Below are 113,059 nucleotides of genomic sequence, written 5' to 3'. Positions count from 1 at the left end.
GCAAGGGCAAGGCTGCCTGAAACCCCCGTCGGTGTTTTCCCCATGCGTTGCGAAAGACCGACATGCCGCCGCAGCCCGCAAACGCAGGCCGGGGTTCAAAAAACCGATAGAATTCAGGGTTTGGCACCAACCGTATGCGTCGCCCGCTGCACTTTGCCTGCAGCCCGCGCCAGAGATGGCGCGGCATCGCGGCGGGACTCCCGATCTAGTCTCCCTATGCTGACCTTCCAACAAATGATTCTGACCCTGCAGGCCTACTGGGACCGGCAGGGCTGCGCACTCCTGCAACCCATCGATCTGGAGGTCGGCGCGGGGACTTCGCACGTGCACACCTTCCTGCGCGCGATCGGACCGGAGCCCTGGCGCGCGGCCTACGTACAGCCGTCGCGCCGGCCCAAGGACGGCCGCTACGGCGAGAACCCGAACCGCCTGCAGCACTACTACCAGTACCAGGTGGTGCTCAAGCCCGCGCCGGAAAACATCCTCGAGCTGTACCTCGGCTCGCTCGAAGCGCTGGGCCTGGACCTGAAGCAGAACGACATCCGCTTCGTCGAAGACGACTGGGAGAACCCCACCCTGGGCGCATGGGGCCTGGGCTGGGAAGTCTGGCTCAACGGCATGGAGGTGACGCAGTTCACCTACTTCCAGCAAGTCGGCGGCATCGACTGCAAGCCCATCACGGGCGAAATCACCTATGGCATCGAACGCCTGGCCATGTACCTGCAGAAGGTCGAGAACGTCTACGACCTGGTGTGGACCGAGTGGGAAGAGAACGGCGAAATGCGCCGCCTGACCTATGGCGATGTCTACCACCAGAACGAGGTCGAGCAGTCCACGTACAACTTTGAGCACAGCAACACCGAAATCCTGTTCCGCCATTTCGCCGAGCATGAAGGCGAAGCGAAGCGCCTGATGGGCGATACGGGCAAGCCGGACGACAGCGGCGCCGCAGCGCAAGCCGGAACCGGCCCGCGCCTGGCCCTGCCCGCCTATGAACAGGTGCTCAAGGCCGCCCACACGTTCAACCTGCTGGACGCACGCGGCGCGATTTCCGTGACCGAGCGTGCCGCGTATATCGGCCGCATCCGCAACCTCTCGCGCCAGGTGGCACAGGCCTACTACGATTCGCGCGAAGCACTGGGCTTCCCGATGTGCGGCGGGGCCAAGGCATGACGATGCTCGCGCGCAGCGCGCTGTGCTGCGCCCTGGCAATGGCCGTGCTGGCAGCGACGGGCGCCGCCGCCGCGCGCGCCACGGCCCAGCCTGCGCCGGGCCCGCAGGCGCTGCTGCTGCCTGCCGAGCTGTCCAATGTGTGCGAAGGCGATCCGCAGGGGCTGCAGCTGGCCATGGCGCGTCACTGGCGCCCGTCGCTGAATGCGCTCGACCAGTGGACGCAGCTGGTGCGGTCGTTTGCGTGCGACCTGTCCGGCTCGCGCGATCTCGGCTGGCACCGCGTGCCGCTGCGGGCCTACGAAAGCGCGATCCGCTACCCGCTGACCTGGGTCGAGACGGAAACCCGCAACGGCAAGGCGCGCCGCGTCGTGCGTACCTACTATTCGGCCGCACAGTTGCCGTCGAAGATCGATTTCTGGGTGGGCGGGAACATCGACGAGATCCGCTACGACAAGCGCCTGCGCCGTATCGAAGCACGCTTTCCGGCCGCGGGCAGCCGCCCTGCCGGCAACGGTGCGGCGAGTGCCGTCGCCGTGGCGCAATGCGCGTCCACCACGCTGCAATTCCGGCAACAGAACGGCCTCTGGCTGCTCTCCGGTGTAGAACCTAATCTTGCGCCGCGCTGCTGATTGCAGGGCGTGCCACAACCTGTTGGAAACGATTCATGTCGCAACCCATGACCGACTCGCTGCTGATCGAACTGTTCACCGAAGAGCTGCCACCCAAGGCCTTGTCGCGCCTGGGCGACGCCTTCGCGCAGGGCCTGTTCGCCGGCCTGCGCGAGCGCGATCTGCTTGAAGCCGATGCCGTCGTCACGCCCTACGCTTCGCCGCGCCGCCTGGCCGCGCTGGTTTCCGGCGTGCGCCGCAGCGCACCGGACCGCGAGCAGCGCGAGAAGGTCCTGCCGCTGTCCGTGGCGCTGGGCGCCAACGGCGAACCCACCGCGCCGCTGGCCAAGAAGCTCGCCGCGCTGGCCAAGTCCGTCGGCGTGCCCGAGATCGACTGGCAGACGCTGGAGCGCGCCTCCGACGGCAAGGCCGAGGCCTTCTTCTATCGCTACACCGCCAAGGGCGCGGAGCTGGCCGGCGGCCTGCAGGCCGCGCTGGACGACACCATCGGCAAGCTGCCGATCCCGAAGGTGATGAGCTATCAGCGCCCGGACGGCAACACGGTGCATTTCGTGCGCCCCGCGCACCGCCTGGTGGCGCTGTTCGGCAGCGAAATCGTGCCGGTCTCCTTGCTGGGCCTGCAGGCCGGCAACCTGACGCAAGGCCATCGCTTCCTGTCTCAGGGCGTGATCGAGGTCCCGCACGCGACGCAGTATGCGGACGCGCTCCTGCAGCAGGGCAAGGTGATCGCCAACTATGCGCAGCGCCGCGAGTCGATCCGCGAGCAGTTGCTCAAGGCCGCCGGCGCCGACCAGGTCGTGATGCCGGACGCGCTGCTGGACGAAGTGACTTCGCTGGTGGAATGGCCGGTGGTCTACGCCTGCCATTTCGAGGAAGCCTTCCTGGCCGTGCCGCAGGAATGCCTGATCCTGACGATGCAGACCAACCAGAAGTACTTCGCGCTGACCGACGCCGAAGGCCACCTGCGCAACCGCTTCCTGATCGTTTCCAACCTCGCCACCGACACGCCGCAGTCGATCATCACGGGCAACGAGCGCGTCGTGCGCCCGCGCCTGGCCGACGCCAAGTTCTTCTTCGACCAGGACCGCAAGAAGACACTGGCCTCGCGCGTGCCGCAGCTCGCGAGCGTGGTCTACCACAACAAGATCGGCACCCAGCTTGACCGCGTGCAGCGCCTGCAGCAGATCGCCGGGCATATCGCCGACGCGCTGAATGCCGCCGGCGTCGCGGTCGACAAGGCCGCCGCCATGCGCGGCGCCGAACTGGCCAAGGCCGACCTGCTGACCGACATGGTCGGCGAGTTCCCCGAGCTGCAGGGCACCATGGGCACGTACTACGCCCGCCACGACGACGAGGCTGAGGACGTCGCGCTGGCCTGCTCCGAACACTACCGTCCGCGCTTTGCCGGCGATGCGCTGCCCGAAGGCGCCGTCAGCACCGCCGTGGCGCTGGCCGACAAGCTGGAAACGCTGGTCGGCATCTGGGGCATCGGCCTGCAGCCGACCGGCGAGAAGGACCCGTTCGCACTGCGCCGCCACGCGCTGGGCATCCTGCGCATGCTGATCGAGAAGCCGCTGGCCCTGTCGGTCGACGCGCTGCTCGCGCTGACCCTGCAGGCCTTTGCCGGCGTACCCGCCGTCAAGCCGGCCCCCGAGGCCATCGCCGACTTCCTCTATGACCGTGTGCGCGGCTACCTGAAGGACAAGGGCTACACCACGAACGAAGTCGAAGCCGTGGTCAGCCTGCGTCCGCAGCAGCTGCACGACGTGATCGGCCGCATGGAAGCCGTGCGCACCTTCGCCGCGCTGCCCGAGGCCGAGGCACTGGCCGCCGCCAACAAGCGCATCACCAACATCCTGAAGAAGAACGCCGAAGCCGCCCAGGACATTGCCGCGGTCAACCCGGCCCTGTTCCAGGAAGATGCCGAACGCGCGCTGCATGGCGCCATCGAGCGCGTGCGCCCGGTCGTGGAAGCCGCCTTCGCGCGCGGCGACTTCACCAGCGCGCTGCGCGACCTGGCCCAGCTGCGCGAGGCCGTGGACGGCTTCTTCGACAGCGTGATGGTGATGGCCGAGGATGCACAGCTGCGCGCCAATCGCCTGGCGCTGCTGGCCTCGCTGCACGCGCTGGCCAACCGCGTGGCCGATATCTCCAAGCTGGCGGCGTGACCGACAGCCACACCGGGAACCAGATATGCCGCAGATGCCGCCCAAGTTCGTCATCCTCGATCGTGACGGGGTGATCAACCTCGACAGCGACCAGTTCGTGAAATCGGCCGACGAATGGGTGCCGATCGAGGGCAGCCTCGAAGCCATCGCCGCGATGAACCAGGCGGGCTACCGCGTGGTGGTCGCCAGCAACCAGTCCGGCATCGGCCGCGGCCTGTTCGAGATGAGCGCGCTCAATGCCATGCACGAGAAGATGTACAAGGCACTGGCCAATCTCGGCGGGCGCGTCGACGCCGTGTTCTTTTGCCCGCATACCGCGGCCGACGCCTGCGACTGCCGCAAACCCAAGCCCGGACTGCTCGACCAGATCGGCGAACGCTTCGGTATCGAACTCAAGGGCGTGCCCATTGTCGGCGACTCGCTGCGCGACCTCGAGGCCGGCGTGGCAGTCGGCTGCACGCCGCACCTGGTCCTGACCGGAAAGGGCCGGAAGACCCTGGACAAGGGCGGCCTGCCTCCGGGCACACGCGTTCACGACGACCTGCGCGCATTCGCGCGCTGGCTGGCCGACGGCGACGGCGCGCCGCGCACGACTGCTTCCTGACCCTCAGCTGACCCACTGCCGACCCCATCAAGCGCCCCTCGATGACCTTTTTGCGTTCCTTTCTGTTTGCGCTGTACCTGCTGGTGCTGACGCCGCCCTACGCATGCGCCTGCTTTATCGTGTTCCCGTTCATGAATGCCGCGCGGCGCTTCGATTTCGTGCGCGGGTGGACCCGCCTGGCGATTGGCGCGGCACGCCTGCTCTGCGGCATCCGTTACCGGATCGAAGGCCGGGAGCACATGGACAACATGCTGGACAAGCCCGTGGTGCTGCTCTCCAAGCACCAGTCTGCGTGGGAGACCATCGCCTATGTGGCGCTGATGCCCAAGCCGCTGTGCTATGTCTTCAAGCGCGAGCTGCTGCTGGTGCCGTTCTTCGGCTGGGCGCTGGGCATGCTGAAGATGGTGCATATCAACCGCAAGGAAGGCACCAAGGCATTCTCCTCCGCCGCGCGCCAGGGCCGCGAACGCCTGGCCGAGGGCGCGTGGATCATCATGTTCCCCGAGGGCACGCGCACGCCGTCGGGACTGGCAAACCCGCGCTACAAGAGCGGGGGCGCCCGGCTCGCCGTGGAAACCGGGGCGTGGGTGATTCCCATGGCCGTCAATTCGGGCCGCGTGTGGCCGCGCAATTCCTTCCTCAAGTACCCAGGCACGATCACGATCTCGATCGGGCCGTCGATTCCTTCGGCCAACAAGACGGCCGACCAGCTTAACCAGGAAGTGCGCGACTGGATCGAGCGCGACATGCGCCGCATCGACGCGCAGAGCTACGCCAACGGACAGGCCGCATGAGCTTGCTGCGTCCCGCACCCGACGCCCCCGGCGCCCAGCTGGAGCTGCCGCTGGCCGACAGCGGGGAGGGCATCGTAGCGGGGCTCGCGACGCCGCAGGGACAACCGTCGCAGCCGCCCGCGGGCGGGTGGCCCGCGCCGCAACCGGACGCCCGCAGGCTCCAGATTGGCGAGCACACGCTGCACTACACGCTCAAGCGTTCGTCGCGCCGGACCATCGGCTTCACGGTCGACGACCGCGGCCTGTCGATCACCGCGCCGCGCTGGGTCACGCTGGCCGATGTCGAGAGCGCCATCGTCGAAAAGCAGCGCTGGATCCTGAGCAAGCTCGGCGAATGGCGCCAGCGTGAAACGCGGCGCGTACTGCCGACCGTGCAGTGGCGCGATGGCGCCACCCTGCCCTTCCTCGGGCAGACCATCACGCTCGTCCTGGAGTCCCCCATCGGCGCGGTGCTGTTCAATGGCGAGACACGGGTGCTCCACCTGGCCATGCCCGCACATGCCGACGAGCAGCAGATCAAGGACCGCGTGCAGGGCTGGCTGCAGCAGCAAGCGCGCCGCCTGCTGCCGCAACGGCTCGACCACTACGCCGAGCGCCTCGGCGTGCGCCATTCCGGATTTGCGCTGACCTCGGCCGCCACGCGCTGGGGTAGCTGCACCGCGGACGGCAAGATCCGCCTGAACTGGCGACTGATGCACTTCCCGATGTCGATGATCGACTATGTCGCGGCGCATGAACTGGCGCATCTGAAGGAGATGAACCACGGTCCGCGCTTCTGGGAAACCGTGGAATCGATCTTCCCGGAGTTCCGCGACGCACGCGCGCAGTTGCGCGCGCATCCGCCCGAGTTGCTGCCGACGTTCTGAGCCGTTGCCCCGAGGCGGATGGCACCGCCCGCCTCGCCGGTGCGTTTCACGCAAACGCACTAAAATGTCGCATTCCCTCCAAGAACGACCCACAGGGCATCTCAAATGCGACTCCTCCATACCATGCTGCGCGTCGGCGACCTGCAGCGCTCGATTGATTTCTACACCCGCGTGCTCGGCATGCAGCTGCTGCGCGAAAGCGACAACCCGGAGTACAAGTACCGCCTGGCCTTCGTCGGCTATGGCCCGGAGAGCGAGACCGCGGTGCTGGAACTGACCTACAACTACGGCGTCGACAAGTACGACCTGGGCAGCGCCTACGGCCATATCGCGCTGGAGACCGACAACGCCGCCGCGGCCTGCGACCGCATCCGCGAGGCAGGTGGCAAGGTCACCCGCGAAGCCGGCCCGGTCAAGGGCGGCACTACCGTGATTGCATTTGTCGAGGACCCGGACGGCTACAAGATCGAACTGATCGAGCGCCATTCCACGCGCGACGCCGGCCGTCCCTGAGCGCGCCCGGCATGGACGCGCAAACCCTGAGCCGGCGCCCGCTCGATGGCGCCGCCGTCGGCCTGATGGTGGTGCTGTGCGCTGCCTGGGGGCTGCAGCAGGTCGTGATCAAGCTGACCGCGCCGCTGATGGGCGCGGTGCTGCAGGCGGGCGTGCGCTCGGCCATTGCGGCGCTGCTGGTGTTCGGCTTTGCCGCCTGGCGCGGCACGCCGATCTGGCAGCGCGACGGCACGCTTGGCGCGGGCCTGCTGGCGGGGCTGCTGTTCGGCGCCGAATTTTTCTGCATCTTCGTCGGGCTCGGCCACACCACGGCATCGCGCATGGCGGTGTTCCTGTACACCGCGCCGATCTTCACGGCGATCGGCCTGCATTTTGCCGTTGCCGGCGAGCGACTGCAGCGGGCCCAATGGTTGGGCGTCGTGCTGGCCTTCTGCGGCATGGTGCTGGCCTTTGCGGACGGCATGACGGCAACGTCCGCGCATGGCAGCACGCTGGCCGGCGACGCGCTGGGCGTGGTGGCCGGCCTGCTGTGGGCCGCGACCACCGTGGTCGTGCGTGCGACGCCGCTGGCCAGCGCCCCGGCCAGCAAGACCCTGCTCTACCAGCTCGCGGTGTCCGGCGTGCTGCTGCTGGCCATGGCGCTGATGGGCGGCCAGGCGGACGGTGTGCAGCTCAACGGCGCGGTGCTGGCCAGCCTGTTCTACCAGTCGGTGCTGATCGCGTTTGCCAGCTACCTGGCGTGGTTCTGGCTGCTGCGCCGGTATCTTGCCTCCCGGCTTTCCGTATTTTCGTTCCTGACGCCGCTGTTCGGCGTCGCCTTCGGCGTGGTGCTGATGCAGGATGCGGTGGGGCCGCGCTTTGCCGTGGCCGCGCTGCTGGTGCTGGTTGGCATCGTGCTGGTTAATCGGCGGGGCTGACGGTCGCAATCCGCCGAACCATAAAAAAACGCGCGGTGAATCCGCGCGTTTTTTTGTCGAGCCGCTGCCGGCCCCGGCAATCTTCAACGGCTGCCGAACGAGAACATGCCCAGCGCCTCGCGCACTTCCTCCAGCGTCTGCTGGGTGATGGCCTTGGCCCGATTGGTGCCCTCACGCAGCAGATCAAACACATAGTCCGGGTCCTTGGCGAGCTGCTCGCGGCGCTCACGGATCGGGCCCAGCAGGTCGTTCAGCACGCTTTCGACGCGGCGCTTGAGCACCATGTCGCCCAGCCCGCCACGGCGGTAGTGCGCCTTGAGCTCTTCGACTTCCACCACATTCGGGTCGAAGGCATCGAGGTAGGTGAACACCATATTGCCCTCGACCTGGCCCGGATCGGAAACCTTCAGGTGGTTCGGGTCGGTGTACATGCTGTGCACGGCCGCCTTGACCTGCTCGGGGCTGGCGCCCAGCGCGATGGCATTGCCCTGCGACTTGCTCATCTTGGCCTTGCCGTCGACACCGGGCAGGCGTCCGAACTTCGGGATCAGCGCCTGGCATTCCTTCAGCACGTCGCGTCCAACCTGGTGGTTGATGCGGCGCACGATCTCGTTGGTCTGCTCGATCAGCGGGGCCTGGTCTTCACCAACCGGCACGATGTCGGCCTTGAAGGCGGTGATATCCGCCGCCTGGGCCGCCGGATAGCACATGAAGCCGGCCGGGATGTCGCGGCCGAAGCCGCGCGCCTGGATCTCTTCCTTGATGGTCGGGTTGCGCTCCAGGCGCGATACCGTGACGAAGTTCAGGTACATCAGCGTCAGCTCGGCCAGCGCCGGCAGGTACGACTGCACGGTGATGGTCGTCTTGGTCGGGTCGATGCCGACGGCCAGGTAGTCCAGCGCGACCTCGAGCACGTTGCGGCGCACCTTGTCGGGATCGTGCGCGTTGTCGGTCATGGCCTGCGTGTCGGCCAGCAGCAGGTACTGCTCATGCGTGTCCTGCAACTGCACGCGCGTCTTGAGCGAGCCAACGTAGTGGCCGAGGTGCAGCGGGCCGGTGGGACGATCGCCGGTCAGGATGACCGGTCGCTTGTTGGTTTGCGTGTTGGCTGTCATTGCGGAAATTCGCGGAAATTTCGGGATGTAAGCGGTCTGTGCCTTCAGGCGGCCGGCCTGTCGGAGGCGGCACCGCCAAGGCGGCGCGCCAGTTCGACGTATTCGCCGACGGGCACCTCTTCGGCGCGGCGGCCCAGGTCAAAGCCGATCGCCTCGAAGTCGACCTGGTCGCGCAGGAACGATAGCGTATTGCGCAGCACCTTGCGCCGCTGCGAGAACGCGGCGGTGACCAGGTCGCCGAGCACGGTGATGTCGCAATCGGCATGCGGCGAGCGCAGCCGGCCGTCTTGCGAGCGCGGCCACGGGATCATGCGAACCACGGCGGAATCGACCTTGGGCGGCGGATTGAAAGAGCCCGGCGGCACGTCGAGCACGTGCTCCATGTGGTAGCGCACCTGGAGCATGATCGACAGGCGTCCGAAGGCCTTGCTGCCGGGTTCGGCCACCATGCGGTCGACCACTTCCTTCTGCAGCATGAAATGCTGGTCGCGCACGTGGTCGGCATACTCCATCAGGTGGAACAGCAGCGGGCTCGAAATGTTGTACGGCAGGTTGCCGACGATGCGCAGCGGGCGCCCTGGCACCTGCAACCGGCCAAAATCGAAGGCCAGCGCGTCGCCGGCATGGATCTCCAGACGGTCGCCGTAGCGGCGCCGCAGCCGCTCGACCAGGTCGCGGTCCAGTTCGACCACCTGCATCTGCGGCAGGCGCTCGAGCAGCGGATCGGTCAGCGCGCCCAGGCCGGGGCCGATCTCCACGAGCACATCGTCAGGCAGCGGATTGATGGCATTGACGATGCCGTGGATGACGGATTCGTCGACCAGGAAGTTCTGGCCGAATCGCTTGCGGGCCACGTGGCCCTGGTGCATGTTTGAACGCATGGAGGAATACACCACTAGTGCGTCGGCCTGGCCGTTGCATGCACGCCGTTGGCATGCCCGGCCATGGTGACCGCACTGCGGATGGCCTCGATCATGCTGCCGTGTTCGGCCTGGCCGCTGGCGGCCAGGTCGAGCGCGGTGCCGTGGTCGACCGAGGTGCGGATAAAGGGCAGGCCCAGCGTGATGTTCACGCCGTGCCCGAACGTGCCGTACTTCAGGGGCGCCAGTCCCTGGTCATGGTACATCGCCAGTACGCAGTCGGCGTCGCGCAGGTGGCGCGGCTGGAACAGCGTGTCGGCAGGGTATGGGCCGCGCGCGTCGATGCCGGCATCTTGCGCCAGCGCCAGCGCGGGTTCGATGATGTCGATTTCCTCGCGGCCCATGTGGCCGCTCTCCCCGGCATGAGGATTGAGGCCGGTCACCAGGATACGCGGCCGCGCAATGCCGAACCAGCGGCGCAGGTCAGCGTCGATGATCGACAGCGTCTGCAGCAGCAGCGGCACTGTCAGGGCATCGGGCACCGCACGCAGCGGCAGGTGCGTCGTGGCCAGCGCCACGCGCAGCATGGCGTTGGCATGCGCCGGCTGGGGGCCGGCCAGCATCATCACCACGCGCGGCACGCCGGCCGCCTCGGCAAGGTATTCGGTATGGCCGGTGAACGGCACGCCGGCATCGTTGATCGTGCTCTTCTGCACAGGAGCCGTGACCATGGCCGCGAAACGCGCGGGCGTTCCAGGATGGGACCGGCAGCCGGCAATCGCGGCATCGAGCATCGACAGCACATAGGGGCCGTTGCGCGCATCCAGCCGGCCCGGCTCGCACGCAACCGCCAGCGGTACGTGGTGAATGACGACATCGCCCTCGGCAACGCGGCGCTCCCAGGCATGCGCCACGCCAAGTGCGGCGGCGCGCGATGCCAGCAGGTGCGCATCGCCGAGCACATGGTAGCGGCAGTGCCCATTCTCGCCCGCGAGCTGCAACAGCGCCCCGATGGTGATGTCGGGGCCGATACCGGCGGGTTCGCCGGTCGAGATGGCTAGCGCAAGCGGGTCGGGCATGTCGGGATCGTGCGGCGGGGCCTCAGCGCTGTCGGTTGACGCGGTATTCGACGTACGCCTGCGAACGCAACTGGCGCACCCAGTCATCATAGGCCGCGCGCAGCTTCTGTTCGCGGATTTCGGCACGCGCGAAGTCGCGCTGCTTCTCGGGCGCCATCTCGGTTTCGCGGCGGTTCTGCACCTGGATCAGGTGCACGCCGAACTGCGTCACCACCGGCTCCGAAATTTCGCCGGGGCGCAGCCGGTTCATGGCCTGCTCGAATTCCGGCACCAGTTCGCCCGGCGATACCCAGCCAAGGTCGCCGCCGGCCTGGGCCGAGCCGTCCTGAGAGAAGCGCTTGGCGGCGTCGGCAAAGTCACCGCCGTGCGTAATGCGGTCGCGCAGCGTGCCGAGCTGGCGGCGGGCCTCGGCTTCCGGCATGTTCGGGCCGGTGCGGATCAGGATGTGGCGGACCTGGGTCTGCGTAATGCGCGAGGCCGCGGCCGGGTTGGGGGTTGCGGCCGCAGGCGCCACACGCTTGGCGGCCAGCTTCAGGATGTGGAAGCCGTTGGCGCTTTCCACCACTTCCGGCGCCACGGCGCCTGGCTGCAGATCGACCACGGCATTGGCGAAGACGGCGGGCAGACGGCCGATCTCGCGAAAGCCCATGGCGCCACCCTGGGCCGCCTCAGGCCCCTCCGAATTCGACTGCGCCAGCTGGGCGAAATCGGCACCGCCCTGCGCCTGCTTGAGCAGTCCTTCTGCCTTGGTCTTCAGCGCCTGCTTCTGCGCGTCGGAGGCATCTTCCGGCACGCGCACGAGGATCTGCGCGACGTTGAACTCGGTCGGCCCGGTCGCTGCGCCCTGGCCGCCGCGCGCCGCAAGGTAGTTGTCGATCTCGCCGTCATACACCTGTACCTTCGAGTCCACTTCACGCTCGCGCAGGCGGATCACCTGCACCTGCTTGCGCAGCTCGTCCCGATACTTGGTCCAGGTCATGCCGCTGGATTCGACGCGGCGGCGCAGCTCGGTGGCGCTCAGGCGGTTCTGCTGCGCGACCGATTCGATCGCGCGGTCCAGTTCCTGGTCGGTCACCTTGATGCCGGCGTCCTGCGCGGCCTGGGTCTGCACGCGCTCCATCACCAGGCGCTCGAGCACCTCGCCGAGCAGGTCCGCGCGCGGCGGCGCCGGGCGGTTGGCGGCACGAAGCTGGCTCTCGATCTCGTCGGCGCGGTCGAGCAGTTCGCGGCGCGTGATCACGCTGTTGTTGACCACCGCGACGACTTCATCGACGAGCTGTGAACGCTTGCCGCTGCTCGGTTGCGGCACGCCAAGCTGCGGCTGGCTGGACGGGACGGCCACGTCCGAGGCCTGCGGCACGAAGATGCCAGTGGTGCGCGGCGCTTGCGAAGGCGCCTTGAGCTGCGCCAGGGCAGGTCCTGCCACGGCAGCCAGCACGGCCGACAGCAGCACGCGGCGCCACGGCGACAACACCAGGGAAAACACGGCAAATTCTTGACGTTTCATCGTAATCCGTCATTCATAGTGATCAAACTGGGTCGTCGGCACCGGCTTGGCGGTGACGGGTTCGTACCCAGGAACATTCAGGCGCAGGATATCCAGCGGATTCGAGCCAATCTTAGACAGCCCGCGGAACTCCACCTGCAGGAAGATGCGGCCGGTATAGCCCTGCGAGGTGTTGCGGAAGCGCTGGTAGACCACGCGGCCGACCCAGCAGTCCGCAGCGTATTCCACGCCGGCCAGCGCATCGACCATCTGGTTGGCGTTCCGGTCGAAAGCGAAGCGCCCAATGCCATACGCGCGCTGGGTAATCGGCCACTGACCGGAAATCTCGAACTGGTCGATCGCGGTATTGTCCGTCACCGACGTGGCGCGCCGGTAGCGGTAGCCCATGTTGAGCAGCTTGCGCGGCTCGGGACGCCAGGCGAAGGCCAGGTTCGAGTAATTGACGTGCTCCGAATCCGGATTGTATTGGATCCCCGCGTCGAGGTAGTAGCCGCGGAACAGCTGGATGGTGGTGGCCGCCAGCAGGTCCGAGCTGCCGGCCTTCGGATCCTGCAGCGTGCCATTGATCTGCACGCGCTGCCCGCTGAAGTCATAGCGCTGTGCGATCGTGCCGCGGAAACGCTCGATGCCGGAATCGGCTTCGATCAGGCGCGTGGTCAGGCCCGCGGTCAGCTTGTTGTTGTCGGCAACCCGGTCGTAGCCGGTAAACGGGTTCTCGGAGAAGATCTGGCCATAGCCGAAGTCCGACTGCACGGTATCGAAGAGCGGGAACTGGCTCTGGTCGCGGAACGGCGTGTAGACGTAGAACAGCCGCGGTTCCAGAGTCTGCAAGTAGTTGACGCCAAACAGCCGGCTCATGCCCGGCGCGCTGCGCTCAAAGGTCATGCCCGAGTCAAAGCTGAAGGTCGGTACCGTACGCGACAGATTGTTCTGCGCCGTCGGGGTGTTGCTTTGCGCCTCCATCTGGTACTGCGTCGCGTTGAAGATGACCTTCGGCGTCACATACCAGCCCGGGCGCACGATCGGATAGCTGATCGTCGGCTGCACGAACATGCGCTCGCCCTGCGGCTGCTGGAAGCCGGTCGACGTCAGCGGAATGCGAAAGCGCGTGTAATCGGCCTCCACCTGCACATCGAAGCCGCCAAGGTCGTACCGAAGGTACTTGCCATTGAGCTGTGGCTCGCGCTCGTACGACGGCCCGCTCGGCAGCAGCGTCTGGAACTTCTGCACGCGCGCCAGTACCGTGAAGTCCTGCCAGTTGTATGTGACGCCGCCTTCCTGGACGTATTGCCGCTGGGTCGATTGCGCCACGGTGCGCGTCAGGTCGTCCGGATACTTGTCGTCCGATACGCGGTTCAGGTTCAGGTAGGCGTTCAGCCCCTGCGCGAGGCGCTGGTTATGCTGGAACGAATAGGACCAGCGGTTGGTCCCGGTCTGCCGGTCGTCCGGCAGGATCTCCGCGCGCAGCCGGCCTGCATAGCCGTCTCCCAGGTACCGGTAGTCGCCACCCAGCATAAAGCCGCGCGACGTCATGATGCGCGGATAGAGCGTCAGGTCGCGGTTCGGCGCGATGTTGAAATAGTACGGCAGCGTGACGTCGAGGCCCGATTTCGAGCCGTAGCCGAACAGGGGCGACAGGAAGCCGCTGCGGCGCTCGTCGGTGAGCGGGAAACTGAACACCGGCGCGGCCGCGATCGGCACGTCGAAGAAATGCAGCACGCCGCCGTAGGCCACGCCGACCTGGCGGTCGCTGTCCAGGTCGAGCTGGCGCGCACTGAAGTACCAGTCGGCATTGTCCGGCGAACAGGTCGTGTAGGTGGCCCGCTTGATCACGCTGCGGTCCTTGTCCACGAAATCGATGCGTTCGGCCTTGCCCGTGCCGCCGGTCTGCTGGAAATAGTAGTCGGGCGAGAGCATGTAGCCCTCGTTCGCCTCGACCTTCATGCGCGCCTCGGGGCCCACTGCCAGCGCGCCGCCGCGCGACACGCGGGCGTTGCCGTGGGCGAAGGCCTCGTCGGTATCCTGGTCGTAGGTCAGCTTGTCGCCCTTGACCACGGCGCCGCCGCGGCGCAGCTCGGCGTTGCCTTCGATCGCCACGCCACGCTCGTTGTAGCCGGTCAGCCGGTCACCGGACACGAACGCCGGCGGGTTCTCGCCGGGTTCGCCGGACTTGGCCGGCTCCGCCAGGCGCGGCACGAGCTCGCCGGACACAGGGGGCGCCAGCGGCGCCTCAGGGGCGGCCTCGACGACAGACTCGGTCTGTTCGATGTCGGGCACGGCCGAACCGGACATCTGCGCATGCGCACCCACCGACAGGCCGGCCATGGCCAGCACCAGTGGCCGCAGGGCGCTGGCAGGCAGCCGGCCGGTGCGGCGGGAAAGGCCGGGAAGCGCAGGCGGCTTGTGGGCTCGTTGGTTCGGTGATCGTCGTTGTTCGGTCATGCGAGCGGGTTTTCAGTCACGTCGTCGGTGGCGGCTTGCCTGCTAGCCGCCAGCCCCCGTCGGAACAGGCTGCGGGGCAACCGGGGCCCCTCCCGGGGGCCGCCCGGCACCCGGGTCTGGTCGGGTATTATACGGGGCAACCAATACTCCCTTTCCGGCATGGCAGCACTTCCCCACGACCCACGCCTGGACCAGCTCAAATCCTGGGTGTCCGGACTCGGTCCGGACTGGTCCGTCGACCCCGATTCCTGCACTCCCGCTTCGTCCGACGCCAGTTTCCGGCGCTACTTCCGCGTCAGCACGGCCAACGCCGCGCACCCGACGGCTATCGTGATGGATGCGCCGCCCACGCATGAGGACTGCCGGCCGTTCATCCATGTCGCGGCACTCTTCGGCGACGCCGGCGTCACGGTGCCCACGGTCCTGGCACAGGATCTGGGGCAGGGCTTCCTGCTGCTGGCCGATCTCGGCAGCCAGACCTACCTGTCCCGGCTCGACGACTCCTCCGCAAGCGGCATGTATGCCGACGCGGCCGCCGCGCTGGTACGCATCCAGGCCGCCACTCGGGCCGGCGAACTGCCGGCCTACGACCGTGCCCTGCTGCAGCGCGAGCTGGACCTGTTCCCGCAGTGGTACATCGCGAAGCACCTGGGCGCCACGCTCACCGAAGCCCAGCAGGCCGATCTACGCGAAGTGATGGATGTGCTGCTTGCCAACATCCTGGCGCAGCCGCAGGTATACGTGCACCGCGACTATCACTCGCGCAACCTGATGGTGATGCCCGGCAGCGCCAACCCCGGCGTGCTCGATTTCCAGGACGCCGTGATCGGCCCGATCACCTACGACGCGGTCTCGCTGTGGCGCGACGCCTATATCGAGTGGGACGAGGAGCAGCAGCTCGACTGGCTGATCCGCTACTGGGAGCGTGCGCGCAAGGCCGGCCTGCCGGTGAATGCCGATTTCGGCGAGTTCTACCGCGATTTCGAGTGGATGGGCCTGCAGCGCCACCTGAAGGTGCTTGGCATCTTCGCGCGCCTGTACCACCGCGACGGCAAGGACGGCTACCTCGCCAACCTGCCTCTTGTGCTCAAGTACACGCGCCAGGTCGCGGGCCGCTACACCGAGCTGCGCAAGCTGATCCGCCTGCTCGACGCGCTCGAGGGCGTCGCCAGCCCGGCCGGCTATACGTTCTGAGCGGGGCCCGCGCAGTGCCCCCACCGGAGCCTCCCGACAACCTGCCCGCCATCACACGCTCGGGCGAATGGTGGGCCGGCGTGCGCGCGCTCGCCCCGATGCTGCTGGGCGTGGTGCCGTTCGGCCTGATCTATGGCGTGCTGGCGGTCGGCGCCGGCATGCCCGCCTGGCTGGCCTGCGCGATGAGCGCCATCGTCTTCGGCGGCGCATCGCAGATGATCCTGACGCAACTTTGGTCGGCCGGCACACCGGCCCTGGTCATCGCCGTCACGGTGGCCATGGTGAACCTGCGCCATGCGCTCTACTCCGCCACCATCGCCCCTACGCTGGCACACCTGCCGCGCCGCTGGAAGGCACTGGTCGCCTACCTACTGACCGACGAGGCCTTTGCCGCCATGACGCACCGGCTGGCCGACACCGGACCGCGCCAGCGCTACCGCCACTGGTTCTACTTCGGCGGCGGTTTCGCGCTGTGGGCCAGCTGGCAGCTGTCGACGCTGGCCGGCGTGCTGGTCGGCGCCCAGGTGCCGCGCGACTGGCCGCTGGACTTTTTCCTGCCGCTGACCTTCATCGGCATCATCGTGCCGGGGCTCAGGCACCGCGCGCAGGTCGCCGCGGCACTGGTGGCGTCAGCCCTTGCGGTGGCCTGCTTCGGCATGCCGCACAAGCTCGGGCTGATGGTCGCCGCACTCGGCGGCATTGCCGCCGGCATGCTGCTGCTCGGCCGCGGCAACCTGTCCAGCAAGCGTCCGGCCAGCAAGAACGCCACCGTCGGCAAGGAGCCCGCATGAACTCGCTGACCTTGCTGTGGGTTTTCATTGGCGCCGGGCTCGCCACCTTCCTGATCCGCCTGTCGTTCATCGCGGTCGAAGGCCGCGTGCGGCTGCCGGCGTGGTTCCGCACCGCGCTGCAGTTCGTGCCGGCCGCCATGTTGTCCGCGCTGATCGCCCCCGACCTGCTGATGCGCGGCGGCGAACTTTACGTAAGCCCGCTCAACGCAAGGCTGGTTGCCGGCCTGGTTGCTATCGTGATCGCTGCGCGCACGCGCAGCATCGGCTGGACCATCGTCGGCGGCATGGCCGCCCTGCTCGCCATGGAGACCCTGATTTGAAAGCCATGATCTTCGCCGCCGGCCGCGGCGACCGCATGCGTCCGCTGACCGATACCTGCCCCAAGCCGCTTCTGTCCGTAGGCGGCAAGCCGCTGATCGTCTGGAAGATCGAGGCACTCGTGCGTGCCGGGCTGCGCGACATCGTCATCAACCATGCCTGGCTCGGCGAGCAGATCGAGGCCGCGCTTGGCGATGGCAGCCGCTTTGGCGTGCGCATCGCCTACTCCGCCGAGGGCAGCGCGCTGGAGACGGCCGGCGGCATCGCCAAGGCGCTGCCTCTGCTGTCACAGGCTCCTGAACGCGGCGAGATTTTCCTGGCCGTTTCCGGCGATATCTTCTGCGAGTACGATTTCCGCACACTGCTGCCGCGTGCCCGCGAGATGGCCGGCGCGCCAGCCCCGCGCATGCACCTGGTGATGGTGCCCAACCCGCCCTTCCACCCGGCCGGCGACTTCGCCCTGCGGCCCGATGGCCGGCTGGCGCTCGACCCGGCGCCGGGCGCCGAGCGCCTGACCTTCGGCAATATCGGCCTGTATGACACGCGCCTGTTCAGCGATATCGTCCCCGGCACCAAGGTGGCCATGACGCCTTGTTACCGCGCCGCCATCGCGGCGGGCACCGCCAGCGGCGAGCGCTTCGAGGGCTGCTGGGAAAACGTCGGCACGCCGGCCCAGCTGGCCGCGCTGAACGACGCCGTCGCCGCGCGCGGCACCGCCACCGCAGGCGGCGCCTGAGTCGCCTGCCGGCGCTGCCGGGCCTGGTGCCCCGGCGGCGTTAGAATCTGATGCATTCCCCCATCCAGTTGGCAATCCTATGTCCTCTCCCGATACCGCCCTCCTGGCGTCTTGCCGCGACCGCCGCGCCCGCGTGCTGCAGCACCTGCGCGCCGCCGGCGGTGGCGTGGCCATCCTGCCCACGGCGCCGGAAGCCATGCGCAACCGCGACAGCGACTATCCGTACCGGCACGACAGCTATTTCTATTACCTGACCGGCTTCACCGAGCCCGAATCCGTGCTGGTGCTGGTCGCCGGCCAGGGCACTGAAGCCGACCGCAGCATCCTGTTCTGCCGCCCGAAGCATGAAGAGCGCGAGATCTGGGACGGCTTCCGCTACGGCCCCGACGGTGCACGCGCGGCCTTCGGCTTCGATGAAGCCCATTCGGTCGAAGAGATCGACGCCATCCTGCCGGGCCTGCTTGCCAACCGTGCGCAGCTCGCCTATCCGCTGGCCGCTTCGACGCGCACGGACATGCAGATGCGCCGCTGGCTGGATGCGGTGCGCATGCAGGGCCGCGCCGGCGTAGCGGCGCCCGCGGTCGCGGTCGATATCCGCACGCTGCTCGACGAGATGCGCCTGATCAAGGATGCGGGCGAACTGGCCACCATGCGCCGCGCCGGGGAAATCTCCGCGGGCGCCCATGTAAGGGCCATGCAGGCAAGCCGTCATGGCCTGCGCGAGTTCCATCTCGAAGCCGAGCTGCTGTACGAATTCCGCCGCCACGGCGCGCAGAGCGTGGCCTACAACTCGATCGTCGCGGCCGGCCCCAATGCCTGTGTGCTGCACTACCGCGCGGGTCCCGCCGAACTGCGCGACGGCGACCTGTGCCTGATCGATGCCGGCTGCGAGCTGGACGGCTATGCTTCCGACATCACCCGCACCTTCCCGGTGTCCGGTCGCTTTTCGCCGGCCCAGCGCGAGCTGTATGACCTCGTGCTGGCCGCGCAGGATGCCGCCATTGCCGAGACGCGCGCCGGCGTGCCCTACAACGTGCCGCACGATGCCGCGGTGCGCGTGCTCGCGCAGGGCATGCTCGACACCGGCCTGCTAGACCGCAACAAGGAAGGGACGCTCGACGACGTGCTGGCGAGCGGCAGCTACCGGCGTTTCTATATGCACCGCACCGGCCACTGGCTCGGCATGGACGTGCATGACGTGGGCGAATACCGGGCCGCCGCGGCCGACGGGAATGGCGAACGTCCGTGGCGGCCGCTGGAACCGGGCATGGTCGTGACCGTGGAACCGGGCATCTACGTGCGTCCGGCCGAGGACGTGCCCGAGCGCTACTGGCATATCGGCATCCGCATCGAGGACGATGCCGTGGTCACCAGCGGCGACTGCGAGATCATCACGCGCGGCGTGCCGGTCAAGGCCGACGAGATCGAAGCCCTGATGCGGGACCGCAACAGCACAGGCGGAGGCAAGGCATGATCGGCTGGTTGCGACGACTGTTCCCCGGCAGCGCCGGAACGCCGCACAATGCGCCCACGAGACGCCACGTCGATCCGAACGAACCGTTCGTGCTCAACCTCTATGACGACCGCGTGGTGGTGCACCGCCCCGACGGCCAGCGCGAGGAGGTCATGTGGGATTCGCTCGAACGCGTGGTGGTGCGTGTTTCCAAGGTTGCACCCTGGGCCGGCAAAGCCTGGCTGATCATGGTGGGCGCCCCCGACAGCGGCCAGGGCTGCGTCGCGCCGATGGACGCGGCCAACGCCAGCGCACTGCTGGAGCGCCTGCAGGCCCTGCCCGGCTTCAACCAGCAGAAGCTCGACAACGCGCTGCGCGATGCCGAAGCCGGCAAGTCGCGCTCCGATGCAATCTGCTGGAAGCGCGGCGCGGCTGAGCAGGCGCCGGATCTTGATACGGACGGGAGCGCCGGCAATGACGCAGGCCGAGCCTGAAGTCCGGGACATCGCCATCGTCGGCGGCGGGCCGGTGGGCCTGGCGCTGGCCTGCCAGCTGCTGCTGGCGACCGACTGGCGCATTTCGCTCATCGATGCCGCCACGCCGGCGCGGGCCGCGCGCGACCCGCGCGCCATCGCGCTATCCCATGGCAGCCGGCAGCTGCTGGAGCAGATCGGTGCCTGGCCGGTTGCCGGCACGGCGATCGAGCATATCCATGTCTCGCAGCGCGGCCATCTCGGCCATGTGAAGCTCCACCATGACGACTACGGCGTGCCCGCGCTCGGCTATGTGGTGCGCTATGGCGAGCTGTGCAATGTGCTGGAGCGCGCACTGGGCCGTGCAGTCCAGCAGGCCGGCGCATCGCGCCTGCTGCGCGTATTCGAGACGCGCATCGACGAATTGCGGCAGGATCCGCTGATCGGCGGGGACTTCGACGGCCTGGACGCCATGGCCGGCGCGGTGCACCTTGCCGGCACGACGGCCGATGGGCGGCCGGCGCGCTTTGCCGCGCGCATCGCCGTGCAGGCCGAAGGCGGCCTGTTCCACCAGCAGGCCGCGCATGCGGGGCACGGCGCGCGGCACCGCGACTACGGCCAGACTGCGGTGATCGGTCACGTGGCCTGCTCGCGGCCGCGTCCGGGCTGGGCCTGGGAGCGGTTCACGGCCGAGGGGCCGCTGGCGCTGCTGCCCTACGACGAGCATGGCGTCGACGGCTACGCGCTGGTCTGGTGCTGCCCGCCCGAACAGGCCGCGCGGCGGCTGGCGCTGTCCGACGCCGACTTCGCGGCCGAGCTTGGCGAGGCGTTCGGCGACCGGCTGGGCCGCTTCATGCTTGCCGGCAAACGCCACGCATTCCCGCTCGGGCTCAACGCGGCGCCGGTGACGGTCGATGGCCGCATCGCGGCCGTGGGCAATGCCGCCCAGACCCTGCATCCTGTGGCGGGCCAGGGTCTCAACCTGGGACTGCGCGATGCCTTCGCGCTCGCGGACTCGCTGCGCACCGGCTGCACGCCGCGCGCGCTGCAGGCGTTTGCGTCACGGCACCGCGTGGACCGGGCTGTGACCATCGGCGTGACGGACCTGTTGCCGCGTGCGTTCGGCGTCAACTACCCGCTGGCCGCGCATGCGCGCGGGGCATCGCTGGCGGCGCTGGCCTGCCTGGCGCCGCTCAAGCACGCGCTGGCACGGCACATGATGTTCGGCATGCGCCGCTGAGATGCCCTTGCGAGGCCGCGCATGCGGCTTTCGCCACTTTCCGGCTAAGCAGTTCGAGGTATTTTCAGACTCCGCCTATTGTCTTGATGCTCAATTCTTGGGCAGCAGCAGTCGTTTGGCGGTAGAATCCAGCCCTCGCTCATGCCCGTGAATATTGCCGACAGCCGTTTCGGCACGGGCGTGTTTTTCCGTTTCACTCCAGAACCACGCAGCCGGGCCGTCCTGTTTCGCATTGCGCAACGCGCGTGCTGCCGGAAGCCATGGCCACCGGAATCGCCACCCCAACGTGCAGATCGGACCACACCAACTTCGCAACAATCTGTTCGTCGCTCCCATGGCGGGCGTGACGGACCGCCCTTTCCGCCAGTTGTGCAAGCAGCTGGGCGCGGGCTATGCGGTGTCGGAAATGGTGGCGTCGAATGCGCAGCTGTGGAAAAGCGAAAAGACCATGCGCCGCGCCAACCACGCCGGCGAGGTCGAACCCATCTCGGTACAGATCGCCGGCGCCGAGCCGGGCATGATGGCCGAGGCCGCCCGCCATAACGTGGACCGCGGCGCGCAGATCATCGATATCAACATGGGCTGCCCGGCCAAGAAGGTCTGCAACGTGGCGGCGGGCTCCGCGCTGCTGCAGAACGAGCCGCTGGTGGTCCGCATTGTCGAAGCCGTGGTGGGTGCCGTGGGCGACCGCGTCCCGGTCACGCTCAAGATTCGCACCGGCTGGAACCGCGAGAACCGCAATGCCTTGCGCATCGCGCGCATGGTGGAAGACGCGGGCATCAGCATGCTGACCATCCACGGCCGCACGCGCGCCGACCTGTACCACGGCGATGCCGAGTACGAGACCATCGCCGCGGTCAAGGCCGCCATTCGCATTCCGGTGGTGGCCAATGGCGACATCACGACACCGCAGAAGGCAAAGCAGGTACTGGCGCTGACGGGCGCCGACGCCATCATGATCGGCCGCGCGGCGCAGGGCCGGCCGTGGCTGTTCCGCGAGATCGAACACTTCCTGGCCACCGGCGAATTGCTGCCGCCGCCGGAAGTGGCCGAGATCCGCGCCATCATGAACGCGCACCTGGAAGACCACTATGCGTTCTACGGCGAGTTCACCGGCGTGCGCACCGCGCGCAAGCATATTGCGTGGTACACGCGCGGGCTGCGCGGCGCGAACCTGTTCCGGCACCGCATGAACACGCTGGAGACCACCGGCGAACAGCTCGCCGCGGTCAACGCCTTCTTCGACGAGCAGGCGCAGTGGTCCGACCGGCTGGTCTATGTCGATGAAGCCGGCGCGGGCGAGGGGGAAGATGAAACGGACAACAACAACAAAAAAGGGGAGTTGCTTGCCGCATGAGCCGCAATGCTATCGACCAATGCATCCGGGACAGCCTGGACAGCTACTTTCGGGATCTGGACGGCGAAGAGCCGTCCAATATGTACAACATGGTGCTGGAGGCCGTCGAGCGCCCGCTGCTCGAAGCCGTGATGGTGCGCGCCGAGCGCAACCAGTCGCTGGCCGCCGCCTACCTGGGCATCAATCGCAATACGCTGCGCAAGAAGCTGCAGCTGCACGGTTTAATTTGAAATTGAAGCGTTTCGCACAGCCATGATCAAGCAAGCTCTCCTTTCCGTCTCCGACAAGACCGGCATCGTCGAATTCGCGCGCGAACTGAACGCGCTCGGCGTCACGCTGCTTTCCACTGGCGGTACCGCCAAGCTGCTGGCCGACAGCGGCCTGCCCGTCACGGAAGTGGCCGACTACACCGGCTTCCCCGAAATGCTCGACGGCCGCGTGAAGACGCTGCACCCGAAGGTCCACGGCGGCATCCTGGCGCGCCGCGACCTGCCCGAGCACATGGCCGCGCTGGCCGAGCACAACATCCCGACGATCGACCTGCTGGTGGTGAACCTGTACCCGTTCCAGCAGACCGTGGCCAAGGATGACTGCACGCTGCCGGACGCGATCGAGAACATCGACATCGGCGGCCCGACCATGCTGCGCTCGGCGGCCAAGAACCACCGCGACGTGACCGTGATCGTCGATCCGGCCGACTACGCCGTGGTGCTCGACGAAATGCGCGGCAACGGCAACAAGGTCGGCTACGACACCAACTTCCGCCTGGCCACCAAGGTGTTCGCGCACACCGCGCAGTACGATGGTGCGATCACCAACTACCTGACCAGCCTCGGTGCCGACAAGTCGCACCAGGGCCGCAGCGCCTACCCGCAGACGCTGAACCTGGCCTTCGACAAGGTGCAGGAAATGCGCTACGGCGAGAACCCGCACCAGTCGGCCGCGTTCTACCGCGACCTGAAGGCAGTGGACGGCGCGCTGGCCAACTACGTGCAGCTGCAGGGCAAGGAACTGTCGTACAACAACATCGCCGATGCCGATGCGGCGTGGGAATGCGTGAAGTCCTTCGACGTCTCCACGCCGGCCTGCGTGATCATCAAGCACGCGAACCCGTGCGGCGTGGCCGTCGGCGCCAGCGCGCTCGAAGCCTATGACAAGGCCTTCAAGACCGACTCGACCTCGGCCTTCGGCGGCATCATCGCCTTCAACGTGGAACTCGATGAGGCCGCTGCGCAGGCCGTGGCGAAGCAGTTCGTCGAAGTGCTGATCGCCCCGTCGTTCAGCGCCGCCGCGCGTGCCGTGTTCGCGTCCAAGCAGAACGTGCGCCTGCTCGAGATCCCGCTGGGCAAGGGTGTCAACCAGTATGACCTCAAGCGCGTGGGCGGTGGCCTGCTGGTGCAGAGCCCGGATGCCAAGAACGTGAAGCCGTCGGAACTGCGCGTGGTCACGCGCCGCCACCCGACGCCCAAGGAAATGGACGACCTGATGTTTGCCTGGCGCGTGGCCAAGTACGTCAAGTCCAACGCGATCGTGTTCTGCGGCGGCGGCATGACGCTCGGGGTCGGCGCGGGGCAGATGAGCCGCGTGGATTCGGCACGCATCGCCAGCATCAAGGCGCAGAATGCCGGTTTGACGCTGGCCGGTTCGGCGGTGGCGTCGGATGCGTTCTTCCCGTTCCGTGACGGGCTGGATGTGGTGGTGGACGCTGGCGCGACCTGCGTGATTCAGCCGGGTGGGTCGATGCGGGATGATGAGGTGATTGCTGCCGCGGATGAGAGGGGGATTGCCATGGTGTTGACTGGGACTCGGCATTTCCGGCACTGATTGGTATTGAGTCCGGCGGGGGGGGACTTTGGGACTGGCTCATCGTCCTTGGCAGGCCGCCGCTGTTTCGCCGGCTACGCCGGCGAAACAGCGGCGCCTGCCAAGAAACGCCTCCCCCACAAGAGCCCCTAAACTATCCCCCAATCCCCCCTTAGCCCCAAATGCGCATCCTAGGCATCGACCCCGGCCTCCGCACCACCGGCTTCGGCGTGCTGGAAAAGCATGGCAACAAGCTTTCCTACATCGCCTCGGGCACCATCAAGAGCAATGGCGATACCGACCTGCCCGCGCGCCTGAAGACGCTGTTCGACGGCATCAGCGAGGTAGCCCGCACCTATGCCCCGGACTGCGCGGCCATCGAGAAGGTGTTCGTCAACGTCAACCCGCAATCCACCCTGCTGCTGGGCCAGGCACGCGGCGCGGCGATCTGCGGACTGGTGGGACAGGGCCTGCCGGTGTTCGAGTACACCGCCCTGCAGCTGAAGGTGGCCGTGGTCGGCTACGGCCGTGCTAACAAGGAGCAGGTGCAGGAGATGGTCATGCGGCTGCTGAACCTGCCGGGACGGCCGAGCACCGATGCTGCCGATGCATTGGGCATCGCCATCTGCCACGCCAATGGCGGCGACACGCTCGGCACGCTGTCCGGGCTGGCACCCGAGCTGGTCCGCAAGGGTATGCGCGTGCGGCGCGGACGCCTGATCGGCTGACAAGGGCTTCGACAGGCGGCGCACGCGGGTCTCTTACAATCAGGGGCATTTGCCGCGCCCGGCGGCCACGGACCCTTTGCCATGCTCCGCCTCCGATCCAGTCTTCACGTCTCCCTGGCCACAGTCCTGCTGGCGGGCTGCGCCACGAAGCTGCCCGCGCCTTCCGCACCCAGGACGGTGGCCGCAGCCGCAGCTACGGAAGCGCCTGCACCGGCAGCAGCCACGAAGCCACTGGTCATCGCCCACCGCGGCGCCAGCGCGCTGCGCCCCGAACATACCCTGGCCGCGTACGCCAAGGCCATCGAGGACGGCGCGGATGTCATCGAGCCGGACCTGGTCATCACGCGCGACGGCGTGCTCGTGGCGCGCCATGAAAACGAGATTGGCGGCACGTCCAACGTCGCCGAGATGCCGCAGTTCGCCGACCGGAAACGCACCAAGGTGATCGACGGCGAGCGCCTGACCGGCTGGTTCACCGAGGACTTCACGCTGGCCGAACTCAAGACACTGCGGGCCCGCGAACGCATCCCGAAGCTGCGCCCGGCCAATGCGCGCCTCAACGACCAGTTCGAGATCCCGACCTTCGACGAGATCGTGCGGCTCACCCAACAGGCGTCGCTGCGTACCGGCCGGGAGATCGGCCTGTATCCCGAACTGAAGCACCCGAGCTACTTCCGAGGTATCGGCCTGCCGCTCGAGGACAAGCTGGTCGCCGCGCTGCACCAACAGCCATACCTGCGCGAGGCGCCGGTATTCGTCCAGTCCTTCGAGCCCGGCAGCCTGCGGCAGGTGCGCCGCTCACTGGGACATGGCATGCCCAATGTCAGACTGATGCAACTGATCGGGAATCCCAGGCAGATCCCCGCCGATTGGCGACTGGCCGGCGAGACGCGCACCTATGGCGACATGCTGAGCCCGGCAGGCCTGCGCGAGGTCGCGTCCTACGCCAATGGTATCGGGCCCGAGAAGAACAGCGTGGTGCCACGCGACGCGCAAGGCGGACTCGGCGCGCCTTCCGCCGTCGTGCGCAACGCGCATGCGGCCGGCCTGCTGGTGCATCCCTATACGTTCCGGCCCGAGAATGCCTTCCTGCCCAAGGCGCTCCAGACCGGCGGAGATGGCGCCACGCGCAGCCCCGCAGGCATGGTGCGCGAGGTGGAGGCCTTTGTCGCCGCGGGCGTGGACGGTATCTTTACCGACGACCCGGCACTCGGCAGGCGCGCCATCGACGCCAGCCCCCCGTGAAGCAGGACCGCCGCTGGGCTACACTTGCGGCCTTCCGCAAACCGCTGAACCGACCTTTACCGCAAACGCAAACAACATGATCGGACGCATCGCCGGCACCCTAATCGAAAAGAACCCCCCGCACCTGCTGGTGGACTGCCACGGCGTCGGCTACGAAATCGATGTGCCGATGAGCACGTTCTACAACCTGCCCGCGACCGGCCAGCCGGTGACGCTGCTGACGCAGCTGATCGTGCGCGAGGACGCGCACCTGCTCTACGGCTTCGGCACGCCTGCCGAGCGCAACACCTTCCGCGAGCTGATCAAGATCACCGGCATCGGCGCGCGCATGGCGCTGGCGGTGCTCTCGGGCATGTCCGTGCCGGAGCTGGCCCAGGCCATCACGCTGCAGGAAGCCGGGCGCCTGACGCGCGTGCCGGGCATCGGCAAGAAGACGGCCGAGCGCCTGCTGCTGGAACTCAAGGGCAAGCTGGGCGCGGAGCTGGGCCATGCGCCTGGCGCGACCGCCGTGCATGACAGCGCGGTCGACATCCTCAATGCGCTGCTGGCGCTCGGCTACTCGGAAAAGGAAGCCGCCGCGGCCATCAAGCAGGTGCCGGCCGGCACGGGCGTGTCGGATGGCATCAAGCTGGCGCTGAAGGCCTTGTCCAAGGCCTGAGGCGTAAAATAGCGCGACACCTGACGCCGCCGCCATGATTGAAACCGACAAGTTCTCCGCCCCCGACCGCGTGATCGCCGCCACGCCCGCTTCCTCGCACGAAGAGGCGTTCGAGCGCGCGCTGCGGCCCAAGCTGCTCGACGAGTATGTGGGCCAGGAGAAGGTGCGCGGGCAGCTCGATATCTTCATGCACGCGGCGCGCAACCGCCGCGAGGCGCTGGACCACGTGCTGCTGTTCGGCCCGCCGGGCCTGGGCAAGACCACGCTCGCGCATATCATCGCGCGCGAAATGGGCGTGAACCTGCGCCAGACCTCGGGGCCGGTGCTCGAGCGCCCGGGCGACCTGGCCGCGCTGCTGACCAACCTCGAAACCAACGATGTGCTGTTCATCGACGAAATCCACCGGCTCTCGCCGGTGGTCGAGGAAATCCTGTATCCGGCGCTCGAGGACTACCAGATCGACATCATGATCGGCGAGGGCCCGGCAGCGCGCTCGGTCAAGCTGGACCTGCAGCCATTCACGCTGGTCGGGGCCACCACGCGCGCCGGCATGCTGACCAACCCGCTGCGCGACCGCTTCGGCATCGTGGCGCGGCTGGAGTTCTATACGGCCGACGAGCTCGCGCGCATCGTCACGCGCTCCGCCCAGCTGCTGGGCGCCCGGATCGACCCGAAGGGCGCGCTGGAAATCGCCCGCCGCGCGCGCGGCACGCCCCGTATCGCCAACCGGCTGCTGCGTCGCGTGCGCGACTATGCCGAAGTCAAGGGCGACGGCACCATCACCCGCGAGATCGCCGATGCCGCCCTGGCCATGCTGGATGTGGACCGCGTCGGCTTCGACCTGATGGACCGCAAGCTGCTCGAGGCCGTGCTGCACAAGTTCGGCGGCGGACCGGTCGGCGTCGACAACCTGGCCGCGGCAATCGGCGAGGAGCGCGACACCATCGAGGATGTCCTGGAGCCGTACCTGATCCAGCAGGGCTACCTGCAACGCACGCCGCGCGGCCGGGTTGCCACCGCGGCAGCCTACCGCCACTTCGGCCTGGCAACGCCCGAGAGCGGCGGCACCGGCGAGCTGCCAGTCTGAGGATAAGCGGCGCCCGGCGGTGGTTGCTGCGTTGCCGCAAACCCCGGCCGGCGCGCGTCGGGGACGTCAATTAAACGTTTTTGTCCCGCATCCCAAATTTTTTCGAAGTGGATTGCTGGCCCCTGCCCTATTGTCCACAATGGCTTCAACGGTACCCTAGCAAGGGCGCCCCGGCAGCCGTGCCGATGGCATGGCCCTCACTATCGCCAAGGAAAGCCATGACCCGTCGTCCGTCCTCCCTGCCTGCCGCGATGTTCGCTGCGGCGATGCTCCTCGCCACCAGCGCCGGCGCCCACGCACAGCGTCCGCAGGCCCCGGTCGGCGTTGCCGAGGAGGCCGTGGTCAGCGGCAAGATCATCGATATCGACCCGAACACCAAGGCCGTGCTGGTACAGGGCCCCCGCGGCAATGTCGTCGAGCTGGTGGGCGGCGACGAAGTGAAGAACTTCGGCCAGATCCGCAAGGGGGACATCCTTACCATTGCGCGCGGCGCGGCGATCGTCGCATCGCTGGAACCGATGGACAGCAAGGCGACCGCGCTGGCGGAAACGGTGGACCGGACCTCGCGCGCGGCCGAAGGCAGCAAGCCCGGCATCATGCGCGAGATCACCACGACGGTGACGGCGGAGATCACGAAGGTTGACCCGGCCAAGCACCTGGTCACGTTCCGGGGCCCGCGCGAAACGTTGCGCACGGTCAAGGTGGAAGATCCTGCCATCGATCTCAGCAAGATCCAGCGTGGTCAGATGGCAAAGATCGTCTATCGTGAAGTCGTAGCCATCACGGTCAGGGCCCCGGCTGCATCCGCAGCCAACTGACCCTATTCCGGACGCGGTACTTTTCCGACCAGGAGGTCACCTATGAATCGACGCGATTTTGTTACCCGGGTTACCGGATCTGGACTGCTTGTCGCCACCGCGTTCGCCGCCGGCTGCACGACAACGGGCACCGGCAGCACGACGGATAAGACAGCAAAGAGACAGGAAATCGACGCGGGCGTCGACGGTGCGCTGAACCGTTTGTATTCGTCGACCAACGGTTCGCGTGAGCTGGCACAGCGCGCGCAAGGCGTCCTGGTATTCCCCAAGGTGATCGCGGCCGGCTTCATTGTTGGCGGCGAGTATGGCGAGGGAGCGCTGCGCGCCCACGGCTCGAACGTCGGCTACTACAGCACGACGCAGGCCTCGGTCGGCCTTACCGCCGGCGGGCAGTCCAAGGCCATTATCATTATGTTCATGACGCCCGAGGCCTACAACAAGTTCGTGTCGAGCAAGGGCTGGACGGCCGGCGCCGATGCAAACGTGGCACTGGCAAAGATTGGCGCCGACGGACGGCTTGACACCCTGACCAGCCAGCAACCGGTGATTGGCTTCGTTCAGACCAACGCTGGCCTGATGTTCGACGTATCGATCAACGGTGCCAAGATTTCGAAGCTCGACATCTGAATCCGTAGGAAAAGGCGGGCGGTACCGCCCGTCTTGCCCCAAAGATCCCGGCCCCGGCCGGGATTCTTTTTTGCGGCACGGCAAGGCAGCCCCCCGGCTGGCATAATCGCGCAAAAAACAGCGGGCGCGGCAACGCACCGCCACACCGGGAACCTCCATGTCCGCCCTGCCCGCCGCCCCCGCCCATACCGGGCGCGTCTACCGCTACTACGATCTCGTCATGGTGGCGTTTGTCAGCGTGCTGCTGTGTTCCAACCTGGTCGGCGCCGCCAAGGCCGCGCAGGTGACGCTGCCGCTGCTGGGGCCGGTAACCTTCGGCGCTGGCGTGCTGTTCTTCCCGATCTCGTACCTCTTTGGCGACGTGCTGACCGAAGTCTACGGTTATGGCCGCGACCGCCGCGTGGTGTGGGCGGGCTTCGCGGCACTGGCGTTCGCCACGTTCATGAGCCTGGTGGTACTGAACATGCCGGTAGCGCCGTTCATGGCCGATTACCAGAAAAGCCTGGAAGACGTATTCGGCAATACCTGGCGCATCGCGCTCGGGTCGCTGATTGCCTTCTGCTGCGGCAGTTTCGCCAACAGCTACGTGCTGGCCAGGATGAAGCTGTGGACGGGCGGGCGCTGGCTGTGGACCCGCACCATCGGTTCGACCCTGGCCGGCGAGCTGGTGGATTCGTCGCCGTTCTACGTGATTGCGTTCTACGGAATCTGGCCGCTGGAGAAAGTGCTCCAGGTCGCGGTGGCGCAGTACGTGTTGAAGACCGGCTGGGAAGTCGTGATGACGCCGGTCACCTATAAGGTCGTGCACTTTCTCAAGCGCGCCGAGAACGAGGACTGGTACGACCGTAACACAAACTTCACGCCGTTCCGCCTGCGCGTCTAGAGCCGAGGCCCGCGCGCCCTCAGGGAACGCGCCGATCCACTTCGTCCAGTGCCAGCGTTTCAAGGTGGGTCACGTCGCCCCACTGCGCCAGCGTCAGGTGATGGCTGTCGCTGCGCAGCCGGTTTATGCTGGCGTTGAGCAACTCGTGCTGGCGCGGCGCCTCGAGCGTCATGCCGGTGGCCTCGCGGTAGAGGCAGTCGAGCACGCCGCCGTGGGCCACCAGCGCGATGCGCTCGCCCGGATGCCGGCGCGATAGCGACAGCGCGATCTCGACCGCGCGATCATGGAACTGTGCGAGCGACTCGCCCTGCGGCGGCGCATAGTCGGGCACGCGCGCCTGCCAGCGGGCAAAGTGCTCCGGCAACTGCTCGGCGACTTCGGCATAGGTCATGCCCTGCAAGTTGCCGTAGCTGCGCTCGCGCAAGCGCGGTTCGGACCGGACCTTCAGTCCGAGCGCCTCGGCCAGAGGCGCCGCGGTCTGCATGGCGCGGCCCAGGTCGCTGGAATAGACCGCGTCGATCGGCTCGCCGGCCAGCGCCGCAGCCAGCGCGCGGGCCTGGGCCTGGCCGGTCTCGTTGAGCGGGATGTCGAGCTGGCCCTGGAGCCGACGCTCGCGGTTCCAGGCCGTCTCGCCATGACGGATCACAATCAGGTGCGTGTAGGCCAGCGAATGCGGCCCGGAGCTTTGCAACATGCCCTTTCCTTGCTATTTCCATGCCCTTGCCCGGCGCAGGAGCCGGGCACGCGGCCTTAGCCGGCTACCTTGGGATTGAGCGTGTAGGTGCCGGTCAGGCTGGCCTGCGCCAACACATGGCCGCGGATGGCTTCCAGCACCTGCGCCCCCGTGAACTTGCCGTCGAGCGGCACCCGGTCGATGTCCAGCGCGTAGACCGTGAATACGTAGTGGTGCAGCAGGGTGTCGTTCCACGGCGGGCACGGGCCGTCGTAGCCGTAGTAGTCGCCCTTCATGTCGGCGTCATTGGCAAACCAGCCCGTGTAGTCGTTGATGCCGTGGCGCAGGCCACCCGCGGTGGCCGTGCCGCCGGCCGCTTGGGGGCCGGGCTTGCCGCGCGCGATCACGCCGTCGCTGTGCGAGCCCGCGGCGATCGTGGTCAGGCCGGGCGGGATGTCGACCAGCACCCAGTGGTAAAAGTCCACGCGCGGCAGCGATGCCGGCACTTCACGGCCTTCCTGGTTGACGTCGTCACCCTGGCTCGGGACATCGCGGTCATGGCAGATCAGGACAAAGGAGCGCGTCTGGACCGGCGCGTCTTCCCAGTGCAAATCGGGGTTGCGGTTGCTCGACAGCGCCACGTGGGCGGCGGCATCGGGCACGCAGAAGGCGAACTCGCCAGGAATCGGCGTGTTGTCGGCGAAGGACTTGCTCCAGAGTTTCATTTGTCGCTCCTGTCTTGTGGATGGCCGCGCGGGCGCGCCATCGTGGTTTCCTGCTGCCTGTGCGGCCTTGAGCGGCCTCAGGCGTTGCCGGGCGGAGGCACGCGCAGCCAGAACGTCACCGGTCCGTCGTTGGTCAGGCTCACCTGCATCATCGCCCCGAACTCGCCGGTCTGCACCTCAGGGTGCGACGCGCGCGCCCGCTCGACGAAATACTCATAAAGGCGCCGCCCGTCCTCGGGCGAGGCCGCCGGCGTGAAGCTGGGCCGGGTTCCGCTATTGGTATCGGCGGCCAGCGTGAACTGCGACACCACCAGCAGGCCACCCGCGCCGCCGTTGCCATCCATGTTCTGGACCGGCAGGTTCATCTTGCCGTCCGCGTCGGAAAACACGCGGTAGGACAACATCTTGGCGAGCAGCCGGTCGGCCTGCGCCTCGGTATCGCCGCGCTCGGCACAGACCAGCGCCAGCAGGCCAGCGCCGATCTCGCCAGTGGTACGGCCGCCGACGGTCACGCGCGCCTGCGCTACCCGCTGGATCAGTGCGATCATCGCCGGTCCTCAGGCCAGCGTCACGCGGGCAAAGCGGCGCTTGCCCACCTGGACCACGTAGGTGCCGGCAGCCACCTTGGTGGCCTTGTCGCTCACGGTGGAGCCGTCGATCTTCACGCCGCCCTGCTCGATGTTGCGGTTGGCCTCGGACGTGGATGGCACCAGGTTGGCCTGCTTGAGCAACTGCGCGATGCCCAGCGGCGCGCCCGACAGGCTGACCGCCGGGATATCGTCCGGCACGCCGCCGCGCGCGCGGTGGTTGAAGTCCTCGAGCGCCTTCTCGGCATCGGCCTGGCTGTGGAAGCGCGCCACGATCTCCTGCGCCAGCATGACCTTGCAGTCGCGCGGGTTGCGGCCCAGCGCGATTTCCTGCTTCATCAGGTCGATCTCGTTGAGCGGGCGGAACGACAGCAGCGTGTAGTACTGCCACATCAGGTCGTCCGAGATGCTCATCAGCTTGCCGAACATCTCGTTGGGCGCCTCGGTCACGCCGACGTAGTTGCCCTTGGACTTGGACATCTTCTCGACACCGTCCAGGCCCACCAGCAGCGGCATGGTCAGGATGCACTGCGGCTCCTGGCCGTATTCCTTCTGCAGCTCGCGCCCGACCAGCAGGTTGAACTTCTGGTCGGTGCCGCCGAGCTCCAGATCGGACTTCAGCGCGACCGAATCGTAGCCCTGCATGAGCGGATAAAGGAACTCATGCACCGAAATGGGAATCCCAGACCGGAACCGTTTGGTGAAGTCGTCACGCTCCATCATCCGGGCCACGGTGTATTTGGCGGCGAGCTGGATCATGCCGCGTGCGCCGAGCGGATCACACCACTCGCTGTTGTAGCGGATTTCGGTGCGCGCCGGATCGAGCACCAGGCTGGCCTGACGGTAGTAAGTCTGGGCATTGGCCTCGATCTGCTCGCGCGTCAGCGGCGGCCGGGTGCTGTTGCGCCCGGAAGGGTCGCCGATGGTCGAGGTGAAGTCGCCGATCAGGAAGATCACCTGGTGGCCCAGGTCTTGCAGCTGACGCAGCTTGTTCAGTACCACCGTATGCCCGATGTGGATGTCGGGCGCAGTGGGGTCGAGGCCGAGCTTGATGCGCAGGGGAACACCGGTCGCTTCGCTGCGAGCGAGCTTCTGTGCCCATTCGGCTTCGATCAGCAGTTCGTCGCAGCCGCGCTTGGACACCTCCAGCGCGTGCATCACCGACGGCGTGAGGGGATATTTGGCCGCGGGGCCGGAGGATGCTTCAGTCATGACGTAAGTCTTTGAAATACATGAAAATTTGCCGGATTCGCCACTCGGCCCCGAGCCGATTCTTGGTATAATCCGCGCTTTCCGGCGACACGCGGCACCGAGCCCGTGCGCCACCCGCCATTCTAGGCGGCAAATAAAGATGAACAGCCCGCGCCGTACCTCGGGGGAGGAAGGCAGACGACACACATCGTTGCGGCAGCGGTGCCCAGACCAAGGTTGAATTTTACGTGATGTGGTCCAGACTCCGCGAAGTTTTCGCGCGCGAGCTGGTGGTTCTCGTCGACCCGACCAACCCCCAGCACGCGCGAAGGCGCAAGCAACTCACGGCTTCCGTGGGCGCGATATTCACGCTCGGCATGGCTGCCGCCATGGGTGTCGCACCGCGCAGCGCCTTCAATGATCCGCTCGCGCCGCGCGTGAACGAGCCGCTGCGCATGCCCGATGTGCGCGAACAGCTCGCACAGCTTACCGATATCGATTCCGAGGCCGTCTACGTGCGCCAGGAACGCATGCAGCGCGGCGACACCATTGCCTCGCTGCTGCGCCGCCTCGGCGTGGACGATCCCGACGCGCAGGCCTTCATCCTCAAGAACCCGACCGCGCGCAGCCTGTTCAACCTCAATCCGGGCCAGACCGTGCAGGCACAGATCGACGACAGCAATATGCTCGTGTCGCTGCAGGCCAATCTCGGCGGCGATGCCGCGCACTCGCGCGAACTCATGATCGAGCGTGTCGAGCCGGCCAAGGCCGGCGGCACGACCAGCTACAAGGCGCGTGTGCAGAACGTCGACAACGACCTGCGCTATGAGATGGCGTCCGGCTCGATCGCCGCGGGCGGCTTCTTCAAGGCCATGGACGCGGCCAACGTGCCCGATGAAATCGTGCAGCAGATGCTGTCGATCTTCTCCGGCGTGATCGACTTCCAGCATGACATTGCCAGCGGCGACCGCTTCCGCATCATCTACGAAGCCGGCTTCCAGGACGGTGCGTTCATCCGCAACGGCCGCGTGGTGGCGATCGAACTGATCAACCGGAACCAGCTCCACCAGGCCCTGTGGTTTGCGCCCCAAGGCGAGAGCAACGGCGCCTACTACACCTTCGATGGCCGCAGCATGAAGCGTCCGTTCCTGCGTTCGCCGGTGGAGTTTTCGCGCGTATCGTCGGGCTTCGGCGGCCGCGAGCATCCGCTGCACCATGAATGGGCCCAGCACAAGGGCGTGGACTTCGCCGCGCCCACGGGCACCAAGGTGATGGCGACCGGCGAAGGCGTGATCGACTTTGTCGGCCGCCAGAATGGCTACGGCAACATCATCATCCTGAAGCACGCGAACGGCTATTCGACCTACTATGCCCACCTGTCCGGCTTTGCCGGCGTGCAGCAGGGCCAGCGGGTATCGCAAGGCCAGGTCATCGGCTATGTCGGCCAGACCGGCTGGGCCACCGGGCCGCACCTGCACTACGAGTTCCGCTTCAACGACGTGCCGCAGAACCCGCTGAGCATTGCGCTGATGGAAGCCCCGGTGCTGACGGGCAAGGCGCGCCAGGAATTCCTCGGCTATACCAGCACGATGCTCAGCCGCATCAACGCGCTGCGCACCTATAACGTCCTTACCGCGGCCAACTGACAGCCGCTCCGCCCGGAGACTCCATGCGCGCGCACGGCGATCGCTATATCGGCATCATGTCTGGCACCAGCATGGACGGCGCGGACGCCGTGCTGGTGGACTTCAGCGGCGAGCGCCCGGCCGTGCTGGCCGCCGCGCACGAGCCCTTCCCCGACGCGCTGCGCACGGACTTCGGGCAGTTGCAGCAGCCCGGCGACAACGAGATCCACCGCGAGGCGCTGGCCGCCAACGCGCTCGCACGCGTCTATGCCGGCTGCGTGGCCGCGCTGCTCGGACAGGCGGGGCTGCGGCCGGACGATATCGCTGCGATCGGCGCGCATGGGCAGACCATCCGCCATCGCCCGGGCCTTTACGACCAGATCGGCTACACGCGGCAGAGCCAGCATCCCGCGCTGCTGGCCGAGCTGGCGGGCATCGACGTGGTGGCGGATTTCCGCAGCCGCGATGTCGCGGCGGGCGGCCAGGGCGCGCCGCTGGTGCCGGCACTGCACCAGGCGCTGTTCGGCGACGGGGCCGAAGCCCGCGTGATCTGCAATATCGGCGGCATCTCCAACATCAGCGTGCTGCCCGGCAACGGCGGCGCCGTGATCGGCTTCGACTGCGGGCCGGGCAATGCGCTGCTCGACTACTGGATCGGCGAACAACTCGGCATGCCGTTCGACGACGACGGCGCCTGGGCCGCGAGCGGACGCGTCGACGATGCGCTGCTGGCCGAATGCCTGGCCGATCCATACTTCAGTGCCGCACCGCCCAAGAGCACGGGACGCGACCTGTTCCATCCCGCCTGGCTGGAAGCGCGCCTGGCGTCGCGGGGGGCACCCGCGCCAACGCCAGCGGACGTACAAGCGACACTCGCCGCGCTGACCGCCGAAGCGATTGCGCGCGATGTCCGTGCCCACTCGCCGCAGGCGCGACGGCTGATCGTTTGCGGTGGTGGTGCGCGCAACGGCTACATCATGCGGCGTCTGGCGCAGGCCCTGCCCGGCCTGGCCGTGCAGACGACTGAAGACTTCGGGGTGCCGGTGTCCCAGGTGGAAGCCATCGCCTTCGCCTGGCTGGCGCGCCAGTGCCTGCTGCGCCTGCCGGGCAATGTCGCCACGGTCACCGGCGCTTCTGGTCCGCGCGTGCTCGGCGCGTTCTATCCGCGCTGATCGACCGTGTGATGGACGGGATCAGGCGCTGGAAGGGTTGGGGGTTTTTGTGCGTGGCAGACGCCGCTGTTTCGCCGGCGTTGCCGGCGAAACAGCGGCGCATGCCAAGCACGACAACCCATCCCCCCATTCCCCGCATTCCGCCGAAGAACCCCAAAAAAAACGCACCCGAAGGTGCGCCTTTCTGCCGAAGCCTCTTACCTCAGACCGAGAACGACGAGCCGCAACCGCAGGTGGTCGTGGCGTTCGGGTTCTTGATCACGAACTGCGCGCCATTGATGTCTTCCTTGTAGTCGATCTCGGCGCCGACCAGATACTGGTAGCTCATCGAGTCGATCAACAGGGTGACGCCGTTCTTGACCATGGTGGTGTCGTCTTCGTTGACTTCCTCGTCGAACGTGAAGCCATACTGGAAGCCTGAGCAGCCGCCGCCCTGCACGAACACGCGCAGCTTCAGCTCGGCATTGCCCTCTTCCTCGATCAACTGCTTGACCTTGTCGGCGGCGCTGTCGGTAAAGACGAACGGTGCCGGCACGTCCTCGGTTGCGGGTGCCTCTGCGACTGCGTTCATGGGGTTCTCCTGATTAGTTGGGTAGGGACAGGTCATTGCTGACCCATCCCCCCCTAAGAACCGTACGTGCGAGTTTTCCCGCATACGGCTCAAGCCTTTCAAAGTACTGTTTATTGTACCGGTTTCACTACGGGTCTGCCGTGGTGGTGAACTTGCTTGTGGCAATCAGGGTGTAGCAACACACGATTCCCTAGAGCGTCCGAGCCTCCGTGTGTACGGTACTCGATGTGATGGTCCTCCCATCCTGTCTCTTTGGTGATCCTGCACTCACACACCGCACACAAGCCCCGCTGGGAAATGTAGAGCTTAATCCACTGCTTCCGGTGCGACATGTTGTTTAACATGCGCTCCTGACGCAGCATTTCGCCGTATCTTTCCTGCGCTGGATCGAAGGGGTGATAGTCCCCTCGAACCTTCTTGTGCCTTTGGATAGGCGTACCCGCAAGGGAATAAAGCCCCACCCATCGGCCATTGCCGTCGTCATCCACGATCGTGGTCCCAAACACCCAACTCCGATCCCCGACTGGTGCGTAGTACTTCTTCCGCACCCAATCGGTGGCCTTCTGTGGATGTCGCCGTTTCGCCCACCGCCATAGAGCCTTGGATACTGCGTACTCCAAGCGGTTGAACGTGGCCTTCGCAACCACCGGGCTGTGATACTGCGCCCAGCCTCTCAGCATCGGGTTCAGCAAGTTGATGATGCTCACCTGCTTCGCCGTCTTGTTGGCACTGATGACCCCTTTCACCTTGCTATAGAACGTTTGCACGTTCTTCTTGCTCGGCTTGATGAGCAGCGTTCCCGAATATTTCCGGAAATTCCACCCAAGGAAGTCAAAGCCGTCAGCGATATTGACGATCCGCGTTTTCTCCGTCGATAGCGTCAGTCCCCGTACTGCCAGGAACTGCTCTACCCACGGCTTCACTTCGCTTTCTAGTATCTCCGGCGTACTGCCAGTGATCACGAAGTCGTCCGCGTAGCGCACTACATTCACTTTCAGCTTCTTCGTGTTGACGACACCCAGCTTAGTCTCGAGAGACTTAACCAACTGCCGTTCCAACCCGTTCAGCGCAACGTTTGCCAGAGTGGGGGAAATGATGCCCCCCTGCGGTGTTCCGGCTACGGTCGCCTGAAGCTGGCCCTGAAATACCACGCCAGCCTTCAGCCACTTCCGAAGGATTGCTTTGTCCATTGGGACATTGCGCTCCAGCCAGTCGTGGCTGATATGGTCAAAGCAGCCTTTGATATCCGCTTCCAAGATCCATTGGGCCGAGGCCTTTCTGGACAGGTTGAGGAATAGCTGGGACATGGCATCCGCTGTAGATCGATTGATCCGGAACCCATACGAATTCGGATCGCTCGTCCCTTCGGACACCGGCTCCAGCGCCAGCAGATACAGCGCTTGCATGGCTCGGTCCAACATGGTCGGAATGCCCAGAGGGCGCTCCTTCCCGTTGGCCTTGGGGATGAAAACCCTCCGTAATGGCAAAGGCGTATATCCCCGGCGCTTCAACCGCCCGATGGCTTCCCACCGGGCTTCAGGCGAGTCCCACAGTACGCGATCGACGCCTGCCGTTCGCTTACCTTGGTTCTCCGTCACTCGCTTGACTGCCGATGCTTTGGCAGAAAACGAGCGGGTCAGAGACCGTTGCAAGGCTTTCACCCTACGCCAGTCCCCTTCCTGTGTTGCCTTCGCAATTCGAATCTGCATCTCTCGGACGTTACGCTCCACGCGGCGCCAATCAATGGCACCCCAGGTTTGCGGCACGCCGGAGAGCGCAGATTCATCCTTGCGGATCAATGCTTCCATGCTGCTCTCCTATCTTGAGGATCTTCCCCAACATCAAGAGACAGCACGCCCCTTGAGGGACGTGTTGCCCCTCAAGGGAAGAAAATTTAAACAAGCGAGATTAGTCAGCCGTCCTGCGACGATTGACCAGTTGGAAGTCTGCCCGCTTTCGCGTGGGATGATGTTTCAATCCCTATCCGAGCCATTACAGCCCGGCATTCGCTTTCTCCAACCTCCCATACCCGCACAGCCAACAGCGTTCCTTGCGGTTCGCCTGCCTGAGCCAAACTGCGCTCCGGCAGCCATACGGGCTTACCACGTTCCCTACGCATTACACGACTGGGTTAGGGCCTGCCTTTCCGCCGGCGGTTGTATGGCGACGTGTTCCGGCGTACCAGCGGAACAACCAACCGCACACCTTTTGGTTGATGCCTATCAGCAGCTTTGGCATCTCAATACTGACGACGTTTACCAGCAGTTCACATATGTTGCCCATACCAGCCAGCCTAGCTCCTCAACCCCAATTGCTGCTCGGAGTCTCTGCCGTCCAGTCTCACAACCAGACGACACCCTTGCGGGGGAAACATTGTCAGGGGAGCTTCACACCTCACCGTTAACCAGTGACGCATGTCCCCCTAGGCTACTGCTAGTCGCATAGCAGGTTCTCGATCGAAACACCCTTGCGGGCGCGTTCGACTGAACCATAACGCGCAGAGCTTCCGCTCCGGGACCTCACTTCCTACTTTATGTGCTCCCATATTGGCGAGCGCTTGACGGTGGGTGGGCTCTTTCGAGCGCAGACCTCCGTCCCAAGGCGTACAGCGCCGACCCAACTGGGGGTCGGTTTAAATGCCGTGTAGCGGGTTCGCAACCAAACTGACGTTGCGCAACCGCCCGCACCCTCCGTAGAGGGTGCGTTTACAAAGAAACTCGCCCAAAGGCGAGCGTCCCCGCCCTTGGGCAATGGCTGGAAATTCATCCAGCAGAAAGCAAGCCGCAGGTAGCCGATATTCCGGCTCCCACAGCACATCGGACTCCCCCTGGCTGTTCGGCTGGGTTCGTCTAAGCAAGAAATTGGTTGGGATTGGACGGTCTGGCCGAAGCCTTTCCGTGTCCCAACAAGGTCAATGCTCCTTACGTTGGAGCTGCCCGGACACGATAGTGCGTGTCGCACGATACGCCTGTATTCTAAGCGCTACTGGGAAATCGTGCCGAAACCCTTGGTTTTCAAGGGCTTCTGGCAGGGAATTGCACGTGGCATTCAAGCCACTTTACCGACCTCAGCCAGTTCGACCGCGGTATCCGCGTCTTCAGCGTCGCCGTCCGCCTGTTCAGAGGCCACCAGATTGGGAAGCGCCTTGACCTCTTCCTGGCCGAGCGGTACGAGACGCCCTTCCACCAGAGCGCCCTGGTGCATCTCGAGCGCCGCGTAGCGCACCTCACCGAGCACGCGGGCGTGCGGCTGGAGCTCGAGCAGTTCGCTTGCGTGGACGGGACCCTTTACTGTGCCGTTAAGGACCAGATGCCCGACAGTGATCTCGCCTTCCACCGCGCCTTTTTCGCTGATCACCAGCATGCTTGGCAGATCCGCCGCGGCGCGGATATTGCCGCGCACCCGGCCATCGAGGCGCAAGCCGCCCGAGAACACCAGATCGCCATCGATGGCTGTGCCTTCACTGATCAGCGTATCGATCGAGAGTCCCTTCTTCCTGGAAAACAACATCCCTCACTCCTTGATTGGATTCAGCCGGCCAGCATGCCGAAGCGTTGCTCCGCAATACGGGCGAGATTGTATCCGCGGCGAGCCATTACCCCACCAAGGTAGGGAGATGAAATTGTGACTTTTTCGCATACAGGAGATGCCTCGGCTGTAAAGGCCGCGCCTCCGCCTATGGACGGGAAGCAGACGAAAAAAACCGCACGACCAGCGTGCGGTTTTTTCTTGCTCCGCGCGATCCGGCAAGGCCGGACCGGCGAATGCACATCAGCGCTTCGAGAACTGCTTGCGGCGACGTGCCTTGTGCAGACCGACCTTCTTACGCTCGACTTCACGTGCATCACGCGTGACGTAGCCAGCCTTCGACAGGGCCGACTTCAGCGTTGCATCGTAGTCGATCAGGGCGCGGGTGATGCCGTGACGGACGGCACCGGCCTGGCCGGTTTCACCGCCGCCGGTAACGTTGACCTTGATGTCGAACGTTTCGGCGTGCTCGGTCAGTTCCAGCGGCTGGCGCACGATCATCAGGGAAGTTTCGCGAGCGAAGTATTCCTTGATGGGCTTGCCGTTGACGACGATGTCGCCCTTGCCCGACTTGATGAAGACACGTGCCACGGCGCTCTTGCGGCGGCCAGTACCGTAATTCCAATTACCGATCATGGATTGGCCTCCTTAGATTTCCAGCGCCTTGGGCTGCTGCGCTTCGTGCGGATGCTCTGCTTCGGCGTAAACCTTCAGCTTCTTGATCATCGCGTAGCCCAGCGGACCCTTCGGCAGCATGCCCTTGACAGCCTTCTCCAGGGCACGGCCCGGGAAGCGCTGCTGCATCTTGCCAAACGTCGTTTCGTAGATACCGCCCGGGTAACCCGAATGGCGATAGTACTTCTTGTCCGTTTCCTTGGTACCCGTGACACGCAGCTTGGCTGCGTTGACGATGATGATGTAATCACCGGTGTCGACGTGCGGAGTGAATTCCGGCTTGTGCTTGCCGCGCAGACGGCGTGCCACTTCGCTGGCGACACGGCCGAGGACTTTGTCCGTCGCGTCAATCACGTACCAGTCGCGCTTTACCTCATGAGGCTTGGCGGAAAAGGTCTTCATGATTTTTCCTGACTATTAGAGAACTGCCCGATACTGACTCGCGAAGGCTTGTACTCGCCCCTGCAAGTCTCGTCGGCCGGCCCTGTGGACCTGGCCTTCCTGCTTGTCTTCGCAGGCTCTCCCTACTTCTCTTCCCGCGGGCATGGCGGAAAAGCCGTAGATTATACTGTCGGACGCGAGCTGGACACAAGCAAAGTCAAGGGATTTCGTCAAGATCACCACTACGCTGCCGGCAGCGAGCCTGACTGAGGCCCTTGACGCACTTGCCGTGTTCGGACGAAAAAAAACCCAAGCCGGTTGGGCTTGGGTTTGAATCCACCAAAGGAGGAGGGTGGAGGAGACACTTGGAGATCGACGGTGTTTCATGCGGGCGGTGCGGAGGGCTTGGCCGGTAGCTTCGCTTTCGCACTCTGGCGCGCTGTCTGCGCCGTCGTTCAATGATTGGAATTATACATGGGGTAATCCCTGATGCAAGCGAAATTTGCACTGCGAAACGCAATTTCACATTGCGGGATGCAATGCATCCTAGGGCAAGATTGTCTTTCCTCTTTAAAATCAGTCAGTTGATACACTAATGCGACTGTCATTGAACTGACATATTAGAAGAAACCCTCGGTTCTTTGAGGGTTATCGGCATCCGACCAACAGACTTTACGATGTCGTATGCTGGAAAAAGCAAGATTCGAGATCACGCGGTTGTGACCGGAAACAGACAACTCAGACGACAGGAACGAACAAAATGGAATGCAAAGTGACATGGATGGGCGCCGAGGGCATGAGCTTCGTCGCCCAGACGGGCAGCGGGCACATTGTCGCCATGGATGGTGCACCGGAAGGCGGCGGCCACAACCTGGCGCCGCGCCCGATGGAAATGGTGTTGCTCGGTACCGGCGGCTGCACCGCCTATGACGTGGTCCTGATCCTAAAGCGCGGCCGCCAGGAAGTGAGCGGGTGCAGCGTGAAGCTCGAAGCCGAACGTGCCAGCGAAGATCCCAAAGTCTTCACCCGCATCAATTTCCACTTCGTGGTGACCGGCAAGAACCTCAACCCGGCCTCGGTCGAGCGTGCAATCAAGCTGTCGCATGAGAAATACTGCTCGGCATCGATCATGATCGCCAAGACCGCGGAGATCACGCACACGATGGAGATCGTCGAAGGCTGACGGGCGCAAATGCCCGGGCAGCCGGATGCTGGCCGGGTAACAAGGAAGACAAGCGCAAAGCAGGCCGATAAGCCGGATTCTGTGCACGCCACCGCACCTTGCGGCGCGTGGCATGTGACAACCATTCCTCTAGGCCGTCTGTTGCCAGCCGGCTCCAGCTCCCTACCCGCAGGCTCAGCGGGCCGCCTCGATGCCTGCCTATTTGGGATTGCTCCAGGTGGAGGTTACCGCGTTTCACCCTTCCCGCCGGGAGAACCCGGCGGCAAGACTCGTCTCTGTGGCCCTATTCCGCACGTCACCGTGGATGGCTGTTAGCCAACACCCTGCCCTGTGGAGTCCGGACTTTCCTCCCCTTGCACCTTGCGATGCAAGCAGCGATTGTCTGGCCTGCTTTGCGGCCCGAAGTCTAACATCATTGCTGGCCGTCGGTCAGGCTTCGGGCTGCTGGCGCCGGCCGGGCCGGAAAACCGTCGCGTCCGCGTAGTACGCTGCATCGGCATTGGCCTCGCACCAGCCGGGAATGCCCATGACGGGCAACGGCGCGAAGCTGCGCCCGCCGCGCAGCGTGCCGGCATCGGCGGCAGCCCGCAATGAGGCGGTCGCTGCCACGTCGAGCATCGGCAATCCGGCTGACAAGGGCGGCAGCGCCAGCGGCCACGCATGGGCCGTGAGGGACTTGTATGGATTCACCAGCTTTTCCAGCAGCGCGTGGCCGAATGGCACCACCAGGCACAGGCTGTCCCAGTCCTGGCGACGCCGGATAAACAGCTCCTGCCATCCAAACCCGCGCAGCACTGCCTCCAGGCTGGCGTCGGCGCTCAGGAACAGCACGGCGTTCTCGTCGAACAGCGTTGCGGCATCACGCACGCCGCCTCGGCCAGCCTGAACGCCTGTGCGCCCGATCACCTCGGCCTGGATCGCGTTAAGCCGGGCCTTGACCCGCGGGAAATGCAGCCAGATCAGCGCATTGAAGAAATCGTGGAGATTGTCGCGGGTCGGCACCGCACCGGTGGCGTGGATATGGGCCTCGTAGGCGACACCGGCGGGCAACTCCGCTTGCGTGACGAAATTCAGCGGCAGGCCCCGGATATTACACAACCCTGCCCGGGCAGCCTGCGCGTTCAGGCACGCGTGCAAGGCGGTGCCATCCGCCACCGCCGTGACAAGGCCCGCGCCGACGGCTGCAAAGGGCCGGAACCACGGGCGTGTCCAGTCGATCGCCGAAAGAGAAGCGGCGAACGCCTGGTTCGCCGCCGATGGGACTGCCGTCAATGCCCTGCGCTTCAGCGCGCCTTCCAGCGCAGCGTTTCACCGGCGCGCAGCGGCACCAGCGTGGCATCGCCGTAGGGCAGCTCGGCCGGCAATTGCCAGTCTTCGCGCTCCAGCGTCAGGGTGCCGGCATTGCGCGGCAGGCCGTAGAACGCGGGACCGTTGAAACTTGCGAACGCCTCGAGCTTGTCGAGCGCGCCGGCGGCGTCGAATGCCTCGGCATAGAGTTCCATCGCGTGCAGCGCGGTGTAGCAGCCGGCGCAGCCGCAGGCATGTTCCTTCAGGCCGCGTGCGTGCGGGGCGCTGTCGGTGCCCAGGAAGAAGCGGTCGCTGCCGGACGTTGCCGCGGCGACCAGCGCCTCGCGGTGGATCTCGCGCTTGAGCACCGGCAGGCAATAGTAGTGCGGGCGGATGCCGCCGGTGAAGATCGCGTTGCGGTTGTACAGCAGGTGGTGCGCCGTGATGGTGGCGCCCACCGGGCCGCTGGCATCGCGCACGTACTGGGCCGCATCCTTGGTCGTGATGTGCTCGAACACCACCTTCAGTTCCGGGAAGTCGCGGCGCAGCGGCGTCATGACGCGGTCGATGAAGACGGCTTCGCGGTCGAAGATGTCGATGTCGCCATCGGTCACTTCGCCGTGCACCTGCAGCGGCAGGCCCACGCGCTGCATCGCCTCGAGCGCGGCCGAGCAGCGGCGGATGTCGGTCACGCCGGCATCGCTGTTGGTGGTGGCGCCGGCCGGATACAGCTTGACGCCATGCACGAAGCCGCTCGCCTTGGCCGCGACGATTTCCTCGGCAGCGGTGTTGTCGGTCAGGTACAGCGTCATCAGCGGCTCGAAGCTCATGCCGGCCGGCAGCGCGGCCAGGATGCGGGCGCGGTAGGCCTGTGCCTGTTCCACCGTGGTCACGGGCGGCTTCAGATTCGGCATGATGATGGCGCGGCCGAACTGGCGCGCCGTGTCGGGCAGCACGGCTGCCAGCGCCGCGCCGTCGCGCAGGTGCAGGTGCCAGTCGTCCGGGCGGGTAATGGTGAGCTTCTGGGTCATGGCTTGCTGGGCCTGCCGCCGCAAGCGCGGCAGGCGGTCTGGAAGTTAGAGAATCAGGATGGCGCGGTAATCGTTCACATTGGTGCGCGTCGGGCCGGTCACGACCAGGTCGCCGATGGCATCGAACAGGCCCCAGGCGTCATGCTTGTCGAGCTGGCGCCGCGCCGGCACGCCGGCCGCCTCGGCACGCGCCAGCGTGGTCGGGTCCGCGAGCGCACCCGCATTGTCCTCCGAACCGTCGATGCCGTCGGTATCGGCCGCGATGGCATGCACGCCCTCCATGCCTGCCAGTTCGATGGCCAGCGACAGCAGGAATTCCGAACAACGCCCGCCCCTCGCCTTGCCGCTGCCGCCGCCGGCCGGCAATGTGACGGTGCATTCACCGCCCGAGACCAGCGCCACCGGCGCGGCGAACGGCGCATTGTACGCGCGAATCTCGCGCACCAGCGCGGCATAGACGCGCGCGGCCTCCTGGGCCTCGCCCGTCACCGTGTCGCCGAGGATCACCGGGGTGATGCCGCGCTCGCGGAACAGCGCCGCGGCGGCCAGCAGGCTGCCGTGTGCGGTTGCAATCATAAAGTTGTCGACGCGCGCGAACAGCGGATCGCCGGGCTTGGGCGTTTCCGGCACCTCGCCGCGAGCGCCGCGTTCCAGGCGCGACTGCACGCTTGCCGGGACGGTGGCGCCATAGCGCCGCAGGATATCGAGCGCATCGGCAAACGTGCTCGGGTCCGCCACGGTCGGTCCTGACGCAATCGCGCTGGGATCATCGCCAGCCACGTCGGATACGATCAGCGTCGTTACCGGCGCCTGGCTGGCCTGCGCGAGCCGCCCGCCCTGGATGCGCGAGATGTGCTTGCGCACGATATTCATCTCGGTGATCGGCGCACCACAGCGCAGCAGTTCCTTCGTCGTGGCCTTGAGGTCGGCCATCGGGATGCCTTCGGCCGGCAACGACAGCAGGCTGGAGCCCCCGCCGGACACCAGCACCAGCAGGCGGTCCTGCGGTGTCAGCGCGGACACGCGGGCCAGGATCTCGGCCGCGGCCTGCTCGCCGGCTTCGTCCGGCACCGGATGCCCGGCCTCGATCACGCGCACGTGCCCGGTCGGCAGGCCATGCGCATAGCGAGTGACCACCAGTCCTTCGATCCGTGCCTTGCCGGCGTAGGCCTGCTCTACCGCCAGCGCCATCGATGCCGCCGCCTTGCCCGCGCCCACGACCAGCGTGCGCCCGCCCGTCTGCGGCGGCGGCAAGTGCCCCGCGACGATCTTCAGCGGATCCGCCGCCGCCACTGCAGCCTGGAAGGTCTCCAGCAGCAGCGCGCGCGGATCGCCCGCGAAACCGCCCGCCGCGCTCACAGTGCCTCCGCGATCGCGCGGCCCAGGTCCCCGGTACCCGCCTTGCCGCCGATGTCGCGCGTCAGCGGCGCGTGCTCGGGGCCTGCGGACAGCACCTTCTCGATCGCACCCAGCACCGCCGCGCCGGCCTCGTCGTGGCCGAGGTGCTCCAGCATCATGGCGCCACACCAGATCTGGCCGATCGGGTTGGCCACGCCGCGTCCGGCAATGTCCGGCGCGGAACCATGCACCGGCTCGAACAGGCTCGGATACGTGCGGTCCGGATTGATATTGCCGGACGGCGCGATGCCGATGGTGCCGGTACACGCCGGGCCGAGGTCGGACAGGATGTCGCCGAACAGGTTGCTCGCCACCACCACGTCGAACCAGTCGGGATGCTGGACGAAATGCGCGGTCAGGATGTCGATGTGGTACTTGTCGACCTTCAGGCCGGGGTAGTTCGCCGCCATCGCCTCCACGCGCTCGTCCCAGTAAGGCATCGTGATCGAGATGCCATTGGACTTCGTGGCCGAGGTCAGGTGCTGTTTCGGGCGCTTCTTCGCCAGCTCGAATGCGAACTTCAGGATGCGGTCGACTCCGACCCGGCTCATCACCGTTTCCTGCATCACGATCTCGCGCTCGGTATTCGGGAACATGCGGCCGCCGATGCTCGAGTACTCGCCCTCGGTGTTCTCGCGCACGACGTAGAAATCGATATCGCCGGGCTTGCGGTCGGCCAGCGGGCTCTTGATGCCGGGCATCAACCGTACCGGCCGCAGGTTCACATACTGGTCAAAGGAACGGCGGAACTGCAGCAGCGACCCCCACAGCGACACGTGGTCGGGCACGGCATCGGGCCATCCCACCGCACCAAAGTAGATAGCGTCGTACTTCACCAGCGTGTCGAACCAGTCGTCCGGCAGCATCTTGCCGTGGCGGGCGTAGTAGTCGCAGCTGGAAAAATCGAAGTGGTCCCACTGGAAATCGATGCCGAACTTGCGCGCGGCGGCGTCCATGACGCGGATGCCTTCAGGCATGACTTCCGTGCCGATTCCGTCTCCAGGAATCACGGCAATCTTGTATTGGCTCATAGCAGTCGGGAACGGTGATGCGGGATGGCCGGAGGCGCCACGGCGCATGCGCTTGGCAGCGGCCCGGGCGCGCGTGATAATGTATGCATTCTATTGCAAAGCGGCAGCCCCCTGCCGACCCGGTGCCCCGCCATGTGCCAGCTGCTAGGCATGAACTGCGCCACGCCGACCGACGTGACGTTCTCCTTCACCGGTTTCGCCGCCCGCGGCGGCCTGACCGACCACCACGCTGACGGCTTCGGCGTGGCCTTCTTCGAAGACAAGGCCTGCCGGCTCTTCATCGATAACCAGTCGGCCGGCACATCGCCCGTCGCGGACCTGATCAAGCGCTACCCGATCAAGTCCAAGAACGTCATTTCGCACATCCGCAAGGCCACGCAGGGAACGGTGCTGCTGGAGAACTGCCACCCGTTCATGCGCGAGCTGTGGGGGCGGCACTGGATCTTCGCGCACAACGGCGACCTGCTGGACTTCGCGCCGTTCCTGTCCGGCGTCTACCAGCCCGTGGGCGACACCGACAGCGAACTCGCCTTCTGCACGCTGATGCAGGGGCTGCGCAAGCGCTTCCCGGGCTCGCAGCCGCCGCTGAACGAGCTGTGCCATGCGCTGGCGGACATCACGCGCGACATCACCACGCACGGCGTATTCAATTACCTGCTGTGCAACGGACAGGCGCTGTTCGCGCACTGCTCGACGCGGCTGTACTACATCGTGCGGCAGTGGCCGTTCTCGACCGCGCACCTGATCGACGCCGACCTGTCGATCGACTTTGCCCAGGTCACCACGCCGGACGACCGGGTCGCGGTGATCGCCACCCAGCCCCTGACCGACAACGAGACCTGGACACCCTTTGAACCGGGCGAGCTGATCATGTTCATCGACGGACGCCCGGAGATGACGCTGTCGGTGCCGATCCCGCCGGAAGTACAGGCCAAGAACGCGGCCAATACGGCCTGCACCTGACCCCGGACGCGTCAGCCGAAAAAAAAGGGACGCCGTGGCGTCCCTTTTTTCCATGTAGCGGCGCGCTGCGCGCTTCAGTGCTGCAGGATCTTCGACAGGAACTGCTTGGCGCGATCCGAGCGCTGCTCGATATTGCCGAAGAACTCTTCCTTGGCGCAGTCTTCGACGATCTTGCCCGCGTCCATGAAGATCACGCGGTTGGCCACCTTGCGTGCAAAACCCATTTCGTGGGTCACGCACATCATGGTCATGCCTTCCTGCGCGAGCTGCACCATCACGTCCAGCACCTCGTTGACCATCTCCGGGTCCAGCGCCGAAGTCGGCTCGTCGAACAGCATGCAGATCGGGTCCATCGACAGCGCGCGCGCGATCGCCACGCGCTGCTGCTGGCCGCCCGAGAGCTGGCCCGGGTACTTGGCCGCCTGGCTCTTCAGGCCCACGCGCTCCAGGTACTTCAGGCCCTTGGCCGTGGCCTCGTCCTTCGAGCGGCCGAGCACCTTCATCTGCGCAATGGTCAGGTTCTCGGTAATCGACAGGTGCGGGAACAGCTCGAAGTTCTGGAACACCATGCCCACGCGCGAGCGCAGCTTGGGCAGGTTGGTCTTCGGGTTGCCCACCGAGGTGCCGTCCACGAGGATATCGCCCTTCTGGAACGGCTCCAGCGCATTGACGGTCTTGATCAGCGTCGACTTGCCCGAGCCCGACGGCCCGCAGACCACCACGACCTCGCCCTTGGCAACCCTGGTGGTGCAATCGGTCAGCACCTGGAAGGCGCCATACCACTTGGAAACATTGTTTATTTCAATCATAGGGCCACCTTTTTCTGGTAACGCTTGACCATCAGCGAAACGGAGTAGCAGATAACAAAATACACGAAGCCGGCGAACAGCAGCATTTCCACGATGCGGCCATCACGTTCGCCCACGCCGTAGGCCTGGCCAAAGAAGTCGGCCAGCGCGCTCACATAGACCAGCGACGTATCCTGGAACAGGATGATGCCCTGCGTCAGCAGCAGCGGCACCATGTTGCGGAACGCCTGCGGCAGGATCACCAGCTTCATGGTCTGCCCGTAGGTCATGCCCAGCGCCTGCGCGGCGAACATCTGCCCGCGCGACACGCTCTGGATCCCCGCCCGGATGATCTCGGAATAGTAGGCCGCCTCGAACAGCGAGAACGCCACCAGCGCCGAGGTCATGCGCAGGTCCGATGCAGGCGACAGGTTGAAGATGTTCTGCAGCACCTGCGGGATGATCAGGAAGAACCACAGCAGCACCATCACCAGCGGGATGGAGCGGAAGATGGTCACGTACCCCTGCGCGAACCAGTTGAGCGGCTTGACGGACGACAGGCGCATCATCGCCAGGATGGTGCCCCAGACGATGCCCACCACAATGGCCGTAACGGTGATCTTGAGCGAGACCAGCATGCCCTCGCCCAGCACATCGAGCGTGGCGGGGGTGATGGAGCTGAAATCGAATTCGTATGCCATGGCGCCCCCTTACTTGCTGCCGATGAAACCGGGCACGCGGGTGCGGCCCTCGACCCAGCGCATGACCAGCATGACGACGATATTGATGAGCGCGTACATCACGGTCACCGCGATGAACGACTCATACGGGCGCGCGGTGTAGTCCACCAGTTGCCGGCCCTGCGCCGCCAGCTCGAGCAGGCCGATCGTCGACGCCACCGCCGAGTTCTTGAAGATGTTCAGGAATTCGGAAGTCAGCGGCGGCACGATGACGCGGAACGCCATCGGCAGCAGCACGAAGCGATAGGTCTGCGGCAGCGTGAAACCCATCGCCAGGCCGGCGTTCTTCTGGCCGCGCGGCAGCGAATTGATGCCCGAACGCACCTGCTCGCAGACCCGGGCCGCGGTGAAGGTGCCCAGGCAGAGCATGGCTGCCAGGAACTGCTGGGTGAACGGGTTCATCTGCTTGATCGCGTCGCCGCCGGGCAGCAGCTCGGGACCGACGAAATACCAGATGAACAGCTGCACCAGCAGCGGAATGTTGCGGAAGATCTCGACATAGGCCGCGGCAAAGCCCGACAGCCATTTGTTTGGCACGGTGCGCAGCACGCCGAGCACGGAGCCGATGATCAGGGCAATGACCCAGGACGAGAGCCCGAGCGCGACCGTTACCTTCAGGCCGGAAATCATCCAGTCCAGGTAGGTCTCGTTCTGGGCGGCCTGTTCGAGGAAAACTCCCCAGTGCCAGCTGTAGTTCATGATGCGTCCTCAAAAAGAAACGGAAGGACATGCCTTCCGTTTCGCACGCCTGTATTTGTCAGGTCAGTCGAGCGCCTTGTCGTTCGGGTTCTTGAACAGCGCCTTCATGTCGTCCGACAGCGGGAAGTCCAGGTTCAGGCCCTTCGGGGGAACCGGCTGCATGAACCACTTGGTATACATCGTGTTGATCGTGCCGTCCTTCATCAGGCCGGTGATGACCGTGTCGGACAGCTTCTTGAACGGCGCATCGTCCTTGCGGATCATGCAGCCGTACGACTCACGCGATTGCGGCTTGCCGACCACGATCCAGTCCGCGGGATTCTTGGCCTTGGCGCGCTCGCCGTAGAGCAGCGCGTCGTCCATCATGAACGCCACGGCCCGGCCGGATTCCAGCGTCAGGAACGACTGGCCGTGGTCCTTGGTGCTGATGATGTTCATGCCCAGCTTCTGGTCATCGTTCATCTTGCGCAGCAGGCGCTCGGACGTGGTGCCGGCGGTGGTCACGACGTTCTTGCCCTTCAGGTCAGCCCAGTCCTTGATGCCGCCATCCTTCTTCACCATGATGCGCGTGCCGATGATGAAGATGCTGGTGGTGAACGAAGCCTGCTTCTGGCGCTCCAGGTTGTTCGTGGTCGAGCCGCATTCGATGTCGATCGTACCGTTCTGCAGCAGCGTGATGCGGTTCTGCGAAGTGATCGGGATTTCCTTCACCTGCAGGTTGGGCATCTTGAGCTGGTCCTTGACGGCTTCCACGATCTTCATGTTGATGTCGTAGGAATAACCGACCTGACGCACACCGCCCAGGTTGTAGTTGAACGGGATCGAGGAATCGCGCACGCCAAGCGTAATCACACCGGTGTCTTTGATCTTCTTCAGCGTGCCCGTCAGTGGCTCGGCTGCCTGCGCGGAACCGCACACCAGGCCAGCAGCCATCATCAGGGAAGCCAACTTGGCAAATTTCATAACATCTCCTTGACCAGGAAGAGAAAGGCGGGATTCTAATGACGAATGTCCCACAGATGAAACAGTATTGCGCAGCATCCGACTCAAGACAACTGGGTTTTACTCCTAGAAGTCGAATTCAAGGCATAGGTGCGCACTGGCGGCGGATGTGACAACGCGGCCCGGGGACAATTCCTCGGGCCGCGTCGGACGATCATTTCGAAGTTGCTGCGCCGCAACAGGCTAGCTCGCGGCGCAACGTCGTTCGCGTCAGATCAGGGGTACAGGCCGCGCATCTCGCGCGCCTGCAGGATCCGGGTACAGGCCACGATGAACGCGGCCGTGCGCAGCGTCACCTTGTTGTCCTGCGCCACTTGCCAGATCGCGCGGAATGCCTCTTGCATGATCCGTACCAGGCGCTGGTTGATCTCCTCTTCCGTCCAGAAGAAGCTGGAAAAGTCCTGCACCCACTCGAAATACGACACGGTCACGCCGCCAGCGTTGGCGATCACGTCGGGGGCGACCAGGATATTGCGCTCGCGCAAGATGTCATCCGCTTCGGGCGTCGTCGGGCCGTTTGCACCTTCGATGATCAGCTTTGCCTGAATCTGGGGCGCGTTCTTCGCCGTGATCTGTCCTTCCAGCGCCGCCGGGATCAGGATGTCGCAGTCCACTTGCCAGAATTGTTCCGACGAGATGACCTCCGCCTGGAAGCCGTCGATGGTGCCGCTGTGCGAGGCATATTCCATCATCGCCGGCACGTCCAGGCCGGCCGGGTTGTACAGCGTGGTGCGGTGATCCTGCACGGCCACCACCTTGGCGCCGGCCTCCTGGAACAGCTTGGCGGCCACGGCACCCACATTGCCGAAGCCCTGCACCGCCACGCGCGCGCCCTTGACCTCCAGGCCGATATTGCGCGCGGCCTCGGAGCCGACCACGAACACGCCGCGGCCGGTTGCCTCGTGGCGGCCCAGCGAACCGCCCAGCGAGATCGGCTTGCCGGTCACGACGCCGGTGGCCGTGCTGCCCGAGTTCATCGAATAGGTGTCCATCATCCACGCCATCACCTGGGCATTGGTGTTGACGTCCGGCGCCGGGATGTCCTTGCTCGGCCCGATGATGATGTTGATTTCACTGGTGTAACGGCGCGTCAGGCGCTCCAGCTCGGCGTGCGACAGCGTGCGCGGGTCCACGCGGATACCGCCCTTGGCACCGCCGTAGGGCACGTTCACCGCGGCGTTCTTCACCGACATCCACGCCGACAGCGCCATGACTTCCGACAGCGTCACGTCCTGGTGGAAGCGCACGCCGCCCTTGCCCGGGCCGCGCGACAGGTTGTGCTGCACGCGGTAGCCCTCGTAGTGGGCGATGGTGCCGTTATCCAGCTCGATGGGCACGTCGACGATCAGCGCGCGCTTGGGGCGCTTCAGCGTTTCAACCCAGCGTGCCAGCGAACCCAGGTAGGGCGTGACACGGTCCACTTGTTGCAGGTAGATGCCCCAGGGGCCGAGATTGTCGGCGTTGAGGTAAGACGGAAGTGCGTGCTTTTGGCCAGCAGTTTTGATCTGCGCTACGGAAGACATCGGTTGGTTCCGGGGTGGAGAATGCCCGCAAGCTTAGGCGTGGCGCGGGACCGGAATCCAATGCCGTTTGCTCATCCGGTCATGCAAAACGTGCATAACGTTGATGGTGAACGGTCAACACCGCAAGACCCGTGTATATGGGCGGTTTGCTCCCTCTTCCGCGTGCGGGAGAGGGGTGCAAACCAGAGGGCTGCCCTAGCCGGCCGTCAACGTCGACCAGACCTGATCCACCAGTTGCCGTTTTCGGCGTGCCGCCGTGGCGCGCCGGTCGTTCCCGTTTTCGCCTGGCCGTTCGCGGTAGAGGCGGATTTCCATGTCGATGGACAGCGGCAGGCCGCGCGCCGACTCCGCTCGCACCAGCCGGCCCTGGAGCACGTCGTCGCGCACCGCGCTCTCGGGCAGGAACGCCATGCCGTGCCCGGACAGCGCCATCACCTTGAGCGCCTCGGCCATGTCCGTCTCGTAGCATTTGTCGAGCTTGAGGTCTTCCGAGGTATCGGCCAGCAGCATGTCCACCATGCGGCCGAGAAAGGCATTGGGCGTGTAGCTCAGGAACGGCACCGGCTTCTTGTCCGTGCCGGGCAGCCGGTACAGCGGCTTGCCGGTGCCATCGGGCACGCTGTAGGGCGATAGCCGCTCGGTGCCGAGCACCAGCATGTCGTAGCGCGCCGGATCGAGCTGGATCGCCTGGCGCGCATGGTGGTAGACCATGACCAGGTCGCAGCCGCCTTCGACCAGCATCAGCACCGCGTCATGCACGTTGAGCGCGCGCAGCCGGCACGGCAGCGTGCCGATCTTGCGCTCCAGCGCCTTGAGCCATTCGGGGAAGAAGGTCAGTGACAGCGTGTGCGGCACGGCAAACTCCAGCACCTGCGCGTTCGACGAGCGCTGGCCGCGCATCAGCGCGCGCGTCTCGCTGACCTGCGCCAGCATCGCCAGTGCCTGCTCGTAGAACACCTTGCCGGCGGCGGTCAGGCTGGTCGGGTAGCTGGAGCGGTCGATCAGCTCCGTGCCGACCCACGCCTCGAGCGACTGGATCCGGCGCGAGAACGCCGGCTGCGTGACATGCCGCAGTTCGGCCGAGCGCGAGAAGCTGTGGGTCTCGGCCAGGCTGACGAAGTCTTCAAGCCATTTGATTTCCATGACGCGGATTATCCACCCGCTCGGGCGCCCGTGGCACCGGGTGCGGAAGATGTTCCTGGAAGTTTAATGAGGTTGGAATAGCATTCTACGAATCGATGTATTATTGGAATGACTCTGCACGAAGTTGCCACATCCAGCGACAGAATGCATGCCTTTGCTCCGGAACCGCTTTTATGATTCCCCTATACCAAGAACGTCACGGAGCCCGCCATGCCAACTTGTCCAGCCGCCGCCGGCCGCACGCCCGCCGTCCACGCCGCCCCCCTGGACCAGTTTGCACACAGCATGGAGGCAACCTTCGCGCACAGTGCGCGCATGGTGGCCGGCAATATCGACGCCTGGCTGCCCGACGCCGACACCCTGCTGGCCTGCCTGCCGCCCGGCGCGCTGCTGGGCAGCCCGGACACCTATGCGCGCCACCTGGTCTATGCCGATCCGCTCGCACGCTTCTCGGCCATGCTGCTGGTCTGGCGTCCCAGGCAGTCCAGTCCGGTGCACGGGCATCGCACCTGGTGCGCCTACCGCGTGCTGCATGGCACGCTGAGCGAGCGCCATTACCAATGGGATCCTTCCACCCGGAGTGCCACCCAGACCGGCAGCGTCGAACGCCGGGCCGGCGCCACCTTCAGCGTGCCTGCCGGCCTGCAACACATTCATGCGCTGGGCAATGCCAGCGACACCGTTGCCGTGTCGCTGCACTTGTACGGCGTCGACCAGGACCACATTGCCACCGGCGTCAACCTGCTGGTTGACACCATCGACGCCTGACGCGCCGCCCCGGGACGGCGCGAGGGGCCGCCACCATTCCCGCAAGCATGCAGACATCGATGGACCGCTACGACAAACAGATCCTTGCCATCCTGCAGGAAGACGCCACGGTGCCAGTGGCCGAGATCGGCGAACGCGTCGGCCTGACCTCCACACCGTGCTGGCGCCGCATCCAGAAGCTCGAGGAAGCCGGGCTGATCCGCAAGCGCGTGGCGCTGCTCGATGCCGGCAAGCTGAACGTGGGCGTGACGGTGTTCGTGTCGGTCCGAACCGCCCAGCACAACGTCAAATGGCTCAAGCAGTTCCATGCGCTGGTCGCCTCGATTCCCGAAGTGACCGAGTTCTATCGCATGGCCGGCGATACCGACTACCTGCTGCGCGTGGTCGTGCCCGATATCGCCGCCTACGACCGCGTGTACAAGAAACTGATCCAGGGCGCAGAACTCGCTGACGTGAGTTCCAGCTTTGCGATGGAGCAGATCAAGTACACCACCGCGCTGCCGCTCGATTACGCGTAGCGGCCCGATGCATCGCGCTCAGGCATCCTGCGTGGCGTCGCCGACATCGATCGCCAGTTCGTCCGCCACCGTCTCGCCTTGCGCCGCGCTGCGCGCCTGGATCTCCCACATCTCCGCGTAGCGGCCGCCGGCGCGCATCAGCTCGGCATGGGTGCCGCGTTCGACGATGCGCCCGCGGTCCATCACCAGGATCTGGTCGGCATGGACCACGGTGGACAGCCGGTGCGCGATCAGCAGCGTGGTGCGGTTCTGCGCGAGCCGCATCAGCTCGGCCTGGATGGCCTGCTCGGTGCGCGAGTCCAGCGCGGAGGTCGCTTCGTCGAAGACCAGGATCGGCGGGTTCTTCAGCAAGGTGCGGGCAATGGCCACGCGCTGCTTTTCCCCGCCCGAAAGCTTGAGGCCGCGTTCGCCGACGGGCGTGTCGTAGCCTTGCGGCAGCTCGCGGATGAACTGGTCGATCTGCGCCGCACGCGCGGCCGCGATGACTTCGTCATGCGTGGCATCGGGCCGGCCATAGGCGATGTTGTAGAAGATGCTGTCGTTGAACAGCACCGTGTCCTGCGGCACGATGCCGATCGAGCGGCGCAGGCTGTCCTGCGTGACCTGCCGCATGTCCTGCCCGTCGATCAGGATGGCGCCGTCGCTGACGTCATAGAAACGGAACAGCAGGCGCGCGAGCGTCGACTTGCCCGAGCCGCTATGTCCCACCACCGCCGTGGTCGTGCCCGCCGCGATCGTGAAATCGACATCGTCCAGGATCACGCGATTCGACTCATAGCCAAAACGCACGTGGCGGAAGCGCACTTCCGCGCCCTGCACCTTGAGCGGCTGCGCGCCCGCGGTATCGGCCACCTCCTGGTGCGTGCCCAGCAGCACGAACATGCGGTCCATGTCGGTGGTGGCCTGCTTGATCTCGCGGTAGATCACGCCAAGGAAGTTCAGCGGGATGTATAGCTGGATCATCAGCGTGTTGACCAGCACCAGGTCGCCCAGCGTCAGCTTGCCCGCCACCACGCCCACTGTGGCGCGCCACAGGATCAGGATCAGCCCTGCCGCGATGATGGTCTGCTGCCCGAAGTTCAGGAACGAGAGCGAGTTCTGCGAACGGATCGCCGCGGTGCGGTACTTGCGCAGGTTCTCGTCGTAGCGCTGCGCCTCGTACTCCTCATTGCCGAAATACTTGACCGTCTCGAAGTTCAGCAGCGAATCGATGGCTTTCTGGTTCGCGCGAGAATCCAGCTCGTTCATCTTGCGGCGGAAATGCGTGCGCCACTCGGTCACGACGATGGTGAAGACGATATAGCTCACCAGCGCACAGCCGGTGATGGCGGCAAACCAGATGTCGTAGTGCAGCACGAAGAAGCCCAGCACCAGCCCCATTTCCACCAGCGTCGGCAGGATGCTGTACAAGGAGTACGAGATCAGTGACTGGATGCCGCGCGTGCCGCGCTCGATATCGCGGCTCATGCCGCCGGTCTGCCGGTCAAGGTGGAAGCGCAGCGACAGCGCATGCAGATGCCGGAACACCTGCAGCGCGATTTCCCGTACCGCGCTTTGCGTCACCTTGGAAAAGAGGATTTCACGCAACTCCGTGAACAGCGTGGACGACAACCGCAGCACGCCATAGGCCACGATCAGCCCGACCGGCACCACCAGCAGCGCGCGCGGGTCGCCCGCGCTGATGTTCATGCTGTCGATCAGCCGCTTCATCAGCACCGGCACGCCCAGGTTGGCGACCTTGGCCGCCACCAGGCAGACCAGCGCAAGCATCACGCGCCACTTGTAGTGCCAGACATAGGGCAGCAGGTTGCGTACGGTCTGCCAGTCGCTGCGGGGCGGGCGCTGGCCGGGAAACAGGGTGGCGGGCCGTGCGGGGGACGGTTCCGCGGTCGTGGAATAGCGGCGCATACGTTAGAATTCTGGCCAATGGCCGATTGTCGCAGAGATCGCGCCGGCCGGCAGGACGCCTCCCGGCTGCGGCCGCCGGGGCAGCACCGCCCTCCTCCCCTCCCTTTCCGGTCTCCCGCAATGAATTCGCCCCATACCGTTCCCGCCCTGCCAGCCGGCAAGAGTCCCGCCCTTCGCGTTGTCCCGATGCCCGCCGACGCCAATGTGCATGGCGACGTGTTCGGCGGCTGGATCATGGCGCAGGTGGATATCGCCGGGTCCATCCCCGCGGTGGAACGCGCCCAGGGCCGCGTGGCCACGGTTGCGGTCAATTCCTTCCTGTTCAAGCACCCGGTATTCGTCGGCGACCTGGTGAGCTTCTATGCCGAGATCGAGAAAACCGGCCGCACCTCGATCACGGTGTCGGTCGAGGTCTACGCGCAGCGCATGCGGCACAGCAATGAGATCGTCAAGGTGACGGAAGCCACGCTGACGTATGTGGCGACGGATGAAAGCCGGCAGCCGAGGGTATTGCCGACTTGATGGTTTCTCCCCTCTCCCGCTCGCGGGAGAGGGGAGCCACGCCTCCGGTAGAGAAGCCTTATCGGGATGGCTCGCCGCTTCGCCGAGTCAGCTGAACTTCGTAAAATCCGGCTTGCGCTTCTCGAAGAAAGCCGTGAACGCCTCCTTCGCCTCCGGCGCCACCAGCATGCGCCGGAATACCTCGCCTTCCTCGGCCATCTTTCTTTCCACGGCCGCCACGTCATTGCCCTTCATCAGCCGCTTGGTCTCGCGCAGCGACGAGGCCGGTAGCGCGGCCAGCTTGCGCGCCTGCTGCAGCGCAAAGGCATGCAGCTCCGCCACCGGCAGCACGCGCGTGACCAGGCCGAGCTGGTGTGCTTCCTGTGCGCCAAAGGGCTCGCCCAGCATCAGCTTCTCGGCAGCGCGCTGGTAGCCGACCAGGCGCGGCAGCAACAGGCTCGATGCCGCCTCCGGGCAAAGGCCGAGCTGCGCGAACGGCAGCGACAGCTTCGCCGTCTCCGATGCATAGACGAAGTCGCAGTGCAGCAGCAGCGTGGTGCCCACCCCTACGGCCGCGCCGCTAACCGCCGCGACAACCGGCTTGCTCGCGTGGCTGATCTGGTCCAGGAACTGGAACACCGGGGCCTGCTCCACGCCGTCGCCGCCGGTGGGCGGGCGCTGCATGAAATCTTCCAGGTCGTTGCCGGCGGTGAAGATCTCGTCCTTGCCGCGGATCAGGATGACGCGGACCGCGGGGTCGGCCTCGGCCGTGCGCAGCGCGTCGGCCATGGCCTGGTACATCGCCGCCGTGATGGCGTTCTTCTTTTCGGCACGGTCGAATTCGATCGTCAGGATGCCGTGGTCGATGCTGGTGCTGATGCTCATGGATGCCTCTCGTGGTGATGCGTTGCTGCAATGACTACGCCGCCCTCGCTAGGCGAGCGGCAGCGTTTGCTCGGAAAGATAGCTCAGGCCGAATGCGCGTGCGCCGACGTTGAGCGCGACAGTCAGGCTCATCGGCGCGAGCATCAGCTCGATGCCGCGCGTGCGCGCCGCTCGTTCCAGTGACTGGAAGGCCGGCATGGCGCGCACGATGTCCAGCGGTCCGGCGAAGCACGCCGAAATCGCGGGCGTCAGCAGGCTGCCGTTGCGCACGCACTGCTCGGCATGGGCCAGCACGCGGCGGCGACCTTCGTCCGAGCCGCGCACCCTGGCCACCGCCTCGGTACGCCCGCGGTGCATGTGGATGACCGGCCGGATATTGAATGCGCTGCCCATCATGTAGCGGCCCCAGGTGATGCTGTCCTCGCCCTTGAGCCTGGCGCGCGTGTACATGTAGAGCAGTTCGTCGGGCACCAGGTACATGTGCGCCGCGTCGCGCAGGCGGGTTTCCACGGCCTCCGTCACGGCACGCGCATCGGCCCCATCGGCGGCCATGCGGGCGGCTTCGCGCACAATCAGCGCCTGGCCGGGGCCAATCGCGCCGGTGTCGATGACGATCAGGTCGAACAGGCCCGAACGGCCCGCCTCCTTGCGCAGCCGCACGCTGCGCGCGGCGGTGCCGATCACGGCGCCGGTCGCATGCGAATAGAGCTTGCTGCGTGTGCTGGCGATGGTGAACAGCATGGCGCGGTCGCAGGTGGCGACCACATGCTTCAGCAGGTGGTCCTCCAGCTCGCGCTCGACGAGCGGGATCGACTCCGCGTAGTGGTCCTGCTTGCCGACGAGATACTGTTCGTACAGCGTTGGCAGCGCGTCCTCGTCGCGCGTGTCGGCAACAAACCTGTCGCCGGCGCGGATGCGAAATGGAATCGTGCGCACGCCAAGTTCCGTCATGACCGCACGCGGCATGTCGCACGCCGCGTCGGCCAGGATGGCTGTCTCCTGCATGTGTTGTGCCTCCCTGCTGGTGAGCCGCATCGGAGTGCGGCAGCTGTCTCGGGGCGCGTCTTGGGGTGGCCCTTGCGGCACGCCATCGTTGGCACTGCTTTTCTTCACCTGACAGAAGGATGGGGCGGCGCTGGCACCGCCCCGCTGGCGCGTTTCTTCAGACGCACTCGAAGATGCCGGCTGCGCCCATGCCCGTGCCCACGCACATGGTCACCATGCCGTACTTCAGGTTGTGGCGACGCAGCGCGTGCACCACGGTGGCCGAACGGATCGCGCCGGTCGCGCCGAGCGGGTGACCGAGCGCAATGGCACCGCCCATGCGGTTGACCTTGGCGGGGTCGAGCTCCAGGTCGCGCATGACCGCCAGCGATTGCGCGGCGAAGGCCTCGTTCAGCTCGATCCAGTCGATCTGGTCCTGTGTCAGGCCGGCCGCCTTCAGCGCCGCGGGAATCGCTTCCTTCGGGCCGATACCCATGATCTCCGGCGGCACGCCGCGCACCGCGAACGATACGAAGCGCGCCAGCGGCACCAGATTGAACTGCTTCAGGATCTTCTCCGACACCAGGATCAGCGCGCCGGCGCCATCGGACGTCTGCGAACTGTTGCCGGCGGTCACGCTGCCCTTGTTGGCGAATACCGGGCGCAGCTTGCCCAGGCCTTCGAGCGAGGTATCGAGGCGCGGGCCTTCGTCCAGCGCGATGGTGCGCGTCTTGACGCTCACCTCGCCGCTGGCCAGGTTCGGGAATTTCTCGACGATATCGATCGGCGTGATCTCGTCCTTGAACTCCCCGGCCTGCTGCGCGGCGATGGCCTTCTGGTGCGAGGCCAGCGAGAACGCATCCTGGTCCTCGCGGCTGACCTTCCATTGCTGCGCGACCTTCTCGGCGGTCAGGCCCATGCCGTAGGCGATGCCGACGTTCTCGTCGCGCGTGAAGATATCGGGCGACATCGACGGCGAGTTGCCCATCATCGGCACCATGCTCATCGATTCCACGCCGGCGGCGATCATCACGTCGGACTCGCCCACGCGGATTCGGTCGGCGGCCATGGCCACCGCGCTCACGCCCGAGGCGCAGAAGCGGTTGACGGTGATGCCGCCCACGGTGTTCGGCAGGCCCGACAGTAGCGCGCCGATGCGCGCCACGTTCAGGCCCTGCTGCGCTTCGGGAATCGCGCAGCCGACGATGGCGTCTTCGATCAGCTTCGGATCCAGGTTCGGCACCTGGGCCACGGCGGCCTTAAGGATCGTGGCCAGCAGGCCGTCCGGACGCGTATTCTTGAACGCGCCCTTCGGCGCCTTGCCGATCGGCGTACGGGTCGCGGCAACGATGTAGGCGTCTTGCAGTTGTTTCATGATGTCGGTTCCTCGCTGCCTTAGTTGCGGACGGGCTTGCCGGTCTGCAGCATGCCCATGATGCGTTCCTGCGTCTTGCTGGTACCCAGCAGGTCGACGAAGGCCTTGCGCTCCAGCGCGAGCAGCCATTCCTCGCTCACCAGCGAGCCGGCCTCGACGTCGCCGCCACATACCACTTCGGCAATGCGCGAGGCAATCAGGAAGTCATGCGCGGAGATGAAGCCGCCGTCGCGCATATTGACCAGCGATGCCTTGATGGTCGCGATGCCCGAACGGCCGGCCACCGGCACCAGCGCCGGCAGCGGCGCGCGATAGCCGGCGTCGGCCAGCGCGCGCACTTGGTTCTGCGCCACGTGAAGCAGCTCGTGCACGTTGAAGACGATCTTGTCCGAGGCCTGCAGATACCCCATCTGGCGCGCTTCCAGCGCGGAAGCCGACACCTTGGCCATGGCCGCATTCTGGAAGCGGTTGGTCAGGAACTGCAGATAGTTGGTGCTGCCGGCTGCCTGCGCGGCGCGTGCTGCTGCCAGCGCGGCTTCCTTCAGGCCACCGCCGGCGGGCACCAAACCCACGCCTACTTCCACGAGGCCGATATAGGTTTCCAGCGCCGCCACGCGTGCCGCCGAATGCAGCATCAGCTCGCAGCCGCCGCCCAGTGCAATGCCGGATGCGGCCGACACCACGGGCACCGCGGCGTACTTCACGCGCATCATGCCGTCCTGGAACTTCTTGACGAAAGGCTCGATGCCCTTGGCACCGCCCATCATGAAGGCCGGCATCGCGGCTTCCAGATTGGCGCCCGCGGAGAACGGGCCGCCCGGCGCGCCGAGCTGCAGCGACGTCGGCTGCCACACGACCAGGCCCTTGTACTCGGCTTCAGCGAGGTCGATCGCGCGCGTCAGGCCGTCGATCACGTCCGGCCCGATGGTGTTCATCTTGCTCTTGAACGAGACCACCAGCACATCGTCCTGGCCCTCGGCCACCCAGATGCGCACGGCGTCGTTCTCTTCGACCGTGCGGCCGGCCTTGCGCGGATCGATCGCAGCCGAGCCCTGCAGCGCGGCGCGGAAAACCTGGCGCCCGTACACCGGCAGCGTGCTGCGAGCGACGAATTGCTGCGTGGCCGGTGCCCACGAACCCTGCGCGGCGTGCACGCCCTGGTTCTCGGCCACCGGGCCTGCGAACACCCACGCGGGCATCGGTGCCTTGGACAGCGCCTTGCCGGCGTCGATATCTTCCTTCACCCACTCGGCCACCTGCTTCCAGCCGGCGGCCTGCCAGTCCTCGAACGGGCCCGAGTTCCAGCCGAAGCCCCAGCGGATCGCCAGGTCGACATCGGCCGCCGAACCGGCGATCTGTTCGAGGTAGACGGCAATGTAGTGGAACACGTCGCGGAAGATCGCCCACAGGAACTGCGCCTGCGGATTGGTCGACTCGCGCAGCAGCTTGATGCGCTCAGCCGGAGCCTTTTTCAGCATGCGCGCGACGATCTCGTCGGCCTTCTTGCCCGATTCGACATACTGGCCCGTGCTGGCGTCCAGCACCTTGATCGCCTTGCCTTCCTTCTTGTAGAAGCCGGCGCCGGTCTTCTGGCCCAGCGCGCCCGCGTCGACCAGGCCCTTCAGCACGGCCGGAGTCTTGTAGACCGGCGCGAACGGATCCTCATGCAGGTTGTCCTGCATGGTCTTGATCACGTGGGCCATGGTGTCCAGACCCACCACGTCGGCCGTGCGGAACGTGGCCGACTTGGCGCGGCCCAGCTTGGAGCCCGTCAGGTCGTCCACCACATCGAACGGAATGCCGAATTTCTCGGCTTCGGCGAACACCGCCAGGATCGAAAAGATGCCCACGCGGTTGGCGATGAAGTTGGGCGTGTCCTTCGCACGCACCACGCCCTTGCCAAGCGTGGTCGTCAGGAAGGCTTCGAGCTTGTCGAGGATCTCCGGCTGCGTGGTCGCGGTCGGGATCAGCTCGACCAGGTGCATGTAGCGCGGCGGGTTGAAGAAGTGCACGCCGCAGAAGCGCGCCTTCAGTTCGGCGTCGAAACCATCCGACAGCGCGGTGATCGACAACCCCGAGGTATTGGTCGCGAAGATGGTGTTCGCCCCCAGGTGCGGCGCGACCTTCTTGTACAGGTCGTGCTTCCAGTCCATGCGCTCGGCGATCGCCTCGATCACCACGTCGCATTCCTTGAGCAGGGCGATGTCGTCTTCGTAATTGGCGGCCTGGATCAGGCCGGCCTCATCCTTGATGCCAAGCGGTGCCGGCGACAGCTTCTTCAGGTTCTCGATCGCGCGCAGCGCGATCCCGCTCTTGGGGCCTTCCTTGGCCGGCAGGTCGAACAGCACCACCGGCACGCGCGCGTTGACGAGATGGGCGGCAATCTGCGCCCCCATGACGCCGGCGCCGAGCACGGCGACTTTCTTGACGATGAAATTGGACATGAGCGCTCCTGATGGATTGAGCGTTTTGATGAAAGGCGGGCCCCTCTCTCCTGCCATGCGGAGAGAGGGTGGGCAATCAGGCCGTCAGAACAGGTCTGCGTCCAGCGCCATCAGCGTGGCCGAGCCGGCGCGCGCCTTGCGGATCTCGCCAGCCGTTTCGGGCAACAGCTTGGCGAAGTAGAAGCGCGCCGTCGCCAGCTTGGCGGTGTAGAACTTGTCGCCGCTGCCTTCCTTCTCCAGCGCGATCTTGGCCATGCGGGCCCAGAAGTACGCGAACACCAGGTGTCCCACCACGCGCAGGTACGGCACCGCGGCGGCGCCGACTTCATCGGCGTTGCCCATGGCCTTCATGCCGATTTCCATGGTCAGCTTCTGCACCTTGTCGCCCAGGTCGGCCAGCGGGTTGATGAACTCCTGCATGGCTTCGCTGGTGCCCTCTTCCTCGACGAATTCCTGCACGATCTTGCCGAAGGCCTTCATCTTGGCGCCCATGTCGCCCAGGATCTTGCGGCCCAGCAGATCCAGCGCCTGGATGGTGTTGGTGCCCTCGTAGATCATATTGATGCGGGCGTCGCGCACATACTGCTCCATGCCCCATTCGGAGATGTAGCCGTGGCCGCCGAACACCTGCATGCCTTCGTTGGTGCTGGTGAACGCGTTGTCGGTCAGGAAGGCCTTGATCACCGGCGTCAGCAACGCCACCAGGTCGCCGGCCTGCTTGCGCACGGCCTCGTCCGGGTGCGACAGCTCGCGGTCGATCTGCAGCGCGGTCCAGTAGCTGAATGCGCGGCCGCCTTCGGCATAGGCCTTCTGCGTCAGCAGCATGCGGCGCACGTCCGGATGCACGATGATCGGGTCGGCGGCCTTTTCCGGCGCCTTCGGGCCGGTCAGCGAGCGCATCTGCAGGCGGTCCTTCGCATACGCGACCGAGTTCTGGTACGCGATTTCGGTCAGGCCCAGGCCCTGGGCGCCCACGCCGAGGCGCGCGGCATTCATCATCACGAACATGGCGTTCAGGCCCTTGTTGGCCTCGCCCACCAGCCAGCCGCGCGCGCCATCGAGGTTCATCACGCAGGTGGCGTTGCCGTGGATGCCCATCTTGTGTTCGATCGAGCCGCACTGGATGCCGTTGCGCTCGCCCGGGTTGCCGCTCGCGTCGGGGATGAACTTCGGCACGACGAACAGCGAAATGCCCTTGGTGCCCTGCGGCGCGTCCGGCAGGCGCGCCAGCACGAGGTGGATGATGTTCTCGGCCAGGTCATGCTCGCCGGCCGAGATGAAGATCTTGGTGCCGGTCAGCAGGTAGGAGCCGTCGGCCTGCGGTTCGGCCTTGGTGCGCAGGATGCCGAGGTCGGTGCCGCAGTGCGGCTCGGTCAGGCACATGGTGCCGGTCCACACGCCCGACACCAGCTTGGGCAGGTAGGCCTGCTGCAGTTCCGGCGTGCCGTGCGCGTGCAGGGCCTCGTAGGCGCCATGCGAGAGGCCCGGGTACATGGTCCACGCCTGGTTGGCCGAGTTCAGCATCTCGTACACGACGTTGTTGACCACGATCGGCAGGCCCTGGCCGCCGTAGGCCGGATCGCACGCCAGCGCCGGCCAGCCGGCTTCCACGTACTGCTGATAGGCTTCCTTGAAGCCGGTGGGCGCCTTCACCACGCCGTCGCCGACGTAGGTGCAGCCTTCGCGGTCACCCGCCTGGTTGAGCGGGAACACCACGTCGGCGCAGAACTTGCCGGCTTCCTCGATGACCTGGTTGATGGTGTCCGCGTCGATGTCCGCGTGCGGCGGCATCGCCTTGAGTTCGGCTTCAGCGCCGAGCAGTTCGTGAAGGACGAACTGCATGTCGCGCAACGGTGCGGTGTACTGGCCCATCAAAAGCTCCTTTGGAGTTCACGATGCCGCCACGCCGCCCGTGCGCCGCCCGCGATGGCGGGCGCCACGGTCCGTACGCAGCAGCCTCAGGTACGGTAAGACTGAATCAGTTTGTTGAGCGCGACCATGGCAAGTTCGGCGCTGTCCGGCAGGCGCAGGAAACGGGCGTCGTGATGCAAGCCTAGTTCAAGGCTGTACATCTCGAACAGCATCAGGCGCGGATCGCAGTCCGCGCGCAGGTGCCCCTCTTCCTTGGCCTGGCCAATGGCGCGCGTCAGCGCGGCGCGCCAGATGGTGACGCTCTTGACGAGTTCGTCACGCACCAGGCTTTCCGCGCGGTCGTCGTACTCGACCGCGCCGCTGATGTAGATGCATCCAGTCGTCACTTCCTGGATGCGCTTCTCCATCCACCTGCGCACCATCGACCACAGCCGGGGCAGCCCGCGCGGCTCGTGCAGCGAGGGGTAGAACACCTCCTGCTCGAAGCGCCGGTGATACTCCCGCACAACTTCCACCTGCAGGTCTTCGCGCGAACCGAAATGCGCGAACACGCCGCTCTTGCTCATCTGCATGCGTTCCGCCAACAGGCCGATGGTCAGACCCTCCAACCCGTCGCGGGACGACAGCTCCAGTGCGGCATCCAGAATCGCCACGCGCGTCATTTCCCCCTTGCGCATCGGCGCGGGGGAAGCGGTGGCGGATTCGAGACGGGCTGACTGGTGTCGCATATTGTTTCTCCGTTCTTGTAGCGCCTTCACCGGGCGCCACGTATGACCCTGACGTTGCTTATTGCCTGACGGCGGCCGCACAAATGCCGGTTTTCGCCGCGAATGCACGCAGTCTAAGCCAAAAAAGAACGGTCGTTCAGATTATTCTGTCGCGACCCGTCGCCATCAAGCTTTTAATTAGACCCACATTTCTAAACAGGCTGCGTTGCAACATCAACACGCGGCCTGCCGCCACAAGCCACGCGGCCAGCGCCGTGCTGCGCAGCAATATCCGGACGGCCCTAGTAGCGCCCGGTCACGCCGGCGATCACGACGCCAAGACGCAACACCATGTACGCGGCCCAGTTCGCCACGCGCCGCAGCGCGGAGCGCCGCGCATGTGCTTCCGGCATGACGCGCGCGCTGCGCTGCGCGATGGCGCACTCGAGTTCCGCGCGCAGGCCGGCGGCGAAGGCTGGATCATAAACGCAGACGTTGGCCTCGCGCGCGAGCAGCAGGCTGAACGGGTCCATATTGCTAGACCCGACCGTGGCCCAGGCCTCGTCCACCACGCCCACCTTGGCGTGCAGGAAGCTTTCGGCGTACTCGTAGATCTCGACGCCGGCATCCAGCAGGCTCGCATACAGCGCGTGCGTGGCGAAATGCTGCAGGCGGTATTCGACCCGGCCCTGCAATAGCAATCGCACCCGTACGCCCCGCGCGCGGCAGGCCAGCAGCGCGCGCCGCACCCTGTGGCCCGGCAGGAAATATGCATTGGCCAGGATCACGTCGTCCCGCGCCACGCCCAGCGCGCGCAGGTACTCGCGTTCGATGGCGCGGCGATTGCGCAGGTTGTCGCGCAGCAGCAGCGCCGCGAACACGCCGCCTTCGGTCTCGCGCCGCGGCGGCAGGTCGGTGACCAGCGGGTAGCCCGCCGCCGCGCCCGCCAGGCCGACGTCATGCAGTTCGCCGCGCAGCGACAGGCGCCACCAGAGGCGTTCGGCGGTCAGTGCGACACGGTCCACGAGCGGCCCGCGCACTTCCACGGCGAAGTCATAGCGGGCCCCGAGCCCTGCCTGCTCGAACGGCCCGTGATTGTAGTCGTCGATGATATTGATGCCGCCCACGAACGCCACGCGCCGGTCGATCACCGCGAGCTTGCGATGCAGGCGGCGCAAGTGCCGGCGCGCCAGCCGGAAGCCGCGCAGGACGCGGTAGACGCGCAGTTGCACGCCGCCGTCGCACAGACGCTGCGCGAGTCCGGCGGACATGTCGCCGGCACCAAAGCCGTCCACCGTGAGCCGTACCGATACGCCGCGCGCCGCCGCACGGATCAGCGCATCGCTCACCGCGCGGCCGACGTCGTCGTCGGCGTAGATATAGGTCTCGATGATGACCTGGAAGGCCGCGGCATCGATCGCCTCGATCAGGGCCGGAAAGAAATCGCGCCCACCGCTCAGCAGGCGCACCTGGTTGCCGCCAACCGGCCTGCCGTGCCGGCCGGCCCAGCGCAGCAGGCGCCGCCGGCCGGCGCGTGCGACCGTGGAGGCGCCGTCATCCCGCGCCGCAACATGCGCCACGGCGGCGGCACGTGCGATGATCGGCTTGTCGGTGTCGGATATCCGTGGCATGACGCGATTATGGGACACGCAGCGCCATCTGCACATGGTGCGGTGCATCTCTGCTATCGTCGATGCACTCAGCCACCAAGGGATAGCACTGTGAAGGTATTCGGCATCACCGGCTCGTCCGGCAGCGGCAAGACCACGCTGCTGGACGCGCTGATCCCGCGCTTCGTCGCCGCCGGCATGCGCGTCAATGGCATCAAGCATACGCACCATGGCTTCGACCCCGATACGCCGGGCAAGGACTCGTGGCGCATGCGCGAAGGCGGCTGCAGCAACGTGGTGCTGGTCGGCGCGCGCCACATGACGCTGATGCGCCATTACCCCGAGGATGTGCCCTCGCCCGAACTCGATGACGCGCTGGCCGTGCTGCCGGCGAATACCGACCTGGTGCTGGTCGAAGGCTACAAGCGCAGCGATTTCCCGAAGCTGGAAGTCTTTCGCCCGTCGCTGGGACGCGCGCCGCTATGGAACGAGGTGCCCGGCGTGGTCGCCGTTGCCACCGATGCGCCGGAGGCGGTCGCGCAGATGACGTCCTTGCCCGTGCTTGACCTGACCGACCCCGACGCCATCTTCCACTTCATCCGCAGCCGGCTGGAAGACCCCGGGCACAGCTAGGCGGTCTTGCCGGCCGCCGCGCGGCCGTTATCGGCGGTTTGCGCCAGTTCCGCCACCAGCGGCACATGATCAGAGCGCTGCGCCCAGTCTCGCCCGGTCAGCGCATGCGCCCGCTCGATCTCGAAGCCGCGCACGTAGATGCGGTCGAGCTGCCACCACGGCATATGGCTCGGAAAGGTGTGCAGGCGCGCCCCGCGCGCATGCGACGCTTCCACCGTGCCCAGCGTGTTGCAGATCTGCGCGTCGAGCCGGTGGTTCCAGTCATTGAAGTCGCCGGCGATCACCAGCGGCGCCGACGGCGGCACCACATTGCAAACGCGCTCGACCAGCGCCTCGGCCTGGCGCGCGCGACTACGCGCGAACAGGCCGAAATGCACGCAGATCAGGTGGGCTTGCATGCCGTTCACGTCGGCTACCGCATGCAACAGGCCGCGCTGCTCGAAGCGGTGGTCGGAAATATCGAGGTTTTCCGACATCAGGATCGGATGGCGCGACAGGATCGCGTTGCCGTGGTGGCCGTGGTCGTAGACGGCGTTGCGCCCGTACACGGAGTGCGGATAGGCATCCGTGGCCAGGTAGTTCAGCTGCGTGTGGTCCGGATCGAACAGCGCCGCGGCGACCAGGCGGTCGTTGCGGTCCTGTACCTCCTGCAGGAACACGATATCGGCGTCCATGGCCTGTAGCCCGGCGCGTACGTTCTGGATGCGCGGGCGACGCGAGATGCCGGTCACGCCCTTGTGGATGTTGTAGGTGACCACGCGCAGCTTCATCAGCCAGCTCCACAGACGGCTGGCCTGCCTGGCGTACGCCAGGCCAGCTGGCGCACGGCCTCCGCATTGCTGCTGGAGAAGCACCGCTGCGCAGCCGCTTCCCACGGTAGCCAGTGCGACTGCAGGTGCTCGCGCGGCGCCAGCGTCACCGGCAACGGTCCGGATACGCACAGGCCAAACCAGTGTTCGGTATTGCGCGTGACGCCGGCCTCATACCGGTGGCGCCACTGCGGGTAGATGTCGTACTGGATGGTGTGCTGCCAGTCGGTGAGCAGGTGTTCGCCGGCGACGATGCCGGTCTCCTCGAACACTTCGCGCGCGGCGGTCAGTGCCAGGGGTTCGTCAACGGTATCCAGGCTGCCGGTCACGGACTGCCAGAAGCCCGGCCGGTCGGCCCGTTCCAGCAACAGCACTTGGAGATCTGGCGTGTAGATCACGACCAGCACGGATTCAGGAATCTTGTAGGGCATGGGACATGGGTCCGACAGACACCCCCAAGGATAGCGCAGCCGCGCCCGCTCTTGCCACGCGAATGACGGTCCGCCTTCAGGCAGCGTCGCGTTGTGCTTCCGGGCGCATCGGATCGATGCTCAGCCAGGCGTCAAAGACATCGGGCGCGTCGCCATGCCCCCAGGCCTCGCGCAACTGCCGCATCAGCGGCGCAAGCGATTCCCGGTAGCGCTGCGCGGCTTCGCGCGCCTGGAAAGCCAGGTCGTCGGCACTGGCCTGCGCCTGCTCGCGCAGCGCGCCACGCTGCTGCATGATTTCCTTCTCGCGCTGACCCAGCGTGTTGTACTTCTGGATCAGGAAGCGCTGGTAGTCGCCGGCTTCCGCGCGCTGCGCCGACTGGGCGTTCACCTGTTCGAAGCGCATCACGATGCTGGCCGTCTCCTGCTCGACCTGGGCGGCTTCGGTTTCCAGTGCCTGGAGGGCGTCCTGCTGGCGCTGGGCGTCGCGCCGGCTGTCCTGAACGCGCGCGGCCTCTTCCTCGAAGGTGCGCTGCGCGAACAGGTACGCCTGAACCACGGGTTGCGGTGCCACCACCAGCAGCGGGTCGGCGCCGCCGGCGCGCTGGCCGCCCAGCAGGGCATCGTCCGGGAGCCGCAGGTTGCCCAGCTCATCGAGCCAGCGGCCGCGCGCCATCACTGCGGCCACGGTGTCCAATGCCGAGCGCCGCAAGGCTTCGGCCCGTTGTGACGCGACCGGCTCCGCGGCCGGCACACCGCTGGTCGCCTGCGCGGCGGCGTGGGCAATGTCGGGCACGCAGGCCGCCACGGTCGTCGCCACCGATTCCGACATGGCCTGCGCCGACTTGCGCACGGCGCGGCGCAGTTCGAAGCGCGCCAGCAGCATCATGACCAGGCCGGCAACCAGCCAGGTCACGATCGTTTCGGCATGGGCCAGCAGGAACTGGCGGATCAGGTCTGTGTCCAGGTTCACGTTGTTTTCCTCCCGCGCGCCGGCCACCTTGAATGCGGAAGCTCGGTCAGCGCCTAGATAAAGGAGACACCGCCACCCAGGCCATGTTCCGGCCAGTAACAAATGGAAACTTCGGCGCGCAATCCGGCTGCGGAATCACTTCGCCAGAAACGAAAAAACCGAGCACAAGGCGCGGTTCTCAGACCAGTCAGGACCGTCAGGCTCAGACGGTGGTCTTCGGCTCGGTCGCACGCAGGCGGATATGCAGTTCGCGCAGCTGCTTCTCGTCGACCGAGCTCGGCGCCTGCGTCAGCAGGTCCTGGGCGCGCTGGGTCTTCGGGAAGGCGATCACGTCGCGGATCGAATCGGCACCGGCCATCATGGTGACAATACGGTCCAGGCCGAACGCCAGGCCGCCGTGCGGAGGCGCGCCGTATTGCAGCGCATCGAGCAGGTAGCCGAACTTGGCACGGGCTTCCTCGTCGCTGATCTTCAGCGCGCGGAACACCTTGCTCTGGATGTCCGAGCGATAGATACGGACCGAGCCGCCGCCCATTTCCCAGCCATTCAGCACCATGTCGTAGGCCTTGGCGATGCACTTGCCCGGATCGGTTTCCAGGTACTGCATGTGCTCGTCCTTGGGGCTGGTGAACGGGTGATGCATGGCCACCCAGCGGGCGTCTTCCTCGTCGTACTCGAACATCGGGAAATCGACCACCCATAGCGGCTTCCACACGTCTTCGAACAGGCCGTTGGCCTTGCCGAATTCCGAGTGGCCGATCTTCAGGCGCAGCGCGCCGATGGCGTCGTTGACGACCTTGGCCTTGTCGGCGCCGAAGAAGATGATGTCGCCGTCCTGGGCGCCGGTGCGCTTCAGGATCTCGGCAATGGCCGCGTCGTGCAGGTTCTTGACGATCGGCGACTGCAGGCCGTCACGGCCCTTGGCGACTTCGTTGACCTTGACCCAGGCCAGGCCCTTGGCGCCATAGATGCCGACGAACTGGGTGTAGGCATCGATCTCGCCGCGCGAGATCGCGCCGCCGCCCGGCACGCGCAGGCCGACCACGCGGCCGTTGTCGCTGTTGGCGGGGCCCGAGAACACCTTGAAGTCGACGTCCTTCATCACCTCGGTCAGCTCGGTGAATTCCAGCTTCACGCGCAGGTCCGGCTTGTCCGAGCCGAAGCGGGCCATGGCCTCGCGGAACTCCATCACCGGGAAGGTGGCATCCAGGTCGACATCGATGGCGTTCTTGAACACCGTGCGCATCATGTCTTCGAACAGGTCACGGATTTCCTGCTCGGTCAGGAACGAGGTCTCGCAGTCGATCTGCGTGAATTCCGGCTGGCGGTCGGCGCGCAGGTCTTCGTCGCGGAAGCACTTGGTGATCTGGTAGTAGCGGTCAAAGCCCGACACCATCAGCATCTGCTTGAAGATCTGCGGCGATTGCGGCAGCGCGAAGAAGTGGCCCGGGTTCACGCGCGACGGCACCAGGTAGTCGCGGGCGCCTTCCGGCGTGCTCTTGCCGAGCATCGGCGTTTCGATATCGATGAAGCCCTGCGCGTCCAGGTACTTGCGCACTTCCATCGCGACCTTGTAGCGCAGGCGCAGGTTGTACTGCATCTGCGGGCGGCGCAGGTCCAGCACGCGGTGCGTCAGGCGCGTGGTTTCCGACAGGTTGTCGTCGTCGAGCTGGAACGGCGGCGTGACCGACGGGTTCAGCACGGTCAGCTCATGGCACAGCACTTCGATCTTGCCCGAGGTCAGGCCGGCGTTCTCGGTGCCGGCCGGGCGCGGACGCACCTTGCCGGTAATGCGGATGCAGTACTCGTTGCGGATCTCTTCGGCAGCCTTGAACATCTCCGGACGGTCCGGATCGCACACCACCTGGACCAGGCCTTCACGGTCGCGCAGGTCGATGAAGATCACGCCGCCATGGTCGCGGCGGCGCTGAACCCAGCCGGTCAGGGCCACTTCCTGGCCCGAGAGTTGTTCGGTCACCAGACCGCAGTAGTGAGTACGCATGGAGGACATAGATGTTTCCCGGTAATACGCGACCGCCCGCCGGGCGGCCCGTGATCAATTGGTATGCGAAGGATCGGCTGCCTCGACCGCTGCCTCGCGGCCGGCGCCAGCGCCGGTCGCCCTGGCAGGGCTGACGGGATCCGCCGGGCGGCTCGGGCCGCCGTTTTTGCGGGGCAGGTCCGCCGGAGCCACCACGCCCATCGAAACGATGTACTTGAGCGCGGCGTCGACGGTCATGTCGAGTTCGATGGTGTCGGCCTTGGGCATCATCAGGAAGAAGCCCGAGGTCGGGTTGGGCGTGGTCGGCACGTAGACGCTGACGTATTCGCCCTGCAGGTGGTTCTGCACGTCGCCACCAGGGCGGCCGGTCAGGAAGGCAATGGTCCACGAGCCTTCACGCGGGTACTGCACCAGCAGCGCCTTGCGGAACGCATTGCCGGACGACGACAGCAGCGTGTCGGAGACCTGCTTGACGCTGGTGTAGATCGGGCCCACCACCGGGATATGGCCCAGCAGCGCTTCCCACCAGCGCACCAGGCGCTGGCCGATGAAGTTGTGCGCGAGCAGCCCGACCAGCAGGATGCACAGCAGCGTCAGGATGGCGCCAAGACCCGTCACCCGCTTGCCGAACAGCAGCTGGTCCGGGCGCCAGGCCTCTGGCAGCAGCGCCAGGCTCTGGTCCATGGTGCCGATGATCAGGCTGAGCACCCACAGCGTGATGCCCAGCGGCACGAGCACCAGTAGCCCGGTCAGGAACCAGGTCTTCAGCGCGGAGGTTTTCTTTGCGACCACGGCCGTCCTGGGATCAGTGGCAGGCGCAGGCGCTGCCGCAGCCGCCGGCGGCGGGCGTCGCGGAAGTCGTGGTGCTGGCCGACGATTCGGTCGATGCCGCAGCCGTGGCGCCAGCGGCGGCGGCGGGAGCCGCCGTGCCCGAGGTCGCGGCGGCGCTGGTGCCGCCGCTGCCGCCGCGGAAATCGGTCACGTACCAGCCCGAACCCTTGAGCTGGAAACCGGCCGCGGTCAACTGCTTCTTGAAGGCTCCGGCGGCGCCGCAGGACGGGCAGTCGGTGAGCGGAGCGTCGCTCATCTTCTGCAGCACATCGCGCCCGTGGCCGCAGGCGTCGCAACGGTAGGCATAGATCGGCATGGTGTGTTTTTCGCGAGAAATCTGGATCGGAACAGTGCAGGCACCGCCCGCGCGACCGCGCACGACGATGCAAAGCCTTGAATTATAAACCCTTACGGACTTGCCTGACGGGCGGAAATACAGGCACAAAGCGGCACAACCGGCCGCCAGGGGCCAGGATCATCCAATCAGTGGGCCGTCCCGCCCGCAGGGCCGTCAGGCGATGTGTACTTCCTTGACGGGCGCGTGATCCGCAATCCACTGCGGCAGCAGCGAACCGACCACCATGCCGCTGACCGAGAACAGCAGGCCGACCATCTGCGGCGGCATCACCGCGTCGGCAAAGGAGATCTCGCAAGTCAGCCAGGACCCAAGGCCCAGCAGGATGGCCGCCAGGCCGCCCTGGCGGGTGGCCGGCTTCCAGAACATACCGAAGGCGAGCGGCACGAACGACGAGACCAAGGTGACCTTATAGGCATTTTCGACCATATGGAAGATCGAAAGATGCGAATTGAGCGCGAACAGGGTCACGGTAGCGGTGAACACCAGCACGACCGTCTGCATCACGCGCAGGAACTTCCGGTCGTCCAGGTGCCGGAAGTACGGCCGCAGGATGTTCTCGGCGAACGTCACCGACGGCGCCAGCAGCGTCGCCGAGGCGCAGCTCTTGATAGCCGACAGCAGCGCACCGAAGAACATGACCTGCGCGAACATCGGCGCGTGCTGCAGGATCAGCTGCGGCAGGATCAGCTGGGAGTCCGCATTGATGTATTTCGCCACCATGCCCGGATCGATCAGCGTGGCCGAATAGGCCAGGAACATCGGGATGAAGGCAAAGAAGAAATACAGCACGCCGCCAAGCACGGACGCGCGCCCGGCGATCTGCTCGGTGCGCGACGACGTCACGCGCTGGAACACGTCCTGCTGCGGGATCGAACCGAGCATCATGGTGAACAGCGCCGCGGCAAACCCGATGACCTGCACCAGGTCCAGCGACGGCAGGAACTCGAACTTGCCGGCCGCGGCCGCGTGCGATACCACCGCGGTCACGCCGCCGGCCTGGCCGCTGACCTCGTAGCCGATATAGAGCATGCCGACCACGATGATGATCATCTGGATGAAGTCCGTCACCGCGACCGACCACATGCCGCCGAACAGCGTGTACACCAGCACGCTGGCCGCGCCGATCATCATGCCGGCGTCCTGCGACAGCGCGCCGTCGGAGACCGTGTAGAACACCAGCCCGAGCGCCTTGATCTGCGCCGCCACCCAGCCCAGGTAGGACACCACGATGCACAGCGTGGTCAGCACCTCGGCCAGCCGCCCATAGCGGTTGTGGTAGTAGTCGCCGATGGTGAGCAGGTTCATCCGGTACAGCGGCCGGGCGAAGAACAGGCCCACCAGGATCAGGCACAGCGACGAGCCGAACGGGTCCGAGACGACGCCGGACAGGCCCTCTTTCAGGAATACCGCGGGAATGCCCAGCACGGTTTCGGAACCGAACCAGGTGGCAAAGACGGTGGCGGTGACGACGTAGAACGGCAGGCTGCGACCGGCCACGGCGAAATCGGTGGTGTTGCGTACGCGCAGTGCCGCCCACAGGCCGATGCCGACCGAGACTACCCAGTAGATGATGACGAACCAGATCAGCATGCCGCTGCCCTATGCAGAAAATGCCCTTGTGGCGAAAAACCGAATGCCGGGCCGGCTGTTCTGTCCTGCTGTCCTGCGTCCCGGAGTCCAATTCATCGGTCGGGGCCGCTTGAGGGGCATTGGGACGCCCGTCCCTGGGCGGGATGGCGCACTTGGCCTGCGGTCGTAGCCGAATCAAAACGCGGATTATAGCGACGCGGACCTCGTCGGACGATAAAAATTCCAGGCCGGCGCCAAATCCGCGGCGCCGTGCAGCGCGACCGGCACAACCGGGGCGGGAGGCTGTTGTTCCGGCGCCAAACGGCATCGGGCGAATCCGGAAACTGCCCCCGAAAGATGCTGTTACACCGTTTACAAAGCGCCTGTCATCGCCGCGGGCGGCCGGGGCATTGGTGCAGGCAGGCCGGTTCACCGCTTGGTGCCGACCGACCCGGAACAACAAGCCACCCAGGAGAATCTGATGCCCCAATCGCGTGCCCGTACCCTGCGCACTACCCTGCTGATCGGCGCCGGCGTTGTCGCCGCCGCTGCGTCCACCTTCGCCATGGCGCAAGCGCCGGCCGTCACTAACGCTATCCAGCGCGACGTCAACCAGCAGCAGCGTATCGAGAACGGCTTGAAATCCGGCGCCCTGACCACCCGCGAAGCCTCGAGCCTGGAAAAGCAGGAAGCCCGGGTCGACCGCATGGAATCGAACGCCATGAAGAACGGCTCGGTCTCGCCACGCGAGCAGGCGTCGATCCAGCGTGCCGAGAACCGCGTCAGCCAGGACATCTCGCGTGACACGCACAACGGCCAGCTCGGGAACCCGGCCAGCGCATCGTCGCAGCGCATGCAAGCCGACGTCCAGCGCAATATCAACCAGCAGGAACGCATCCGCAATGGCGTCCAGAACGGCTCGCTGACCAATCGCGAAGCCGCCGGCCTGGAACGAGGCCAAGCGCATGTGGACAAGCGCGAGGCGCGCGCCGGCCGCAACGGTCACGTCGGTGCGGGCGAGCAAGGCCGCATCATGGGTGCCGAGGACCGCGCGAGCGGCAACATCTACCGCGAAAAGCACAACGGCCATCGCCGCGGCTGACGCAGCCTGGGAAGGGCGGCGGCGCTGCCCGGCTCAGTCTGCCCGGCGGCGCCAGACCTGCCAGCGCTCCTGCCCTTCGAAGACCGGCAGGGGCGCGGCGGACGGACGGTCATCGATACGCTCGAAGGCGGGCCCGAGCAGGGCATCCAGCTCGGACGCCGGCATGGCGAACGGCGGCCCGCCGCGCTTGTCGCCCAGGAAGAAATAGCCAGCCAGCAGGCCGCCGGGCGGCAACAGGGCGGCCACGCGTTCGGCATAGGCCTCGCGCAATGCCGGGGGCAGCGCGCAGAGGAAAGCGCGCTCATAGATCAGCTCGCAGCGCGGCTGCGGCGTGAAGGCGAAGAAGTCCGCTTCGCGCACGATGGTCCCAGCCGGGCCCAGCGCGCGGCGCGCCGAGGCGACGGCCTGCGGCGAAAAGTCGATGGCCGTGACCGGCCAGCCGCGCTCGAACAGCCAGCCCGCTTCCCAGCCGTTGCCGCAGCCGGGTACCAGCGTCGGGCACGGCGCCTTGTTCTCGACGAACTGCTGGAACTCGACCGGCACGCCCTGCAGGTCCCAGGGCGTGAAGCCCTGTTCGAAGCGTTCGTCCCAGAACGCCGGATCCGCCGCATTGCGGGTGGTGAAAGACGGCGGGCTGGGTGCCTTGTCGGCCGGGTTCATGACGTCTCTCCTGCGATCTACCAGTAGCCAGTCCACGCCAGCACATGCGTCAGCACGATGCCGGCGACGAAGCCGCCGACCAGCAGCAGCACGGTGCCGATCAGGCGGTTGGTGCGGCGCTGTTCCGTCACCAGCATGGCCAGCAGCCGTTCCTGTTCGCCATTGGTGTTCAGCGCGCGGCGCTCCAGGAACTGGTGCGCCAGGCGCGGGAAATCGGGCAGCATCTTGGCCCACAGCGGCGCCTCGACCTTGACCCGCTCCCACGCGCCCTTCCAACCCACCTGCTCGTGCATCCAGCGCTCCAGGAAGGGCTTCGCCGTTTTCCACAGGTCCAGGTCCGGGTCGAGCTGGCGGCCCAGGCCTTCGATATTGAGCAGCGTCTTCTGCAGCAGCACCAGTTGCGGCTGGATCTCGACGTTGAAGCGGCGCGAGGTCTGGAACAGGCGCATCAGCACCATGCCAAGGGAGATTTCCTTGAGCGGCTTGTCGAAGTACGGCTCGCAGCATGCACGCACCGCGCTTTCGAGCTCTTCCACGCGCGTATCGGGCGGCACCCAGCCGGATTCCACGTGCAGCAGCGCCACGCGGTGGTAGTCGCGGCGGAAGAAGGCGATGAAGTTCTGCGCGAGATAGTTCTTGTCGAACTCCGACAGTGCGCCAACGATGCCGAAGTCGAGCGCGATATAGCGGCCGAAGGTCTCCGGCTGCACCGAAACGAGGATGTTGCCGGGGTGCATGTCGGCGTGGAAGAAGCCGTCGCGGAACACCTGCGTGAAGAAGATCTCCACGCCCTCTTCCGCGAGCTGGTGCATGTCGACACCGGCGGCCTTGAGCGATTCGGTGCGCGAGATCGGGATGCCGTGCATGCGCTCCATCACGAACACCGTGCTGCTGCACCAGTCCCAGAACACTTCGGGCACCAGCAGCAGGCTGGTATCGGCGAAATTGCGGCGCAGCTGGCTGGCGTTGGCCGCCTCGATCATCAGGTCCAGCTCGTCATGCAGGTATTTGTCGAACTCGGCCACCACCTCGCGCGGCTTCAGGCGCTTGCCGTCGGCCCAGAAGCGCTCCAGCCAGGTGGCCAGGTCGCGCATCAGCGCCAGGTCGCTGTCGATCACCGGCAGCATGCCCGGGCGCAGCACCTTCACCGCGACCTCGCGGCCATGGTTCGGGCCGCCCTTCAGCGTGGCGAAGTGCACCTGGGCGATCGACGCGCTGGCCACGGGCTGGTGCTCGAAGGTGTCGAAGAGATCGTCGAGCCTTCGGCCCAGCGAGCGCTCGATGATCCTGACCGCCACCGCCGAATCGAACGGCGGCACCTGGTCCTGCAGCAGCGCCAGTTCGTCGGCAATGTCCGGCGGCATCAGGTCGCGCCGGGTGGACAGCACCTGGCCGAACTTGACGAAGATCGGTCCGAGCTTGGTCAGCGCCAGCCGCAGGCGCTCGCCGCGCGGCATGTCCAGCTTGCGCCCGATGGTCATGACGCGGACCAGGAAGCGGATCTTGCGGTTCTGGAAACCGGACAGCACGAGCTCGTCCAGGCCGTAGTACAGGATGACGAAGAGGATCTTGCCGAGGCGCAGAAGGCGGGTCATGCGACGGAATTCAGGGAACGGTGGCGCTGCGCGAAACGCGCGGCAGCAATAAATAGCGTCATGCCGGCGGCACGATCAGCGATGGGCCGACGGCAGCACCGTCGATCCCGCGGGACGGGCACGCTCAAGCCGCTCCAGACGCTTCTCGAGGCGGGCCAGGTCGTCGCGCAGGCGGCCCACGTCGGTGCCGAAGTCGTCGAGCGCGACGTGGCGCACGAGCGTCGGCTTTTCGTCGAGCAGGTATTCCGTGACATTTTCCACGAGCGTGCGGCCCACGCGCGTGGCCTGCTCATGGAGCTCGCGCGCGCCGTCGACCATGCGCTGGGCGAGGCTGTCGCTGACCGGCCCGCCCAGGATCCCGCGAAAGGCCCGCGACAGGTCCTCGGCCGCGTCCCAGCGCAGGTTGCGGGCGAGCATCGAAACCGTGTTGGCCAGCTCCGCGTCGCCCTCGATGCGGACATGGCGCATGGCCGCCGCCTGGCCGCCGTCCGCCACGTCGGCGGCAACGAGCGGCCATTGCTGCAGCGGTACGAGAATCGTGACCGCCGGTGCTTCGGCGGCGGGCGCGAGTTCGGTGGCGCCGTCCTCGGTCACGCGCAGCGACAGCGCAAACGCAGCCGCGTCGAGGCGGACCACGCGGCCGGCAAACGCGGCCAGCTGGCCGCGAGCCCAGGGTTCCTGCTCGAGCAGGTGGTTCAGCGCGACAACGGCTGGCGCGGCCAGGGCGGAAGGCAGAGGATTCATGGCAATGAGCGTGCTGGGCACGGCTGGACGGGCAGGCCTGGCTCAGGTAGGCGGCACAGGCCAGGCACCGCTTCCAAACGGAAAAGGCCCGCGCTTTCGCGCGGGCCTCCATTCTAAGCTACTCCCCGCCGGCGTCACTGCCGTGGGGCATAGCCGGCACTCAGGATTCCTGCTGGATGCCTGCCAGTAGCCAGCCGCCCGAGCCGGAAACCGGCTTGGCCAGGTTCCAGACCTCGGCAAACGGCTGCGCCGCTTCACCGGCGCGCTCGCGGATCATGCCCGAGAATCGCACGCTGGCCAGGTGCTGGTTCGGCGAGGATTCGATGCCCAGCATCTGCGCCTCCAGCGTGACCACATCGGTCTTGTTGACCTCGGTGCCACGGTCGGCCAGGTCCATCTTGATCTCGGCGAACATTTCCGGCGTCGTGAACTCGCGGATATCGTCGAGGTTGCCGGCATCCCAGGCCGCCTGCAGGCGCACGAAGTGAACCTTGGCGTTGCGCAGGAAGGCATCGGTATCGAAGTCGGCGGGCACGCCCCAGGGCTGCTGAGCCACGGCATCGCCCGCGACTGCGGCGGCGCCGGCGGCCGGCATCACAGGATTGGCGGCCGGGGAGTACGGCTCCTGCTGGCGCAGCATCGGCTCGGCGTTACCGCCCAGGCCACCCGCACTGCCGGCGCCGGCGTAGGCCGGCTGCTGGCCGCGCTGGCTGCCGCCACGGAACTTGCGGATCAGCCAGATCGCCACGAACGCGACCAGCGCGATCAGGATCAGGTTGGACAGGAAGCCCGCCATTGCACCGCCCAGGCCGAAGTGCGACAGCAGCGCGCCAATACCGAGGCCGGCGGCGATACCGCCCAGGATGCCGCCCCAGTTGCGCTTGGGCTTGGCCGCGGCCGCGGCTGCGCCGGCAGCCCCGGCGGTGGCCGGCGCTGCCTGCTGCGCGGGTTGCTGGGCCGGTTGTTGCGAAGGTGTCTGCTGTGCCGGCGCCTGCTGGCGTTGCTGCGTCACGTTGGACGATTGCTTGCCGATGCTGCGCGAGCCGCCCATGCGCTTGGCATTGGCGTCCAGCGCCATGCCGAGCGCGATCGCGGCAATCAGCGACCCCACCAGGAATTTTCCGCGAAGTGATGACATATTCAGTAATCCCCTGTCAGTTTCCGCTTAAATCCGGTCTCTAACGCCGAATTCAAGCCAGGAATGGCGATTTAATACTTGCGCCCGACGTGGAGCGCCACCACTCCGGCCGTCAGATTGAAGTATTCGACATTCTCCAGCCCCACTTGTTCCATCAAGCGTACAAGTGAGTCCTGGTCTGGATGCATTCTGATCGATTCCGCCAGATAGCGATAGCTAGGGGCATCCCCCGCCACCTTCTGCCCGAGCCACGGCAGCACCTTGAAGGAATAGATATCGTAGGCCTTCTCCAGCGGTTTCCATACCTTGGAGAACTCCAGCACCATGACCTTGCCGCCGGGCTTCACCACACGGCGCATCTCGGCCAGGGCGGCGTCCTTGTGGGTCATGTTGCGCAGGCCGAAGGCCACCGTGACCAGGTCGAAGTAGTTGTCCGGGAACGGGATGTGCTCGGCGTCGCACAGCGCCACCGGCGTGACGATGCCCTTGTCGAGCAGGCGGTCGCGCCCCACGCGCAGCATCGACTCGTTGATGTCGGTCAGCCAGACCTGGCCGGTCGGGCCGGCCTGCTTCGCGAATGCCTTGGCCAGGTCGCCGGTACCGCCGGCGATGTCCAGGACCTTATGGCCCGGGCGCACATTGGCCTGGGCGATGGTGAACATCTTCCACAGCCGGTGCATGCCGCCCGACATCAGGTCGTTCATCACGTCATATTTGCTGGCGACCGAATGGAACACGCCGGCGACCTTGCCGGCCTTTTCCGCTTCGTCGACCTTCTCGAACCCGAAGTGGGTTTCGCTCATATCTCAGACTCCAGGTACAGATCAGTGATGATGGCCGCAGCCATGGCCGCCGGGCGCCGCCATGGGCGTGTCGCGATCGACGCCGGCGGCTTCCAGGCGCTTCAGGTAGTCGGCCCACAGCGCATCCTGCTGGTCGCCGAGGCGGTACAGCAGTTCCCAGGAATAGATGCCGGTATCGTGGCCGTCGCTGAAGCGGATCTGGATGGCGTAGTTGCCCACGGGCTCGACCGCGGCAATGCCGACCTCGCGCTTGCCGGTCTGCAGCACTTCCTGGCCGGGGCCGTGTCCCTGCACCTCGGCCGACGGCGAATACACGCGCAGCAGCTCGAACGGCAGCCGGAAGCTGCGCCCGTTGTCGAAGCCGACTTCAAGCACGCGCGACTGCGTGTGCACCGTCAGCGCGGTGGGATGGGGAGTATCTTTTTCGAGGCCTGCCATAGTGGGTGCGCCGGCGCGGGCGCCTGGTGGGTTGGCGTGACGCGGTTCGCGCTCACGCCTCGCATACGACCCGATAGCTTACCGCAGCGCCCCCGCCTTGCCCATCTTGGGTGCCGGCGCCGTCATCGGGCACATAGCGCAGGCGGCGGCCATGGAACGCCGCGACGGTGCTGCGGTGCGCGATGCTGACGATCGCCGCGTCGGGCAGCGCCTCGACCATCAGGCGATACATGATGCCCTCGGTTTCCTCGTCAAGCGCGCTGGTGGCCTCGTCCAGGAACAGGTAGCGGGGCTTCTGCAGCAGCGCGCGGGCAAAGGCCAGGCGCTGCTGCTCGCCGGGCGACAGCCGCAGCGACCAGTTGTCGAATACGTCGAGCTGGTCCACGAGTTGCTGCAGGCGGGCCTGCCGCAGCACGGCCTGCAGCGCCTCGGCGGCATGGGCCGTGCCTGCGTCCGGGTAGGCGAGCGCATCGGCCAGCGTGCCGATCGGCAGGTAGCTGCGCTGTGGCAGGAACAGGGTGCGCGCGTCGGCCGGCATCGTGATGGTGCCGCTGCCATACGGCCAGATTCCGGCCAGCGCGCGGAACAGCACGCTCTTGCCGCAGCCGGAGGGCCCGCTCACGAGCCAGCGCTCGCCCGGCGCGATGGCCAGTGAAAACGGCGCCACCAGCGCGCGCTGACCGACGCTCGCGCCGCGTTGCGCGCGCACCGGCAGCGCCAGGCCCAGGCCCTCGACACGGATGCCCTCCTGCGGCGCGCCGGTATGCTCGACCTCGATATCGCGCACGCCGGTATGCGCCTGGTCCTGCCGCTCGGCCACGCGGATCGCCTCCTGGAAATCGATCAGGCGGTTGGCCGCGGCCTTCCAGCCCACCAGCGTGGCGTAGCTGTCCACGAACCACGACAGCGCGCCCTGCACCTGGCCGAAGGCCGAGCTGGTCTGCATCAGGCCGCCGAGCGTCATCTTGCCGGCGAAGTAGCGCGGCGCCGCCACCAGGATCGGGAAGATGATCGCGAACTGCGCATAACCCGAACTCACGAAGGTCAGCCGCCGCGTATAGCGCATGAGCTGGTTCCAGTTTGCGCGGATGCGGTCGAAGCGCGCGCGCAGGCCAGCCTGCTCGGTCGGTTCGCCGCGGTACAGCGCCACGGGTTCGCTGTTCTCGCGCAGGCGCACCAGCGTGAAACGGAAATCCGCCTCGTACTGTTCCTGCTGGAAATTCAGGCCGATCAGCGGCCGTCCGACGATATGCGCGATCAGCGAGCCGATCACCGCGTAGCCCGCGGCGAACCACACCATATAGCCCGGGATCACGATCTCGTTGCCGCCCAGCGCAAGACTGATCGGGCCAGAGACCGTCCACAGGATGCCGACAAAGGACAGCAGCGTCACCACCGAATTGAGCAGCCCCAGCGACAGCGACAGCGCGCCGTCGGTGAACTGGCGCAGGTCGTCGGAAATCCGCTGGTCAGGGTTGTCGGTGGTGTGCGTCTGCTCGATCCGGTAGTACGCCTGGTGCCCCATCCAGTGGCCCATGAACCGGCCCGTCATCCAGGTACGCCAGCGCATCTGCAGCATCATCGTGTAGTACTGGCGCGAGATCGCGGCGACGATAAAGAACGCCGCGATCCACGAGAAGCGCAGCAGCAGCACCTTGAACGAGGCGTAGTCGCGCTGCTCCAGCGCGTTGTAGAACACGCGGTTCCACTCGTTGAGCAGCACGTTGATATAGACGATGCCCAGGTTGAGCGCCACCACCAGGGTCAGCAGGCCGAGCCCCGCCTTGCGGTCTTCGGACTTCCAGTAGGGCTTGATCAGCGCCCAGGTCGCGGCCATGCGCAGCCGGCTCTGGATCTTGAGGGCCCGTGCGGGAACGGCCGGGCCCGGTACGGTGACGGATGTCGGGGTCGAGGACATAGCGGCAGCGGTTCGCCCGCTGCGCAGCCGCGGCGGACTTGTTCTTTTGGGGGAAGAGGCGGCGCGGATGGCCGCCGCATCGACAACAGGATTCAGACGCGTCCACGCGGGCGTGGGTTCCGCGCCGGCATCCTACCTCACGCAGCGGACCGTCAGGTGCCGTGTTCAGGCGTCGGTGTCCAGCACGGAAAGTGCCGTACGCAGCGCCGGCAACCGGCTGGCCAGTTCGGTCACGCGCGCCGCGTCGGCAGCACGCTGGGGTGCCGCCCAGATCGCCTCGGGGAAATGCGTGTCCCAGCGGTAGCGCGGAATGATGTGCCAGTGCAGGTGCGGGACCATATTGCCGAACGCGGCCAGGTTGACCTTGTCCGGCGTCATGACCTCGCGCACCACGCGCTCGACGCGCGCCACCAGACGCATCAGCCAGGCCTGGTCGCCATCGTCCAGGTCGGTCAGCTCGGCCGCATGGTCGTTCCAGACGATGCGGCAGAAGCCGGGGAAACGGTCGTGCTCGACCAGGATCACGCGGGCGCGGTCACCCATCCAGACGAGTTCGCCGCCGTCGGCTTCGCACAGCGGGCAACCCGGTGCGCGCGTCACACTAGCACCCGCTCGATGCCGCCGGCGTTGGCCTTGGCCACATACTCGGGCATCCAGTTCTCGCCCAGCAGATGCTTCGCCATTTCCACGACGATGTAGTCGGCCTGTACCGACGCATCCTCGTTATAGCGCGACAGCCCCTGCAGGCACGACGGGCAGCTGGTCAGGATCTTGACGTCGCCGCTGAAGCCGTCGGCGCGCAGCTTGTCGGCGCCCTTGGTCATCTCCTCTTCCTTGCGGAAGCGGATCTGGGTCGAGACATCCGGGCGGGTCACCGCCAGCGTGCCGGACTCCCCGCAGCAGCGCTCGTTCTTCTCGATCTTGCCGGCGCCCGCGTTGCCGCCCATCAGGTCATTGACCAGCTTGGTCGGGTCCATGGTCTTGATCGGGGTGTGGCAGGGGTCGTGGTACATGTAGCGCGTACCGGTCACGCCCTCGAGCTTCACGCCCTTTTCCAGCAGGTATTCGTGGATGTCGATGATGCGGCAGCCCGGGAAGATCTTCTCGAATTCATAGCCGGCGAGCTGGTCGTAGCACGTGCCGCAGCTGACCACCACCGTCTTGATGTCGAGGTAGTTCAGCGTATTGGCCACGCGGTGGAACAGCACGCGGTTGTCGGTGACCATCTTCTCGGCCTTGTCGTACTGGCCGTTGCCGCGCTGCGGATAGCCGCAGCACAGGTAGCCCGGCGGCAGCACGGTCTGCACGCCCACATGCCACAGCATCGCCTGCGTGGCCAGGCCGACTTGCGAGAACAGCCGCTCCGAGCCGCAGCCCGGGAAGTAGAACACCGCCTCCGACTCGGGCGTGGTCGCCTTCGGGTCGCGGATGATCGGCACGATCTCGCTGTCCTCGATATCGAGCAGCGCGCGCGCGGTCTTCTTGGGCAGGTTGCCCGGCATCTTCTTGTTGATGAAGTGGATCACCTGCTCGCGCACCGGCGGCTTGCCCACGGTGGCGGGCGGATGCGCGGTCTGCTTCTTCGCGAACTTCTTCAGCACCTCGTTGCCCAGGCGCTGCGCCTTGTAGCCCCAGTCGATCATGACCTTGCGGGTCAGGTTGATCGTTTCCGGGCTGGTGGCGTTCAGGAAGAACATCGACGCGGCTGTGCCGGGGTTGAACTTCTTCTGCCCCATCTTGCGCAGCAGGTTGCGCATGTTCATCGACACGTCGCCGAAGTCGATCTTCACCGGGCACGGCGTCGCGCACTTGTGGCACACCGTGCAGTGATCGGCCACGTCCGAGAACTCGTCCCAGTGCTTGATCGACACGCCGCGGCGGGTCTGCTCCTCGTACAGGAAGGCCTCGACCAGCAGCGAAGTCGCCAGGATCTTGTTGCGCGGGCTGTACAGCAGGTTGGCGCGCGGCACGTGCGTGGCGCACACCGGCTTGCACTTGCCGCAGCGCAGGCAGTCCTTGACGCTGTCGGCAATGGCGCCGATGTCGCTCTGCTGCATGATGATGGACTCATGTCCCATCAGGCCGAACGACGGCGTGTATGCATTGCGCAGGTCCGCGCCCGGCAGCAGCTTGCCCTTGTTGAAACGGCCCTGCGGATCGACCTTCTGCTTGTAGACGCGGAAGTCGCCGATCTCTTCCTCGGTCAGGAACTCGAGCTTGGTGATGCCGATGCCGTGCTCGCCGGAAATTACGCCGTCGAGCGAGCGCGCCAGGTCCATGATGCGGGCCACCGCGCGGTGGGCATCCTGGAGCATCTCGTAGTTGTCGGAGTTGACTGGGATATTGGTGTGCACGTTGCCGTCGCCGGCGTGCATGTGCAGCGCCACGAACACACGGCCGCGCAACACCTCCTTGTGGATCGCCTGCGCCTCGTCGAGGATCGGCTTGAACTCGCCGCCATTGAAGATCTTGCGCAGCTCGGCGCGCACTTCGCCCTTCCAGGACACGCGGATGGTGCGGTCCTGCAGCAGGTGGAACACATTGGCATCCGGCTGCTGCGCCAGGCGCGCGTCGAAGGCCTGGCCGAGCAGGCCCAGGCCGTGCCCGATCAGCGACGCCTTGGCGGTGGCCAGCGGCGTGTCGAGGCGGTCCTGCAGGTAGCGCCAGCGCGCGCGGATCTCGCGCAGCAGCGTGAGCGCGTGCTGCACGCGGTCTTCGAGCAGTTCGGCGCTCGGGATCTCGTTGGCGTCGTCGCTGCGGCCGAGCGGCAGGTTGCCGCGCGCGAAGAAGGCCTCGAGCGCGTCGACCAGCGCGAGCTTGTTCTTGATCGACAGTTCGATGTTGATGCGCTCGATGCCGTCGGTGTACTCGCCCATGCGCGGCAGCGGGATCACCACGTCTTCATTGATCTTGAAGGCGTTGGTATGCCGCGCGATGGCGGCGGTGCGCGAACGGTCGAGCCAGAATTTCTTGCGGGCCTCGGGGCTCACGGCGATAAAGCCTTCGCCGCTCTTGCCGTTGGCCATGCGGATCACTTCCGAAGTGGCGCGCGCCACGGCGTCTTCATCGTCGCCGACGATGTCGCCGATCAGCACCATCTTCGGGAAGGCGTTGCGCTTGCTCTTGGTGGCGTAGCCGACCGCGCGCAGGTAGCGCTCGTCCAGGTGCTCCAGGCCGGCAAGGATGGCGCCGCCCGGCTTTTTCGACTCGGCGTCGAGGAAGTCCTTGATCTCGACGATGCTCGGAATCGCATCGCGCGCCTGGCCGAAGAACTCCAGGCACACGGTACGGATGAACTTCGGCATGCGGTGCAGGATCCAGCGCGCGCTGGTGATGATGCCGTCGCAGCCTTCCTTCTGCACGCCGGGCAGGCCCGCCAGGAACTTGTCGGTAACGTCCTTGCCCAGGCCTTCCTTGCGGAACTTGCGGCCCTCGATCGCGAGCGTCTCGGTGCGCAGCACCTTCTCGCCCGGCGCACGGTTGCCGTCGGACCACTTCAGCTCGAAGGTGGCGACCGGCACGTCGTGGATCTTGCCCAGGTTGTGGTCCAGGCGCGTGACTTCCAGCCAGTTGCCTTCCGGATCGACCATGCGCCACCAGGCCAGGTTGTCCAGCGCGGTGCCCCACAGCACGGCCTTCTTGCCACCGGCGTTCATGGCGACGTTGCCGCCGATGCACGATGCGTCGATCGAGGTCGGGTCCACCGCGAACACCAGGCCGGCCTTGTCGGCGGCGTCGGCCACGCGGCGCGTCACCACGCCGGCGCCAGAGAAGATGGTGGCAACCTTGTGCGAGACGCCCGGCATGTCGGTCTGCTCGACCGGGCCGAGCTGTTCCAGCTTCTCGGTATTGATGACCGCGCTCATCGGCGTCAGCGGCACGGCGCCGCCGGTATAGCCGGTGCCGCCCCCGCGCGGGATGATGGTCAGGCCGAGCTCGAAGCAGCCCTTGACCAGGCCGGCGATCTCTTCCTCGGTGTCCGGCGTCAGCACGACGAACGGATATTCCACGCGCCAGTCTGTAGCGTCGGTCACGTGCGAAACACGCGACAGGCCGTCGAACTTGATGTTGTCCTTCTGCGTGACGCGGCCCAGCACGCGCTGCGCGCGCTTGCGCAGGTCGTAGGCGGCGGCGAACTCGTTCTTGAAGTCCTCAACTGCCTGCTTGGCGAAGGCGACCAGTTGCTCCACGCGGTGCGAGCGGTCTTCGGCGGCAGGCTCGGCGTGCTCGGCACGGTCGGCGGCACGGCGCTTCTCGATCTCGCTCAGGCGGTGGTGCAGCGCGCTCACCAGCATCTGGCGGCGCTTGGGGTTCTCGAGCAGGTCGTCCTGCAGGTACGGGTTGCGGCGTACCACCCAGATATCGCCCAGCACCTCGTACAGCATGCGCGCCGAACGGCCGGTACGGCGCTCGCTGCGCAGTTCGTCCAGGATGCGCCAGGCCTCATCGCCCAGCAGGCGGATGACAATCTCGCGGTCCGAGAAGGACGTGTAGTTATAGGGAATTTCACGCAGGCGCGGCGGGGCGTCCTGCGCGGCCAGCTTGGCGTCGAGCACGAGTGGGGCGTTCATGGGGGGACCGCTTCCTGCTGCGCACTGGAGGTGTGCGCCGATCGTTCATTAAAGGGCGATTGTACTGCATGGCGCGGTTTCGCCGCACCGCAACACGGCACAACCCGAGTCGGAACAAGGGTTTAGCGCCGCTTTATGCGCCATGATCCACACAAGGATTCAGAACCACGCCCGGAAGATTTCGGCAATGTTGTGCCAAAAACTGTCAGGAATCCACAGCAGGCTGGCAGTCATGGCCAGATAGCGCAGGAATTTGCCGATCGCCATATAGGCCAGGCTCGGCCAGAACGACAGTCGCAGCCAACCCGCCAGAGTGCACAATGGATCACCAATGGCCGGCAACCACGATGCCAGCAGCGTGGGCGGGCCCAGCCGCCGCATCCAGTGGAAATAGCGCGCATCGAGCTTCGGCTTGGTGGGCTTGCGCACGTGCTTGCGATGTTGGAGGTGTTCCTGCTCGTGCTCGCGCTCCTGGCGCCGCTTGCGGTAGCGCACCAGCGCGAGCTTGGCCGCATAGCCAAGCCACCAGTCGATGGCGCCGCCGGCCGTATTGCCGAGCGTGGCCACCACCACCGCCGGCCAGAACATGTGCGGATTGAGCTTGATATAGCCGAACACCGCCGGTTCCGAGCCGAGCGGCAGCAGCGTGGCCGACACCAGGCTGACGACGAAGATGGCGGGCAGGCCCACCTTGGGGAGGGCGACGATGTCGAACAGCCAGTCGAAGAAGGCTTCCATGTCGTGATGCCGGGTATCGGGTAGTGCCTGGGTGGCGTCAACCATTCTAGCCGCCCCCCTTTCGGGGCACGGGCAACCCGCATGGCAGCGCCCGGCGATTTGTGATTAACTGTTAGAGCCCGTCGCGGCCAAACGTTCGCGGCCGCCGGGAGTTTTCCTCCCGCACGGCAGTCGCCGTGGGCAGCACCGGCAGCACCAATATCACGAAATAGCCGTAGCAAACGGCAGTACCGCGTCGTGGCCAGTCCCGCGCTGTTTTTTTCGGGATTTCGGGGAGTTGGTCATGCGCGTCCACCCACATGGAGACAAGCATGCCGATTCCGATCCGCCTGACGGTCAATGGCAAGGCCGTTGACGCGCAGGTAGAACCCAATACCCTCCTCGTCCAGTTCCTGCGCGACCAGTTGCGCCTGACCGGTACGCACGTCGGCTGCGATACCGCGCAGTGCGGCGCCTGCACGATCCACCTGGACGGACGCGCGGTCAAGTCCTGCAATATCCTCGCCGTGCAGGCCGATGGCGCCCAGGTCACGACGATCGAAGGACTGGCCGGCGACAAGATCGGCAATGGCCTGCATCCGATGCAGGAAGCCTTCCGCGAATGCCACGGCCTGCAATGCGGTTTCTGCACGCCGGGCATGGTCATGGCGGCCACCGCGCTGGTCAAGGCCCAGCCGGACGCCGATGCCACCGCCATCCGCCAGCAGCTCGAAGGCAACCTGTGCCGCTGCACGGGCTACCACAACATCGTCAAGGCCGTGCAGCAGGGCCAGGCCGCCATGCGCGCGGGCACCGCCGCGAGCGCAGAGTAAGGGAGCCCAGCCATGAACGCACCCGAATCGCAAAAATTCGTCGGCACGGCGGTCAAGCGCAAGGAAGACTTCCGCTTCCTGACCGGCAACGGCCAGTACACCGACGACATCGTGCTGCCGCAGCAGAGCTACGGCTACTTCCTGCGCTCGCCGCACGCGCATGCGCGCATCAGGTCGATCGACAAGAGCGCCGCGCTGGCCTCGCCCGGCGTGATCGCCGTGCTGACCGGCGACGACATGGCCGCCGACAAGGTGGGCGGCCTGCCCTGCGGCTGGCTGATCCACAGCATCGACGGCTCGCCGATGAAAGAGCCGCCCCACCCCGTCATCGCGCAGGGCAAGGTACGCCATGTCGGCGACCAGGTGGCGCTGGTGGTGGCCGAAACGCTGATGCAGGCGAAGGATGCCGCCGAGAAGATCGAGGTCGACTACGAAGAGCTGCCCGCCGTCGTCAACGCCGCCGATGCCGCGACCGCCTCGACGCTCGTGCATGACGACGTGCCGGCCAATACCTGCTACACCTGGGGCCACGGCGACAAGGCCGCTACCGACGCCGCCTTTGCAAAAGCGGCGCACGTGACCACGCTCGATATCGTCAACAACCGGCTGATCCCGAACGCGATCGAGCCGCGCGCGGTCAACGCCAGCTACGCGCGCCAGGACGACAGCTATACCGTCTACGTGGCCAACCAGAACCCGCACGTGGAACGCCTGCTGATGGGCGCCTTCGTGCTGGGCCTGCCGGAATCGCGGCTGCGCATCATCGCGCCGGACGTTGGCGGCGGCTTCGGCTCCAAGATCTTCCTGTACCCGGAAGACGTGGCGCTGACCTGGGCGTCGAAAAAGGTCGGCCGGCCGATCAAGTGGACCGCAGAACGTTCGGAGTCGTTCCTGACCGACGCGCACGGGCGCGACCACGTGACCAGGGCCGAGCTGGCGCTCGACAGCGACGGCAAGTTCCTGGCCATGCGCGTGCACACCACCGCGAACATGGGCGCGTACCTGTCGACCTTCGCCAGCAGCGTGCCCACCATCCTCTACGCGACGCTGCTGGCCGGACAATACGCCACGCCCGCTATCTACGCCGAGGTGAAAGCGGTATTCACCAACACCGCGCCAGTGGACGCCTACCGCGGCGCCGGCCGGCCCGAGGCCACCTACGTGGTCGAGCGCCTGGTGGAAGCCGCCGCGCACGAGTTGAAGACGGACCCTGCCGAGCTGCGCCGGAAGAACTTCATCCGCCAGTTCCCGTACGCCACGCCAGTCGGCCTGACCTACGACACCGGCGACTACGAACCTTGCCTTGCACGCGCGCAGGAACTCGCGGACGTGAAGGGCTTTCCTGCCCGTCGCAACGAGGCGAAGCAACGCGGCAAGCTGCGCGGCCTCGGCTACTCCTGCTACATCGAAGCGTGCGGCCTGGCGCCGTCGAACATCGCCGGCGCACTGGGCGCGCGCGCGGGCCTGTTCGAGGTCGGCGAGATCCGCGTGCACCCGACCGGCACGGTGACCGTGTTCACCGGCTCGCACAGCCATGGCCAGGGCCACGAGACCACCTTCGCGCAGATCGTGGCGGACCGGCTCGGCATCGCGCTGGAATCGGTCGAGATCGTGCACGGCGATACCGGCCGCGTGCCGTTCGGCATGGGCACCTATGGCTCGCGCTCGCTCGCGGTGGGCGGCTCGGCGATCATGAAGGCGCTGGACAAGATCGAGGCCAAGGCCAAGAAGATCGCCGCGCACTTGCTGGAGGCGTCCGATGCCGACATCGAGTTCAGCGACGGCCTGTTCCGCGTGGCCGGCACCGACCGCACCAAGACCTTCGGCGAAGTCGCGCTGAGCGCGTACGTGCCACACAACTATCCGCTCGACAAGCTGGAGCCGGGCCTGAACGAGAACGCGTTCTACGATCCGACCAACTTCACGTATCCCTCGGGTGCCTATGTGTGCGAGGTGGAAGTCGATCCGGACACCGGCGAATCGCAGGTGGTGAAGTTCACCGCGGTCGACGACTTCGGCAACATCATCAACCCGATGATCGTCGAAGGCCAGGTACACGGCGGCATCGGCCAGGGCCTGGGCCAGGCCATGCTGGAGCAGTGCATTTACGACCGCGACAGCGGCCAGCTGCTGACCGGCTCCTACATGGACTACGCCATGCCGCGCGCGGCCGACCTGCCCGACTTCACCGTGGAAACGGCCAAGGGCACGCCCTGCACGCACAACCCGCTGGGCGTGAAGGGCTGCGGCGAGGCCGGCGCCATCGGCTCGCCGCCGGCTTTCATCAACGCGCTGGTCGATGCGCTGTCCCCGCTCGGCGTGAAGGACCTGCAGATGCCCGCCACGCCGCACCGCGTGTGGCAGGCCATCCAGGCCGCCGAGGCCGCCAAGCCCTGAGCCCGCCGACGAACCGTAAAGGAAACCGACATGTACGCATTCCAGTTTGAACGCGCAGCGGATGCCAAGGCGGCCGTCGCGAAGCTCAAGGCCGATCCGGACGCCAAGTTCCTGGCCGGCGGCCAGAGCCTGCTGGCCGCGATGAAGCTGCGCCTCGCCGCGCCGTCGACGCTCATCGACGTGGCCCGCATTCCCGGCATGGCCGACATCCGCGTCGAAGGCAACGATGTGGTGATCGGCGCCGCCGCGCGCCACGCCGACGTCGCGGCCAACGCCGATGTACGCCAGCGCATTCCCGCGCTGGCCGCGCTGGCCGACGGTATCGGCGACCGCCAGGTACGCGCCATGGGCACCATCGGCGGCTCGCTCGCCAACGACGATCCCGCCGCGTGCTACCCCGCCGCCGTGCAGGGCCTGGGCGCCACCGTGGTCACCGACCGCCGCACCATTGCGGCCGATGACTTCTTCAAGGGCCTCTACGAAACCGCGCTGGAGCCTGACGAGCTGATCACCGCCGTGCGCTTCCCGATCCCCGAGAAGGCCGCCTACATCAAGTTCCGCAACCCGGCCTCGCGCTTCGCGCTGGTCGGCGTAATGGTTGCGCGCACCGGCGGCAACGTGCGCGTCGCCGTCACCGGGGCGGCCGACAGCGTGTTCCGCTGCCAGCCGCTGGAACAGGCCCTGTCGGCCAGCTTCACGCCGGCGGCGGCGAAGGCGGTCAAGGTCGATCCATCGCGGCTCAACAGCGATCTGCATGCATCGGCCGAGTACCGGGCACATTTGATCCCCGTGCTGGCAGCGAGGGCGGTGGAGGCGGCCGGATAGCGATTGCCGGCCTGGGGGTGCTCTCAGCGAGTCTCCTCCAGCCCCTCTCCCGCAAGCGGGAGAGGGGAGCAAACATTGCCTTCCTCCGCACCCGGCAGCCCTCATGCTCCCCACCTCCATCGACGAAACCCTCGCACAGCTGGCATCCCACCAGTACTTCGCGGACCGCGAAACCGCGACCGTGCTGTACCTGGCCCTGCGCATGCAGCGCCCGCTGTTCCTCGAAGGCGAACCGGGCGTCGGCAAGACCGCCCTGGCGCAGGCCATGGCCGAAGTCATGGGCACCCGCCTGCTGCGCCTGCAATGCTACGAAGGCCTGGACGCCGCCAGCGCCCTGTACGAGTGGGACTACCCGCGCCAGATCATGGCCCTGCGCGTAGCCGAAGCGCGCGGCGAGCGCCCCGAAGCGCAGTCGCTCTATCACGACGATTACCTGCTCAAGCGCCCGCTGCTCGAAGCCCTGCTGCCCGACCCCGCCGCCCCCGGCGCGCCGCGCGTGCTTCTGATCGACGAGATCGACCGCGCCGACGAACCGTTTGAAGCGTTCCTGCTGGAGATACTGTCCGAATACCAGGTATCGATCCCTGAAATCGGCGTGATCCGCGCCGAGCGGCCGCCGCTGATCATCGTCACCTCCAACCGCACGCGCGAGGTCCACGACGCGCTCAAACGCCGCTGCCTGTACCAGTGGATGGGCTATCCGCAACGCGAGCGCGAACTGCAGATCGTCGCCGCGCGCGCGCCGGAAGCCGCAGCGCGGCTGCAGGCGCAGGCCGTCGATTTCATCCACCGGCTGCGCGGCATCGACCTGTTCAAGGCGCCCGGCATCGCCGAAGCCATCGACTGGTGCCGCGCGCTGTCCGCGCTGGGCGTGACCGAACTCGACCCGCAGTCCGTGCGCGACACGCTCGGCGTGCTGCTCAAGTACCAGGATGACCTGGCCCGCGCCGATGGCCCCACCGTGGCCGAACTGCTCGCGGGCACGTCTGCCGCGACCTGAGCCATGGCCACGCTGCATCCCGCCCGCGCCGGCAAGCACGGCCCCGCCCTGCCGGTGCTGGCGCGCAACGTCACGCATTTCATGCGCCTGCTGCACGACGGCGGCTTCGCGCTGTCGCCCGCGCATTCGGTCGACGCGCTCGAGGCGCTGCAATTCGTGGATATCGGCCAGCGCGATGACGTCCGTGCGGCGCTGGCCGCACTGGTGCTGTCAGGCCCTGACCAGCGGCCGCTGTTCAATGCCGCCTTCGACCTGTTCTGGCGCGACCCCGACTGGGAAGGCAAGCTGCGCGCGATGCTGCTGCCGCGCGTCGATGCCGGCGCGCCGCCGCCGCGCCGCAGCAACCGCCTTGCCGACGCACTGGCGGCACGCCAGCCCGACCTGCCCGCGCGCCCGCAGCAGACCGAAGCCGAACGGCTCGCGGTGCCCCTGACGTTCTCGGACCAGGAACGCCTGGCCCAGCGCGACTTCGAGACGCTGACCGCGCAGGAATGGCGCGCGCTGCAGCACGTGGTGCGCAAGCGCCGCGCCCACCTGGCCATGGAACGCACGCGCCGGCTGCGTCCGGCCAACAATGGCACCCGCGCCGACCTGCGCGCGAGCGCGCGCCTGGCGGTGCGCCAGCACGGCGAGTGGCTGCGCTGGAAATACCGCCGCCACGCCGAGCGCAAGCCGCCGGTGGTGTTGCTGCTCGACATCTCGGGCTCGATGAGCCAGTACTCGCGCGCGGTGCTGTACTTCTGCCATGCGCTGACGCTCTCGCGCGAGCGGCTGTCGGTGTTCCTGTTCGGCACGCGGCTCACCAACATCACGCGCGCCCTGCGCGAACGCGACCCCGACGAGGCCGTGGCCGTCATCACCGGCCAGGTGCGCGACTGGGCCGGCGGCACGCGCATTGGCGAGGCGCTCGCAAGCTTCAACCGCCAGTGGGCACGCCGCACGCTGTCGGGACGCGCCACGGTGCTGCTCGTCACCGACGGCCTGGACCACGAGCACATCGACCTGCTGAGCCAGGAGATGGCACGGCTGCGGCGCTTCGCGCACCGCATCATCTGGCTCAACCCGCTGCTGCGCTACCCGGGCTTCGCACCGCAGGCGCGCGGCGTGCAGGCCATCCTGCCGCATGTGGACGCGCTGCGCCCGGCGCACAATCTCGACAGCCTGCTCGCGCTGCAGACCCTGCTGTCCGAACCGGGCGCCGGCGCGGCTTTCGCTTCACCTATGAAATAAATCACGCAGACAAGGAGCGCCCCCATGGAAATGAACCAAAGCCAGCGCCTGCCGGTGCCCCAGCAAGTGGCATGGGAGGCGCTCAACGACACGGCGCTGCTCAAGCAGTGCATTCCGGGATGTGAGAGCATCGAGCCTGACGGCGAAAATGCCTACCAACTCGCATTGACCGCGGCGGTCGGACCCGTCAAGGCGCGCTTCAAGGGCCGCATGGCGCTGCAGGACATCCAGGCGCCGGACAGCTACACCATCCAGTTCGACGGACAGGGTGGTGCGGCAGGCTTCGGCAAGGGGTCCGCGCGCGTCACGCTGGAGGCCGACGGCGACGAAACGGTTCTCACGTATGCGGTCAAGGCGCAGGTGGGCGGCAAGATCGCGCAGATCGGCTCGCGGCTGGTAGACGCCGCGGCGCGCAAGATGGCGGACGCCTTCTTCACGCGTTTCACCCAGGCACTGGCCGCGCCGGCGCACGATGAAGCCGAACTGCAACAAGGCGCCGCCTCCGATGGCGGCGAGACGCAACAAACAGAGGAACCCAAGCGGAAGCGATCATGGACAGCGTGGATCTCGAAGTCCTGAGAAGCAGCGTACGGTGGCAGCAGGAAGGCCACCGCGTGCTTCTGGTCACGGTAGTCAGGACCTGGGGCTCGTCGCCCCGCCCCGAAGGCGCGATGCTGGCCGTGCGCGATGACGGGCTCGTCGTCGGCTCGGTTTCCGGCGGCTGCATCGAAGACGATCTGATCGACCGCGTGCGCCGGCTCGGCATCACCGCGGACCATCCCGAATCGGTCAAGTACGGCATCAGCGCCGAGGAAGCCCACCGCTTCGGCCTGCCGTGCGGCGGCACCATCGAACTGGTGACCGAGCCCATCGGGCCGGCGAGCGGCATCGCCGAATTGCTCGACGCGGTCGAGAACGGCCGGCTGGTCACGCGCACGCTCGACATGGCCACCGGCAACGCCATGCTGGGACCGGCAGAAGCCACCGATGGCCTGGCCTTTGACGGCCGGACGCTGTGCACCATCCACGGCCCGCGCTATCGCATGCTGGTGATTGGCGCGGGGCAGTTGTCAAAGTACCTGTGCCAGATTGCCGTGGGGCTGGGCTTTCAGGTCACCGTGTGCGACCCGCGCGAGGAATACACGGAAACGTGGGACATCCCTGGCGTGAGCATGGTGCGCACCATGCCCGACGACACCGTGATGGAGATGAACCTCGACGAGCGCTGCGCGGTGATCGCGCTCACGCACGACCCCAAGCTCGACGACCTGGCCCTGATGGAAGCGCTGCGCACGCGCGCGTTCTACGTCGGCGCGCTGGGCTCGCGCCGCAACAACCAGGCACGGCGCGAACGCCTCAAGGAGTTCGACCTGAACGATGTTCAGCTGGCCCGCCTGCACGGCCCGGTCGGGATCTTCATCGGCAGCCGTACGCCGCCCGAGATTGCCATCTCCATCCTGGCCGAAGTCGTGGCCGCCAAGAACCACGTCTCGCTACCGGACATCCTCCAGGTCGAGGGCGCCAAGGCCGCACGGGAAATGGCGGCAGGCACCGGCAGCAGCTGCAGCACCTGAGCACGCCATGAATGCCGCCCGCAATGCGCCCCTGATCAAGACCGACCTGCCGACCGGGATCCTGCTGGCGGCCGGGTTCGGCCGGCGTTTCGACGCCAATGGCCAGCGCAACAAGCTGCTCGAAAAGCTGCCTGACGGCCGCACCATTGCGTGGCGCAGCGCGCGCACGCTGGCCGCGGCGCTTCCAGACTCGATCGCCGTGATCCGGCCGGGCAATCCTGAGCTCTCAGAAGAATTGCGCCGGGGCGGCTGCCGTGTGATCGAAGCCGCCGAGGCCGAGGCCGGCATGGGCGCGGCGCTGCGTGCGGCAGTCGCCGCCACGCCCGATGCGCATGGTTGGGTGGTGGCGCTTGCCGACATGCCGTGGTTGCCGATGGAACTGGTCAGGGCGGTGGCCCTGACCATCACCACGCCCGAAACCATCGCCGCGCCGTGGCGCGACGGGCAGCGTGGGCATCCGGTTGGATTTGGCGCGGCCTGGCGGGAGGAATTGCTTCGCCTCGATGGGGATGAAGGGGCCAGGGCCCTGTTGAAGACGCAGCCTGTGACGAGGATTTTGACGGAGGATGAGGGGGCGTTTAGGGATGTGGATTTGCCGGGGGATCTCAGCAGGCGTTGAGTCGTTGTTCTTGGCGGGCGCCGCTGTTTTGCCGGCGTAGCTGGCGAAACAGCAGCGCATGCCAAGAACCCCTTACCCCCGAACAACCCCTTCAGCCACCCCCGAAGTCTTAGCCGCCATAATAAAATCATTCCGATGCAGCCCCTTGATCTTCTTGGTCCGCCACGACACCGTGGCATGCCCCCAGCCAAAGCTGATCTCCGGATGATGGCCTTGCGCCTCGGCCAGTTCCCCCACCCCATTGACGAAGGCCAGCGCCTGCGCAAAGTTGCCGAAGGTGAAGCGGCGTTCGAGCCGGCCGGCGTCGTCGGCCAGCGTCCACCCAGGCGTCTCGGCCAATAGCGCTTCCGCCTCTGCCCGTTCCAGCGGCGGAATGCCTCCACGGCAAGGCGTGCAGGTCTGCGATTCCAGTTTCTCGCTCATGGCAATCCTCCTTCGGCAGCCGCAGCAAGACTTCAGCCACCCTCGGTTTCCGACAGGGCCCGCAGGAACTCCTGGCTCCACCAGTGCACATCCTGGCAGCGCACGCGTTCCAGCAACTTCTGATGCCGAGCCTGTCGCTCGGCAAGCGGCATATGCAAGGCCTGCTGAATGGCCTGCGCCGTGGCGCGCGTATCATACGGATTTACCAGCAACGCCTCCTTGAGCTGCTCCGCCGCACCGGCAAAGCGCGAAAGCACCAGGACACCCGGATCATCCGGGTCCTGCGCGGCGATGAATTCCTTGGCCACCAGGTTCATGCCATCGCGCAGCGGTGTGACAAGCGCCACGCTGCTGGCACGGCACAGGCCCGGCAGCCGCTTGCGCGCCGTGGTGCGGTGGATGTACCGCACCGGCATCCAGTCCAGCTCGCCGAACTCTCCATTGATGGCGCCACTCAGCCGCTCCATCTCGTTGCGCAGGTCGGCATACGCATCCACCGACTCGCGCGACGGTGCCGCGATCTGTACCAGCGTCGCGCTCATGCGATTCTCCGGGTACTCAGCAAGCAGCCGGTAGAACGCTTTCAGACGTTGCGGCAGGCCCTTCGAGTAGTCGAGCCGGTCGATGCCGAGGAGCAGCCTGCGCTGCGCATACTGGCCGCGCATCATCTCGAACGTTTCCTGTGCTTCAGTGCCACGCCCCAGCTCGATGAACTCGTCCACGTCGATGCCGATCGGGAAGGCCTCGGCGCGCACCGTGCGATGGAAGGCCCGGAAGCGATGCTCGCCCATCGGCTCGGCGAACGCTTCGTTCTGCACGTAGCGCGAGAAGTGCTCCAGGTCGGTGTGGGTCTGGAAGCCAAGCAAGTCGTAGGCGAACAGCGCGCGCATGAGCCAGTCGTGCTGCGGGATGGCCGCGAGGATCAGCGGCGGCGGCAGCGGGATATGCAGGAAGAAGCCGATGCGCTGGCCGCAGCCGATGGCGCGCAATTCGGCCGCCAGCGGGATCAGGTGATAGTCGTGGATCCAGATGATGTCATCGGGCTCGAGCAGCGGCGCCAGCTTGCGTGCGAACAGCTGGTTCACGCGGCGGTACCCATTGAGGTAGTTCGAGTCGAAGTCGGCCAGGTCCAGGCGGTAATGGAACGCGGGCCAAAGCACGCCGTTGCTGTAGCCGAGGTAGTAGGCGTCATGGTCTTCGCGGCTCATGTCCACGGTGGCCAGCGTGACATTGCCGGCTTGCTGCAGGTGGAGCTCGCCTTCGCCCGGCGTGCCCCCCTGGCTGGCTTCCAGCGCCCTGCCGCTCCAGCCAAACCACAGGCCGCCGGTCTGGCGCAGCGCTTCGGACAACGCGACCGCGAGCCCGCCCGCGGCCATATTGCGCGGATCGGCAACCCGGTTGGATACCGCTACTAGTCTTGGCATATCAGGTCGTTGGTGTTCGTCATGCCGGCCCCGCTCAGATCACGCTATCCCAGGGCGACGACAGACGCATGGCGCCGTTGATCAGCCCGACCATCGAGTAGGTCTGCGGGAAGTTGCCCCACATCTCGCCCGTCACCGGATGGGTGTCTTCGGACAACAGGCCCAGCGGATTGCGCGCCGCCAGCATCGCCTCGAAGATCTCCCGCGCTTCATCGCGCCGCCCGATCCGTGCGAGTGCATCGATGCGCCAGAAGGTGCAGATATTGAACGCGGTCTCGGGCTTGCCGAAATCGTCGGGCGCTTCATAACGGCGCATATACGGGCCGTCGCACAGCGTCCCTTCCAGTGCCTTGACCGTGGACATGAAGCGCGGATCGCGCGGATCGATGAAGTTCACCTCTGCCATCAGCAGCACGCTGGCATCGAGTTCGCGCCCGCCGAAGCTTTCAGTGAAGGCCTGGCGCGACGCATTCCACGACTCGGCCAGGATGCGGTCTTTCATGCGCTGCGCATGCTCATGCCAGTACTCCGCGCGCGACGGCAGCGCGAGCTTTTCCGCGACCTTGGCAATGCGGTCGCACGCGGCCCAGCTCATCAGCGCTGACGAGGTGTGCACGCGTGCGCGCGTGCGCAGCTCCCACATGCCCGCATCGGGCGTGCCGAACACCTTCACGGCCTGCTCGCCGACTTCCTCGAGCCGCCGGAATTCGGACGGGCCGCCGCGATGCAGCAGCCGGTGGTCGTGGAAGGCCTGCGCCGCGCCCAGCACGATATTGCCGTAGACGTCGTGCTGGAAGTGCTCCTGCGCCTGGTTGCCCACGCGCACCGGACCCATGCCACGGTAGCCGGGCAAGTGGTCGAGGATGCTTTCCGGCAGTTCGCGCTCGAGCCCGATGCCGTACAGCGGCTGGATATGCCCGTCCTGCGACTGCATCACCACATTGGATAGCCAGCGCAGGTAGTCCTCCATGGTGCCGACTTCGGACAGGCTGTTGAGCGCGCGCACCACAAAAAACGCGTCGCGCAGCCAGCAGAAGCGGTAGTCCCAGTTGCGCCCGCTGCCAGGCGCTTCGGGGATGCTGGTGGTCATCGCGGCAACGATCGCGCCGGTTTCCTCATACAGCGACATCTTGAGCGTGATCGCGGCGCGGATCACCGCGTCCTGCCATTCGCGCGGCACCGCCAGGCGACGGCTCCACATGCGCCAGTAGGAGGTGGTCTCCTGCTCGAAGTCGCGCGCGGTTTCCTCGACACCGTGATTGAGCGTCTCATCGGGGCCGAGGATGAAGTTATGGCTGCGCGTGAGCAGGAAGGGCGTGTGCGACAGCACGTAGGCCAGTGGCGCATCGGTGGTCATGCGCAGCGTCATGCTGTCGCCGATGTAGCGCACATGGCTGCTGCCGCGCGTGATCTCCGGCACCTTGCGTCCCCACTCGAAGCGCGGCGCTACCACCACGCGCACGCGCGGCGCGCCGCGCACCGGGCGGATGCGGCGCACGATCGTGATAGGCCGGAAATAGCGGCCCAGCCGGAAGAAGCGCGGCGCGAAGTCGGTGATCTCCAGGCAGTTACCGTGGATGTCGGTCAGGCGCGTGCGCAGCACGGCGGTATTCGGTTCGTACCACTGGCTGGAAGCGTGGAAGTCCTCGATCTCGATCGAGAAGTGGCCTGCGTTCTCGCTCGGGTCGAGCAGCGCGTTGAAGACCGGGTCGCCGTCAAAGCGCGGCATGCACGCCCACACGATCCGGCCGCGGCAGTCGACCAGCGCCGAGAACGCGCAATTGCCGATCATGCCGAGCGACAGCGAAGGCGCCGCCTGGCGCGTGCCGCCATCGACGGTCTTGTGCACGCCTTCCGACGGCGGGTGGCCCAGTTCGGATGGGCTGCTTGGATTGGTTACGGATGTCACAGCGAATCCCCCTCAAGATGTCGTTGTGGAGCGGACACCCGGCAACTCATCCGGGGCCGGTGTGCCATCGAGCGCGCGCGCGGACCGGTGCAGCCAGCAGCGCAGCGCGGCCGGCCCGGTGACGCTGACCGTGGCCAGGGTGTCGCGCTGGCCGACCAGCACGCCGACGCCGCCGAGCTTGCGGATCACGGCAAAGCCCGCCTCGTCTGTCACATCGTCGCCGGCAAAGATGGGGCCGCGCCCGGCAAACGGCGGCATGTTCATGAAGGCCGCGATCGCGTCGCCCTTGTTAATGCTCGCGGGCTTGATCTCCACGACCATCTTGCCGGGCATGCCCTCGAGGCCGGTTGCATGGCGCAGCACGTCCGTCACCGCGGCACGCACCAGCCCTTCCAGTTCGGGCGCCTCGCGATAGTGGATGGCGACCGCCACGGACTTGCGCTCGAGACGCAGCCCCGGATGCCGGCGCACCAGCGCTTCCAGCGGCGGGATCAGCGGCTCCAGGCCTGGAGCCGGCTTCATTTCGACCTGGGCGCCTTCGGTGCGGAGTTCGGCACCGTGCACGCCGGCGGCCGGCAGCAGCAGCGGCTGCAGGAAGTAGTCGAGTTCGACGATCGGCCGGCCGGAAACGATGGCGAGCGCGCCTTCCAGGCGCTCGTAGAGCCTGCGCAGCGTCCCGACCAGTTCGGGCTCGACCTGAACCAGCTCGGGGCGGGGCGCAAGATCGGCCAAGGTACCGTCGAAGTCGAGAAACAGCGCGGTATTGGGTTCGATGAGCGGTAACGGGGGCATCGCGTCAAACCGTAGCATGTGATTCTGGCGAGCGTCCACCGGGCGCTGTCCTACACGGGACAGTTCGTCACATTGGCCCGTCCTTGTCCGCGCCGTAGTGCTCGCGGCGCCACCCCGCCCCGGATGCCCGGTGGCGTCCGTGGACTTGTGCGGCGTTCCGATCCTTTATCATTGGCGGTTTCCGCCGAAATTTCCGGCTTTTTTGCGCGCGCTTCTTGCGCCCCATTTTCGCCCTTCCCCGCGCCGTTGCGTCGCGCCGCCAGGGCCTTTCGCCAACCCGCAGACATGAACCGCAAGCCCGCCTCCTCCAAACCCGACTATCTCAGGAAGATCCTGACCGCCAAGGTCTATGACGTGGCGCAGGAGACCGAGCTGACCTTCGCGCACAATCTGTCGGCGCGCACCGGCAACTCGGTGTGGTTCAAGCGCGAGGACACGCAGCCGGTGTTCTCGTTCAAGCTGCGCGGCGCGTACAACAAGATGGCGTCGCTCACGCAAGAGGAACTCAGGCGCGGCGTGATTGCCGCCTCGGCCGGCAACCATGCGCAGGGCGTGGCCCTGTCGGCCGCGCGCCTGCAGTGCCGCGCGATCATCGCCATGCCGGTCACCACGCCGCAGGTGAAGATCGACGCCGTGCGCGAGCGCGGCGGCAAGTGGGTCGAGATCGTGCTGCACGGCGAATCGTACAGCGACGCCTACAACCATGCCGCGGAACTGGAGAAGAAGCACAAGCTGACCTTCATCCACCCGTTCGACGATCCCGATGTCATTGCCGGCCAGGGCACCATCGCCATGGAGATCCTGCGCCAGCATCCGGGCCCGATCCACGCGATCTTCGTCGCCATCGGCGGCGGCGGGCTGATCTCCGGCATCGCGTCCTACATCAAGGCCGTGCGCCCGGAGATCAAGGTGATTGGCGTGCAGACCGTCGATTCCGATGCGATGAAGCGCTCGGTGGAAGCCGGCAAGCGCGTCGAACTCAAGGACGTGGGCCTGTTCTCCGACGGCACCGCGGTCAAGCTGGTCGGCAAGGAGACCTTCCGCATCACGCGCGAACTCGTCGATGAAATCGTGCTGGTGGACACCGACGCGATCTGCGCGGGCCTGAAGGATGTGTTCCAGGACACGCGCAGCATCCTGGAACCGGCCGGCGCGCTGGCCGTGGCCGGCCTCAAGCTGTACGCCGAGCGCGAGAAGCTCAAGGGCCAGCACCTGGTCGCGATCGCGTGCGGCGCCAACATGAACTTCGACCGCCTGCGTTTTGTCGCCGAGCGCGCCGAAGTGGGCGAGGCGCGCGAAGGCGTGTTCGCGGTCACCATCCCCGAAGAGCGCGGCAGCTTCAGGCGCTTCTGCGAACTGGTAGGCACGCGCAGCGTGACCGAGTTCAACTACCGCATCGCCGACAAGAAGATCGCGCACATCTTCGTCGGCGTGCAGATCGCCAGCCGCGCCGAGAACGACAAGATCGCCGCGGGCTTCCGCCGCCACGGCTTCGACACGCTGGACCTGTCCAACGACGAACTGGCCAAGCAGCACATCCGCTATATGGTCGGCGGCATCTCGCCGCTGGCGCATGACGAACTGCTCTATCGCTTCGAATTCCCCGAGCGCCCGGGCGCGCTGATGAAGTTCCTGTCGAGCATGAGCCCGAACTGGAACATCAGCCTGTTCCACTACCGCAACCAGGGTGGCGACACGTCCAACATCCTGGTCGGCATCCAGGTGCCGAAGAACGAAAAGCGCGCCTTCCGCGCCTTCCTTTCGACGCTCGGTTACGTACACTGGGACGAGACCGAGAATCCGGTCTACAGGCTGTTCCTCTCCGATCGCGGAGCTCAAGCATGAGCCTTCCTGAACACTCGCCGCTGGGCAAGCCCTCGGCATACAAGACCGAATACGATCCGACGCTGCTGTTCCCGATCCCGCGCCAGCCCAAGCGCACCGAGATCGGCCTGCCCGAAGGCAAGCCCGTGCCGTTTTTCGGCGTGGACATCTGGAATGCGTACGAGGTGTCGTGGCTGAATATGAAAGGCAAGCCGCAGGTGGCGCTGGCCACCTTCATCATTCCCGCCGGCACGCCCAATATCATCGAGTCCAAGTCGTTCAAGCTGTACCTGAACTCGTTCAACCAGAGCAAGATCGCGTCGCCGGAAGCGTTGCAGCAACTGCTGCACCATGACCTGTCGGAAGCAACGGGCGGGACCGTGCAGGTGCGGCTGGTGACCGAAGCCGACCTTGGCAAGCAGAAGATGGGCGAGCTGGAGGGATTGCTGCTGGACCGGCTGGATATCGAAGTCGACCGCTACGAGCCCGCGCCCGAATTGCTGCATGCGGATCAGAGCGAAACGCCGGTCGAGGAAACGCTGGTGTCGCACTTGCTGAAGTCCAATTGCCTGGTGACCGGCCAGCCGGACTGGGGCAGCGTGCAGATCCGGTATGTCGGGGCGCCGATCAATCAGGAAGGGCTGCTGAAGTATCTGATTTCATTCCGCAACCATAATGAGTTTCATGAGCAGTGCGTGGAGCGGATTTTTATGGATGTGATGCGGCAGTGCAAGCCGGTGAAGCTGGCGGTTTATGCGCGTTATACGCGGCGCGGCGGGCTGGATATCAATCCGTTTCGGACTAATTTCAATACGGCTTGGCCGGATAATTTTAGGAATGCTCGGCAGTAAAGGGTTGGTTGTGTCGTGCTTGGCAGGCGCTGCTGTTTCGCCGGTGTAGCCGGCGGGGCTTTGTAGTTTTGATTAGCTCGTCTTGCTTGGCAGGCGCCGCTGTTTCGCCGGCGTAGCCGGCGGGGCTTTGTGGTTGGGATTGGGCTGTCGTGCTTGGCATGCGCCCCCCTCAAAATTCAGCATGAAACCGAACCCCATAAAACTTCGCCGGCCCCCGATCAGCGTTGTACCCGGGGTTCCTCACATACTGAAAATCCGGACTGATACTCAGATATTTAAACGGCTGAAAGCTGTAATAAATCTCGAACACCTGCTCCGGCGCATAGTTGAGCGCCCCATCCCCCAGGAACGCCCCCTGCCCGCCAGCGGCAAGATATGCCCGATGGCTCGACCCGAGCATGTTCACGGCAAACGCCATACCCAGCGCATCACGCGCCCGGCCCCATGAGCTGCCGTTCAGCACGCCGCCGAACGACACCTGCCGCCCGATCTCGGTAAAGGCATAGGTCTCGGTATTGTCATCCGACATGCTGGCGCGGAAGAACACGCCCAGCGAATCATTCACCTGCTGCTGCAGCGTCAGCCCCACGCCGACCTTGGCGTGCTCCTGCCGCACGTCCGCGACATCCGGCGTGACGTTGTTGGCCTGGCCGAACTGGATCGCGTCGTTGAACGCCCCCATGCGCGCCTTGTTGCGGAAGAACAGCAACCGCGCCGTGCCGGGCCGCCCGGACACCGTGTAGCGCTTTTCGAGTTCGAGCACATCGCCGTAGTGCTCGAACATGCGCGTGTCGAGTTCCAGCCCGTTCGATTCCAGCGGCTGCAGGAAACGGCCGATGCGCGCGGACCAGTCGTCGCCGATGTATTCGAGTGCCACGCCCCAGTTGTAGCCGCGCGCATCGGCCGGGTAGTCCCACGCACCGTGCGTCAGGAACGACCAGTTCATGAACTGCGTGCGCGGATCGGAACCGTAGTCGTTCTGGTCGAACACGTCGAGCACGCCGAAGTTGCCGGCGGTCAGCACCACGCGGCGCTTGTCCACCGTGCGCGCGAACTGGTTGAAGTCGTCGTCCAGCTTCTCGGTCTCTCCGCCAAGCCCCCAGGTCTGCCGGATAAAGGCACGGGCGCGGTAGAAGACGGGATTGGTGCTGGCGCCCTTGGCAAGTTCGCCATTGCTCAGGCCCGCCATGCCGTGCAACTGCGAGAACGGCACGCCCTGCGCGACTTCAGGGTTGAAGTGGAATTCCGCGCCCTGCCACAACCGCAGGCCCAGGTCGAGCGTGCTCGTGAACGAGTAGCTTTTGGCGCGATCGGTGGTCAGGCTGTTCGGCCCCGAGTAGGCCGCGTTGAAGGCAGGCTTGCGTTGCCAGACGTAGGTCGCCTGGCCGTGAAAGGCGAACGGGCTTTCGGTTGCCACCGCCTCCGTGCCGGATTCTGCCGCCACATCCTGCGCCAGCGCCGGCACGCTCGCCCCCACCGACAGCATGGCGGCGAGGCAGCGGGCAAAGATCTGGCGCGGCATCGCAGCCGGGAATCGAAAACGCATGGGCGGTGGACAGTTTTTCCGGTTCCGGCTGGAAGCGGACTATGGGCGGGTCGAAGGATAGCCAAGGCGGTATGACCTGTCTACCCGCCCTTGCTGCAACGCAACATCTTTACATGACATGAACGTGACTCCGCATCAACGTTGTAACAGGCCTTGAATTAATTAACTCGAAAATTAATATCAAACTGCTTTCCGTCAGATCAGCGATTCCAGCCGATGCCAGACCGCCCAGCCGCCCGCAAGACCGCCAAGCCCCGCGCCGAGCGTCGCGGCCCTGGTCGCCCGACCTCCGGGAATCCCGGCCAGCGCGATCAACTGCTCGACGCGGCCACCGAACTGTTCGCACGCCACGGCGTGGCTGGCACACCGATCCGCGCGATCGCCGAGCACGCGGGCGTGACGCCCGCCCTAGTGCACTACTACTTCCGCGACCGCGACCAGCTGCTCGACGCCATCGTCGAGGAACGCTTGCAGCAGCTCGTCGACGCGATCTTCACGCCCCCGGTGGCGCCCGCGGACCCGGTGGCCATGCTGGTCGGCATTGCCGGCCGGATGATCCGCGTGGCCGCTGCCACACCCTGGTTTCCGGGGCTATGGATCCGTGAAGTCGCCGGTGCCGACGGTCTGCTGCGCGAGCGCGTGCTGAACCGCTTCGCGCTGCAGCGCGCCGGCGCCCTGAGCGCGCCGCTGGCGACGGCGATCGCCGCCGGCAAGCTCAATCCCGGCCTGGAGCCGACACTGGTGATGCCATCGCTGGTCGGACTGGCGCTGCTGCCGCTGGCCACATCGCATATCTGGCAGCGGCTGCCCGGCGCCGGGCATGTCGATACCGAGACCCTGGTCCGCCACGTCAGCACGCTGCTGACGCAGGGCCTGGCGCCAGCTGCCCCTACGCCGCCCGACGGCGCCACCGACTGACGCACTCTCGCACTGCCATGCAAGCACCCCGATTCCTGCCTGATTCCCTGGCCATCGCACGACGCATGTGGCCAACGCTGGCCCTGCTGCTTCCGCTGGCGGCCCTGACGGCTTGCGGCCAGGACAAGTCCGCCACGTGGCAGGGCTATGTCGAAGGCGAATTCGTCAGCGTGGCATCGCCGTTCGCGGGCCGGCTGGACAGCCTTGCGGTAAAGCGCGGCGAGCAGGTCGCAAAGGGCACGACGCTGTTCGTGCTGGAATCCGATGACGAACGCGCGGCGCGCCAGCAGGCGGCCGAGCAGTTGCGCGCCGCCGAGGCACAGCTCGCCGACATGAAGACCGGCAAGCGCCCGGTCGAGGTCGATGTCAGCCGCGCCCAGCTCGCGCAGGCGCAGGCCACCGCGCAACGCAGCGCCGCACAGTTCAGCCGCGACCAGCGTCAGTACGACATCGGCGGCATCTCGCAGGCGCAGCTCGAAGAGTCGCGCGCCACCGCCGCGAGCGATGCCGCGCGCGTGCGCGAACTGCAGCGTGATATCGACGTCGCCCGCCTGCCCGGCCGCGATGCCCAGCAAGCCGCGCAGGCCGCGCAGGTCGAGGCCGCGCGTGCGGCGCTGGCCCAGGCCGAATGGAAGCTCTCGCGCAAGGCGGTAGCGGCCACGCAGGCCGGGCTCGTGTATGACACGCCCTATCGCCTTGGCGAATGGATCCCCGCTGGCAGCCCCGTCGTGCGCATGCTGCCGCCCGGCAACGTCAAGGTGCGCTTCTACGTGCCCGAGACCGTGGTCGGGGCGCTGCGCAATGGCCAGTCGGTGCAGGTGCATTGCGATGGCTGCCCGGCGCCGGTGGCGGCCACCATCAGCTATGTCTCGAACGAAGCCGAGTACACCCCGCCGGTCATCTACAGCAACGAGACGCGGCGCAAGCTCGTGTTCCTGATCGAGGCCCGTCCGTCTGAGGCCGACGCGCCCAAGTTGCGCCCGGGCCAGCCGGTGGAGGTGCATCGGCCATGAGCAGCACGCCCACCGCGAATGGTGCCAACGGCGGCCTGGCCATCGACGTGCGCGGCCTCAACAAGCACTACGGCGACAAGCACGTGGTCAACGACCTCACCATGCAGGTCGCGCGCGGCGAGATCTTCGGCTTCCTGGGACCGAACGGCAGCGGCAAGACCACGTCGATCCGCATGATGTGCGGCCTGCTGACGCCCGACTCCGGGCAAGGCACCTGCCTGGGCTTCGACATCCTGCGCGAGTCCGACGAGATCAAGCGCCGCGTCGGCTACATGACGCAGAAATTCTCGTACTGGGACGACCTGTCGATCCGCGAGAACCTGGACTTCGTCGCGCGCGTCTACGGCATGTCCAACCGGCGCGAGGCGGTCGACCGCGCGCTAGAAGGCCTGGGCCTGGCCACGCGCTCGGCGCAGCTCGCCGGCTCGCTCTCGGGCGGCTGGAAGCAGCGGCTGGCGCTGGCCGCGTGCCTGCTGCACAAACCCGAGCTGCTGCTGCTCGACGAACCGACTGCCGGCGTCGACCCGAAGGCCCGGCGCGATTTCTGGGAGCAGCTTCACCTGCTGGCCGCGCGCGGCATCTCGGTGCTGGTCAGCACGCACTACATGGACGAGGCCGAGCGCTGCCACAAGCTCGCCTACATCGCCTACGGCAAGCTGCTCGCGCAAGGCACCGCCGACGAAGTGGTTGCCAGCCAGAACCTCGCCACCTGGAGCGTCGAAGGCGACGAGCTGGCCGAGCTGTCCGAACAGCTGCGCGGCGCGCCGGGCGTGGAGCAGACCGTCGTCTTCGGCACCGCGCTGCACGTGACCGGCCGCGACGCCGCGCTGCTTGGCGAAACGCTGCGGCGCCTGGCCGGCCCGGGGCGGCGTGTCGAGCCAACCCAGACGAGCCTGGAAGACGTCTTCATCCACATGATGAGCCGCGCCGAAGACAACATAGGCGCAGGCACCGGTGCGGGCCGCAAGACGCACAAGGAACAGTCATGAAACAAAACGGACGATTCGGCTTCTCCTTCGATCGCTGGTGGAGCATTGTGCTCAAGGAGTTCCTGCAGCTGCGGCGCGACCGCGTCACCTTCGCCATGATCGTGGGCCTGCCCATCATGCAGCTGCTGCTGTTCGGCTTTGCCATCAACACCGATCCGCGCCACCTGCCTACCGCCGTGATCGCCGCGGACCAGAGCGAATTCACGCGATCGTTCATCGCCGGCATGGAGAACTCCACCTACTTCAGGATGGTGGGCACGCTGCCGGATGAAGATGCCGGGCGCGAGGCGCTGATGAAGGGCAACGTGCAGTTCGTGGTCAGCATTCCGCCCGATTTCACACGCAAGCTGCTGCGCGGCGAACGGCCCGCGCTGCTCGTGGAAGCGGACGCCACCGATCCGTCCGCCACCAGCGCCGCGATCGCCGCGCTGGCGCAGTTGCCATTCAGTGTCGCGCGCACCGACCTGAAAGGCTCGCTCGCGCCGCTGGCCGGCGGCAAGGCGCCCTTCGACGTGCAGGTGCAGCGCCTCTACAACCCCGAAGGCATCACGCAGTACAACATCATTCCCGGACTGATGGGCGTGATCCTGACCATGACGATGGTGATGATGACGGGCCTTGCCATGACGCGCGAACGCGAGCGCGGCACCATGGAGAACCTGCTCGCCACGCCCGTGAAGCCGATCGAGGTCATGACCGGCAAGATCATCCCGTACATCTTCATCGGCCTGATCCAGTCCACCATCGTACTGATCGCCGCGCGCTGGGTGTTCCAGGTGCCGTTCTTCGGCTCCGTGCTGGTGTTGTACATGGCGGCGCTGCTGTTCATCGCGGCCAACCTGACGGTCGGCATCACGCTGTCGTCGCTGGCGCAGAACCAGTTGCAGGCCATGCAACTCACCTTCTTCTACTTCCTGCCCAATATCCTGCTGTCCGGCTTCATGTTCCCGTTCGCGGGCATGCCGGGCTGGGCGCAGGCGATCGGCAACATCCTGCCGATGACGTACTTCCACCGCATCATCCGCGGCATCCTGCTCAAGGGCAACGGATGGACGGAGCTGTGGCCCAATATATGGCCGATGGCGCTGTTCATCGTGGTGGTGATGGGGATCGCCGTGCGCTTCTACCGCCGTACGCTCGACTGACGGAGCCAACGCCATGCGTGCAACTCTTTCGCTTCTTGGCTGCCTGCTGCTCTCGGCGTGCGCGGTCGGCCCCGATTTCCGCGCACCTGCGCAGCCCGCCGATACCGGCTACGTCGCCGGCCCGCTGCCGCAGGCCACGGTTGCCGCCGACATGCCCGGCAACCTGCCGCATGGCCAGTCCCAGACATTCGCGGCCGGTGCCGACGTGCCCGCGCAATGGTGGGCGCTGTTCCGCAGCCCCGCGCTCGATGCAACCATCCGCGCCGCGCTCGATGGCAGCCCCACGCTCGCGCAGGCCCGGGCGAAACTGCGCGAGGCACAGGAAAACCTGGCCGCGCGCACCGGTGCCACGCGCTGGCCGACGGTGGACGCGAACCTCAACACGACCCGTCAGCAGGTCAACTTCCAGTCGCTCGGCATCACGGCGATCCCGAGCCCCGGGCCCTTCACGCTATACGGCGCTACGGTCCAGGTCTCATATGTCCTCGACTTGTTCGGGGGCCAGCGGCGCGAGCTCGAAGGCCTGCAGGCGGCCGTGGATTACCAGCGCTATGAGTTCGAGGCCGCGCGCCTGGCGCTCGCCGCCAATGTCGCCACGGCAGCGATCCGCGAAGCGGGGCTGCGCGCGCAGCTGGCCGAGACCGTGGCGATTGCCGAGGCGCAGCAGCGCGAAGTGGGCATCGCCGAGGACCGGCTGCGCGCCGGCGGCGTGGCGCGTGTCGATGTGCAACGGCAGCGCTCCGAACTGGCGCAGACACAGGCGCTGATCCCCGGGCTCGCGCAGCAGATCGAGGCCACGCGCCACCAGCTCGCGGTCTACACGGGCCAGACGCCCGCCGCGGCGCAGTTGCCCGAGTTCAGGCTCGAGGACCTGCAGTTACCCGAGGCCCTGCCGCTCAGCCTGCCATCGACGCTCGCGCGACGCCGCCCGGACATCCGCGCGGCCGAAGCGCTGCTGCACCAGGCCTCGGCCAATATCGGCGTGGCCACCGCCAATCTCTATCCGCAGATCACGCTCAGCGCGAGCGGCGGCTGGCAGTCCACCACGGCGCGCAACCTGTTCGACAGCTTCAACGTCTGGAGCCTGGCAGCCGGCCTGGTGCAGCCTGTGTTCCACGGTGGCGAACTGCTCGCGCGCAAGCGCGCGGCCGAGGCCGCCTATGAACAGTCGCTGGCGGCCTACCGCCAGGCCGTGCTGCAGGGCCTGCAGAACGTGGCCGATACCCTGCGCGCGCTGGAGGCCGACGCCGCCACGCTGCGCGCGCGCGCCGACAATGCGCGGCAGGCACGCGCCACGCTGGCCATCGTCTCGGAACAGTACCGGCTCGGCGGTGTCAGCCAGCTCACGCTGCTCGATGCGGAACGCCAGTCGCGCCAGGCTTCGCTGGACCTGGCCCAGGCGACCGCGAGCCGGCTCGCGGATTCCGCCGCGCTGCTGCAGGCGCTGGGCGGCGGCTGGTGGGAGGAAGAGAAGAATGCACAGGCCGGCGCCGCTGCGCCGGCCGTGCAATAAGCAAGGGTCCGGGTCAGCGGCCGAGGAAGCCGCGCAGGCGCCGCACGCCTTCGTCGAGACGGGCCGGATCGCACGCATAGCACCAGCGCACGAAACCCTCGCCCTCGTCGCCGAATGCACTGCCCGGAGCCAGCCCCAGCCGCGCCTCGCGCACGAGCTGCTTGCACAGGGCCAGGCTGTCGCTGGTGCCGGACAGGCGGAAGAACACATACATCGCACCATCTGGCGCATGCGCATCCACGCCCGGCAATGCGGACAGCGCGCCCACCAGGTGATCGCGTGCGCCGCGCAGCCGCTGCACCAGGTCGCGCGTGAACGGCTCGCCCTCGCGCACGGCCGCAACGCCTGCCTCCTGCACGAACGACGGCGCGCACGAGGTGTTGTATTCGATCAGCTTGCCAAGGTCGTCGATCATCGATGACGGCAGCACCATCCAGCCGAGCCGCCAGCCCGTCATCAGCCAGGCCTTGGAGAACGAGTTGACGCAGATGACGCGCTCCTCGCGCGAGGCGATGTCCAGGAACGACGGCGCGGTGCGGCTGTCTCCGCCGCCGGGCTCGTCGCCAAAGTAGAGGCGCTCGTAGACTTCGTCGGCGATGATCCAGATGCCATGCCGGCGGCAATGGTCGAGCACGGTGCGCTGCGCCGCGCGCGACATCACCCAGCCGGTCGGGTTGTTGGGCGAGTTGACCATCAGCGCGCGCGTTTCCGGCGTCAGCGCGGCCAGCAGCTTGTCGACGTCGAGCGTCCAGCCGTGCGCGCCATAGTCGAGCGAGACGGTCTCGACCGAGGCGCCGAGGATCTTCGGGATCTCCACCAGGTTGGGCCACAGCGGCGTCACCGCCACCACGCGGTCGCCGGGACTGGCGATCAGCTGCGCGGCCAGCATCAGGCCATTGACCCCGGCGCTGGTGACGGCGACGTTGTCGATGGCGGTAGCACCGTGCAGCGCGCCGACATAGTCGGCCAACGCGGTGCGCAGCGGCGCGATGCCAAGGTTGTGGGTATAGAACGTGGCGCCGCCAGCCAGCGCGCGCGCCGCGGCGTCGCGGACAAAGTCCGGCGTGGCCTGGTCCGATTCGCCGAACCAGAACGGCAGCACGTCAGGCAGGCCGATGCCGGCGTTGGCGACTTCGCGGATGCGCGAGGCGCGCAGGTGGCGGATGGTGGAGCGGGCTTGCGGGATTGCCGGGTCGGGGCTGATGCGCATGGGACTCCTCAGCTTGGCGGGGAATCGCAAGGGTACCGGAAAGCGTGGCCCCTTGCCGCTGCCGCCTACCTGCGGGGATAGCCAAGCCGGTCACTGGGGCTGCTGTCATCGTCCCGCAAGGCGCCTCCGGGTCTGAGCTTCAGACCGAAGCCGCTTCCGGCCTGGCCAT

The 113,059-nt window shown here is 66.3% G+C and carries 105 protein-coding genes and 1 other RNA gene; 49 read left to right on the top strand and 57 right to left on the bottom strand.

Going from position 1 to position 113,059, the window contains the following annotated elements:
• Positions 1-216 precede the first annotated feature (216 nt).
• From glyQ to CupriaWKF_RS02630, 8 genes are all read left to right on the top strand, one after another.
• Entirely contained in the window at positions 217-1,173 is a 957-nt protein-coding gene (gene glyQ / locus CupriaWKF_RS02665; protein WP_276099500.1) for a glycine--tRNA ligase subunit alpha, read from the top strand.
• On the top strand, positions 1,170-1,802 hold the full coding sequence (locus tag CupriaWKF_RS02660) for a hypothetical protein (RefSeq protein ID WP_276099499.1): 633 nt from the start codon (positions 1,170-1,172) through the stop codon (positions 1,800-1,802). The genes glyQ and CupriaWKF_RS02660 overlap by 4 nt, the downstream gene beginning before the upstream one ends.
• 35 nt (positions 1,803-1,837) lie before the next feature.
• A complete protein-coding gene (gene glyS, locus CupriaWKF_RS02655) occupies positions 1,838-3,970 on the top strand; it encodes a glycine--tRNA ligase subunit beta (protein WP_276099498.1) in 2,133 nt (710 codons plus the stop codon).
• Between the two features lie 25 nt (positions 3,971-3,995).
• Positions 3,996-4,574: a D-glycero-beta-D-manno-heptose 1,7-bisphosphate 7-phosphatase gene (gmhB, locus tag CupriaWKF_RS02650; RefSeq protein WP_276099497.1), complete on the top strand. Its 579-nt coding sequence runs from the start codon at positions 3,996-3,998 to the stop codon at positions 4,572-4,574.
• 41 nt (positions 4,575-4,615) lie between these two features.
• The gene (locus tag CupriaWKF_RS02645) at positions 4,616-5,368 is read left to right on the top strand and encodes a lysophospholipid acyltransferase family protein (protein ID WP_276099496.1); all 753 of its coding nucleotides are present in this window, start codon (positions 4,616-4,618) and stop codon (positions 5,366-5,368) included.
• Positions 5,365-6,234 (top strand): SprT family zinc-dependent metalloprotease, encoded by an 870-nt coding sequence (locus CupriaWKF_RS02640; protein ID WP_276099495.1) that lies wholly within the window; start codon positions 5,365-5,367, stop codon positions 6,232-6,234. The genes CupriaWKF_RS02645 and CupriaWKF_RS02640 overlap by 4 nt, the downstream gene beginning before the upstream one ends.
• A gap of 105 nt (positions 6,235-6,339) precedes the next feature.
• Positions 6,340-6,747 carry a lactoylglutathione lyase gene (gene gloA / locus CupriaWKF_RS02635; RefSeq protein WP_276099494.1) on the top strand — a complete coding sequence of 136 codons (408 nt, stop codon included), beginning with the start codon at positions 6,340-6,342 and terminating at the stop codon, positions 6,745-6,747.
• Positions 6,748-6,758: 11 nt separating this feature from the next.
• Positions 6,759-7,664, top strand: coding sequence for a DMT family transporter (locus CupriaWKF_RS02630; protein WP_276099493.1), 906 nt, complete (start codon positions 6,759-6,761; stop codon positions 7,662-7,664).
• Between the two features lie 83 nt (positions 7,665-7,747).
• On the opposite strand, the gene trpS is transcribed toward CupriaWKF_RS02630, so the two are convergent.
• The 5 genes from trpS to CupriaWKF_RS02605 are packed head-to-tail and all read right to left on the bottom strand — an operon-like array spanning position 7,748 to position 14,667.
• On the bottom strand, positions 7,748-8,779 hold the full coding sequence (trpS, locus tag CupriaWKF_RS02625; RefSeq protein WP_276099492.1) for a tryptophan--tRNA ligase: 1,032 nt from the start codon (positions 8,777-8,779) through the stop codon (positions 7,748-7,750).
• 44 nt (positions 8,780-8,823) lie between these two features.
• Positions 8,824-9,660 carry a 16S rRNA (adenine(1518)-N(6)/adenine(1519)-N(6))-dimethyltransferase RsmA gene (gene rsmA / locus CupriaWKF_RS02620; protein WP_276099491.1) on the bottom strand — a complete coding sequence of 279 codons (837 nt, stop codon included), beginning with the start codon at positions 9,658-9,660 and terminating at the stop codon, positions 8,824-8,826.
• Positions 9,661-9,674: 14 nt separating this feature from the next.
• Positions 9,675-10,718, bottom strand: coding sequence for a 4-hydroxythreonine-4-phosphate dehydrogenase PdxA (gene pdxA / locus CupriaWKF_RS02615; protein WP_276099490.1), 1,044 nt, complete (start codon positions 10,716-10,718; stop codon positions 9,675-9,677).
• 22 nt (positions 10,719-10,740) lie between these two features.
• Positions 10,741-12,225, bottom strand: a complete 1,485-nt coding sequence (locus CupriaWKF_RS02610) for a peptidylprolyl isomerase (protein WP_276099489.1) — start codon at positions 12,223-12,225, stop codon at positions 10,741-10,743.
• Between the two features lie 9 nt (positions 12,226-12,234).
• Positions 12,235-14,667, bottom strand: a complete 2,433-nt coding sequence (locus tag CupriaWKF_RS02605) for an LPS-assembly protein LptD (protein WP_276099488.1) — start codon at positions 14,665-14,667, stop codon at positions 12,235-12,237.
• A 159-nt stretch (positions 14,668-14,826) separates the two neighbouring features.
• Between CupriaWKF_RS02605 and CupriaWKF_RS02600 the strand changes: the two genes are divergently transcribed.
• The 17 genes from CupriaWKF_RS02600 (at position 14,827) to CupriaWKF_RS02520 (ending at position 30,078) form a co-directional block, all read left to right on the top strand.
• Positions 14,827-15,861, top strand: coding sequence for a phosphotransferase (locus CupriaWKF_RS02600; protein ID WP_276099487.1), 1,035 nt, complete (start codon positions 14,827-14,829; stop codon positions 15,859-15,861).
• 98 nt (positions 15,862-15,959) lie between these two features.
• On the top strand, positions 15,960-16,652 hold the full coding sequence (locus CupriaWKF_RS02595; RefSeq protein ID WP_276100643.1) for an AzlC family ABC transporter permease: 693 nt from the start codon (positions 15,960-15,962) through the stop codon (positions 16,650-16,652).
• Positions 16,649-16,972, top strand: a complete 324-nt coding sequence (locus tag CupriaWKF_RS02590; RefSeq protein WP_211948850.1) for an AzlD domain-containing protein — start codon at positions 16,649-16,651, stop codon at positions 16,970-16,972. The genes CupriaWKF_RS02595 and CupriaWKF_RS02590 overlap by 4 nt, the downstream gene beginning before the upstream one ends.
• Positions 16,969-17,706, top strand: coding sequence for an N-acetylmuramate alpha-1-phosphate uridylyltransferase MurU (gene murU, locus CupriaWKF_RS02585; RefSeq protein ID WP_276099486.1), 738 nt, complete (start codon positions 16,969-16,971; stop codon positions 17,704-17,706). The genes CupriaWKF_RS02590 and murU overlap by 4 nt, the downstream gene beginning before the upstream one ends.
• 79 nt (positions 17,707-17,785) lie before the next feature.
• The gene (locus CupriaWKF_RS02580) at positions 17,786-19,180 is read left to right on the top strand and encodes an aminopeptidase P N-terminal domain-containing protein (protein ID WP_276099485.1); all 1,395 of its coding nucleotides are present in this window, start codon (positions 17,786-17,788) and stop codon (positions 19,178-19,180) included.
• Positions 19,177-19,653: a hypothetical protein gene (locus CupriaWKF_RS02575; RefSeq protein ID WP_276099484.1), complete on the top strand. Its 477-nt coding sequence runs from the start codon at positions 19,177-19,179 to the stop codon at positions 19,651-19,653. The genes CupriaWKF_RS02580 and CupriaWKF_RS02575 overlap by 4 nt, the downstream gene beginning before the upstream one ends.
• Positions 19,634-20,872 carry a UbiH/UbiF/VisC/COQ6 family ubiquinone biosynthesis hydroxylase gene (locus CupriaWKF_RS02570; protein ID WP_276099483.1) on the top strand — a complete coding sequence of 413 codons (1,239 nt, stop codon included), beginning with the start codon at positions 19,634-19,636 and terminating at the stop codon, positions 20,870-20,872. Before CupriaWKF_RS02575 ends, CupriaWKF_RS02570 begins: the two co-directional genes overlap by 20 nt.
• Positions 20,873-21,158: 286 nt before the next feature.
• Positions 21,159-22,229, top strand: a complete 1,071-nt coding sequence (gene dusB / locus CupriaWKF_RS02565; protein WP_276099482.1) for a tRNA dihydrouridine synthase DusB — start codon at positions 21,159-21,161, stop codon at positions 22,227-22,229.
• Positions 22,226-22,459 carry a Fis family transcriptional regulator gene (locus CupriaWKF_RS02560; protein WP_211948844.1) on the top strand — a complete coding sequence of 78 codons (234 nt, stop codon included), beginning with the start codon at positions 22,226-22,228 and terminating at the stop codon, positions 22,457-22,459. The genes dusB and CupriaWKF_RS02560 overlap by 4 nt, the downstream gene beginning before the upstream one ends.
• A 22-nt stretch (positions 22,460-22,481) precedes the next feature.
• Positions 22,482-24,053 (top strand): bifunctional phosphoribosylaminoimidazolecarboxamide formyltransferase/IMP cyclohydrolase, encoded by a 1,572-nt coding sequence (gene purH / locus CupriaWKF_RS02555; protein WP_276099481.1) that lies wholly within the window; start codon positions 22,482-22,484, stop codon positions 24,051-24,053.
• Positions 24,054-24,214: 161 nt separating this feature from the next.
• Positions 24,215-24,760 carry a crossover junction endodeoxyribonuclease RuvC gene (gene ruvC / locus CupriaWKF_RS02550; protein ID WP_276099480.1) on the top strand — a complete coding sequence of 182 codons (546 nt, stop codon included), beginning with the start codon at positions 24,215-24,217 and terminating at the stop codon, positions 24,758-24,760.
• Between the two features lie 81 nt (positions 24,761-24,841).
• A complete protein-coding gene (locus CupriaWKF_RS02545) occupies positions 24,842-26,005 on the top strand; it encodes a glycerophosphodiester phosphodiesterase (RefSeq protein ID WP_276099479.1) in 1,164 nt (387 codons plus the stop codon).
• A gap of 76 nt (positions 26,006-26,081) precedes the next feature.
• The gene (gene ruvA / locus CupriaWKF_RS02540; protein ID WP_276099478.1) at positions 26,082-26,663 is read left to right on the top strand and encodes a Holliday junction branch migration protein RuvA; all 582 of its coding nucleotides are present in this window, start codon (positions 26,082-26,084) and stop codon (positions 26,661-26,663) included.
• 34 nt (positions 26,664-26,697) lie between these two features.
• Positions 26,698-27,750: a Holliday junction branch migration DNA helicase RuvB gene (gene ruvB / locus CupriaWKF_RS02535; RefSeq protein ID WP_276099477.1), complete on the top strand. Its 1,053-nt coding sequence runs from the start codon at positions 26,698-26,700 to the stop codon at positions 27,748-27,750.
• A 218-nt stretch (positions 27,751-27,968) separates the two neighbouring features.
• Entirely contained in the window at positions 27,969-28,568 is a 600-nt protein-coding gene (locus CupriaWKF_RS02530; protein ID WP_276099476.1) for a hypothetical protein, read from the top strand.
• Between the two features lie 42 nt (positions 28,569-28,610).
• The gene (locus CupriaWKF_RS02525) at positions 28,611-29,195 is read left to right on the top strand and encodes a YSC84-related protein (protein ID WP_276099475.1); all 585 of its coding nucleotides are present in this window, start codon (positions 28,611-28,613) and stop codon (positions 29,193-29,195) included.
• Between the two features lie 157 nt (positions 29,196-29,352).
• Positions 29,353-30,078 carry a queuosine precursor transporter gene (locus tag CupriaWKF_RS02520; RefSeq protein WP_276099474.1) on the top strand — a complete coding sequence of 242 codons (726 nt, stop codon included), beginning with the start codon at positions 29,353-29,355 and terminating at the stop codon, positions 30,076-30,078.
• Between the two features lie 19 nt (positions 30,079-30,097).
• Here CupriaWKF_RS02520 and CupriaWKF_RS02515 read toward each other — a convergent pair whose 3' ends face one another.
• From CupriaWKF_RS02515 to tyrS, 4 genes are all read right to left on the bottom strand, one after another.
• The gene (locus tag CupriaWKF_RS02515) at positions 30,098-30,772 is read right to left on the bottom strand and encodes a histidine phosphatase family protein (protein WP_276099473.1); all 675 of its coding nucleotides are present in this window, start codon (positions 30,770-30,772) and stop codon (positions 30,098-30,100) included.
• Between the two features lie 56 nt (positions 30,773-30,828).
• Positions 30,829-31,476 (bottom strand): YbhB/YbcL family Raf kinase inhibitor-like protein, encoded by a 648-nt coding sequence (locus CupriaWKF_RS02510; protein WP_276099472.1) that lies wholly within the window; start codon positions 31,474-31,476, stop codon positions 30,829-30,831.
• A gap of 77 nt (positions 31,477-31,553) precedes the next feature.
• The gene (dtd, locus tag CupriaWKF_RS02505; RefSeq protein WP_276099471.1) at positions 31,554-32,024 is read right to left on the bottom strand and encodes a D-aminoacyl-tRNA deacylase; all 471 of its coding nucleotides are present in this window, start codon (positions 32,022-32,024) and stop codon (positions 31,554-31,556) included.
• A gap of 9 nt (positions 32,025-32,033) precedes the next feature.
• On the bottom strand, positions 32,034-33,275 hold the full coding sequence (gene tyrS / locus CupriaWKF_RS02500; RefSeq protein ID WP_276099470.1) for a tyrosine--tRNA ligase: 1,242 nt from the start codon (positions 33,273-33,275) through the stop codon (positions 32,034-32,036).
• A 230-nt stretch (positions 33,276-33,505) separates the two neighbouring features.
• On the opposite strand from tyrS, the gene CupriaWKF_RS02495 reads away from it, so the two are divergent.
• Both CupriaWKF_RS02495 and CupriaWKF_RS02490 read left to right on the top strand, forming a co-directional pair.
• Positions 33,506-34,900, top strand: coding sequence for a M23 family metallopeptidase (locus tag CupriaWKF_RS02495; protein ID WP_276099469.1), 1,395 nt, complete (start codon positions 33,506-33,508; stop codon positions 34,898-34,900).
• 23 nt (positions 34,901-34,923) lie between these two features.
• The gene (locus tag CupriaWKF_RS02490; RefSeq protein ID WP_276099468.1) at positions 34,924-36,051 is read left to right on the top strand and encodes an anhydro-N-acetylmuramic acid kinase; all 1,128 of its coding nucleotides are present in this window, start codon (positions 34,924-34,926) and stop codon (positions 36,049-36,051) included.
• Positions 36,052-36,253: 202 nt separating this feature from the next.
• Here CupriaWKF_RS02490 and erpA read toward each other — a convergent pair whose 3' ends face one another.
• The 5 genes from erpA to rplM all read right to left on the bottom strand — a co-directional run bounded on the left by erpA (position 36,254) and on the right by rplM (position 41,227).
• Positions 36,254-36,622: an iron-sulfur cluster insertion protein ErpA gene (gene erpA / locus CupriaWKF_RS02485; RefSeq protein WP_276099467.1), complete on the bottom strand. Its 369-nt coding sequence runs from the start codon at positions 36,620-36,622 to the stop codon at positions 36,254-36,256.
• Positions 36,623-36,732: 110 nt separating this feature from the next.
• Positions 36,733-38,430: a group II intron reverse transcriptase/maturase gene (gene ltrA / locus CupriaWKF_RS02480; RefSeq protein WP_276099466.1), complete on the bottom strand. Its 1,698-nt coding sequence runs from the start codon at positions 38,428-38,430 to the stop codon at positions 36,733-36,735.
• A 1,240-nt stretch (positions 38,431-39,670) separates the two neighbouring features.
• A complete protein-coding gene (locus CupriaWKF_RS02475) occupies positions 39,671-40,132 on the bottom strand; it encodes a polymer-forming cytoskeletal protein (protein ID WP_276099465.1) in 462 nt (153 codons plus the stop codon).
• 261 nt (positions 40,133-40,393) lie between these two features.
• The gene (rpsI, locus tag CupriaWKF_RS02470; protein ID WP_211948825.1) at positions 40,394-40,786 is read right to left on the bottom strand and encodes a 30S ribosomal protein S9; all 393 of its coding nucleotides are present in this window, start codon (positions 40,784-40,786) and stop codon (positions 40,394-40,396) included.
• A 12-nt stretch (positions 40,787-40,798) separates the two neighbouring features.
• Positions 40,799-41,227 carry a 50S ribosomal protein L13 gene (gene rplM / locus CupriaWKF_RS02465; RefSeq protein ID WP_010813907.1) on the bottom strand — a complete coding sequence of 143 codons (429 nt, stop codon included), beginning with the start codon at positions 41,225-41,227 and terminating at the stop codon, positions 40,799-40,801.
• A gap of 739 nt (positions 41,228-41,966) precedes the next feature.
• Here rplM and CupriaWKF_RS02460 point away from each other — a divergent pair.
• Positions 41,967-42,389: an OsmC family protein gene (locus CupriaWKF_RS02460; protein ID WP_276099464.1), complete on the top strand. Its 423-nt coding sequence runs from the start codon at positions 41,967-41,969 to the stop codon at positions 42,387-42,389.
• Between the two features lie 52 nt (positions 42,390-42,441).
• Here the strand turns inward: CupriaWKF_RS02460 and rnpB are convergent.
• The 5 genes from rnpB to CupriaWKF_RS02435 all read right to left on the bottom strand — a co-directional run bounded on the left by rnpB (position 42,442) and on the right by CupriaWKF_RS02435 (position 47,136).
• Positions 42,442-42,783: RNase P RNA component class A (rnpB, locus tag CupriaWKF_RS02455), an RNA gene on the bottom strand.
• A gap of 35 nt (positions 42,784-42,818) precedes the next feature.
• On the bottom strand, positions 42,819-43,661 hold the full coding sequence (locus tag CupriaWKF_RS02450; protein ID WP_276099463.1) for a DUF3025 domain-containing protein: 843 nt from the start codon (positions 43,659-43,661) through the stop codon (positions 42,819-42,821).
• Positions 43,662-43,672: 11 nt separating this feature from the next.
• Positions 43,673-44,707, bottom strand: coding sequence for a dihydroorotase (gene pyrC / locus CupriaWKF_RS02445; RefSeq protein ID WP_276099462.1), 1,035 nt, complete (start codon positions 44,705-44,707; stop codon positions 43,673-43,675).
• Positions 44,708-44,752: 45 nt separating this feature from the next.
• Positions 44,753-46,066, bottom strand: a complete 1,314-nt coding sequence (locus CupriaWKF_RS02440; protein WP_276099461.1) for a glycerate kinase — start codon at positions 46,064-46,066, stop codon at positions 44,753-44,755.
• Positions 46,063-47,136 (bottom strand): tartrate dehydrogenase, encoded by a 1,074-nt coding sequence (locus CupriaWKF_RS02435; RefSeq protein ID WP_276099460.1) that lies wholly within the window; start codon positions 47,134-47,136, stop codon positions 46,063-46,065. Before CupriaWKF_RS02435 ends, CupriaWKF_RS02440 begins: the two co-directional genes overlap by 4 nt.
• Before the next feature lie 132 nt (positions 47,137-47,268).
• On the opposite strand from CupriaWKF_RS02435, the gene CupriaWKF_RS02430 reads away from it, so the two are divergent.
• Entirely contained in the window at positions 47,269-48,099 is an 831-nt protein-coding gene (locus CupriaWKF_RS02430; RefSeq protein ID WP_276099459.1) for a class II glutamine amidotransferase, read from the top strand.
• A 74-nt stretch (positions 48,100-48,173) separates the two neighbouring features.
• Here CupriaWKF_RS02430 and CupriaWKF_RS02425 read toward each other — a convergent pair whose 3' ends face one another.
• From CupriaWKF_RS02425 to CupriaWKF_RS02400, 6 genes are all read right to left on the bottom strand, one after another.
• Positions 48,174-48,908, bottom strand: coding sequence for an amino acid ABC transporter ATP-binding protein (locus CupriaWKF_RS02425; protein WP_276099458.1), 735 nt, complete (start codon positions 48,906-48,908; stop codon positions 48,174-48,176).
• Positions 48,905-49,588 (bottom strand): glutamate/aspartate ABC transporter permease GltK, encoded by a 684-nt coding sequence (gene gltK / locus CupriaWKF_RS02420; protein ID WP_276099457.1) that lies wholly within the window; start codon positions 49,586-49,588, stop codon positions 48,905-48,907. Before gltK ends, CupriaWKF_RS02425 begins: the two co-directional genes overlap by 4 nt.
• Positions 49,589-49,597: 9 nt before the next feature.
• Positions 49,598-50,326, bottom strand: coding sequence for an amino acid ABC transporter permease (locus tag CupriaWKF_RS02415; protein WP_276099456.1), 729 nt, complete (start codon positions 50,324-50,326; stop codon positions 49,598-49,600).
• Between the two features lie 63 nt (positions 50,327-50,389).
• A complete protein-coding gene (locus CupriaWKF_RS02410) occupies positions 50,390-51,289 on the bottom strand; it encodes a glutamate/aspartate ABC transporter substrate-binding protein (RefSeq protein WP_276099455.1) in 900 nt (299 codons plus the stop codon).
• A 254-nt stretch (positions 51,290-51,543) separates the two neighbouring features.
• On the bottom strand, positions 51,544-52,851 hold the full coding sequence (locus tag CupriaWKF_RS02405) for a Glu/Leu/Phe/Val dehydrogenase (protein ID WP_276099454.1): 1,308 nt from the start codon (positions 52,849-52,851) through the stop codon (positions 51,544-51,546).
• Between the two features lie 195 nt (positions 52,852-53,046).
• Entirely contained in the window at positions 53,047-53,994 is a 948-nt protein-coding gene (locus CupriaWKF_RS02400) for a LysR family transcriptional regulator (RefSeq protein ID WP_276099453.1), read from the bottom strand.
• 210 nt (positions 53,995-54,204) lie between these two features.
• Between CupriaWKF_RS02400 and CupriaWKF_RS02395 the strand changes: the two genes are divergently transcribed.
• Complete coding sequence (locus CupriaWKF_RS02395; RefSeq protein ID WP_276099452.1) at positions 54,205-54,762, top strand: cysteine dioxygenase family protein; 558 nt, start codon at positions 54,205-54,207, stop codon at positions 54,760-54,762.
• Between the two features lie 59 nt (positions 54,763-54,821).
• Entirely contained in the window at positions 54,822-55,280 is a 459-nt protein-coding gene (locus tag CupriaWKF_RS02390) for an Lrp/AsnC family transcriptional regulator (RefSeq protein WP_276099451.1), read from the top strand.
• Positions 55,281-55,298: 18 nt separating this feature from the next.
• Here CupriaWKF_RS02390 and CupriaWKF_RS02385 read toward each other — a convergent pair whose 3' ends face one another.
• The gene (locus CupriaWKF_RS02385) at positions 55,299-57,188 is read right to left on the bottom strand and encodes an ABC transporter ATP-binding protein/permease (protein WP_276099450.1); all 1,890 of its coding nucleotides are present in this window, start codon (positions 57,186-57,188) and stop codon (positions 55,299-55,301) included.
• A 120-nt stretch (positions 57,189-57,308) separates the two neighbouring features.
• Here CupriaWKF_RS02385 and CupriaWKF_RS02380 point away from each other — a divergent pair, with 120 nt between their 5' ends.
• Positions 57,309-57,710, top strand: a complete 402-nt coding sequence (locus tag CupriaWKF_RS02380; protein WP_224082448.1) for an acyl-CoA thioesterase — start codon at positions 57,309-57,311, stop codon at positions 57,708-57,710.
• Positions 57,711-57,797: 87 nt separating this feature from the next.
• On the opposite strand, the gene CupriaWKF_RS02375 is transcribed toward CupriaWKF_RS02380, so the two are convergent.
• The 7 genes from CupriaWKF_RS02375 to clsB form a co-directional block, all read right to left on the bottom strand.
• Positions 57,798-58,574, bottom strand: coding sequence for an enoyl-CoA hydratase (locus CupriaWKF_RS02375; RefSeq protein WP_276099449.1), 777 nt, complete (start codon positions 58,572-58,574; stop codon positions 57,798-57,800).
• 48 nt (positions 58,575-58,622) lie between these two features.
• Positions 58,623-59,579, bottom strand: a complete 957-nt coding sequence (locus tag CupriaWKF_RS02370; protein WP_276099448.1) for a DegV family protein — start codon at positions 59,577-59,579, stop codon at positions 58,623-58,625.
• Positions 59,580-59,736: 157 nt separating this feature from the next.
• Positions 59,737-60,936, bottom strand: a complete 1,200-nt coding sequence (locus CupriaWKF_RS02365; RefSeq protein ID WP_276100642.1) for an acetyl-CoA C-acyltransferase — start codon at positions 60,934-60,936, stop codon at positions 59,737-59,739.
• Positions 60,937-60,953: 17 nt separating this feature from the next.
• Complete coding sequence (locus tag CupriaWKF_RS02360) at positions 60,954-63,377, bottom strand: 3-hydroxyacyl-CoA dehydrogenase/enoyl-CoA hydratase family protein (RefSeq protein WP_276099447.1); 2,424 nt, start codon at positions 63,375-63,377, stop codon at positions 60,954-60,956.
• Positions 63,378-63,461: 84 nt separating this feature from the next.
• Entirely contained in the window at positions 63,462-65,249 is a 1,788-nt protein-coding gene (locus tag CupriaWKF_RS02355; protein ID WP_276099446.1) for an acyl-CoA dehydrogenase C-terminal domain-containing protein, read from the bottom strand.
• 86 nt (positions 65,250-65,335) lie between these two features.
• The gene (locus CupriaWKF_RS02350; protein ID WP_041679468.1) at positions 65,336-65,926 is read right to left on the bottom strand and encodes a TetR/AcrR family transcriptional regulator; all 591 of its coding nucleotides are present in this window, start codon (positions 65,924-65,926) and stop codon (positions 65,336-65,338) included.
• Positions 65,927-66,258: 332 nt separating this feature from the next.
• Positions 66,259-67,587 (bottom strand): cardiolipin synthase ClsB, encoded by a 1,329-nt coding sequence (gene clsB / locus CupriaWKF_RS02345; RefSeq protein WP_276099445.1) that lies wholly within the window; start codon positions 67,585-67,587, stop codon positions 66,259-66,261.
• Between the two features lie 90 nt (positions 67,588-67,677).
• Here clsB and mobB point away from each other — a divergent pair, with 90 nt between their 5' ends.
• Entirely contained in the window at positions 67,678-68,199 is a 522-nt protein-coding gene (mobB, locus tag CupriaWKF_RS02340) for a molybdopterin-guanine dinucleotide biosynthesis protein B (RefSeq protein WP_276099444.1), read from the top strand.
• Here mobB and CupriaWKF_RS02335 read toward each other — a convergent pair.
• The 7 genes from CupriaWKF_RS02335 to CupriaWKF_RS02305 all read right to left on the bottom strand — a co-directional run bounded on the left by CupriaWKF_RS02335 (position 68,196) and on the right by CupriaWKF_RS02305 (position 75,190).
• Positions 68,196-68,969: an endonuclease/exonuclease/phosphatase family protein gene (locus CupriaWKF_RS02335; protein ID WP_276099443.1), complete on the bottom strand. Its 774-nt coding sequence runs from the start codon at positions 68,967-68,969 to the stop codon at positions 68,196-68,198. The genes mobB and CupriaWKF_RS02335 overlap by 4 nt on opposite strands.
• Entirely contained in the window at positions 68,969-69,439 is a 471-nt protein-coding gene (gene nudB / locus CupriaWKF_RS02330; protein ID WP_276099442.1) for a dihydroneopterin triphosphate diphosphatase, read from the bottom strand. The genes CupriaWKF_RS02335 and nudB overlap by 1 nt, the downstream gene beginning before the upstream one ends.
• A 76-nt stretch (positions 69,440-69,515) precedes the next feature.
• Complete coding sequence (locus CupriaWKF_RS02325; RefSeq protein WP_276099441.1) at positions 69,516-70,409, bottom strand: hypothetical protein; 894 nt, start codon at positions 70,407-70,409, stop codon at positions 69,516-69,518.
• A 202-nt stretch (positions 70,410-70,611) separates the two neighbouring features.
• Positions 70,612-72,420 (bottom strand): aspartate--tRNA ligase, encoded by a 1,809-nt coding sequence (aspS, locus tag CupriaWKF_RS02320; RefSeq protein WP_276099439.1) that lies wholly within the window; start codon positions 72,418-72,420, stop codon positions 70,612-70,614.
• Between the two features lie 45 nt (positions 72,421-72,465).
• Entirely contained in the window at positions 72,466-73,203 is a 738-nt protein-coding gene (locus CupriaWKF_RS02315) for a DUF502 domain-containing protein (protein ID WP_276099438.1), read from the bottom strand.
• 13 nt (positions 73,204-73,216) lie between these two features.
• Positions 73,217-73,558 (bottom strand): FmdB family zinc ribbon protein, encoded by a 342-nt coding sequence (locus tag CupriaWKF_RS02310; RefSeq protein WP_276099437.1) that lies wholly within the window; start codon positions 73,556-73,558, stop codon positions 73,217-73,219.
• 195 nt (positions 73,559-73,753) lie between these two features.
• A complete protein-coding gene (locus CupriaWKF_RS02305; protein ID WP_276099436.1) occupies positions 73,754-75,190 on the bottom strand; it encodes a sodium:solute symporter family protein in 1,437 nt (478 codons plus the stop codon).
• 460 nt (positions 75,191-75,650) lie between these two features.
• Here CupriaWKF_RS02305 and CupriaWKF_RS02300 point away from each other — a divergent pair, with 460 nt between their 5' ends.
• Positions 75,651-76,271 (top strand): hypothetical protein, encoded by a 621-nt coding sequence (locus tag CupriaWKF_RS02300; RefSeq protein ID WP_276099435.1) that lies wholly within the window; start codon positions 75,651-75,653, stop codon positions 76,269-76,271.
• Between the two features lie 33 nt (positions 76,272-76,304).
• Here CupriaWKF_RS02300 and CupriaWKF_RS02295 read toward each other — a convergent pair whose 3' ends face one another.
• The 11 genes from CupriaWKF_RS02295 to CupriaWKF_RS02245 form a co-directional block, all read right to left on the bottom strand.
• Positions 76,305-76,931 (bottom strand): methyltransferase domain-containing protein, encoded by a 627-nt coding sequence (locus tag CupriaWKF_RS02295; protein WP_276099434.1) that lies wholly within the window; start codon positions 76,929-76,931, stop codon positions 76,305-76,307.
• Between the two features lie 17 nt (positions 76,932-76,948).
• Positions 76,949-78,526 (bottom strand): ubiquinone biosynthesis regulatory protein kinase UbiB, encoded by a 1,578-nt coding sequence (gene ubiB, locus CupriaWKF_RS02290; RefSeq protein WP_276099433.1) that lies wholly within the window; start codon positions 78,524-78,526, stop codon positions 76,949-76,951.
• A 75-nt stretch (positions 78,527-78,601) separates the two neighbouring features.
• Positions 78,602-79,270 carry an SCP2 sterol-binding domain-containing protein gene (locus CupriaWKF_RS02285; RefSeq protein WP_276099432.1) on the bottom strand — a complete coding sequence of 223 codons (669 nt, stop codon included), beginning with the start codon at positions 79,268-79,270 and terminating at the stop codon, positions 78,602-78,604.
• A gap of 160 nt (positions 79,271-79,430) precedes the next feature.
• A complete protein-coding gene (locus CupriaWKF_RS02280) occupies positions 79,431-80,408 on the bottom strand; it encodes a Tim44-like domain-containing protein (RefSeq protein ID WP_276099431.1) in 978 nt (325 codons plus the stop codon).
• 71 nt (positions 80,409-80,479) lie between these two features.
• Positions 80,480-81,211 (bottom strand): bifunctional demethylmenaquinone methyltransferase/2-methoxy-6-polyprenyl-1,4-benzoquinol methylase UbiE, encoded by a 732-nt coding sequence (gene ubiE, locus CupriaWKF_RS02275; RefSeq protein ID WP_276099430.1) that lies wholly within the window; start codon positions 81,209-81,211, stop codon positions 80,480-80,482.
• Positions 81,212-81,232: 21 nt separating this feature from the next.
• Positions 81,233-81,649 (bottom strand): DUF971 domain-containing protein, encoded by a 417-nt coding sequence (locus tag CupriaWKF_RS02270; RefSeq protein ID WP_276099429.1) that lies wholly within the window; start codon positions 81,647-81,649, stop codon positions 81,233-81,235.
• A gap of 52 nt (positions 81,650-81,701) precedes the next feature.
• Complete coding sequence (locus CupriaWKF_RS02265) at positions 81,702-83,567, bottom strand: ABC transporter ATP-binding protein/permease (protein WP_276099428.1); 1,866 nt, start codon at positions 83,565-83,567, stop codon at positions 81,702-81,704.
• Positions 83,568-83,732: 165 nt separating this feature from the next.
• Entirely contained in the window at positions 83,733-84,167 is a 435-nt protein-coding gene (locus CupriaWKF_RS02260) for an HIT family protein (RefSeq protein WP_276099427.1), read from the bottom strand.
• Complete coding sequence (locus CupriaWKF_RS02255) at positions 84,164-88,138, bottom strand: FAD/FMN-binding oxidoreductase (RefSeq protein WP_276099426.1); 3,975 nt, start codon at positions 88,136-88,138, stop codon at positions 84,164-84,166. Before CupriaWKF_RS02255 ends, CupriaWKF_RS02260 begins: the two co-directional genes overlap by 4 nt.
• Positions 88,139-88,297: 159 nt before the next feature.
• The gene (locus tag CupriaWKF_RS02250; RefSeq protein WP_276100640.1) at positions 88,298-88,876 is read right to left on the bottom strand and encodes a YqaA family protein; all 579 of its coding nucleotides are present in this window, start codon (positions 88,874-88,876) and stop codon (positions 88,298-88,300) included.
• Between the two features lie 112 nt (positions 88,877-88,988).
• Positions 88,989-89,189: a hypothetical protein gene (locus CupriaWKF_RS02245; RefSeq protein WP_276099425.1), complete on the bottom strand. Its 201-nt coding sequence runs from the start codon at positions 89,187-89,189 to the stop codon at positions 88,989-88,991.
• On the opposite strand from CupriaWKF_RS02245, the gene CupriaWKF_RS02240 reads away from it, so the two are divergent.
• The 8 genes from CupriaWKF_RS02240 (at position 89,188) to CupriaWKF_RS02205 (ending at position 97,333) form a co-directional block, all read left to right on the top strand.
• Entirely contained in the window at positions 89,188-89,688 is a 501-nt protein-coding gene (locus tag CupriaWKF_RS02240) for a (2Fe-2S)-binding protein (protein ID WP_276099424.1), read from the top strand. The genes CupriaWKF_RS02245 and CupriaWKF_RS02240 overlap by 2 nt on opposite strands.
• Before the next feature lie 12 nt (positions 89,689-89,700).
• Positions 89,701-92,085 carry a xanthine dehydrogenase family protein molybdopterin-binding subunit gene (locus CupriaWKF_RS02235; RefSeq protein WP_276099423.1) on the top strand — a complete coding sequence of 795 codons (2,385 nt, stop codon included), beginning with the start codon at positions 89,701-89,703 and terminating at the stop codon, positions 92,083-92,085.
• 30 nt (positions 92,086-92,115) lie between these two features.
• Positions 92,116-92,910, top strand: a complete 795-nt coding sequence (locus tag CupriaWKF_RS02230; RefSeq protein ID WP_276099422.1) for a xanthine dehydrogenase family protein subunit M — start codon at positions 92,116-92,118, stop codon at positions 92,908-92,910.
• Between the two features lie 103 nt (positions 92,911-93,013).
• The gene (locus CupriaWKF_RS02225; RefSeq protein WP_276099421.1) at positions 93,014-93,910 is read left to right on the top strand and encodes a MoxR family ATPase; all 897 of its coding nucleotides are present in this window, start codon (positions 93,014-93,016) and stop codon (positions 93,908-93,910) included.
• Between the two features lie 3 nt (positions 93,911-93,913).
• The gene (locus CupriaWKF_RS02220; RefSeq protein WP_276099420.1) at positions 93,914-95,140 is read left to right on the top strand and encodes a VWA domain-containing protein; all 1,227 of its coding nucleotides are present in this window, start codon (positions 93,914-93,916) and stop codon (positions 95,138-95,140) included.
• A 24-nt stretch (positions 95,141-95,164) separates the two neighbouring features.
• Positions 95,165-95,719, top strand: a complete 555-nt coding sequence (locus CupriaWKF_RS02215) for a carbon monoxide dehydrogenase subunit G (protein WP_276099419.1) — start codon at positions 95,165-95,167, stop codon at positions 95,717-95,719.
• Complete coding sequence (locus tag CupriaWKF_RS02210; protein WP_276099418.1) at positions 95,692-96,714, top strand: XdhC family protein; 1,023 nt, start codon at positions 95,692-95,694, stop codon at positions 96,712-96,714. The genes CupriaWKF_RS02215 and CupriaWKF_RS02210 overlap by 28 nt, the downstream gene beginning before the upstream one ends.
• A gap of 7 nt (positions 96,715-96,721) precedes the next feature.
• Positions 96,722-97,333, top strand: coding sequence for an NTP transferase domain-containing protein (locus tag CupriaWKF_RS02205; protein ID WP_276099417.1), 612 nt, complete (start codon positions 96,722-96,724; stop codon positions 97,331-97,333).
• A 72-nt stretch (positions 97,334-97,405) separates the two neighbouring features.
• Here CupriaWKF_RS02205 and CupriaWKF_RS02200 read toward each other — a convergent pair whose 3' ends face one another.
• The 4 genes from CupriaWKF_RS02200 to otsB form a co-directional block, all read right to left on the bottom strand.
• A complete protein-coding gene (locus tag CupriaWKF_RS02200; RefSeq protein WP_276099416.1) occupies positions 97,406-97,756 on the bottom strand; it encodes a 4a-hydroxytetrahydrobiopterin dehydratase in 351 nt (116 codons plus the stop codon).
• A 32-nt stretch (positions 97,757-97,788) separates the two neighbouring features.
• Complete coding sequence (otsA, locus tag CupriaWKF_RS02195) at positions 97,789-99,180, bottom strand: alpha,alpha-trehalose-phosphate synthase (UDP-forming) (RefSeq protein WP_276099415.1); 1,392 nt, start codon at positions 99,178-99,180, stop codon at positions 97,789-97,791.
• 34 nt (positions 99,181-99,214) lie between these two features.
• Complete coding sequence (locus CupriaWKF_RS02190; protein ID WP_276100639.1) at positions 99,215-100,972, bottom strand: glycoside hydrolase family 15 protein; 1,758 nt, start codon at positions 100,970-100,972, stop codon at positions 99,215-99,217.
• Positions 100,973-101,101: 129 nt separating this feature from the next.
• Complete coding sequence (gene otsB, locus CupriaWKF_RS02185) at positions 101,102-101,881, bottom strand: trehalose-phosphatase (RefSeq protein ID WP_276100637.1); 780 nt, start codon at positions 101,879-101,881, stop codon at positions 101,102-101,104.
• Between the two features lie 285 nt (positions 101,882-102,166).
• On the opposite strand from otsB, the gene ilvA reads away from it, so the two are divergent.
• Complete coding sequence (ilvA, locus tag CupriaWKF_RS02180) at positions 102,167-103,726, top strand: threonine ammonia-lyase, biosynthetic (protein ID WP_276099413.1); 1,560 nt, start codon at positions 102,167-102,169, stop codon at positions 103,724-103,726.
• The gene (gene queF / locus CupriaWKF_RS02175; RefSeq protein WP_276099412.1) at positions 103,723-104,556 is read left to right on the top strand and encodes an NADPH-dependent 7-cyano-7-deazaguanine reductase QueF; all 834 of its coding nucleotides are present in this window, start codon (positions 103,723-103,725) and stop codon (positions 104,554-104,556) included. Before ilvA ends, queF begins: the two co-directional genes overlap by 4 nt.
• Before the next feature lie 169 nt (positions 104,557-104,725).
• On the opposite strand, the gene CupriaWKF_RS02170 is transcribed toward queF, so the two are convergent.
• A complete protein-coding gene (locus tag CupriaWKF_RS02170; protein WP_276099411.1) occupies positions 104,726-106,102 on the bottom strand; it encodes a carbohydrate porin in 1,377 nt (458 codons plus the stop codon).
• A 216-nt stretch (positions 106,103-106,318) separates the two neighbouring features.
• Here CupriaWKF_RS02170 and CupriaWKF_RS02165 point away from each other — a divergent pair, with 216 nt between their 5' ends.
• From CupriaWKF_RS02165 to CupriaWKF_RS02145, 5 genes are all read left to right on the top strand, one after another.
• On the top strand, positions 106,319-107,020 hold the full coding sequence (locus tag CupriaWKF_RS02165; RefSeq protein ID WP_276099410.1) for a TetR/AcrR family transcriptional regulator: 702 nt from the start codon (positions 106,319-106,321) through the stop codon (positions 107,018-107,020).
• A gap of 65 nt (positions 107,021-107,085) precedes the next feature.
• The gene (locus tag CupriaWKF_RS02160; protein WP_276100636.1) at positions 107,086-108,033 is read left to right on the top strand and encodes an HlyD family efflux transporter periplasmic adaptor subunit; all 948 of its coding nucleotides are present in this window, start codon (positions 107,086-107,088) and stop codon (positions 108,031-108,033) included.
• Positions 108,030-109,022 carry an ABC transporter ATP-binding protein gene (locus CupriaWKF_RS02155; protein ID WP_276099409.1) on the top strand — a complete coding sequence of 331 codons (993 nt, stop codon included), beginning with the start codon at positions 108,030-108,032 and terminating at the stop codon, positions 109,020-109,022. The genes CupriaWKF_RS02160 and CupriaWKF_RS02155 overlap by 4 nt, the downstream gene beginning before the upstream one ends.
• Complete coding sequence (locus CupriaWKF_RS02150) at positions 109,019-110,167, top strand: ABC transporter permease (protein ID WP_276099408.1); 1,149 nt, start codon at positions 109,019-109,021, stop codon at positions 110,165-110,167. Before CupriaWKF_RS02155 ends, CupriaWKF_RS02150 begins: the two co-directional genes overlap by 4 nt.
• A 13-nt stretch (positions 110,168-110,180) precedes the next feature.
• Positions 110,181-111,680 carry an efflux transporter outer membrane subunit gene (locus tag CupriaWKF_RS02145; protein WP_276099407.1) on the top strand — a complete coding sequence of 500 codons (1,500 nt, stop codon included), beginning with the start codon at positions 110,181-110,183 and terminating at the stop codon, positions 111,678-111,680.
• Positions 111,681-111,693: 13 nt separating this feature from the next.
• Here the strand turns inward: CupriaWKF_RS02145 and CupriaWKF_RS02140 are convergent, their stop codons facing one another.
• Positions 111,694-112,890, bottom strand: coding sequence for a pyridoxal phosphate-dependent aminotransferase (locus tag CupriaWKF_RS02140; protein WP_276099406.1), 1,197 nt, complete (start codon positions 112,888-112,890; stop codon positions 111,694-111,696).
• Positions 112,891-113,059: the final 169 nt, after the last annotated feature.

This window comes from Cupriavidus sp. WKF15 (assembly GCF_029278605.1).
Classification (GTDB): Bacteria; Pseudomonadota; Gammaproteobacteria; order Burkholderiales; family Burkholderiaceae; genus Cupriavidus.
The sequence above is the reverse complement of the archived record's forward strand: the minus strand, read 5'-3'. Positions and strand labels throughout refer to the sequence as shown.

Bases quoted from the DNA above. Each gene is read 5' to 3' on its own strand.
- glyQ (WP_276099500.1), top strand. From the start codon at position 217: ATGCTGACCTTCCAACAAATGATTCTGACCCTGCAGGCCTACTGGGAC.
- CupriaWKF_RS02660 (WP_276099499.1), top strand. From the start codon at position 1,170: ATGACGATGCTCGCGCGCAGCGCGCTGTGCTGCGCCCTGGCAATGGCC.
- glyS (WP_276099498.1), top strand. From the start codon at position 1,838: ATGTCGCAACCCATGACCGACTCGCTGCTGATCGAACTGTTCACCGAA.
- gmhB (WP_276099497.1), top strand. From the start codon at position 3,996: ATGCCGCAGATGCCGCCCAAGTTCGTCATCCTCGATCGTGACGGGGTG.
- CupriaWKF_RS02645 (WP_276099496.1), top strand. From the start codon at position 4,616: ATGACCTTTTTGCGTTCCTTTCTGTTTGCGCTGTACCTGCTGGTGCTG.
- CupriaWKF_RS02640 (WP_276099495.1), top strand. From the start codon at position 5,365: ATGAGCTTGCTGCGTCCCGCACCCGACGCCCCCGGCGCCCAGCTGGAG.
- gloA (WP_276099494.1), top strand. From the start codon at position 6,340: ATGCGACTCCTCCATACCATGCTGCGCGTCGGCGACCTGCAGCGCTCG.
- CupriaWKF_RS02630 (WP_276099493.1), top strand. From the start codon at position 6,759: ATGGACGCGCAAACCCTGAGCCGGCGCCCGCTCGATGGCGCCGCCGTC.
- trpS (WP_276099492.1), bottom strand. From the start codon at position 8,779: ATGACAGCCAACACGCAAACCAACAAGCGACCGGTCATCCTGACCGGC.
- rsmA (WP_276099491.1), bottom strand. From the start codon at position 9,660: ATGCGTTCAAACATGCACCAGGGCCACGTGGCCCGCAAGCGATTCGGC.
- pdxA (WP_276099490.1), bottom strand. From the start codon at position 10,718: ATGCCCGACCCGCTTGCGCTAGCCATCTCGACCGGCGAACCCGCCGGT.
- CupriaWKF_RS02610 (WP_276099489.1), bottom strand. From the start codon at position 12,225: ATGAAACGTCAAGAATTTGCCGTGTTTTCCCTGGTGTTGTCGCCGTGG.
- CupriaWKF_RS02605 (WP_276099488.1), bottom strand. From the start codon at position 14,667: ATGACCGAACAACGACGATCACCGAACCAACGAGCCCACAAGCCGCCT.
- CupriaWKF_RS02600 (WP_276099487.1), top strand. From the start codon at position 14,827: ATGGCAGCACTTCCCCACGACCCACGCCTGGACCAGCTCAAATCCTGG.
- CupriaWKF_RS02595 (WP_276100643.1), top strand. From the start codon at position 15,960: ATGCTGCTGGGCGTGGTGCCGTTCGGCCTGATCTATGGCGTGCTGGCG.
- CupriaWKF_RS02590 (WP_211948850.1), top strand. From the start codon at position 16,649: ATGAACTCGCTGACCTTGCTGTGGGTTTTCATTGGCGCCGGGCTCGCC.
- CupriaWKF_RS02580 (WP_276099485.1), top strand. From the start codon at position 17,786: ATGTCCTCTCCCGATACCGCCCTCCTGGCGTCTTGCCGCGACCGCCGC.
- CupriaWKF_RS02575 (WP_276099484.1), top strand. From the start codon at position 19,177: ATGATCGGCTGGTTGCGACGACTGTTCCCCGGCAGCGCCGGAACGCCG.
- CupriaWKF_RS02570 (WP_276099483.1), top strand. From the start codon at position 19,634: ATGACGCAGGCCGAGCCTGAAGTCCGGGACATCGCCATCGTCGGCGGC.
- CupriaWKF_RS02560 (WP_211948844.1), top strand. From the start codon at position 22,226: ATGAGCCGCAATGCTATCGACCAATGCATCCGGGACAGCCTGGACAGC.
- purH (WP_276099481.1), top strand. From the start codon at position 22,482: ATGATCAAGCAAGCTCTCCTTTCCGTCTCCGACAAGACCGGCATCGTC.
- ruvC (WP_276099480.1), top strand. From the start codon at position 24,215: ATGCGCATCCTAGGCATCGACCCCGGCCTCCGCACCACCGGCTTCGGC.
- CupriaWKF_RS02545 (WP_276099479.1), top strand. From the start codon at position 24,842: ATGCTCCGCCTCCGATCCAGTCTTCACGTCTCCCTGGCCACAGTCCTG.
- ruvA (WP_276099478.1), top strand. From the start codon at position 26,082: ATGATCGGACGCATCGCCGGCACCCTAATCGAAAAGAACCCCCCGCAC.
- ruvB (WP_276099477.1), top strand. From the start codon at position 26,698: ATGATTGAAACCGACAAGTTCTCCGCCCCCGACCGCGTGATCGCCGCC.
- CupriaWKF_RS02530 (WP_276099476.1), top strand. From the start codon at position 27,969: ATGACCCGTCGTCCGTCCTCCCTGCCTGCCGCGATGTTCGCTGCGGCG.
- CupriaWKF_RS02525 (WP_276099475.1), top strand. From the start codon at position 28,611: ATGAATCGACGCGATTTTGTTACCCGGGTTACCGGATCTGGACTGCTT.
- CupriaWKF_RS02520 (WP_276099474.1), top strand. From the start codon at position 29,353: ATGTCCGCCCTGCCCGCCGCCCCCGCCCATACCGGGCGCGTCTACCGC.
- CupriaWKF_RS02515 (WP_276099473.1), bottom strand. From the start codon at position 30,772: ATGTTGCAAAGCTCCGGGCCGCATTCGCTGGCCTACACGCACCTGATT.
- CupriaWKF_RS02510 (WP_276099472.1), bottom strand. From the start codon at position 31,476: ATGAAACTCTGGAGCAAGTCCTTCGCCGACAACACGCCGATTCCTGGC.
- dtd (WP_276099471.1), bottom strand. From the start codon at position 32,024: ATGATCGCACTGATCCAGCGGGTAGCGCAGGCGCGCGTGACCGTCGGC.
- tyrS (WP_276099470.1), bottom strand. From the start codon at position 33,275: ATGACTGAAGCATCCTCCGGCCCCGCGGCCAAATATCCCCTCACGCCG.
- CupriaWKF_RS02495 (WP_276099469.1), top strand. From the start codon at position 33,506: ATGTGGTCCAGACTCCGCGAAGTTTTCGCGCGCGAGCTGGTGGTTCTC.
- CupriaWKF_RS02490 (WP_276099468.1), top strand. From the start codon at position 34,924: ATGCGCGCGCACGGCGATCGCTATATCGGCATCATGTCTGGCACCAGC.
- erpA (WP_276099467.1), bottom strand. From the start codon at position 36,622: ATGAACGCAGTCGCAGAGGCACCCGCAACCGAGGACGTGCCGGCACCG.
- ltrA (WP_276099466.1), bottom strand. From the start codon at position 38,430: ATGGAAGCATTGATCCGCAAGGATGAATCTGCGCTCTCCGGCGTGCCG.
- CupriaWKF_RS02475 (WP_276099465.1), bottom strand. From the start codon at position 40,132: ATGTTGTTTTCCAGGAAGAAGGGACTCTCGATCGATACGCTGATCAGT.
- rpsI (WP_211948825.1), bottom strand. From the start codon at position 40,786: ATGATCGGTAATTGGAATTACGGTACTGGCCGCCGCAAGAGCGCCGTG.
- rplM (WP_010813907.1), bottom strand. From the start codon at position 41,227: ATGAAGACCTTTTCCGCCAAGCCTCATGAGGTAAAGCGCGACTGGTAC.
- CupriaWKF_RS02460 (WP_276099464.1), top strand. From the start codon at position 41,967: ATGGAATGCAAAGTGACATGGATGGGCGCCGAGGGCATGAGCTTCGTC.
- pyrC (WP_276099462.1), bottom strand. From the start codon at position 44,707: ATGACCCAGAAGCTCACCATTACCCGCCCGGACGACTGGCACCTGCAC.
- CupriaWKF_RS02435 (WP_276099460.1), bottom strand. From the start codon at position 47,136: ATGAGCCAATACAAGATTGCCGTGATTCCTGGAGACGGAATCGGCACG.
- CupriaWKF_RS02430 (WP_276099459.1), top strand. From the start codon at position 47,269: ATGTGCCAGCTGCTAGGCATGAACTGCGCCACGCCGACCGACGTGACG.
- CupriaWKF_RS02425 (WP_276099458.1), bottom strand. From the start codon at position 48,908: ATGATTGAAATAAACAATGTTTCCAAGTGGTATGGCGCCTTCCAGGTG.
- gltK (WP_276099457.1), bottom strand. From the start codon at position 49,588: ATGGCATACGAATTCGATTTCAGCTCCATCACCCCCGCCACGCTCGAT.
- CupriaWKF_RS02415 (WP_276099456.1), bottom strand. From the start codon at position 50,326: ATGAACTACAGCTGGCACTGGGGAGTTTTCCTCGAACAGGCCGCCCAG.
- CupriaWKF_RS02410 (WP_276099455.1), bottom strand. From the start codon at position 51,289: ATGAAATTTGCCAAGTTGGCTTCCCTGATGATGGCTGCTGGCCTGGTG.
- CupriaWKF_RS02405 (WP_276099454.1), bottom strand. From the start codon at position 52,851: ATGTCTTCCGTAGCGCAGATCAAAACTGCTGGCCAAAAGCACGCACTT.
- CupriaWKF_RS02400 (WP_276099453.1), bottom strand. From the start codon at position 53,994: ATGGAAATCAAATGGCTTGAAGACTTCGTCAGCCTGGCCGAGACCCAC.
- CupriaWKF_RS02395 (WP_276099452.1), top strand. From the start codon at position 54,205: ATGCCAACTTGTCCAGCCGCCGCCGGCCGCACGCCCGCCGTCCACGCC.
- CupriaWKF_RS02390 (WP_276099451.1), top strand. From the start codon at position 54,822: ATGGACCGCTACGACAAACAGATCCTTGCCATCCTGCAGGAAGACGCC.
- CupriaWKF_RS02385 (WP_276099450.1), bottom strand. From the start codon at position 57,188: ATGCGCCGCTATTCCACGACCGCGGAACCGTCCCCCGCACGGCCCGCC.
- CupriaWKF_RS02380 (WP_224082448.1), top strand. From the start codon at position 57,309: ATGAATTCGCCCCATACCGTTCCCGCCCTGCCAGCCGGCAAGAGTCCC.
- CupriaWKF_RS02375 (WP_276099449.1), bottom strand. From the start codon at position 58,574: ATGAGCATCAGCACCAGCATCGACCACGGCATCCTGACGATCGAATTC.
- CupriaWKF_RS02370 (WP_276099448.1), bottom strand. From the start codon at position 59,579: ATGCAGGAGACAGCCATCCTGGCCGACGCGGCGTGCGACATGCCGCGT.
- CupriaWKF_RS02360 (WP_276099447.1), bottom strand. From the start codon at position 63,377: ATGTCCAATTTCATCGTCAAGAAAGTCGCCGTGCTCGGCGCCGGCGTC.
- CupriaWKF_RS02355 (WP_276099446.1), bottom strand. From the start codon at position 65,249: ATGGGCCAGTACACCGCACCGTTGCGCGACATGCAGTTCGTCCTTCAC.
- CupriaWKF_RS02350 (WP_041679468.1), bottom strand. From the start codon at position 65,926: ATGCGCAAGGGGGAAATGACGCGCGTGGCGATTCTGGATGCCGCACTG.
- clsB (WP_276099445.1), bottom strand. From the start codon at position 67,587: ATGCCACGGATATCCGACACCGACAAGCCGATCATCGCACGTGCCGCC.
- CupriaWKF_RS02335 (WP_276099443.1), bottom strand. From the start codon at position 68,969: ATGAAGCTGCGCGTGGTCACCTACAACATCCACAAGGGCGTGACCGGC.
- nudB (WP_276099442.1), bottom strand. From the start codon at position 69,439: ATGCCCTACAAGATTCCTGAATCCGTGCTGGTCGTGATCTACACGCCA.
- aspS (WP_276099439.1), bottom strand. From the start codon at position 72,420: ATGTCCTCCATGCGTACTCACTACTGCGGTCTGGTGACCGAACAACTC.
- CupriaWKF_RS02310 (WP_276099437.1), bottom strand. From the start codon at position 73,558: ATGCCGATCTATGCCTACCGTTGCGACGCCTGCGGCCACGGGCGCGAT.
- CupriaWKF_RS02305 (WP_276099436.1), bottom strand. From the start codon at position 75,190: ATGCTGATCTGGTTCGTCATCATCTACTGGGTAGTCTCGGTCGGCATC.
- CupriaWKF_RS02300 (WP_276099435.1), top strand. From the start codon at position 75,651: ATGCCCCAATCGCGTGCCCGTACCCTGCGCACTACCCTGCTGATCGGC.
- CupriaWKF_RS02295 (WP_276099434.1), bottom strand. From the start codon at position 76,931: ATGAACCCGGCCGACAAGGCACCCAGCCCGCCGTCTTTCACCACCCGC.
- ubiB (WP_276099433.1), bottom strand. From the start codon at position 78,526: ATGACCCGCCTTCTGCGCCTCGGCAAGATCCTCTTCGTCATCCTGTAC.
- CupriaWKF_RS02285 (WP_276099432.1), bottom strand. From the start codon at position 79,270: ATGAATCCTCTGCCTTCCGCCCTGGCCGCGCCAGCCGTTGTCGCGCTG.
- CupriaWKF_RS02280 (WP_276099431.1), bottom strand. From the start codon at position 80,408: ATGTCATCACTTCGCGGAAAATTCCTGGTGGGGTCGCTGATTGCCGCG.
- ubiE (WP_276099430.1), bottom strand. From the start codon at position 81,211: ATGAGCGAAACCCACTTCGGGTTCGAGAAGGTCGACGAAGCGGAAAAG.
- CupriaWKF_RS02270 (WP_276099429.1), bottom strand. From the start codon at position 81,649: ATGGCAGGCCTCGAAAAAGATACTCCCCATCCCACCGCGCTGACGGTG.
- CupriaWKF_RS02265 (WP_276099428.1), bottom strand. From the start codon at position 83,567: ATGTCCTCGACCCCGACATCCGTCACCGTACCGGGCCCGGCCGTTCCC.
- CupriaWKF_RS02255 (WP_276099426.1), bottom strand. From the start codon at position 88,138: ATGAACGCCCCACTCGTGCTCGACGCCAAGCTGGCCGCGCAGGACGCC.
- CupriaWKF_RS02250 (WP_276100640.1), bottom strand. From the start codon at position 88,876: ATGGAAGCCTTCTTCGACTGGCTGTTCGACATCGTCGCCCTCCCCAAG.
- CupriaWKF_RS02240 (WP_276099424.1), top strand. From the start codon at position 89,188: ATGCCGATTCCGATCCGCCTGACGGTCAATGGCAAGGCCGTTGACGCG.
- CupriaWKF_RS02245 (WP_276099425.1), bottom strand. From the start codon at position 89,189: ATGCTTGTCTCCATGTGGGTGGACGCGCATGACCAACTCCCCGAAATC.
- CupriaWKF_RS02235 (WP_276099423.1), top strand. From the start codon at position 89,701: ATGAACGCACCCGAATCGCAAAAATTCGTCGGCACGGCGGTCAAGCGC.
- CupriaWKF_RS02230 (WP_276099422.1), top strand. From the start codon at position 92,116: ATGTACGCATTCCAGTTTGAACGCGCAGCGGATGCCAAGGCGGCCGTC.
- CupriaWKF_RS02225 (WP_276099421.1), top strand. From the start codon at position 93,014: ATGCTCCCCACCTCCATCGACGAAACCCTCGCACAGCTGGCATCCCAC.
- CupriaWKF_RS02220 (WP_276099420.1), top strand. From the start codon at position 93,914: ATGGCCACGCTGCATCCCGCCCGCGCCGGCAAGCACGGCCCCGCCCTG.
- CupriaWKF_RS02215 (WP_276099419.1), top strand. From the start codon at position 95,165: ATGGAAATGAACCAAAGCCAGCGCCTGCCGGTGCCCCAGCAAGTGGCA.
- CupriaWKF_RS02210 (WP_276099418.1), top strand. From the start codon at position 95,692: ATGGACAGCGTGGATCTCGAAGTCCTGAGAAGCAGCGTACGGTGGCAG.
- CupriaWKF_RS02205 (WP_276099417.1), top strand. From the start codon at position 96,722: ATGAATGCCGCCCGCAATGCGCCCCTGATCAAGACCGACCTGCCGACC.
- CupriaWKF_RS02200 (WP_276099416.1), bottom strand. From the start codon at position 97,756: ATGAGCGAGAAACTGGAATCGCAGACCTGCACGCCTTGCCGTGGAGGC.
- otsA (WP_276099415.1), bottom strand. From the start codon at position 99,180: ATGCCAAGACTAGTAGCGGTATCCAACCGGGTTGCCGATCCGCGCAAT.
- CupriaWKF_RS02190 (WP_276100639.1), bottom strand. From the start codon at position 100,972: ATGATCGGCAATTGCGCGTTCTCGGCGCTGGTCGACTGCCGCGGCCGG.
- otsB (WP_276100637.1), bottom strand. From the start codon at position 101,881: ATGCCCCCGTTACCGCTCATCGAACCCAATACCGCGCTGTTTCTCGAC.
- ilvA (WP_276099413.1), top strand. From the start codon at position 102,167: ATGAACCGCAAGCCCGCCTCCTCCAAACCCGACTATCTCAGGAAGATC.
- queF (WP_276099412.1), top strand. From the start codon at position 103,723: ATGAGCCTTCCTGAACACTCGCCGCTGGGCAAGCCCTCGGCATACAAG.
- CupriaWKF_RS02170 (WP_276099411.1), bottom strand. From the start codon at position 106,102: ATGCGTTTTCGATTCCCGGCTGCGATGCCGCGCCAGATCTTTGCCCGC.
- CupriaWKF_RS02165 (WP_276099410.1), top strand. From the start codon at position 106,319: ATGCCAGACCGCCCAGCCGCCCGCAAGACCGCCAAGCCCCGCGCCGAG.
- CupriaWKF_RS02160 (WP_276100636.1), top strand. From the start codon at position 107,086: ATGTGGCCAACGCTGGCCCTGCTGCTTCCGCTGGCGGCCCTGACGGCT.
- CupriaWKF_RS02155 (WP_276099409.1), top strand. From the start codon at position 108,030: ATGAGCAGCACGCCCACCGCGAATGGTGCCAACGGCGGCCTGGCCATC.
- CupriaWKF_RS02150 (WP_276099408.1), top strand. From the start codon at position 109,019: ATGAAACAAAACGGACGATTCGGCTTCTCCTTCGATCGCTGGTGGAGC.
- CupriaWKF_RS02145 (WP_276099407.1), top strand. From the start codon at position 110,181: ATGCGTGCAACTCTTTCGCTTCTTGGCTGCCTGCTGCTCTCGGCGTGC.
- CupriaWKF_RS02140 (WP_276099406.1), bottom strand. From the start codon at position 112,890: ATGCGCATCAGCCCCGACCCGGCAATCCCGCAAGCCCGCTCCACCATC.